General features: G+C 50.4%; 106 protein-coding genes and 1 pseudogene (2 of these 107 cut by a window edge). 35 read left to right on the forward strand and 72 right to left on the reverse strand.

Annotation, left to right across the window (positions count from 1 at the left end):
• Positions 1–294: the end of a hypothetical protein gene (locus tag H6624_11005; protein MCB9084866.1), read on the forward strand. The gene continues 393 nt to the left of window position 1, outside the view; 294 of the gene's 687 nt are visible here — the last part of the coding sequence; its start codon lies beyond the left edge, outside the window; it ends in the stop codon at positions 292–294.
• 2 nt (positions 295–296) lie between these two features.
• On the opposite strand, the gene rfaE2 is transcribed toward H6624_11005, so the two are convergent.
• Genes rfaE2 through prmA form a run of 4 tightly spaced genes read right to left on the reverse strand, consistent with a single transcriptional unit; the run spans position 297 to position 3,405 of the window.
• Positions 297–761, reverse strand: a complete 465-nt coding sequence (rfaE2, locus tag H6624_11010; GenBank protein MCB9084867.1) for a D-glycero-beta-D-manno-heptose 1-phosphate adenylyltransferase — start codon at positions 759–761, stop codon at positions 297–299.
• A 24-nt stretch (positions 762–785) separates the two neighbouring features.
• Complete coding sequence (locus H6624_11015; protein MCB9084868.1) at positions 786–1,745, reverse strand: hypothetical protein; 960 nt, start codon at positions 1,743–1,745, stop codon at positions 786–788.
• Between the two features lie 20 nt (positions 1,746–1,765).
• A complete protein-coding gene (locus H6624_11020; GenBank protein ID MCB9084869.1) occupies positions 1,766–2,518 on the reverse strand; it encodes a 16S rRNA (uracil(1498)-N(3))-methyltransferase in 753 nt (250 codons plus the stop codon).
• Entirely contained in the window at positions 2,515–3,405 is an 891-nt protein-coding gene (prmA, locus tag H6624_11025) for a 50S ribosomal protein L11 methyltransferase (GenBank protein ID MCB9084870.1), read from the reverse strand. Before prmA ends, H6624_11020 begins: the two co-directional genes overlap by 4 nt.
• Before the next feature lie 309 nt (positions 3,406–3,714).
• Here prmA and H6624_11030 point away from each other — a divergent pair, with 309 nt between their 5' ends.
• The gene (locus H6624_11030) at positions 3,715–4,956 is read left to right on the forward strand and encodes a hypothetical protein (protein ID MCB9084871.1); all 1,242 of its coding nucleotides are present in this window, start codon (positions 3,715–3,717) and stop codon (positions 4,954–4,956) included.
• 351 nt (positions 4,957–5,307) lie between these two features.
• On the opposite strand, the pseudogene H6624_11035 reads toward H6624_11030, so the two are convergent.
• Positions 5,308–6,421, reverse strand: a pseudogene (locus tag H6624_11035) (IS3 family transposase).
• A gap of 703 nt (positions 6,422–7,124) precedes the next feature.
• Here H6624_11035 and H6624_11040 point away from each other — a divergent pair.
• Positions 7,125–7,940: an HNH endonuclease gene (locus tag H6624_11040; protein ID MCB9084872.1), complete on the forward strand. Its 816-nt coding sequence runs from the start codon at positions 7,125–7,127 to the stop codon at positions 7,938–7,940.
• A gap of 266 nt (positions 7,941–8,206) precedes the next feature.
• Here the strand turns inward: H6624_11040 and H6624_11045 are convergent, their stop codons facing one another.
• The 14 genes from H6624_11045 to flgF form a co-directional block, all read right to left on the reverse strand.
• On the reverse strand, positions 8,207–8,788 hold the full coding sequence (locus tag H6624_11045) for a hypothetical protein (protein MCB9084873.1): 582 nt from the start codon (positions 8,786–8,788) through the stop codon (positions 8,207–8,209).
• Positions 8,789–8,921: 133 nt separating this feature from the next.
• Positions 8,922–9,458 (reverse strand): flagellar assembly protein FliW, encoded by a 537-nt coding sequence (locus H6624_11050; GenBank protein MCB9084874.1) that lies wholly within the window; start codon positions 9,456–9,458, stop codon positions 8,922–8,924.
• Positions 9,459–9,616: 158 nt separating this feature from the next.
• Complete coding sequence (gene csrA, locus H6624_11055; protein ID MCB9084875.1) at positions 9,617–9,844, reverse strand: carbon storage regulator CsrA; 228 nt, start codon at positions 9,842–9,844, stop codon at positions 9,617–9,619.
• Positions 9,845–10,153: 309 nt separating this feature from the next.
• Positions 10,154–11,308, reverse strand: a complete 1,155-nt coding sequence (gene flgL, locus H6624_11060) for a flagellar hook-associated protein FlgL (protein ID MCB9084876.1) — start codon at positions 11,306–11,308, stop codon at positions 10,154–10,156.
• 14 nt (positions 11,309–11,322) lie between these two features.
• On the reverse strand, positions 11,323–12,747 hold the full coding sequence (gene flgK, locus H6624_11065) for a flagellar hook-associated protein FlgK (GenBank protein MCB9084877.1): 1,425 nt from the start codon (positions 12,745–12,747) through the stop codon (positions 11,323–11,325).
• Positions 12,748–12,802: 55 nt separating this feature from the next.
• Positions 12,803–13,318 (reverse strand): flagellar protein FlgN, encoded by a 516-nt coding sequence (locus H6624_11070; GenBank protein ID MCB9084878.1) that lies wholly within the window; start codon positions 13,316–13,318, stop codon positions 12,803–12,805.
• A gap of 23 nt (positions 13,319–13,341) precedes the next feature.
• A complete protein-coding gene (flgM, locus tag H6624_11075; GenBank protein MCB9084879.1) occupies positions 13,342–13,650 on the reverse strand; it encodes a flagellar biosynthesis anti-sigma factor FlgM in 309 nt (102 codons plus the stop codon).
• A gap of 125 nt (positions 13,651–13,775) precedes the next feature.
• Positions 13,776–14,456 (reverse strand): rod-binding protein, encoded by a 681-nt coding sequence (locus tag H6624_11080; GenBank protein MCB9084880.1) that lies wholly within the window; start codon positions 14,454–14,456, stop codon positions 13,776–13,778.
• Positions 14,453–14,731: a hypothetical protein gene (locus tag H6624_11085; GenBank protein MCB9084881.1), complete on the reverse strand. Its 279-nt coding sequence runs from the start codon at positions 14,729–14,731 to the stop codon at positions 14,453–14,455. The genes H6624_11080 and H6624_11085 overlap by 4 nt, the downstream gene beginning before the upstream one ends.
• Positions 14,728–15,735 (reverse strand): flagellar basal body P-ring protein FlgI, encoded by a 1,008-nt coding sequence (locus tag H6624_11090; GenBank protein MCB9084882.1) that lies wholly within the window; start codon positions 15,733–15,735, stop codon positions 14,728–14,730. Before H6624_11090 ends, H6624_11085 begins: the two co-directional genes overlap by 4 nt.
• On the reverse strand, positions 15,732–16,520 hold the full coding sequence (locus H6624_11095; protein MCB9084883.1) for a flagellar basal body L-ring protein FlgH: 789 nt from the start codon (positions 16,518–16,520) through the stop codon (positions 15,732–15,734). The genes H6624_11090 and H6624_11095 overlap by 4 nt, the downstream gene beginning before the upstream one ends.
• Entirely contained in the window at positions 16,517–17,476 is a 960-nt protein-coding gene (gene flgA / locus H6624_11100; GenBank protein ID MCB9084884.1) for a flagellar basal body P-ring formation protein FlgA, read from the reverse strand. Before flgA ends, H6624_11095 begins: the two co-directional genes overlap by 4 nt.
• 4 nt (positions 17,477–17,480) lie before the next feature.
• Positions 17,481–18,266, reverse strand: coding sequence for a flagellar basal-body rod protein FlgG (flgG, locus tag H6624_11105; protein ID MCB9084885.1), 786 nt, complete (start codon positions 18,264–18,266; stop codon positions 17,481–17,483).
• 18 nt (positions 18,267–18,284) lie between these two features.
• Positions 18,285–19,094: a flagellar basal-body rod protein FlgF gene (gene flgF / locus H6624_11110; protein MCB9084886.1), complete on the reverse strand. Its 810-nt coding sequence runs from the start codon at positions 19,092–19,094 to the stop codon at positions 18,285–18,287.
• Positions 19,095–19,379: 285 nt separating this feature from the next.
• Here flgF and H6624_11115 point away from each other — a divergent pair, with 285 nt between their 5' ends.
• Positions 19,380–20,411 (forward strand): lytic transglycosylase domain-containing protein, encoded by a 1,032-nt coding sequence (locus H6624_11115; GenBank protein MCB9084887.1) that lies wholly within the window; start codon positions 19,380–19,382, stop codon positions 20,409–20,411.
• Positions 20,412–20,462: 51 nt separating this feature from the next.
• Entirely contained in the window at positions 20,463–21,659 is a 1,197-nt protein-coding gene (locus tag H6624_11120; protein ID MCB9084888.1) for an aspartate kinase, read from the forward strand.
• Here the strand turns inward: H6624_11120 and H6624_11125 are convergent.
• The gene (locus H6624_11125) at positions 21,640–22,092 is read right to left on the reverse strand and encodes a hypothetical protein (GenBank protein ID MCB9084889.1); all 453 of its coding nucleotides are present in this window, start codon (positions 22,090–22,092) and stop codon (positions 21,640–21,642) included. The two genes, H6624_11120 and H6624_11125, sit on opposite strands and share 20 nt — an antisense overlap.
• 6 nt (positions 22,093–22,098) lie before the next feature.
• Positions 22,099–22,824 carry a murein L,D-transpeptidase catalytic domain family protein gene (locus H6624_11130; GenBank protein MCB9084890.1) on the reverse strand — a complete coding sequence of 242 codons (726 nt, stop codon included), beginning with the start codon at positions 22,822–22,824 and terminating at the stop codon, positions 22,099–22,101.
• A gap of 158 nt (positions 22,825–22,982) precedes the next feature.
• On the opposite strand from H6624_11130, the gene H6624_11135 reads away from it, so the two are divergent.
• The 3 genes from H6624_11135 (at position 22,983) to H6624_11145 (ending at position 26,600) form a co-directional block, all read left to right on the forward strand.
• A complete protein-coding gene (locus H6624_11135) occupies positions 22,983–23,936 on the forward strand; it encodes a hypothetical protein (GenBank protein ID MCB9084891.1) in 954 nt (317 codons plus the stop codon).
• A gap of 295 nt (positions 23,937–24,231) precedes the next feature.
• A complete protein-coding gene (locus H6624_11140) occupies positions 24,232–26,025 on the forward strand; it encodes a hypothetical protein (GenBank protein ID MCB9084892.1) in 1,794 nt (597 codons plus the stop codon).
• A complete protein-coding gene (locus H6624_11145) occupies positions 26,025–26,600 on the forward strand; it encodes a hypothetical protein (GenBank protein MCB9084893.1) in 576 nt (191 codons plus the stop codon). Before H6624_11140 ends, H6624_11145 begins: the two co-directional genes overlap by 1 nt.
• A 71-nt stretch (positions 26,601–26,671) precedes the next feature.
• On the opposite strand, the gene recA is transcribed toward H6624_11145, so the two are convergent.
• From recA to H6624_11160, 3 genes are all read right to left on the reverse strand, one after another.
• On the reverse strand, positions 26,672–27,781 hold the full coding sequence (gene recA / locus H6624_11150; GenBank protein ID MCB9084894.1) for a recombinase RecA: 1,110 nt from the start codon (positions 27,779–27,781) through the stop codon (positions 26,672–26,674).
• Positions 27,782–27,843: 62 nt separating this feature from the next.
• Positions 27,844–28,344 carry a CinA family protein gene (locus tag H6624_11155; protein MCB9084895.1) on the reverse strand — a complete coding sequence of 167 codons (501 nt, stop codon included), beginning with the start codon at positions 28,342–28,344 and terminating at the stop codon, positions 27,844–27,846.
• Positions 28,345–28,346: 2 nt separating this feature from the next.
• Positions 28,347–28,901, reverse strand: a complete 555-nt coding sequence (locus H6624_11160) for a phosphatidylglycerophosphatase A (GenBank protein ID MCB9084896.1) — start codon at positions 28,899–28,901, stop codon at positions 28,347–28,349.
• A gap of 114 nt (positions 28,902–29,015) precedes the next feature.
• On the opposite strand from H6624_11160, the gene H6624_11165 reads away from it, so the two are divergent.
• The 4 genes from H6624_11165 to H6624_11180 all read left to right on the forward strand — a co-directional run bounded on the left by H6624_11165 (position 29,016) and on the right by H6624_11180 (position 35,048).
• Positions 29,016–30,260, forward strand: a complete 1,245-nt coding sequence (locus H6624_11165; protein MCB9084897.1) for a type IV pilus twitching motility protein PilT — start codon at positions 29,016–29,018, stop codon at positions 30,258–30,260.
• Between the two features lie 33 nt (positions 30,261–30,293).
• Positions 30,294–30,752 carry a RecX family transcriptional regulator gene (locus tag H6624_11170; protein ID MCB9084898.1) on the forward strand — a complete coding sequence of 153 codons (459 nt, stop codon included), beginning with the start codon at positions 30,294–30,296 and terminating at the stop codon, positions 30,750–30,752.
• Positions 30,739–33,474: an alanine--tRNA ligase gene (alaS, locus tag H6624_11175; protein ID MCB9084899.1), complete on the forward strand. Its 2,736-nt coding sequence runs from the start codon at positions 30,739–30,741 to the stop codon at positions 33,472–33,474. Before H6624_11170 ends, alaS begins: the two co-directional genes overlap by 14 nt.
• A gap of 185 nt (positions 33,475–33,659) precedes the next feature.
• Entirely contained in the window at positions 33,660–35,048 is a 1,389-nt protein-coding gene (locus tag H6624_11180; GenBank protein ID MCB9084900.1) for a hypothetical protein, read from the forward strand.
• Here H6624_11180 and H6624_11185 read toward each other — a convergent pair.
• Positions 35,045–35,899, reverse strand: coding sequence for a hypothetical protein (locus H6624_11185; GenBank protein MCB9084901.1), 855 nt, complete (start codon positions 35,897–35,899; stop codon positions 35,045–35,047). The two genes, H6624_11180 and H6624_11185, sit on opposite strands and share 4 nt — an antisense overlap.
• Positions 35,900–36,127: 228 nt before the next feature.
• On the opposite strand from H6624_11185, the gene H6624_11190 reads away from it, so the two are divergent.
• Together H6624_11190 and H6624_11195 are read left to right on the forward strand one after the other, a co-directional pair.
• Positions 36,128–36,412: a hypothetical protein gene (locus tag H6624_11190; GenBank protein ID MCB9084902.1), complete on the forward strand. Its 285-nt coding sequence runs from the start codon at positions 36,128–36,130 to the stop codon at positions 36,410–36,412.
• A 35-nt stretch (positions 36,413–36,447) separates the two neighbouring features.
• Positions 36,448–37,149: a hypothetical protein gene (locus H6624_11195; GenBank protein MCB9084903.1), complete on the forward strand. Its 702-nt coding sequence runs from the start codon at positions 36,448–36,450 to the stop codon at positions 37,147–37,149.
• Between the two features lie 25 nt (positions 37,150–37,174).
• On the opposite strand, the gene speB is transcribed toward H6624_11195, so the two are convergent.
• Both speB and H6624_11205 read right to left on the reverse strand, forming a co-directional pair.
• Positions 37,175–38,107: an agmatinase gene (gene speB / locus H6624_11200; GenBank protein MCB9084904.1), complete on the reverse strand. Its 933-nt coding sequence runs from the start codon at positions 38,105–38,107 to the stop codon at positions 37,175–37,177.
• A 74-nt stretch (positions 38,108–38,181) separates the two neighbouring features.
• Positions 38,182–38,784 carry a hypothetical protein gene (locus H6624_11205; protein ID MCB9084905.1) on the reverse strand — a complete coding sequence of 201 codons (603 nt, stop codon included), beginning with the start codon at positions 38,782–38,784 and terminating at the stop codon, positions 38,182–38,184.
• Positions 38,785–38,834: 50 nt separating this feature from the next.
• On the opposite strand from H6624_11205, the gene H6624_11210 reads away from it, so the two are divergent.
• From H6624_11210 to H6624_11220, 3 genes are read left to right on the forward strand one after another with little or no spacing between them, the layout of a single operon-like run.
• Positions 38,835–39,818: an A/G-specific adenine glycosylase gene (locus H6624_11210; protein MCB9084906.1), complete on the forward strand. Its 984-nt coding sequence runs from the start codon at positions 38,835–38,837 to the stop codon at positions 39,816–39,818.
• A 24-nt stretch (positions 39,819–39,842) separates the two neighbouring features.
• The gene (locus H6624_11215; protein ID MCB9084907.1) at positions 39,843–40,937 is read left to right on the forward strand and encodes a PD40 domain-containing protein; all 1,095 of its coding nucleotides are present in this window, start codon (positions 39,843–39,845) and stop codon (positions 40,935–40,937) included.
• Between the two features lie 21 nt (positions 40,938–40,958).
• On the forward strand, positions 40,959–41,510 hold the full coding sequence (locus H6624_11220) for a hypothetical protein (protein MCB9084908.1): 552 nt from the start codon (positions 40,959–40,961) through the stop codon (positions 41,508–41,510).
• Between the two features lie 13 nt (positions 41,511–41,523).
• Here the strand turns inward: H6624_11220 and H6624_11225 are convergent, their stop codons facing one another.
• On the reverse strand, positions 41,524–43,431 hold the full coding sequence (locus tag H6624_11225; GenBank protein MCB9084909.1) for a DEAD/DEAH box helicase: 1,908 nt from the start codon (positions 43,429–43,431) through the stop codon (positions 41,524–41,526).
• Between the two features lie 104 nt (positions 43,432–43,535).
• Positions 43,536–44,357, reverse strand: coding sequence for an alpha/beta hydrolase (locus tag H6624_11230; GenBank protein ID MCB9084910.1), 822 nt, complete (start codon positions 44,355–44,357; stop codon positions 43,536–43,538).
• 54 nt (positions 44,358–44,411) lie between these two features.
• On the opposite strand from H6624_11230, the gene H6624_11235 reads away from it, so the two are divergent.
• Together H6624_11235 and tatA are read left to right on the forward strand one after the other, a co-directional pair.
• A complete protein-coding gene (locus H6624_11235) occupies positions 44,412–45,689 on the forward strand; it encodes a CCA tRNA nucleotidyltransferase (protein ID MCB9084911.1) in 1,278 nt (425 codons plus the stop codon).
• A gap of 171 nt (positions 45,690–45,860) precedes the next feature.
• The gene (gene tatA, locus H6624_11240; GenBank protein ID MCB9084912.1) at positions 45,861–46,100 is read left to right on the forward strand and encodes a twin-arginine translocase TatA/TatE family subunit; all 240 of its coding nucleotides are present in this window, start codon (positions 45,861–45,863) and stop codon (positions 46,098–46,100) included.
• 88 nt (positions 46,101–46,188) lie between these two features.
• On the opposite strand, the gene H6624_11245 is transcribed toward tatA, so the two are convergent.
• Positions 46,189–48,225: a transketolase gene (locus H6624_11245; protein MCB9084913.1), complete on the reverse strand. Its 2,037-nt coding sequence runs from the start codon at positions 48,223–48,225 to the stop codon at positions 46,189–46,191.
• A 177-nt stretch (positions 48,226–48,402) separates the two neighbouring features.
• Between H6624_11245 and add the strand changes: the two genes are divergently transcribed.
• Positions 48,403–49,410 carry an adenosine deaminase gene (gene add, locus H6624_11250; GenBank protein MCB9084914.1) on the forward strand — a complete coding sequence of 336 codons (1,008 nt, stop codon included), beginning with the start codon at positions 48,403–48,405 and terminating at the stop codon, positions 49,408–49,410.
• A 270-nt stretch (positions 49,411–49,680) separates the two neighbouring features.
• Positions 49,681–50,571, forward strand: a complete 891-nt coding sequence (locus tag H6624_11255; GenBank protein ID MCB9084915.1) for a hypothetical protein — start codon at positions 49,681–49,683, stop codon at positions 50,569–50,571.
• A gap of 50 nt (positions 50,572–50,621) precedes the next feature.
• On the opposite strand, the gene H6624_11260 is transcribed toward H6624_11255, so the two are convergent.
• The 6 genes from H6624_11260 to nth all read right to left on the reverse strand — a co-directional run bounded on the left by H6624_11260 (position 50,622) and on the right by nth (position 56,618).
• Positions 50,622–51,962: a hypothetical protein gene (locus H6624_11260; GenBank protein ID MCB9084916.1), complete on the reverse strand. Its 1,341-nt coding sequence runs from the start codon at positions 51,960–51,962 to the stop codon at positions 50,622–50,624.
• A gap of 241 nt (positions 51,963–52,203) precedes the next feature.
• Positions 52,204–52,857 (reverse strand): ATP-binding cassette domain-containing protein, encoded by a 654-nt coding sequence (locus tag H6624_11265; protein MCB9084917.1) that lies wholly within the window; start codon positions 52,855–52,857, stop codon positions 52,204–52,206.
• Entirely contained in the window at positions 52,838–53,926 is a 1,089-nt protein-coding gene (locus H6624_11270; GenBank protein ID MCB9084918.1) for a hypothetical protein, read from the reverse strand. The genes H6624_11265 and H6624_11270 overlap by 20 nt, the downstream gene beginning before the upstream one ends.
• A 392-nt stretch (positions 53,927–54,318) precedes the next feature.
• Complete coding sequence (locus H6624_11275; GenBank protein ID MCB9084919.1) at positions 54,319–55,401, reverse strand: thiamine ABC transporter substrate-binding protein; 1,083 nt, start codon at positions 55,399–55,401, stop codon at positions 54,319–54,321.
• Complete coding sequence (locus H6624_11280; GenBank protein MCB9084920.1) at positions 55,398–55,880, reverse strand: DoxX family membrane protein; 483 nt, start codon at positions 55,878–55,880, stop codon at positions 55,398–55,400. The genes H6624_11275 and H6624_11280 overlap by 4 nt, the downstream gene beginning before the upstream one ends.
• A gap of 45 nt (positions 55,881–55,925) precedes the next feature.
• Complete coding sequence (nth, locus tag H6624_11285; GenBank protein ID MCB9084921.1) at positions 55,926–56,618, reverse strand: endonuclease III; 693 nt, start codon at positions 56,616–56,618, stop codon at positions 55,926–55,928.
• 135 nt (positions 56,619–56,753) lie between these two features.
• On the opposite strand from nth, the gene H6624_11290 reads away from it, so the two are divergent.
• The 3 genes from H6624_11290 to elbB all read left to right on the forward strand — a co-directional run bounded on the left by H6624_11290 (position 56,754) and on the right by elbB (position 59,440).
• Complete coding sequence (locus H6624_11290; protein ID MCB9084922.1) at positions 56,754–57,845, forward strand: GNAT family N-acetyltransferase; 1,092 nt, start codon at positions 56,754–56,756, stop codon at positions 57,843–57,845.
• Between the two features lie 17 nt (positions 57,846–57,862).
• Positions 57,863–58,657: a hypothetical protein gene (locus tag H6624_11295; GenBank protein ID MCB9084923.1), complete on the forward strand. Its 795-nt coding sequence runs from the start codon at positions 57,863–57,865 to the stop codon at positions 58,655–58,657.
• Between the two features lie 135 nt (positions 58,658–58,792).
• A complete protein-coding gene (elbB, locus tag H6624_11300) occupies positions 58,793–59,440 on the forward strand; it encodes an isoprenoid biosynthesis glyoxalase ElbB (GenBank protein ID MCB9084924.1) in 648 nt (215 codons plus the stop codon).
• Between the two features lie 8 nt (positions 59,441–59,448).
• Here the strand turns inward: elbB and H6624_11305 are convergent, their stop codons facing one another.
• From H6624_11305 to H6624_11320, 4 genes are all read right to left on the reverse strand, one after another.
• Positions 59,449–60,171: an enoyl-CoA hydratase/isomerase family protein gene (locus H6624_11305; GenBank protein ID MCB9084925.1), complete on the reverse strand. Its 723-nt coding sequence runs from the start codon at positions 60,169–60,171 to the stop codon at positions 59,449–59,451.
• A 2-nt stretch (positions 60,172–60,173) separates the two neighbouring features.
• Positions 60,174–60,857 carry a PilZ domain-containing protein gene (locus H6624_11310; protein ID MCB9084926.1) on the reverse strand — a complete coding sequence of 228 codons (684 nt, stop codon included), beginning with the start codon at positions 60,855–60,857 and terminating at the stop codon, positions 60,174–60,176.
• A 409-nt stretch (positions 60,858–61,266) separates the two neighbouring features.
• Positions 61,267–62,400 (reverse strand): citrate synthase, encoded by a 1,134-nt coding sequence (locus H6624_11315; protein MCB9084927.1) that lies wholly within the window; start codon positions 62,398–62,400, stop codon positions 61,267–61,269.
• Between the two features lie 184 nt (positions 62,401–62,584).
• Positions 62,585–63,484 (reverse strand): SpoIIE family protein phosphatase, encoded by a 900-nt coding sequence (locus tag H6624_11320; GenBank protein MCB9084928.1) that lies wholly within the window; start codon positions 63,482–63,484, stop codon positions 62,585–62,587.
• 149 nt (positions 63,485–63,633) lie between these two features.
• Between H6624_11320 and H6624_11325 the strand changes: the two genes are divergently transcribed.
• A complete protein-coding gene (locus tag H6624_11325) occupies positions 63,634–64,512 on the forward strand; it encodes a hypothetical protein (GenBank protein MCB9084929.1) in 879 nt (292 codons plus the stop codon).
• Between the two features lie 15 nt (positions 64,513–64,527).
• On the opposite strand, the gene H6624_11330 is transcribed toward H6624_11325, so the two are convergent.
• Genes H6624_11330 through H6624_11345 form a run of 4 tightly spaced genes read right to left on the reverse strand, consistent with a single transcriptional unit; the run spans position 64,528 to position 68,997 of the window.
• Positions 64,528–66,180: a Na/Pi cotransporter family protein gene (locus H6624_11330; protein ID MCB9084930.1), complete on the reverse strand. Its 1,653-nt coding sequence runs from the start codon at positions 66,178–66,180 to the stop codon at positions 64,528–64,530.
• Positions 66,177–66,965, reverse strand: a complete 789-nt coding sequence (locus H6624_11335; GenBank protein MCB9084931.1) for a class I SAM-dependent methyltransferase — start codon at positions 66,963–66,965, stop codon at positions 66,177–66,179. The genes H6624_11330 and H6624_11335 overlap by 4 nt, the downstream gene beginning before the upstream one ends.
• Positions 66,962–68,053, reverse strand: a complete 1,092-nt coding sequence (locus tag H6624_11340) for a prenyltransferase (GenBank protein MCB9084932.1) — start codon at positions 68,051–68,053, stop codon at positions 66,962–66,964. Before H6624_11340 ends, H6624_11335 begins: the two co-directional genes overlap by 4 nt.
• Complete coding sequence (locus H6624_11345; GenBank protein MCB9084933.1) at positions 68,050–68,997, reverse strand: polyprenyl synthetase family protein; 948 nt, start codon at positions 68,995–68,997, stop codon at positions 68,050–68,052. Before H6624_11345 ends, H6624_11340 begins: the two co-directional genes overlap by 4 nt.
• Before the next feature lie 179 nt (positions 68,998–69,176).
• Here H6624_11345 and H6624_11350 point away from each other — a divergent pair, with 179 nt between their 5' ends.
• From H6624_11350 to H6624_11360, 3 genes are read left to right on the forward strand one after another with little or no spacing between them, the layout of a single operon-like run.
• Positions 69,177–69,530, forward strand: coding sequence for a DUF1232 domain-containing protein (locus tag H6624_11350; GenBank protein MCB9084934.1), 354 nt, complete (start codon positions 69,177–69,179; stop codon positions 69,528–69,530).
• 36 nt (positions 69,531–69,566) lie between these two features.
• Positions 69,567–69,815: a hypothetical protein gene (locus H6624_11355; GenBank protein MCB9084935.1), complete on the forward strand. Its 249-nt coding sequence runs from the start codon at positions 69,567–69,569 to the stop codon at positions 69,813–69,815.
• Entirely contained in the window at positions 69,812–70,219 is a 408-nt protein-coding gene (locus H6624_11360; protein ID MCB9084936.1) for an acyl-CoA thioesterase, read from the forward strand. Before H6624_11355 ends, H6624_11360 begins: the two co-directional genes overlap by 4 nt.
• Positions 70,220–70,497: 278 nt before the next feature.
• Here the strand turns inward: H6624_11360 and H6624_11365 are convergent, their stop codons facing one another.
• From H6624_11365 to H6624_11405, 9 genes are all read right to left on the reverse strand, one after another.
• Entirely contained in the window at positions 70,498–71,652 is a 1,155-nt protein-coding gene (locus H6624_11365; GenBank protein MCB9084937.1) for an AMP-binding protein, read from the reverse strand.
• Entirely contained in the window at positions 71,643–72,635 is a 993-nt protein-coding gene (locus H6624_11370; GenBank protein MCB9084938.1) for a hypothetical protein, read from the reverse strand. Before H6624_11370 ends, H6624_11365 begins: the two co-directional genes overlap by 10 nt.
• Positions 72,632–73,519 carry a 1,4-dihydroxy-2-naphthoate polyprenyltransferase gene (locus H6624_11375; protein ID MCB9084939.1) on the reverse strand — a complete coding sequence of 296 codons (888 nt, stop codon included), beginning with the start codon at positions 73,517–73,519 and terminating at the stop codon, positions 72,632–72,634. The genes H6624_11370 and H6624_11375 overlap by 4 nt, the downstream gene beginning before the upstream one ends.
• Before the next feature lie 32 nt (positions 73,520–73,551).
• The gene (menB, locus tag H6624_11380) at positions 73,552–74,376 is read right to left on the reverse strand and encodes a 1,4-dihydroxy-2-naphthoyl-CoA synthase (GenBank protein MCB9084940.1); all 825 of its coding nucleotides are present in this window, start codon (positions 74,374–74,376) and stop codon (positions 73,552–73,554) included.
• A gap of 151 nt (positions 74,377–74,527) precedes the next feature.
• Positions 74,528–75,196 carry a TetR/AcrR family transcriptional regulator gene (locus H6624_11385; protein ID MCB9084941.1) on the reverse strand — a complete coding sequence of 223 codons (669 nt, stop codon included), beginning with the start codon at positions 75,194–75,196 and terminating at the stop codon, positions 74,528–74,530.
• The gene (locus tag H6624_11390; protein MCB9084942.1) at positions 75,193–78,366 is read right to left on the reverse strand and encodes an efflux RND transporter permease subunit; all 3,174 of its coding nucleotides are present in this window, start codon (positions 78,364–78,366) and stop codon (positions 75,193–75,195) included. Before H6624_11390 ends, H6624_11385 begins: the two co-directional genes overlap by 4 nt.
• Before the next feature lie 12 nt (positions 78,367–78,378).
• Positions 78,379–79,845 carry a TolC family protein gene (locus H6624_11395; GenBank protein ID MCB9084943.1) on the reverse strand — a complete coding sequence of 489 codons (1,467 nt, stop codon included), beginning with the start codon at positions 79,843–79,845 and terminating at the stop codon, positions 78,379–78,381.
• 200 nt (positions 79,846–80,045) lie between these two features.
• Complete coding sequence (locus H6624_11400) at positions 80,046–80,600, reverse strand: hypothetical protein (protein ID MCB9084944.1); 555 nt, start codon at positions 80,598–80,600, stop codon at positions 80,046–80,048.
• 79 nt (positions 80,601–80,679) lie between these two features.
• Entirely contained in the window at positions 80,680–82,368 is a 1,689-nt protein-coding gene (locus tag H6624_11405) for a hypothetical protein (protein MCB9084945.1), read from the reverse strand.
• 78 nt (positions 82,369–82,446) lie between these two features.
• Here H6624_11405 and H6624_11410 point away from each other — a divergent pair, with 78 nt between their 5' ends.
• Positions 82,447–83,097 carry a hypothetical protein gene (locus H6624_11410; protein MCB9084946.1) on the forward strand — a complete coding sequence of 217 codons (651 nt, stop codon included), beginning with the start codon at positions 82,447–82,449 and terminating at the stop codon, positions 83,095–83,097.
• A 138-nt stretch (positions 83,098–83,235) separates the two neighbouring features.
• Here H6624_11410 and H6624_11415 read toward each other — a convergent pair whose 3' ends face one another.
• From H6624_11415 to H6624_11440, 6 genes are all read right to left on the reverse strand, one after another.
• Positions 83,236–83,904, reverse strand: coding sequence for a hypothetical protein (locus H6624_11415; protein ID MCB9084947.1), 669 nt, complete (start codon positions 83,902–83,904; stop codon positions 83,236–83,238).
• 24 nt (positions 83,905–83,928) lie between these two features.
• Positions 83,929–84,804 (reverse strand): hypothetical protein, encoded by an 876-nt coding sequence (locus H6624_11420; protein ID MCB9084948.1) that lies wholly within the window; start codon positions 84,802–84,804, stop codon positions 83,929–83,931.
• A 254-nt stretch (positions 84,805–85,058) separates the two neighbouring features.
• Positions 85,059–86,399, reverse strand: coding sequence for a hypothetical protein (locus tag H6624_11425; protein MCB9084949.1), 1,341 nt, complete (start codon positions 86,397–86,399; stop codon positions 85,059–85,061).
• 49 nt (positions 86,400–86,448) lie between these two features.
• Positions 86,449–87,231: a hypothetical protein gene (locus H6624_11430; GenBank protein MCB9084950.1), complete on the reverse strand. Its 783-nt coding sequence runs from the start codon at positions 87,229–87,231 to the stop codon at positions 86,449–86,451.
• On the reverse strand, positions 87,215–93,220 hold the full coding sequence (locus H6624_11435) for a PKD domain-containing protein (protein ID MCB9084951.1): 6,006 nt from the start codon (positions 93,218–93,220) through the stop codon (positions 87,215–87,217). Before H6624_11435 ends, H6624_11430 begins: the two co-directional genes overlap by 17 nt.
• Positions 93,221–93,965: 745 nt before the next feature.
• Entirely contained in the window at positions 93,966–94,283 is a 318-nt protein-coding gene (locus H6624_11440) for a four helix bundle protein (GenBank protein ID MCB9084952.1), read from the reverse strand.
• A 543-nt stretch (positions 94,284–94,826) separates the two neighbouring features.
• Here H6624_11440 and H6624_11445 point away from each other — a divergent pair.
• On the forward strand, positions 94,827–96,218 hold the full coding sequence (locus H6624_11445; GenBank protein ID MCB9084953.1) for an HNH endonuclease: 1,392 nt from the start codon (positions 94,827–94,829) through the stop codon (positions 96,216–96,218).
• Positions 96,219–96,494: 276 nt separating this feature from the next.
• On the opposite strand, the gene H6624_11450 is transcribed toward H6624_11445, so the two are convergent.
• The 4 genes from H6624_11450 to H6624_11465 are packed head-to-tail and all read right to left on the reverse strand — an operon-like array spanning position 96,495 to position 100,094.
• A complete protein-coding gene (locus H6624_11450; GenBank protein MCB9084954.1) occupies positions 96,495–96,686 on the reverse strand; it encodes a hypothetical protein in 192 nt (63 codons plus the stop codon).
• Positions 96,687–96,718: 32 nt separating this feature from the next.
• Positions 96,719–97,447 carry an alpha/beta fold hydrolase gene (locus H6624_11455; GenBank protein MCB9084955.1) on the reverse strand — a complete coding sequence of 243 codons (729 nt, stop codon included), beginning with the start codon at positions 97,445–97,447 and terminating at the stop codon, positions 96,719–96,721.
• Positions 97,447–99,021, reverse strand: a complete 1,575-nt coding sequence (menD, locus tag H6624_11460; protein ID MCB9084956.1) for a 2-succinyl-5-enolpyruvyl-6-hydroxy-3-cyclohexene-1-carboxylic-acid synthase — start codon at positions 99,019–99,021, stop codon at positions 97,447–97,449. The genes H6624_11455 and menD overlap by 1 nt, the downstream gene beginning before the upstream one ends.
• Positions 99,018–100,094: a chorismate-binding protein gene (locus H6624_11465; protein ID MCB9084957.1), complete on the reverse strand. Its 1,077-nt coding sequence runs from the start codon at positions 100,092–100,094 to the stop codon at positions 99,018–99,020. The genes menD and H6624_11465 overlap by 4 nt, the downstream gene beginning before the upstream one ends.
• Before the next feature lie 139 nt (positions 100,095–100,233).
• On the opposite strand from H6624_11465, the gene aroF reads away from it, so the two are divergent.
• Together aroF and ubiE are read left to right on the forward strand one after the other, a co-directional pair.
• Positions 100,234–101,037: a 3-deoxy-7-phosphoheptulonate synthase gene (gene aroF, locus H6624_11470; GenBank protein ID MCB9084958.1), complete on the forward strand. Its 804-nt coding sequence runs from the start codon at positions 100,234–100,236 to the stop codon at positions 101,035–101,037.
• 3 nt (positions 101,038–101,040) lie between these two features.
• Positions 101,041–101,760 (forward strand): bifunctional demethylmenaquinone methyltransferase/2-methoxy-6-polyprenyl-1,4-benzoquinol methylase UbiE, encoded by a 720-nt coding sequence (gene ubiE / locus H6624_11475; protein MCB9084959.1) that lies wholly within the window; start codon positions 101,041–101,043, stop codon positions 101,758–101,760.
• Here ubiE and H6624_11480 read toward each other — a convergent pair.
• The 8 genes from H6624_11480 to ung all read right to left on the reverse strand — a co-directional run bounded on the left by H6624_11480 (position 101,757) and on the right by ung (position 111,959).
• A complete protein-coding gene (locus H6624_11480) occupies positions 101,757–103,286 on the reverse strand; it encodes a response regulator (GenBank protein ID MCB9084960.1) in 1,530 nt (509 codons plus the stop codon). The genes ubiE and H6624_11480 overlap by 4 nt on opposite strands.
• Positions 103,287–103,515: 229 nt before the next feature.
• A complete protein-coding gene (locus H6624_11485; protein ID MCB9084961.1) occupies positions 103,516–105,315 on the reverse strand; it encodes a hypothetical protein in 1,800 nt (599 codons plus the stop codon).
• Positions 105,312–106,493 carry a 3-phosphoshikimate 1-carboxyvinyltransferase gene (locus H6624_11490; GenBank protein MCB9084962.1) on the reverse strand — a complete coding sequence of 394 codons (1,182 nt, stop codon included), beginning with the start codon at positions 106,491–106,493 and terminating at the stop codon, positions 105,312–105,314. The genes H6624_11485 and H6624_11490 overlap by 4 nt, the downstream gene beginning before the upstream one ends.
• Before the next feature lie 2 nt (positions 106,494–106,495).
• Entirely contained in the window at positions 106,496–107,551 is a 1,056-nt protein-coding gene (locus tag H6624_11495; GenBank protein ID MCB9084963.1) for a 3-dehydroquinate synthase, read from the reverse strand.
• A gap of 9 nt (positions 107,552–107,560) precedes the next feature.
• Complete coding sequence (locus tag H6624_11500) at positions 107,561–108,412, reverse strand: ABC transporter permease subunit (protein ID MCB9084964.1); 852 nt, start codon at positions 108,410–108,412, stop codon at positions 107,561–107,563.
• Positions 108,412–109,425: an ABC transporter permease subunit gene (locus H6624_11505; GenBank protein ID MCB9084965.1), complete on the reverse strand. Its 1,014-nt coding sequence runs from the start codon at positions 109,423–109,425 to the stop codon at positions 108,412–108,414. The genes H6624_11500 and H6624_11505 overlap by 1 nt, the downstream gene beginning before the upstream one ends.
• Positions 109,426–109,495: 70 nt before the next feature.
• A complete protein-coding gene (locus H6624_11510) occupies positions 109,496–111,094 on the reverse strand; it encodes an ABC transporter substrate-binding protein (protein MCB9084966.1) in 1,599 nt (532 codons plus the stop codon).
• 160 nt (positions 111,095–111,254) lie between these two features.
• Positions 111,255–111,959 (reverse strand): uracil-DNA glycosylase, encoded by a 705-nt coding sequence (gene ung / locus H6624_11515; GenBank protein MCB9084967.1) that lies wholly within the window; start codon positions 111,957–111,959, stop codon positions 111,255–111,257.
• A 143-nt stretch (positions 111,960–112,102) separates the two neighbouring features.
• Here ung and H6624_11520 point away from each other — a divergent pair, with 143 nt between their 5' ends.
• The 3 genes from H6624_11520 to H6624_11530 all read left to right on the forward strand — a co-directional run bounded on the left by H6624_11520 (position 112,103) and on the right by H6624_11530 (position 114,463).
• Positions 112,103–113,233: a HAMP domain-containing histidine kinase gene (locus tag H6624_11520; protein ID MCB9084968.1), complete on the forward strand. Its 1,131-nt coding sequence runs from the start codon at positions 112,103–112,105 to the stop codon at positions 113,231–113,233.
• A gap of 141 nt (positions 113,234–113,374) precedes the next feature.
• Entirely contained in the window at positions 113,375–114,013 is a 639-nt protein-coding gene (locus tag H6624_11525; GenBank protein ID MCB9084969.1) for a DNA-3-methyladenine glycosylase, read from the forward strand.
• 81 nt (positions 114,014–114,094) lie between these two features.
• Positions 114,095–114,463, forward strand: coding sequence for a hypothetical protein (locus H6624_11530; GenBank protein MCB9084970.1), 369 nt, complete (start codon positions 114,095–114,097; stop codon positions 114,461–114,463).
• A gap of 490 nt (positions 114,464–114,953) precedes the next feature.
• Here H6624_11530 and H6624_11535 read toward each other — a convergent pair whose 3' ends face one another.
• Positions 114,954–115,343 carry the final stretch of a hypothetical protein gene (locus tag H6624_11535; GenBank protein ID MCB9084971.1) on the reverse strand. 921 nt of this gene lie beyond the right edge of the window, so the window shows 390 of its 1,311 coding nt (coding positions 922–1,311); its start codon lies beyond the right edge, outside the window; the stop codon is at positions 114,954–114,956.

A 115,343-nucleotide genomic window follows, 5' to 3' on the forward strand; every position in this document is an offset into this window, starting at 1 on the left:
CTCAGCACGCAGACCCTTGGTTCTGAATTGGTCGCAGGGATCAGTGTGAATAGTTTTTCACTTTATTTTGGTGGGGGCTTTCTGACCAGTACGGCCGAGTTCGTTGCTCAGGGAAGCGAAGGCATTGTTATTGCCTCTGATCCTCCCAACCGCCGTGGTGTGGTGGACGAGCTGGTGCGCGAAACCCACAGTGTGGTGGGGATCACCCTGCACGTCTCTGATTACTTTTTGGCCGCCCAGATCGATCGCTACCGCGAACCGGTCTATAGCCTCAAACTCGGCCTGCGTCTTTAGTATTATTTCATCTTTTCAATGATAGATGTGGTCGAACGACCTTCGACAAACTGGAGGGTCTTCACTTCGCCGCCATTTTTAAGCACAAACTCAGCGCCGACAATTTTCTCCACTGGCCAATCCCCGCCCTTCACCAAGACATCAGGCCTAACGGCTTCAATCAGTCTTTGTGGCGTGTCCTCAGAAAACGGAATAACAAAGTCCACACAGGCAAGGGCGGCAAGAATCCCCCCTCTGTCCTCTTCACACTGCACAGGGCGATCAGGACCCTTGATGGATTTCACACTTTTGTCGGAATTAAGTCCCACGACCAAAAGATCACCTAAGGAGCGGGCCTCTTGAAGGTAACGAACATGACCGATGTGAAGAATATCAAAGCAGCCGTTGGTAAAGACCACCTTCTTCCCGGAACGGGAGGAGGCAAGGGCCGTCAGGAATTCCTGCTCATTTGCAAAGAAGCGGCCCACAAGATGTCTCCCTCTTAAAACTCTCTATCGACGCTGATACAGTTGAAGACCCGAAATCTTGGCCGTCAAATCCTTGCGGAAAATCAAAGACAAGATGGGCAGAGTCACCACACCAGTCAATACAATGACCAGACTGCGCCAGGCCACCAACAAGGGGTAAAGCCCCGACTTGTGCTGTTGATCATCTCCCATTTGGTGATCAAAGGTCCACTCGCCGAGTGTGCGGCCAAAAAAGCTGCGCGAAACCACCACATACATCTGCATGATGGCGACAAACAAAATAAACAGACTCAGCTGAGTGGCCACATCCGACTGGGCGTTAAAGGCCACAGACAAGATTTCAACTTTGGTGACGGACAACAAGCTCACCAAGAACACCAAACTCAAAGCCACAACAACAACAAAATCTAACACAATTGACGGCAGTGAAATGGATGAAGGCACCAAGGGGCCTCGCTTAGAGTCATGCGCACTTCTTTGTGTTCCCACCTTTTGCTTTACCTTAGCACTTGGTGGAATGGGCAAGGTGCCGGTCACAACCGGACGGCTCGGTGCCTTTTTAACTGGCTCCACCTCGGGCTCTTCAATCATGGTCGGTCGTGGAGTGGAGACTGGAGTTCTGTCGCGATCGATGCCGATAGAAAAAATATCAGACTCAGGCGCACGGGGAAGAGGAGTGGTAATGGCCACCTCATCCTCAAGACCCATGTCCAAAGTGAGAGCGGCTTTTTGCACGTCATTGGGTTTGGATTTCAAACCCGACACCAAACGATCCAAAGCCTCTTTGGCCCGACCGGAGTGTTGCTTCTCCTCAGTGGGATCATCAAAGAAAGCGGCGGGTGGCGCTTCAGGAATTGGCCTATGGCTACTTTCCTGCGAAAGCCCGCTACGAGAGACCTGTTCACTCAGATTGATCGCTTTTTTGTGAAAACCCAGACCTTCGGTCAAAGGCTTGATCTGAAAATCATCGTAAGCATCGGACATTCCGTGCTACCCCCTATAACTCACTTCATCAAATTCCACTCATACTTTAAAATGCTGACTAAAGCCAAGCAAGCCGTTTCCACGCGGAGCACCTGGCTTCCGAGGGTCACCGGCTGAAGGCCAAAGGACTGAAATAACTGGACTTCGCGATCGGAGTAGCCCCCTTCGCTGCCCACAAAGACCCAGATTTCATGGGCCTCTTGGCCTTTGAGGGGTTCTAGGGCCTGACGGAGGTGCTGCGGAGCTTCCCCCTCATAAGGGAATAGACCCACGGCCTTGGTCCGGCGGTTAAATTCGGCCAATAAATCTTCCAGCTTCTGGGGCTCGCCCAGGCCCATCAGATCGCCCCGGCCGGACTGCTGAGTGGCGCCCTGGATGATCTTTTTCCAGCGAGGCCATTTGCCGGTGAGGCGGCTATCCACAGAACGGACAAAACTAAAATCCGAAACAAAGGGGTGAAGCTCGAAAACCCCCAACTCCACCGACTTTTCCACAATGGTGTCCATCCGCTGAAAGCGAGGAACGGATACGGCCAAATGAATATGGGGCTTTTCCAAGGGCGGGATCTGGCGCTCTTCCACAATCTCAGCCCAGGCCTCCTTTTTCGCCACTTGCACCAGCTCCACGAAGTAGGCTTTGCCCCCTTCGCTGAGTAGTTCAAAGCGTGAGCCCTCACCCTGGCGACACACATCGATCACATGGTGATAAAGATCGCCCGCAAGACGAATCCTCTCCCCTTGCTTCTCGGTCGGGTCAAACCAGTAGCGCCTCATAATCCCGTCCTCTTAAGTAACAGCCCAACCCACTCTTCATCCACCCGGCGCTCAAGGAGTTCAAAGCCTGACGTCTCCCACTTAAACTCCCTGCGAAAGTCCGCTTCCCTTTCTTGCAAAATTCCTGTGAGTAACAGATGGCCACCTTTTTTGGTCTTAGTCATTAGAGCGTCCTGGATTTCCACCAGCACACCATCGATGATGTTGGCAATGACCACATCAAACTCACCGTCGACACTCTCCACTTGAAATTCAGGAATAGAAATCTGAGCCGACATTTGATTGCGCTCGATATTTTCCCGCGCCACTTCTCTGGCTTGAGGATCAATTTCGGTTCCCACTAAAGAACCCGCTCCCCACTGACAAGCGGCCATGGCGAGAATTCCCGTGCCGGTTCCCACATCTAAGACCCGCGCTCTATTAAGAGGAAGATCACTCAACAAACCCGCAGCCAATCTGGTGGTGGCATGAGTTCCGGTGCCAAAAGCCATACCCGGATCAATGCGCAATTCGGCCTGAGCCTCCTTCGGCTTCTCGCGCCAGCTGGGCACCACCCAAAGGCCTTTGGCCAAACAAAAAGGCTCATAGCCTTTTTTCCATTCTTCGAGCCAGTCTTTTTCTTCCTCCTGGCGGATTTCCGCTTCAATCTCCGGAAAGCGCAATCGAAGCTCAGAGAAAAAGGACTCCTCAGGCTTTTCCGTAAAGTAAACCTCAAGATCATGATGTGGAGTCGCCACCGTTTCTGGCTCGTACTTTTGCGATTCCTGACGAAACTGAAGGACTTCGCTAATGCCCTGAGCACCAAAGGAAAAACAAAACTCCGTGAGCAGGTCTTCCACCTTGGTGGGCACAGATTTTAATGTGAGAACAAAATAGCTACTTTGCACGCGGCCCGGCCTTCTCATTCCGATATCGGATATCAAATATCTGATATCTGATTAAACCAGTGCTGCCAAGCATTCCCTTACGGGAGACACCTAGGTGCCTGATACCATTTTTGCCAATTACTGAAGTTGAAATCACAACTCCATGATGAGCCCCTCCCATCAGACCTCGACTCAGCGCGCCTCATCCATTTGATCCATCATACTCCATGGCTATGCCTATCAAGCTTGTTAGGCTTGTTCGATTAAACCAGTTGTGTATAGTTACTTCATAGACATCAGTTAGCCCTTACACAAACGATTGGATTCATTATGTGGAGTATTCTTCTATTTGCCCTTGTAACCGCCCATGCCACTCCATCTGAACCCCTGAAGGTCGTGAAATCCTACAAGGAACTTCTCAAGTGCCCGAAAGAGAGTGAATTGGTTGATCAGAAGATGTGTTGCAGGATTCAGTTAATCTCAGGCGAGTCCTCGGAACAGGCCCCCAAAAAGTGCCTCAAACATGGCCCAGCGGTTCAAGGATCCATTAGTTCGGACAGGTACTCAGTTGTTTGGTTTGAGAATGGGACCGAGGTGGGGCCCAGGTATGAGTTTGCCACGAATCGGTTGTACGGTGCTTGGGATGGCGTGCACTACCTCCCCGAAACGCAAGGACGATCACTCTTGATGTATGATAACGGGGAAGTTTTTTCCCAGGGATCTTCAGACAAGGATTCAAAAACGTGGGTGCTTTTTTCACCCATAGAGAAGTTGAAATACATCGTGAAAACCTCAGATGGAAAAATCGATATCTCTCGATGCACCCTCGCAGACAGCACTTGTTCTGGAGTAAATGGGCAGTTTCTCTCTGAAAGGGAGTTTTCGACAGCAAGGCCACCTCTACCGACAAATGCTGTCGGAGAGTATTTGCGATTTGGGCGACTAAAGTCTAAAGAGATTGAAAAAGAGTTCTCCATTCTAATGGGTATGACTAAATTGAATTTTGACGGAAAGCTCCTCGGCCTATTTTACTTTCGCAGGCTTCTGACCGCTTGGGATAGCCATCTCCTTGTTAACTACGGAGATTCAATCCCACTATTGGTTTCGGACCATAAAGAGAACTGGTGCCGAGTGAATGCCCTTCGCGATCCTCCGACATGGATCTGGACATCTTGCCGCACCGAGGATATCCGTCAGTTTAGCAAGAGCGATTTGAGCAAACCCTATTTTCTGGAGAGCATGGTGCCAATTGATCTAAGCTCAATAGCCGATCATCCGGGCGGCCCCCCTTCTCAATGGAGTAAGAAACATGCCAAACTTGCCTTTGTTAGCCTCAGGCTGGCAATTGAAGATGTGCGAATCGTCCCATTTGAGAGCCGTTACTGGGTGACTGGCTCCGTTCACGACCCCTACAATAAACAGTATAACTCATACTTCTATGATGACCCTGATATGCTTACCCTATTCAAGAATACTAATTTGAGACCCATTCTGAACAAACCCATTGCTTTTCCCCTCATCAGCAAAGGACAAGTGAATATCAAAAAGCTCTACTCAACAGAACTGGAATGAACTTATGCGACCTATTCATACTATTGCTCACTAGGAATCGTTAAATGCCAGTGAGATAGGTGAACCCGATCTGGTCTCCACTTAACCTGGTCCAGAAAACAGGCCTGGTTCCCCGTAGTTTCTGGAAAATCTTGATATGGTCGGTAATTACACCGGCCAATAGGGACCCCGTCCTTAGTAATCGGCTCACCATCAGGCCACTTTCCAAACAACAGGGCCTGCATTTGAAAGTACTGACCTGACCAAATATCCCAAGGATGAGTCGTCAACAGGATATCTCCCATTGAAATCAACACCCTGTCATTACCTCTGACCGGACCCCAGTCTTTGCACCACATACAGTCGAGCGGTTCACATAGCAAGTGTTAATGCCTCAGGAGCTGGTGGTCTGTAACCAAGGCTGCTATGAGGCCGAACAGTGTTGTAATTCCTTCGCCATCTTTCAATCAAAACTTGAGCTTCCCTCAGGGTATAAAATAGCTCTCCGTTCAAAAGCTCGTCGCGTAATCTCCCATTGAATGATTCTATGTAGCCGTTTTCCCAAGGACTTCCTGGAGTGATGAACAGAGGGCTGACCTCAAGTTTTTCGAACCAGTCCTGAAGCCTCTTGGCAATAAATTCTGGTCCGTTATCTGATCGAATGTACTTTGGCACTCCTCGCTGAACAAAAAGATCTGCAAGTGTTTCTAACACATCGAGTGAGTTAAGTTTCCGGTTTACAACAATGGCGAGGCTTTCACGGGAAAACTCGTCGAGGATTGTGAGCATCTTTATGGGCCTTCCGTCATAGGTGTAGTCGTGAACAAAGTCGTAGGACCAGACATGGTTCTTGTACTCGGGCCGTTTCCTAATGCAGGAGCCATCGTTGAACCACAGACGACTTCGTTTTGGCTGTTTTTCCGGGACCTTAAGGCCTTCCTGTCGCCAAATGCGATAAACTCTTTTGTGATTGATCTTGAAGCCTTCGGCGCGAACTAGGGCAGTCACTCGCTTGTATCCATAGCGGCCATACTCACCGGCATAGTGGATGATCCTGGGGTGACCTCACGGTTCACCCTATCTTCTTTTGGCTGGTAGCGCTTTGTATTGCGATGAAGTCCCAAAACCTTACAGGCCCGACGTTCAGAAGTGGAGAAGCGCTCAACAAGCATTGCCGCTGCCCGCCTCTTCCGCGCCGGGCTCAGAAGTTTCCCTTGTTGACCTCTTCGAGCATTGCCTTGTCGAGAGCGAGATCTGCAACCAGCTTCTTAAGACGCTGATTCTCTTTTTCCAGGTCTTTCAGGCGTTTAGCTTGATCGACTCGCATCCCGCCATACTCTTTTCGCCAACGGATGTATGTGTCCACAGCAACGCCTAGCTGCTTGCAGATCTGTGCCTGAGAGGCACCCTGACTTTGCAGGACTTCAGCCTCCCGAAGCTTGGTGATGATCTGTTCTGATGTGTATCTTTTGCCTCGTTTTCCCATATACCCTCCTCTAATCGCTCGACTCTAGGTGGTCAAGTTTGAGGGGGTCGGGTCAGTTAACGAGACAAATTTTAGATCACTTCAAAAATATTTTAAACATTACTATTGACGCATTTTTCGCCTTCGCAAAACGCCCAACATTCACTTCAATTCCTAGTTTTGATTTTTCCTCTCATTCTCATCTAAGAATCATCAATGCCTTTCCTGGTGCGGCTCCGGGCGATTTGATCTACATTCGACAGGCTGGCAAATTGGGCCTAGAAAAACCTATGGTATAAACCCTTTACTCGCTACAAGGGGGGATTTGAATTGCAGGACCACGCTCATTTCGAAAACCATCTGCCCGCTAAAATCCGCAACATCCATCGCCAAGCTCTTCAGGCCTCGGCCAAATATAAGACTGCGGAAATTGACTTGATCAATATCCTAGATCAAGTGGAACAGAACGGGTCCACCTCCGCTATGGCTACAACTCCCTGTTTCAATATGGGGTGAAGGGTCTTGGTCTATCCGAAAGCGTCGCCTATTCCCTTATCACCGTGACCCGCAAGTCCCGCGAAGTTCCGGAACTCAAAGAAGAAATTAAAATGGCAATCTAACTGTATCAAAGGCAAAACGGATCACCTCGGTCATTAATCAGGAAAACAAAGATCAATGGCTTGAACTTGCCAAGACCTCCACTCAGGCCAAAGTGGAACGGGAAGTGTCAAAGGTGAACCCTCAAGAGGCTCGCAAGGGGAAGATGACCTATGTCCACCCGCAAAATGAGATTCAGGAGAAGGTGGCCATCCATCAACAGCCGAGGGCTGTTCGGGTGCAACTCCAAGTAGGGATCTCGGAAAAACTGATGATCAAAATTCGCCGGGCTCAGGACCTCATGAGTCAGAAGACCAAAAAACCAGCCAATTTGGAAATAACCATGGAATCCATGGTCGACTTGTATTTGGAAAAGCACGATCCGCTGAAGAGGGCTGAACGGCAAATGATTCGCGGAAAGCTCAGACAAGAAAGACTGGATGGTGAAACCCAAATCGCGACTGAGATTCAAGCTGCCTTTGTGGAAGTCCGCGAGGACAAAAGATCCACCGAACCCTCAAGGACCCAAACAAGTCCGGAACTCTCCTTAAGGAGAGTTCCCGAAATGGCTGCGTCAAATGAAGAATCGATGAACAGCTCGAAAAATGGCAAGACAAGAACCTCTGCACTTTCAGAGGAGTTGCGTGAGTTGAACCGCAATAGGCAAATTCAGACCAAGGCCATGACAAAGAAGGCCAATTCTAAACGAAGACCCGTTCCGGCTGCCACTAAACACCGGGTTATTCTGAAATTTGCGGGCCAATGTAGCCATGTAGACCACCAGGGTGAGCGATGTCGGGAAACGAAGTTTTTGGAGATTCATCATCTGAAACCCATTGCTCTTGGTGGAGGTGACCACCTAGAAAATCTGACCCTGCTTTGTTCAGGACATCACCAAGCCCAGCATCTTTCTGGCACATCAGCCCTACCCTTACCCGTCTAGGTGGCAAGAATCAGTTTGTAAATTGAGGCTCCCAAATGATCGGCAAGGAGGAATTCCCGTCTGCGTAACCAGTGTGCAACCCGAAACATAGTTTACATTTTGTACCGGGGACATAGTTTGCAGATTGTTAGTTAAGAATGGGTTAGGACCCCGATCACGGAAACAGTCACTGATACGAAAACCGTCACGGAAACGTTTACGGAAAACGGGTTACAGGTTACGGATCACGAACCACCGGTTACGGGTTACGGGTTACGGGTTACGGGTTACGGAAGATAAGTCCCCGTCCCCACTTCGGGCGTGGGCTTGGGATTTTGCTGTTCGGGATTGGGAGCCACCGAGGCCGAGGTGGCGCTTTCAATTTTGGCCGGCTCGGGGCTTGGTGGTCCCATATTGTGGGAAGATGATTTCTGTTTTGAGGAGCCCTTATCCATGCGGGCTGATCCCACGTCCACTTCATCACCCACCATAATAAAATCTTCTTCGAGAATGGGCAGATCAGATCGATCGTAGACTCGATAAAGTCTGGCGACACTCACTCCCTTTTGAGCAAATATCACTTTGAGTTCACCGACAGGTACAACCAGATCCCCTGGAGACTTGTTTTGATAAGAATCATAGAGCGTCACCTGGCGGGTCACGCGAACAATCATTCCTGATTTCAGTCCGGATTCCACTCCGCCATTGAGATAAAAATCACGGTGAGTCTGTTCATCATTGGTCATCGGCAGGCGCTTTCGCACTTCAAAGATGGATACGGCATATGCGGCTGATGAGGTCATGAGGAGACTGGTCACTGCCAGTGCGCGAACGAGGCGGCCTTTGCCTTCCTTTGCCTTAACGGACATATAGGACTCCCTCCCTGGGATCACCCACCATCCTGGCAGAATATAAATAAGGCCTTCCTGGCTATAAATTATCTCGGGAATTGAGAGGGAAAACTTGAATCAAGATAGGACAAACCCGACCAGGGTCCATCCCTTAGTTTTCGACAACAGGACCTTCGTTGATCTCCGGCAATCGCACAGCCACTCCCCAATCCAGGGCCTGACTCTTGATCGACACCGCAGGGTTTTGCACCACACGCTGCTGAAGCTTGCTAAAAATCGGCTCACGAATCGCCAAGCGATTGTCCTGAAGCACACACTGGCGCCCCACTCTTTCAGCCACATTGATCACCACGGGGGCTTTCAAATTAGCTGTCATCTGAGTTGGGTCTTCAGGAATAGTGATAATGGAGAAGCTGCGAGTCCCCTCAAGAGTGGTCTTGCGAATGCATTCCAGATCAAACTTGGAAAGGGAAATAACATAGCTAGTGGTGAACAGCTCAGGCTCCAAAACCGGAAAAGCCAACCCGGGCTCTTCGCAACTCTGCAACCAAGCAAAAATTTCATCATTGGGATCATCGAGCAGAACGAACTTCCGGCAATCGTTAAAGCCAAGCAGCCCTTCCGGGAAGTCGATCACGTCTTGTTCGGTAATCTCCACCACACCAAAGCGTGACGTCTGAATCCTCATCTTTCCCCCCCACTGATACTTTGAGGATGCCCACAAAAATAAGACACGGCAAGACAAAATAAGGTCAATGGTCCACAAAATTTAGGACTTTAATCTAGGAATTTGGATATTTTAGGGGGATGTGCGTTAAGTCCGGAGAACCCTTCGGTTTCGGGATTTCAGGGCTTCAGGAGTTTTGCCACAGCGCGAGTCTTATCAGAGGTGGCGGTCGCCGATTCCTGGTTTTGGTCCTGGATCGCCTGATAAACCTCTTCGCGGTGGATTTTGGTATCTTTGGGAGCCTCAATACCGAGACGGACTTGCTTGCCCTTAATCTGAACCACGCGGATTTTGATGTGGTCATCGATTGCAATGCATTCGCCCAATTTTCGAGTTAGAACCAACATAGGTCGGTCTCCTTCAACATCCTGGTCAAAGTTTCGAGGGCTTTCAGTAATCCTTCACCCATCAATGACCTCTACGGCTAAATTCGAACGGAACCTTAGCTATTATTTATCAGGAAGAAAGTCAAGGAAGGCCCACCGAGTGCGGCTTTCACTGAAGGTGCTACATTGGCACCTGTAAAAAAACGGCGCCCGCAAAGGCCCGTCTATACCATCATCGGGGGACAAACGTGTGGTAAAGGCCACACTTTTCTCTGTGTTGTTAATGAATTCTTATCAATTGCAGGGAGCATTTCTCGACTGAAAACTGGTCTAGCCGACAAAATCCAGGAGAGATTTTTCGATGAGCTTTCCACTGGTGGCGAGAGTTGCCTGCAGAGTGGACTCGGTTTTATTCATGTCGCTGACGACTTCAAAGGCGTCCACGTCTTCTAGCTGAGAGATGGACGACTGAGAATCAACCTTCGACTTTTGCAGGGTCTCCATGGCGGAGTTAAGAGTCATCACCCTTGACCCCACCTGAGAGCGAGCCATCACCACCTGGGAGATGGCGGCGTCCAGTCGGTCCAGAGTGTCCTGAACCACCCCTTTGTCATTGGCCCGCAGCCCGGTCGATAGGCGCGTGATCACACCAAACAGATTCACTCCATCGTGAGGGGCATCCACTCCCCGATCCTGGGGTTGAACGGCTTCAGCCTCCTGATTGGGGTTCTCTCTCACTCCACGGGTGTGGGTTCCAGTATTCGCGTTTTCGCTGGCCGGCCCACGCATCTGAGGACCATTGCCATTAGGCGCGCCTTTGCCCGGCCCATAGGTGCCCGGCGGCTGATCGGTGCGGTTGGCCCGGCGCTGATCCTGAAACTCCTCAATGGTGCGCGCTTGTTGTTCTGAGGCATGGCTGACACCGTCTTTGGACAATCCCTGACCCAAAAACACTTTGGCACCAGGAAGATTCATAGCCAGGAAGGACCCCTTGTCCACATGGACCATCATCTCACCCATGTCACCGGCGTAGGATCCGGAGTGGGCAAATGGCGTGGTCGTGGTCTTGAAGCCGCCAAAAACATATCGATCACCGTGCTGACGATTACCGATTTGCACAATCTGATTGTAGATCTGCTCAATTTCAGTGGCCACCACATCCCGGGACAGTTCATTGGCACTGGCATCATTGGCCTGACTCAAGGCCAGCTCTTTGGCGCGCACCAGTTGTTCGGTCAATTCCGACAGAGATTGATCGGTATACTCCAAAAAGCTGCGCGCGAAATCCAGGTTCTTCAGATACTGACGGGTACCGGCCAGCTCCACACGGGAGGCTAAGACTCGGGCGGCCGCCACGGGGTCATCACTGGGCTTGGTCACCCGCTTTTGAGTCGCAGCCTGGTTTTGCAGATGAGCCATCTCTGTCCGATTCTTGGCCAGATTCTGCTTCACCTGTTCATAGTTCATCTTATCTGCAATACGCATTTATCAACCCAGGCCTATAGGCGCTTTAAATTAAGAACGGTATCCATCATTTCATCGGCCGTGCGAATCAGCCGGGCCGAGGCATCAAAGTTCTTTTGAAACTCAATCATCTTGGCAGTTTCTTCGTCCAGACTCACCCCGCTGATGCTTTCGCGAATGTTCTCTAACTGCTTCACAATGTTCTTTTGCGACTCATGTTCGGAATTGGCTCTGGAGGCTTCCACGCCAATTTCCCCAACAATGGAGTTGTAGTAGTTATCGAAGCTGTTGGTGCCATCGAACACCGGCTTGTACTGAAGCGATGATAAAATGTTTGCAATGCGATTATCACCAGGTGCATTCAGGGACGCCCCAGCGACGATACGACCCACATCGTTGAGAATACTGTGGTTGACCTGCAAAGTCTGTGAGGCATCCTTCACACTCTCGGGCATAACAAAAAAACCTTCTCCCTTTTTGTTATACCGGTCGAATCCTTGGGTATGGATCTTGTTGACCTCACTGGCCAGGGTATAAGCCATGTTGTCCATGTGATCCAACAAGCCATTGGCGACCTTGTCACGAACGTCAAGAAGGCCACCCAATTTACCGCTGCGGAATTGCCTGGTCACATTGACCGGGGTGCCCGATTCCGTTGGCCGATAAAAGACCTCGATGTTGCCCTCTCGTTTTCCCGGTTTTCCCTCGGTCGACGAGGTGAACATCTCCCTGTAACTTTGTCCAGAGACCAAAACCGCGTTGTCTCCGGCCGTGATCGCCACTGTGCCATCGTCGCCTTCGGCGTAGCGAATGTTGACCATTTCGCTCAATTTCTTGATCAAAAGATCCCGTCGGTCTCGTTCGTCGTTGGCATGGGCCCCATTGAGCTCGACGATCTGCACTTTCTCATTGAGGTCAGCGATTTCTTTGGTCAGTCCATTGATCTCCACCACATGATTCACGATCTGAAAATCAATATCCTTTTGGATGTCGGTCAGTTGGTCGTGAACCCGCTTGAAATCTTTGGCCAGAAAGTCCGCTGACTCTTTGACCAGAGTTCGTGCCGCCAGACCTTCCGGGTTGTTGGAGAGCTCACGAAAGCCATTAAAAAACTCGGCCATAAACTTATTGAGGCCCTTGTTCACCTGCTCGTTATAGACTTGCTCCACGCGAGCCAAGGACTCACTGCGGGCTTGGGCAAACCCCAGTTCGTTGCCTTCTTTTTCCACCTGCTTTTCCAGGTAGGGGTTGTTCACCCGGGTGACGGCACTGGCCCGCGCACCCATGCCAATGCGCAGCTTGCCGTTTCCGACCGGCACGTTGCTTTGCACTTCAACTCTTTGACGGGAATAACCTTCTGTGGATTTGTTGGCGACGTTGTGCGAGACAGTCTGCAAGGCCGTCTGACTATTCATCAGCGAACGCTTTCCGACGTCCATCATGCCCCAGATTCTTGACATCCTGTCCTGCCTCTCTGGTACTGCCCATCCTGGGCAGTCACACACGCGCCTCTAATTAGGCTTCGCGACTGACGAGCTGACCGGATTGAGCTCCCTGGTCAGCCATTTGTCCCTTCTTCTCGTAAGTGGGCTTTTCAGTCAGAGTGTCACGGATGGCATTCATTGCTCCCGTGATCTTCTCCAGTGCTGAATTCACCAGCCCTTCGTTTTGTTGGTTGTACTCCTGTACACGCTTCAATAACAGTTCCAGAACCGAATGGAGATTGCGCAGCCGATCTTCAACTTCGCCACCGAAGTGAATGGCCAGATCAACCAATCGAGGAGATTCGGTCGGCATACCTTCCGACACCGCAAGCTCTGCCACATAACGAATGCGAGAGCTCTCCAGTCCCCTTAGCTTCAGAAGCATGGCTTCTTTGGCTTTATTGTTTTCAGTGAGATCGTCCAGGTTGGCCGAGATCAAAATGTCCTTTTCCTTGCGTACTACTTCCAACAAGGAACGGTAGATCTTAACCTGGTCTTCCAGATTGAGAATCAATTTGTCGTAAGCATCTTTTGTTGTTGGCTTCACTTATATCCCCACCCTGTGTTTTATCACTCCGGCATGCCCAAGTGATCGTCGACCAAACGGTCAGCAATGGCTGAAGCATCAACCGAGTACTTGCCCTCGTCAATCAACTTCTGCAAACGGGCCACCTTGGCCTCATCCACGTCCACCTTGCTGGCAATCTCCTTGGCTTTCTGAAATGCTTGAGCGCGATCAGAAAGATTCAGCTTCACTGATCCTGGTTCTGCTTTGTCTACACCAGAACCACCTTTGGCATCGGTACCATCAACAGCCTTTTGCTTGGCTGAATTAATGTTCTGCACATTTGTGCCCGCACTATTATTGGTGACCTTCATACTGCCTCCAAGCAACATACATCACATAAAATTGTATCATATTGAGACACAACGCCGCAATGAAAAGGCCCCTGGACTCGCCTCCAGTTCTGGATTTCCTCTCTGAGCTTATCCATTTACGCTCCTCATGCGCCGTTTTTGGTCACCGTCCAGGTCAACTTGCCTGCGTCAGGATCAATCCAACCGAGGCTCTGTCCTGCAACCACATCCTCGCCCGCCTTTAGGCCAAGGATACTTCCTTGATAATTCAAAATCGATTCCACTCCGTCAACATGGCGAATTTTCATCTTCGCTCTGCCGTCGTTTGACTGGAATGCTTCTGCCACGCGCCCAGACCAAGGGCTAGTGACGGGAAGCCTACTGGCTCCCTGCTGTTGAGTCCCATCAAGCAGCAAATGCATGGAGCCGTTTTCTTCCGTGGCCTTTTCCAAACGAACAGGTCCGTGTGTTGATTTGTTTGGATTTAGGGGCAAGGGACCCTGGGGATGACCAATGGGCCTCATACCGCCCAAGACTTTTTCCTGAAGCTGCTGGTAGATCATCTCGCCCAATCCAACGCCGCCCTTTTTTCCCCAGGCTTCCACGTACTGTTGATCCAATTGATCGCGATAGAGTTTCTCGGCAAAACTCCCTGGCAACACTCCCTGCCCTTCAGGGACGGTTTTCCTCATCGCCTTGACCATCTCATTGAGAAAGTGACGCTCATAGAGTTCCGCTGCCTCGCGAAGTCGCTTTTCCTGCGCTTCACGTGTTGGCTGTTGTTGAACAAGGCTAAAGGTGTTTTTGACCGGGAGTGGTCCACTCATGGTGGCGAACCTGTAAAGTTTAAAAAGAAAAAGAGGGGAGATGAGTCAGACAAGGTCGTGCATCCTGCACTTAATGTGGCAAACTCGGTACTAGGCCAATCCTTGGCTGGTACTGAATTCTTGATCCTGTCTCCTGCGCGAAACTGGAATCTCTTGAACCATCCTTGGTTAACGCTCTCTAACTCACCAACCCCCCAGTGCAAACACATCCATGTGTTGTGCACCTTAAGTTTAATTTTAGCTTTAATGTTTAAATCCTTAAAATCCTTTTTCATAAAATTTCCAAGTCACCCTGTAGGGCACCCGCCGACTTGATACTCTGTAAGATGGTGATCAGGTCTTTAGGAGAGACGGCCATGCGATTTAAAATTTTGACCAAGTCTCCAACACTTGCTGTTTCATCGATGATCATGACCTTCTCTTCTTCCTTCCCTTTAGCCGAGCCACTCCCGACCTTAATCGACAGGTCTCCATGACTAATGGCCACCTTGGAAATCCGGACCCCATGGCCTATGACGACAGTCCCGGTTTTCTCATTAACCACGACTTTAGCTCGGATATCTGGAGACACATCCAGAGACTCAATCATCGCCAACAACTCCACTCCCTTTCCCTCGTATTGCGTGGGAGAGATGATATCGATGGTTCCTGCATCAAGAGCAGTGGCGTACTTCCCGGCCAAATCCATATTCACTTTCTGTGCAACCCGCGCCGCCGTGGTGAAATCCGGATTATGCAAGGTCAGGCGAAACATTTTGCGATTGGAGAACTGATCTCCCACATCCCTTTCGATGATGGCACCGTTTGGAATGCGCCCCACTGTCTCGTGCACACCCCCCTGGGCGTGGCCGACAAGAATGGGCCCTTGGGCGACAGCATAGATCTGCTGATCGGCTGCTCGCAGAGGAGATTGCACCAGGGTCCCACCTTTAAGGCTTGTGGAGTCGCCAATAGCATTGACCGTAATGTCCAACTGATTTCCGGCGCGGGAGAAGGCCGGCAAAGTGGCCGTGATAATGACTGCGGCAACGTTTTTACTTCCGCCTTCCTTACCCTGAAGCTTCATTCCCATGTGATCCAGCAATCTCTGCAAGCTTTTATCTGTATATTCAGACTTGCTGTCGCCACTACCATTAAGGCCCACCACCAAACCATAACCGACCAGCTGGTTGCTACGCACGCCTCGAATGTTTGCGATATCTTTGAGACGGGCGGCATTAGCATTTAGAGCACAAGCGAGAAGAATAACTAGTACTTGGAGAGTGATAAAAGTCTTCATTCGCTCTTCCTCTTTACACTGACGATGTCAAACTTAGGATCCAACAACGAGCTTGAGCTGATTCCCTCATCCGAGAAGTCCTCTGACCGCACAATTCCCGTAACAATGACTTTGTACTCGCGAGATCCAATCATAAATGGCTGACTGCCCCGCACTCGGTAGTTGCCGTCAATCATGCGCTCAGTGATGCGTGTAGGAACTGTCTTCACGGGAAAGTCGGAACCAGCATTGAGCACGTCGGATTTACTGTCTTCTTCCTTGCCAGCTTCCTTCGGAGCAGGTGCTCCTGGAGGCTTAGCTGCTCCCGGGGCAGCCGGTGCCGCTGCGGGATCTCGCACCGGCGGTGGCTCGGCCCTTCGCTCCAGCTTTGCCAACAATTTGCGAATGACTGTCACCTTTGACTGCAACTGATCGCGAGGCTCGCCATCAATACGCACACTCATGGGATCGCCAATCATGCGAATGATATTTTGTGAAAACAGATAAGAGCCCTGCCCCTCCATGATCCACAGCGATCCAGCGTGGCCCTCCAGCTGGGCCTCTTCCTGGAGGGATTGCTTGGTCGCCCGTTTGTATTGGCGACGTACGTTATTATAGAGGTTGGAGTTGTCTGAAAACTTGGTGTACTGAGGCTTGGGCGGAGCTGCGGCTTCCGCCGCCCCTCCACCACCACCGAGAAAGGCTTTCATTTTTTTACCAAAGCCGGCGCAGCCGACAAGGGATAGGGTCAGCAAAGCGATGCTGGTCAATTTCAACAGACTGAGAACAGGGGATCGCCGCTTCATTTCAACTCCACCGAACCTTTAGCGACGGCCACACCGGTGATGATCTGTTTGGATGATGCATTTCGCAATCTCACCACATCGCCGATAAAGCCATCGCTTTCCGCCTGGGCCATCATCGAGATCTCAAGGGGCCCCTCGGCTGACACCACTTTAATCCACTCGCCACGACTGACCGCCTTTTCCTTTGCCAAATCGCTTTGCCAGAGAATCTGTCCCACGGCCTTGGTCATTTTGGTTTTTCTTCCCACAAGTGATTCTTTAGTTGGTATGGCGTCTCGGGCATAGGTGACGTCGCGAAATTCAAACTGCACATCAGTTTCGCCCAATCTCTCGTTGAAGGACATGTTGCGCGTGACCACTGGCACCTGTCTTTTGATCTTTGCCACGCCGTTGATCCAAAAGCGTTTGCCATTGCCATCCTGTGAGTTCCCATCCAATACCCGAATACCAATACTGAAGGAGCCACGGGGAAGTGGTGGCGCTCCAATAAATGACCACTCATTCACTCGGCTTCCCTCGGGTAGGCGTGGAAGCGATAACTCCTGAATTTCGAATCTACAGTCAGGGCACTGCGCCTGCCACTGACTAACAAGTCCCTGTTTAATTTCTTGTCCCGGAAGCTGCACACCCGGGTTTTCCACGGTGACTTCACTGGGAATTCTAAAGTTATATTGATCAATCACTTCTGGTTTTGCGGCCTTGGCTCGGCGAAGAAGAGAGGAGATCAGCTGGCTGGTGAGAACCCGTTTTTCACCGACCCGGGGGGCGTCGGCTAGGGAATAGGATGCAAAGACATCTTTTAACTCAACGGATTTAACCTGACCTGGTAGGATGTCGCCCAGGGTGAGTGAACTCTGCCCATTGGTCCTAACCAAGGCCGGGATAGTGATTTCTTCCCGCGCTGAAACACAGGTCACAAACAGAAAGAATAAAAGAACACCAAGGCTTATTCTCAAACCATTACCTCAGATTATTCATATATTGGAGCATTTGATCAGTTGCCTGCACGACTTTGGAATTGGTTTCGTAAGCACGCTGGGCCGTAATCATATTCACCATTTCGTCCACAACATTCACATTACTGGTTTCCAACTGACCCTGGGCCACCACTCCGAGACCGTTTTGACCAGGAGTTCCCTGCTGAGGAAGACCACTGGCATTGGAGGGAACAAAAAGGTTTTGGCCTACACTCTTAAGTCCTGCCGGATTCACAAAATTCACCAATTGAATCTGTCCAATATTCTGAGGAACCGTGTTCACGCCGGTAATGATCTGTACAGACCCATCAGGATTAATCTCCACTCCCGTCGCATCTGGCGGAATCGTAATCTCAGGCTGGAGAATATGACCATTCTGATCAGCCAGACGTCCATCAGGAGCCTTTTTAAATGCTCCGTTTCGAGTGTAGCCGATCTGGCCACTGGGCATTTGCACGGGGAAAAACCCCGAACCTTGGATTTCAATGTCAAATGGGGCTCGGGTTATTTTAGTCGAGCCCTGGACAAAGTCCTTTTGCACAGCCGCAGTCTTGACCCCTAACCCTACCTGAACGCCGGTGGGGGAAATGGAGTTGGCCCCACTTTGTGCCCCGGGCTCTTTGACCGTCTGATACATGAGATCCTCAAATTCAGCCCGAGCCTTTTTAAACCCAGTGGTGGATACGTTGGCCAAATTGTTGGCAATTGTATCCATATTAGTTTGCTGAGCTTGCATGCCGGTTGCGGCTGTATTTAACGCCTTAAGCATAGTCCCTCATATTCTCCATTAGCTCGTTCGCGGTACCTCAGTCATCAGCTTCTGATCCATTTGATCAAAGGCTTTGATTGCCTGCTGAGTGCTTTCAAAAGCGCGTGTTGTGGCAATCATGTCCGTCATTTCTTCAACAATGTTGACGTTACTTCCTTCAAGAAATCCCTGATGAACTTTCATCCCATCCGAGGGGCGCAATTCCGTGTTGAATGTGGGCTTAAATCCATAAAGAGAACTGCCTGTTTTGATAAGCCCATCTGCCTGCCTGGGCTCTACCAAAGACAGGTCGGCCACACTTTCTCCACCGACAAAGACCTCACCCTCATAAGACACCGTGATGTTTCTATTATTGCCAATTTGAATGGTCCGCTGTGCTGGGTCCTGAGCCCCTTGGGCGAGAACAGGATAACCTTCCTTCGTCACCATCCGTCCATTGGTATCAACCGTGAACGAACCGTTACGAGTGAGTCGCACCCCTTGGGGAGTTAACACCTCGAAAAAGCCCTTTCCCTCCAGACCAAAATCAAGAACGTTGCCACTGGGCTTTAAAGCGCCTTGAGCAAAATCCGTGTAGGATCCGGCAGCGTTGACATATCCGCGATCCCCACCCTGCATATCATAGAAGCTTTCGATCGATGCCGGGATTTTCGGCACCTGGATCACCTCAGGAAGTTTTTCGTAAGCACTTAGATACTCGTTAAAGACCTGACGGTCTTTCTTGAACGATGTGGTGTTACTGTTGGCGATGTTATTGGCCAAAGTCTCCAGTTTGGATGACTGGGCCATTGCCCCGCTGAGTGCCGTGTATATGCCTTTGCTACTCATAAACCTCCCCCACAATCATAAACTGAGCAAAGCCTATGCCACGGCGTAGCCCCATCGACTTTGGTGAAGATTTTTTTTCTCGACTTCAATACAATTGCCATTGAGCCGAAACGAATGGCGGAGACCTCTCACTCTCCGGTCCCAGGTCCAAGTCAGGAATTTGACTGACTCACCGTTTTGTGACGCTCGACATAGGTCCAGGTCCGACGTTGTGATCCTCGCCAGGCCTGGATAGAATAAGAACTCGGAGTTTGTGGTTTTTTCTTTTTCAACAGGAAGTTGGATTTGTTTCGTCTGCTAACAGTTCTCATTGTTGTTGTAGCCTCGGGAGCTCAAGCCGCTATTCCCGGAAAGGCCAATGAGCAGAAGGTCACCAGCAAAAAGTCGACTTCCGTGATTCATCTCACCACTCCCGTCGAAAACAACCGCAAGGTCACCAGACTGCGGGTCAAAACCAAATCCAAGGCCATTCAGAAGAATACCCGCATTGCCAGCTCCATTTACTCTCCTGTGGACCGCCGGCCCAATTACGATCTGCCCATCACCTACAACAGTAAGGTGCGTTTTTGGATCAACTACTACCAAAAAGGCGGGCAGTCCTGGTTTAAGCGGTGGATGGAACGCTCTTATCGATACCTCCCTCAAATGCAAGCTCATATGAAGGAGAGAGGGATACCTCAAGACCTGGCCTTTGTGGCCATGATTGAAAGTGGGTTTTCTCCACATGCCAAGAGTGACGCCGAGGCCGTCGGTTATTGGCAGTTTATCAAATCCACGGCCAGTAGATACGGACTGCGAATCAATTGGTGGTTAGACGAGCGTCGCGACTTTACCAAGAGTACCCGGGCTGCCGCCTCTTATCTAAATGATCTCTACAAAATGTTTGACTCTTGGTATCTTACGGCCGCGGCCTACAACATGGGCGAAGGCAGATTAAGAAAACTCATTCAGAAGTACAAGACCGACAATTTTTGGGTGCTCTCCAAAAAGAGGGACTTCCCCGAGGAGACACGAGAGTACATTCCAAAACTCTTGGCAGCCATGCTTATCTCCAAGTCTCCTGCCCTCTATGGCTTCCACAAGATGGAACCCAAAGAGCCCTATTCCTATGAATACTTTTCTGTTCCAGGAGGAACCGACCTCTACAGTCTCTCCAAACACCTCAAAGTCCCTCTTGGGTCCCTGAAAAAGCTCAACCCTGAGCTCCTCCACAGTTTTATTCCCAGTTTCGTCAATAGCCATCGCATTCGTATTCCGCGCGGCACCACCACCAAAGTGTCCCAATACGTGCGGCAGCAAATGAAAAAACGCCTCTAGCGCCAATTCAATTCCGGTGATAAAAGACCACTATCAAAGTGAGAGCATCGCATGGATTTAGTTGTCCAAAAATACGGTGGCAGCAGCCTAAAAACTCCTGAGGACATTCGTCGGGTGGCCAAACAGGTGGCGGAGATTCACCATGGCGGAACTCGGGTCATCGTCGTGGTCAGTGCCATGGGTACGGCCACGGATGAACTGGTTCAACTGGCCTACCAGATTAGTCCCAGGCCTAACCGCCGGGAATTGGATATGCTGCTAACTGCTGGCGAGCGGGTAAGTATGGCGCTTATGAGCATGGCTCTCCATGATCTCTACTGTCCGTCGATTAGCTTCACCGGAAGTCAGGCGGGGGTGCTCACCGACACTTCTCACAGCAATGCCCGGATTCAGGAGATCAAACCCATTCGCGTGGAAGAGTCGCTTGAGCAAGGCAAGGTGGTGGTGCTCGCCGGCTTTCAAGGTGTTGATCCGGTTGCTAAAGAGGTAACCACTTTAGGACGAGGTGGGTCGGATACGACGGCTGTGGCCATGGCCGCTCATTTTAAAGCAAAGCGCTGTGAAATCCTAAAAGACGTGGACGGTATTTTCTCGGCAGATCCAAAACTCATACCCCACGCAAAACATTACGGGGTTTTTCCCTTTGCGGCAATTGAGGACGCCTGCTTTTGGGGGGCCAAGGTTCTCCACTTCCGCAGTGTTGAATTGGCCCGCACCCTTAAGGTTCCACTCTACGTGGGCAGCTCCCTGCACCCGGAAAAGGGCACCATCATCCAAGAAGAGGTACCAGAAATGTATGAAAAAGTTATCCCTCTTACAGTGAACTCGCTTAACGAAGTTCATCACTTGTCAGTTCAGTGTGAAAATCCAGCTGAGGGGATGCAGTTGCTGGAAAAAGAACTAAAGCAACATCAGCTCGCCTGGCCACAAATCTTAGCTACTGTCTATGAAGAGGGCCGCCTGAGAATGATGGTCTCCACGAGCGCTGAGCAAATGAAGGCTTTGTTGCAGACGCTGACCAGTTCTGTCTTTAAGTCCATTCGCGAGCCTTTGACGGGCGTAACTCTCACTTGCAGTGGCCTTTATTCCTCAAACCTGCCTGAGCAAATTCTTGGACTATTACAACAGGACGGCTTAGCCCCAGTGAAAACACTCAGCACGGGAACAAGTTTTTCGGTTTTCGTAAAACCTGATGAGAAAGAGCGGACGGTCCGAGCTCTCCACCACTTTATTGAGCAGAACTCTTAGGAGACTTGCTTAGAGTCCCACACTCTTTGGATCGACTCAGAGTGAGGGTGTCATTGCGAATTTTTTTGCTGTCCACTTCAAGACCTGCAATATTGCCGTTCTCGCGAGCAACTACAAGGGGCCCTTTTAAATTTATCACCACACCCTCTTTGCCCTTTTTGGTCAAAAAGAAGGATCCTCCATCGTCCTCAAAAACACATAATCCCTGAGAGGTGGTCAATGGACAGGCAAGATTGACCGAGACCACATCTCCCCAAACTAGGCTCACGCTTAAGACTGAGCTACGAGAGAAGGAATCCTCCAGTTTTAGCTCAAGATTGACAATCTCTTTTGTGTGAGTATCCCGATAAACACCCACGAAGCAGGATTCTGCACTGGCGGCTAATGACCACCCCAACAAACCTGCTATGCCCACTAAGAAGACCTGTTTCATCCCCACCTATTGTCCCGGATAAAAATAGATCACCGAACCATCTTTAATTTGACCGATCACCTTTTCCGCACGACGGGAATCTAAAACCACTGAACCACGACTGCGCCACACAGTACCGACTTTGTCCCCACCTTTCACGACTATGGATCTACGACAGGCCTGGTCGTTCTTGGCGGTTTCCATGCCATGAATGATCAGACCTGTGCCACTATGTCCATAATAGGATCCGCCCGTGACCGCAAAGCCAACGATCGACATATGGGTACCCACTTCGTTCCCAAAATGATGGAGACTGTTAACGAAGCCATCCTGATCCGGGTCCGATTCCCGACCGTGTTGAACAGGAAAGGACCAAGTCTCACCATCACGCAAGCGGAGAATATGAAAGCGTTTATCCAAAGCGCTTTGCGCATAATCAACAATGGTCAGGTATTCTTTGTTTGGTATTCGATCCTGATTTTGCTGCAAAAACTGAAGGGCTCTACGCACCGCCAACTCGGGAAGACCTCGCCTCAGAGCTTTCGAAAGTAATTTCCCTTCATCAAACTTAAGGGCCTTGACAGGTAGCTGAGAGATCCTCGTCTTATCCGCCACACATCTTTCGACCAAGGAATCCATGCTACTGGCGGACCAGGAAACCCGCGGCACGCTGGGTGTGGGAACCTGACCAAAACATGGCTGGACCTGGTTAAGAAGCAGAATTCCAAAAAGGAGGTATTTGCCTTTGTCCATTTCTTTTAATTATCTCAAAATTTGCCAACAATTCCCAGAGAAAGCTGGTTCCGAGCGATTGATCACTCGGCAAAGGTTTAGACACTCAAATCGTCTCTAGAGGCCTGTTTGCTGGCAACCTCCTTGCAAAACTTGGGGGCCGAAAGGTAGGATTGAGTATGACTCTAGGTTACGGTTGTTTGGTTGTTTTCCTGTCACTGTCTTTGGCCCAGATCGCCCGCGCCAATCCCCAGGCTATGGCCAAGGCCAAGCGCATGGGATGCCCTCAAGATATGATTACTAGTGATGGTCGGATCAAGTTTGGTAAATACCTCGATAATGGCGCCAACGGCCGCTGCCTTTACCAGATTCAGCCCAACCAACAAAGTCTCACGACGGCGGTTTTCCAACGACTGGGCATGAGCCCAACCGGTAACAGCAATGTTGGTGAATACCATGCGGCAGCTGAAGTCTTCCATGCCATGGACACCCTAGGCGATGGTCGCTTTGACTTTCACAAGGAGGCCTCTCTCAGATATGAGTCCTACACGACTCGAAAAGACAAAGACGGCAACGAGGTTAAGAAGTATTTTTCGACGTGCAACTATAAGACACTTATCATGCGCAATTCGGGATGCCAGGCGCGGGTGGCGATGGATGATTCTCGCGATTTGTTTAACGGACGCAATAATACGCAACATATTGCCCATGAATGGGGCCACTGTTTGGGTCATTTGAAAAAAAATGGTAGTCGCGTCTATGATCTCTATAAGAAGGCCGTTCCTGATGGTTCCTGCAAACCCACCTGGTACTGCGACAAGAACTACTCAAAAGGCCAATACCGGAATGAGGAGTTTGCCGAAGTCTTTAGCCTTTACCTCACTGACCCTGAACACCTTCATCAGTTCCCTGGTTGCGAAAAGGCCTTTCGCTTTTTTGCTGATTTGTTTGGTGAGAAGATCCCTGCGGCCGGTCCAAAAGCCATCACCTGCGAAAGCCGTGCGGCCTATTTTAACGACGACACCTATCCCGGACGCCCTGATCGGATCATTCGCGGAGGCGACACCTCCACCGGTCGCCTCAACGAGGACAGAACTCTTCCGCCTCGGGACCGGCAAAGAGGGACCAATTAGCGGCCGCGATTGGGACGACAAGTGACAAGGTCTTAGACATTAACTTGTCGTCAGTTTAAGTTGAGATCCAAATTATCGCGCCTACGTGGCTTCCATGTCGACACTCCAATCTCACCTTGTTTCCCCGCTCCGATCGAAAAAATAATCTCGTAATTTCAAGAGGTTATGCGCGGCCCGCAGATTGCTCTTAAATCTCTTTGTCTACTATTTGGTTGGAAAGAAAGAGGGTTGAACTATCGAACACTCAAATCGTCAATTCCCAGGACAGTTAGTTTTCCTGTGGATAAATACTATATTGATAGGGCTCTACAGCTTGGCCGTTCACTCGGCCAACAGTGAACAAGTGAAGCTGCTAGACAAAGAAGACCAATACGCCATCCACCTGCGCGCTAAAGGCGTCAACGGGCGACTTGATCCCACCTTCCGTGGCTACTCCAATGTCCGCTGTACAGGCTTAACGCCTCCCCTTAAAGGGACTGTTATTGCCAAAAAGCGCAGCGGACTGCTGATTGTGTTTAATCAAGATGAGTTCAAAAAACTTTGTGGCGACAAGATGGGAGTCAACGGTCAGCCCATGTTGTGGATCTACGAGCCTCTCAATTTTGTCCGCAAAGACAAGGAGGACAAAGTCGAGGGCAACAGCCACGGCGATGTGGCGGCAGCACTTGAGTCCATCGAAAACCAAAAGAAGTTCACCGGCCTGGCGGCGGACGAAAAAGACCAAGCCATGGTGCCCGTTGGCTATTCGGGCGGCGAGGCCGCCAAGGGGCCCGACCCGGATGCTTCGGGCGAACCGGTGGATGACAAGTATATGTTGGCTGAATCCGAGAGATTTAACATCAAAATGCGCTCTTCTGGGGTGCGGGCTCGCTTGACCACTGACTTTCGAGGGCGTGACAATCTGGCCTGTAAACGACTCAAAAGGAACATGCGCGGAACTGTGGTTGCGCGCAAAGATGGCGGCATCCTCATTGCCTTTAATCCGGAAGACTGGAAAAAGGCCTGCGGCGACGCCGATGGAGTTCTGGGTCAACCCATGGCTTGGGTTTATGAACCAGGGAATTTTGTTCGTCGGGACAACAGCGAAACCGCCACCAGCTATGGCGTCACTGGTGAAGCCGTGGCGGCCATGCAAGACGCGCAGGTCGAAGCCACCAGTGATGCGGGCCAGTTTGCCGATGACGGACTCTCGGAAGCCGAATGTAACACTTGTGGTGCCCCACCCGATTTTAGTGGCGCCAAGGACATTTCGGCCGCACTCACACACGGAGATTTGGATCGCCGCTGTTTTCGCTCCGATGGAACTGCGGATGTTGCGACTGGAGGATTTAAGGCCATTCTCGCCCGCGCCCGTTCTCGGGGCTGGAACAAAGCCTGTGTGAATGAGCTCAAGCGCATCGCCTGTGAAGAATCACCGTGGAAAGATCTAGGCCTCAAGGATCGCTTCAATCGAATTATGGCCTTGGGTAAAAAACACGCACAGAAGTATGGCGTCGACGCGAGAGCCATGCCCTGTATCGCGGGAGCCGAAACCCTGTCGTTGGAACCTTTGATTAAGGTCTTTCATTCATGTTACAAAGGCATTCACAATAACTACACCGCTCAGGGAATGGGACAGATGACCCGCACCACATTCCGCGCTTATTTCAAACGTGGCGGCGCGGGACTGGGGCCATTTAGAAGCTCGATCCCCCCGTTCAATCAACCGCCCTACAATCAGGACGCAGATAAACTCTTCGATGCGATGGGCACCAGTGTAGAACTACAGCTTGAAATCATGGCCTATACCCTCAGGGAGAAGAAGAGGGGCTCAAAGGACTGGACCATGTTTTTTCGCTACCATGGTGTTTCTAAAGGCTACGCCAACGCGGCCAATCGATGCATGAGCTGTTTGAAAAACCGCATTGATCAAAATGGACGATCCATTGCCTCGGAAGATCCGGTTCAATGCCTTAGCTACACGGCCCGATCTGGCAATGGCTTCTATCGTCATGCCAACAACCAGATTTACAAGTCTTTTGATGGAACAAGGAAGGAATGTCAGCGCATTAAGCGCAGTGACTTTACTCCTGTATGTGGAGGTCGATAATGGATTGGATGACCAAGACCGTGAAATGTTCGTATCAGCTTTTAACATTGAGCGTTTGTCTGCTGATGGGCACTGCCTCTGCAGTTGCCGATCAGGATCCTAATTTCAGGCCGGCCCAGAAGAGAGCTCAACGAACTCCCCAGTCCACAATTAAGGAAGTGATCGGCACACTCAAGCATGGACCAGACGAGTGGAAGGCCTATAGCGAAATGGTGGGGCAGGCGGAGACCCATTTGGTTGTTGAAATCAATGGCGAAGCGGCCCTGAAGTTTCGCGAATTGGACGGTTTTTTTGATCGCGGACGCCTCACCCGCATTAAACATGCGGTTTACAAGAACCCCGTGTTGATCACCGTCTGGGAAAGAGGTGTGGGTAGCAAGATCTTGCGGATCTTTTATCCGACGGAAACCACTGAACCGGTATTTGTGGTGGAAACTCCAGATGAAGGCCTTAATTTTCGCGTTCAGAAAGATCGCATCCAGATTCGCTACACTGACCCCAATTCGCTGACTCCGGGGTTTTCCGACAAACCACCCAAGCAACTCCTGGTCGAATGGCCGCCAAGGGCCAAGTAAAGAGCGATAATTGAAAAAAAAAGCCAGGTCGAGACCTGGCTTTTTTTATAGGCTACTTGTCTAACACTTGGTTAGTGTTTGGCTTTGGCCTTCTTAGGCTTAGCGGCTTTTTCCTCAGCCATGGCGGCCTTGGCAACCACTTCCTCGGCGGGCTTATCTTTGGCCGCTTCGGGCTTTTTCTTGGTCACACCGTAGACTTCCAACAAAGCTTCGCGCAGTTCCTTTTTAATCTCAGGATTTTCCTTGAGGAAAGTCCGTGCGGCTTCACGGCCCTGACCCACACGTTCGCCTTTGTAGCTGTACCAGGCGCCAGACTTTTCAAAGAGGTCTTTCTTAACTGCCAGGTCAAGAATGTCACCTTCTTCAGAAATACCCTCACCGTACATCAGATCAAATTCCACCTTGGCAAAAGGAGGGGCCATTTTATTTTTGACCACCTTCACCGCTGTGCGGTTGCCAGTCACTTCTTCGCCGTTTTTGATGGCGCCAATACGACGGACATCCAAACGCACAGAAGAGTAAAACTTCAGGGCATTTCCACCAGTGGTGGTTTCAGGGTTACCAAACATCACGCCGATCTTCATGCGGATTTGGTTGATGAAAATCACCAGGGTGTTACTGCGGTTAATGACGGCCGTCAACTTACGCAGAGCCTGAGACATCAAGCGCGCCTGAAGACCCATGTGGCTATCGCCCATGTCACCCTCGATCTCCGCACGAGGTGTGAGAGCGGCAACTGAGTCCACCACCAAAACATCCACGGCACCGGAACGCACCAGAGTTTCGGTGATCTCCAAAGCCTGTTCACCAGTGTCAGGCTGAGAGATGAGCATTTCATCCACCTTCACACCCAGCTTACGGGCATAAGACACATCCAAGGCATGTTCGGCGTCCACGAAAGCCACGGTGCCACCCGCCTTTTGAGCTTGGGCAATAGTGGAAAGAGCCAGAGTGGTTTTACCGGAAGATTCAGGTCCATAAATCTCCACAATACGGCCGCGGGGAAGACCACCAATACCCAAAGCAATATCCAAGCTCAAAGCCCCTGTGCTGAAGACAGGAACATTGTCATAAAGACTGGTGTCTCCGCCGAGCTTCATGATCGAGCCTTTACCGAACTGCTTTTCAATCGCGCCGATGGCCAGTTCTAGGGCTTTGGATTTGTCTCCACCTGTCTGCATATTTGCCATATAGAGGCTCCTCTCATGCTGATGTTGTGTTTGATCTTTCTAATACAAAAAGGTCACTCATTCAGGGTTTCGAGTAATAGCTCCAGGGCGTAGAATGCCGACTGGAACTGGACTTCTGTCCTTGCTCCCCCATCAAAGTACTTTTGCACCCGTTTTTCAACTCCTGGGCCACACAACGCAAAGCAAACTGTTCCAACTGGCTTCTCTTCTGTTCCGCCATCCGGACCGGCGACACCCGTGATGCTGAGAGTCCAATCGGCTCCCAACATCTCGCGCGCCCCGCGGGCCATAAAAGTGGCTACAGGTAGACTGACTTCCCCATAAGATTCAATGGCATAACGCGGAACCTCCAGAAGAGCCTCTTTTACCCCACCCGCATAGCTCACCACCGAGCCCCTGAAAAAGGACGACACTCCGGGTTGAGAGGCAATCCAAGAAGAGAGGAGTCCACCAGTGCAGCTCTCGGCCAGACCCAAGGTTTTTCCCCGATCCCAAAACCACTGAGAGAGAAGGTTGATTCTTTCTGCCACTAAAGTCTGTTGTTGATTGGTCATTGTCATAGCACCAGTTGCTGGCCCAGCCAGTCCGTTTTTGTGTAAGCGATCTGCAAAAGCACGTTGGTTAAAATCCCGGCCACTAAATCATCGGCCACCACACCTAAGCCACCTTGAACCTTACGGTCGACGACCGAAATGGGAAAGGGCTTTACCGCATCGAGGAGGCGAAAAATCGCAAAAGCTGCAACAAAGCTCTGCCAGGTCAAAGGCAGCCACAGCATGGCGACGACAAAACCCGCGACTTCATCAATCACCACCTCTTTGGGGTCATGATCCCCGTGCTGAGTCTCGTACATCTGTGCCACGACAATGGCGACCACCACCAGAATTGCAGTGGCCAGCATGTAAAAGTACTCGCCTCCCCAGGCAAACAGCGGCACGAGAGGCAAAGCCGCCAGGGTTCCCACCGTACCCGGAGCCTTTGGGGCTTTCCCCAATCCTCCTGCTGTTGCCAACAAACTGACCCAACGACTCTGGTCCAAAGCCTTATCTCCTCTCAGCACAAGGGGGCCATCATTGGTTTGATTCGGTCCAGTGTCAAACAGGAAGCCCATCCCGACTAAGGATGTGGTGCGAGGCATAAGTGTGCTTTTCCCTCTGAATTTCCCTATAATAAAGCCATCAACAACAGATTTTTCTCCTGTGAGTGAAAGCCTTTAATGTCCAGCATCGAACTCGATGACATTCTCAAACTTGCCATGAAAAAAGGGGCCAGCGACGTTCACCTGAAGGCCGGCATTATGCCAGTGATCCGCCGTCATGGAATCCTCCGCCCCTTGTCCACCAATCTTCCCAGCCTGAGTGGGGACGAAATCAACTCCATGGCCATGAAGATCATGGACAAGAGAACCCAGGAGAAATTCCTCAACGAGCACGAAGTGGACCTCGGCTACGGCATTTCCGGTCTCGGCCGGTTCAGGGTGAACGTGTTCCGCCAAAGGGGCACCACCCGCATGGTGATCCGCAATATTCCCCACATTGTTCCGAGCTTCAAAGACCTGAACCTTCCCGATGTCATCGAAAAAATCGCCGCCAACGAGAGAGGACTGATCCTGGTCACCGGAGTTACCGGGTCCGGAAAGTCGTCCACTCTGGCGGCCATTATCGACTACATCAATCGGCACAAGAACAAGCACATTCTGACCATTGAAGACCCCATTGAATTCCTTATTCGCGACCGCAAAAGCATTATCACCCAAAGGGAGTTGGGCGTGGATGCCACGGGTTTTGCCGCATCTCTCAAGGCCGCCCTCCGCCAAGACCCGGACGTGATTCTCATCGGTGAAATGCGCGACCGAGAGACCATCGAGACCGCCCTGACGGCGGCGGAAACCGGACATCTGGTCCTCTCCACTCTCCATACTCTGGATGCCCAAGAGACCATCAACCGGATTGTGGCGGTGTTCGACCCCCATCATCAGCATCAAATTCGTATGCAGATTGCCGCAGTGTTAAAGGCCGTCATCAGTCAGCGTCTGGCCCGACGACAGGACAAAAATGGTTTCGTTCCAGCTGTGGAGATCCTCATAAATAACACCCGTGTGCGAGAGATGATTGAAGACCGGGACAAAACCAAGTACATTTCTCAAGCAATTGAAGAAGGTCAGGTCTCTTGGGGAATGCAGTCCTTCGATCAAAGCTTGATGGATTTGATTGATCGCCGGCTGATCTCCTTCGAGGAAGCTCTTCAGCTGTCCACCAACCCGGAAGATTTTCGGGTGCGCTATAGCGGTGTCGACGCCATGGATGGAAAAAAGTGGTCCGAGGGCGGCGGCGCGGTGGACAAGCGGGTTTCACAGAACTGGAAAGAGATTTCGGAAGTGGAAATTGAAGTCCTCACCGAAATCAAAAAGCGCCAGGCCCTGGAATCCAAGAAGAAAAAGGACAACGGCGATCCCGAAGACGAAGCCTGATCTTTCTGCAACCTGAAAAATCACAGGAGTGACATGGACCCTCGTGCAGAAAATCAGCTCTCCGACAACCTAGCCATGGCCATGGATAAACTGGTGCGCTTTCTCGCCCGTAGGGACCACAGCGAACTGGAGCTCCAGGAAAAGCTGGGGAAGAGCTTCACCCAGGAGGTGGTCGACCGGGCCATCGAGACCGCCCGTGAGCGAAAATGGTTACCGGACCCCCAAGAATTGGCCGAGCGGGTGGCCTCAGCCCTGGGGGCTAAACGCAAGGGACAGCTCTATATTCAAAATTACCTAAGAAAAAAGGGCCTCCCGCCGGTTCCCCGGCAGGAGGAGCAAGAGCTGGAAAAGGCACGGGATTTGCTGAAAAGTCGGTTTGATTGCTTTGATAATTGGCTCGACCATGAGATGAAACAAAAGGCCTATCGGTACCTAGCCAACCGGGGCTTTGAAGACCAAATCATTAAGAAAGTGCTCTATGAAAAGTCATGAAGTTCGCCAGGCGTTTATTGATTACTTCAAAAAACAGGATCATGCCCCCGTGGCCAGCTCCCGCCTGATTCCTGAAAATGATCCCACTCTGCTGTTCACCAACGCGGGAATGAACCAGTTCAAAAATGTGTTCCTGGGCCTGGAGTCCCGCGACTACAAACGAGCGGTCTCGTCCCAAAAATGTGTGCGCGCCGGTGGTAAACACAACGATCTGGAAAACGTGGGGCACACGGCTCGTCACCACACCTTCTTTGAAATGTTGGGCAACTTCTCTTTTGGTGATTACTTTAAAAAGGAAGCCATCCACTACGCTTGGGAATTTGTTACCAAGGATTTGGGCCTGGACAAGAAGCGACTCTACGTCTCGGTTTTTAAAGACGACGATGAGGCCGCAAACATTTGGCACAAGCAGGAAGGCGTCGCCAAAGATCGCATTTATCGCTTTGGCGAAAAGGATAACTTCTGGCGCATGGGCAACAGTGGCCCCTGTGGCCCCTGCTCGGAGATCTTTTACGATCTCGGCCCCGAAGTGGGCGGTGACCCTAAAGAGAATGTGGTCGGCGGCGAAGGGGACCGCTACGTGGAATTTTGGAACCTGGTCTTTATGCAATTTAACGAATCTGAAGACGGTACCAAAACCCCACTCCCCAACCCCAGTATTGATACCGGCTCCGGACTTGAGCGCGTGTCGGCCATTATGCAGGGGGAGATCAACAACTATCACACTGATTTGTTTCAAGAGCTGATTGGCGTGGCGATGAAAATATCAGGCCACGAGTACCTGAAGTCCCTGGCAAAAATCAAAGACAAGGAAAAAGCGGAGCGCGAAGCCCTGAACATGGCCTTTCGTGTGGTGGCTGATCACAGCCGCGCGGCGGCCTTTTTGATTGCTGATGGAGTGCTACCCTCGAACGATGGACGGGGTTATGTCCTCAGACGCATCATGCGCCGGGGTATTCGCTATGCCCGCAAGTTGAGCCAGAGCAATTCCCTGATGGTGCCAGTGGTGGAAAACGTCATTGCCTCCATGGGCGATGCCTACCCGGAACTGGTGGAACAAAAACAGCTGATCTCCACCACCATGAGAGATGAAGAAGCTCGCTTTTTGTCCACCCTGGATCAGGGAACTCACATTCTGGAGAACGAGCTGAAGAAATTGTCCGAGTCAGGACAGAAAACTCTCGATGGTAAAATTGTGTTTAAACTATATGACACCTTTGGCTTTCCCGCGGACCTCACTCGGGTGATGGCTAATGAACATGGCTGTCATGTGGATGAGGCTGAGTTTGAACGTCGCATGGAGCAGGCCCGTGAAAAGGCCAAGGCATCATGGAAGGGCAAGGCCCTTGGTGGCGACCAGGCCCACTACATCAAAGTCAGCCAGGAACTCCTCAAGCAATCAGGCCCCACAGAATTTAAGGGCTACGATGGGGTGATACAAAGTTCAGGCAAAGCTCTTCTCTTGTCCGATGGCAAGAACCTTAGGGATTCACTGAAGTCTGGCGACGAAGGTGTGATCGCCTGTGATCAAACCTGCTTTTATGCCGAAAGCGGTGGTCAGGTTGGAGACCAGGGACTCTTGGTAGGTGCGGAAGGCCAGGCTGAAGTCCTTGATACCACAAAAGTGAACGACATCTTTCTTCACCACATTAAGATGGTGGATGGCGTGATCAAAAAGGGCGAAGATGTTTTGCAGAAGGTGACAACAGCCGAGCGTCGCAACACCGCTTGCAACCACTCAGCCACTCACCTCATGCACGCAGCCCTAAAAACGGTACTCGGTTCCCATGTGAACCAGGCCGGTTCACTGGTGGACAGTCAGCGGCTGCGCTTTGACTTCACCCATAACAAGCCTGTCAGCGAAGACGAAATTCGCAAAATAGAAGACCTGGTGAATCGAGAAATCTCGGCAGCGCGAACGGTTGCAACCAGCGTGATGAGTCCAGATGAAGCTAAAGAACAAGGAGCATTGGCACTGTTTGGGGAAAAGTATGGGAACAAAGTGCGTGTCGTGAAGATGGGCGATTTTTCTATGGAACTCTGTGGAGGAACCCATGTGGATAACACCGCCATGATTCGCCTTTTCAAAGTCGTCTCCGAAGGCAGCGTCAGCTCCGGGGTGCGCCGGATTGAAGCCATCACGGGCGATATGGCCTGTCGCTTTTTGCTGCAAAACACCCGTGAGAACCTTAAGTCCCGCCATTCAGCCGGAATGGCCGAGCCCTGGATGCAGTATTTGGAACAGGAAGACAGCGCCGAGGGATCGGCCAATCTGACGGACTGGATGGAAAAACAGCGTCAGGAAATCAAGGGGCTGCAAAAACAACTGGCGGACCTAAAAGGGAATCAAATCAGCGTTGAGGACCTGATTAATGGTGCCATTCCTTTTGAAGTGGGTGGCAAATCAGGGAAGTTAGTACTCGCAGACGTCCCCGTCGATGATCGCAAAGTCCTCAGTGAGATCGGCGACAAAGTGAGAGACAAGATCCAATCAGGCGTGGTGATCATCGTCGGCACCGGCGAAAAATCCCACCCCATCATTGTCTCAGTCACCAAGGATCTCGTCGGCCCCATGAATGCGGGGCAGATCCTTAAAGAGATCTCCCAGGAAATGGGCGGTAAAGGCGGTGGACGACCGGACTTTGCCCAGGGAGCCGGCCCCAACCGCCAAGGCTTGAACAAGGCCTTTGACAAGGCAAAAAATATGGTGGGACTGCACTAGCCTTAAAACAACACAGATTTGCCTGTATAGATGTCGTGAACGGGGCTGAAGCCCCGCTTCACGCATTAATCTCTATACTCCCCGCCCGTATACCTATTATCCTAGCTTCCTGATCCTACGAACATGTGGACCCAGCAAAGGGTCCGGGGTACTCAATCGATATTTTAGTCAAAGTGACTTTACTGGTGATTCTAGCCTTTTCTACCATCAACCTGGTAGCTAACGTGGTCCTTTACTCTTCGACGAGAAAACCCATCTATTTGCGCTTGGGTCTCTTCTGGGCATTCCTGGTTTTAAACTTCGGTGTTCAGTATTTGGTCCGCGAAGCCAGTGAATTCTGGATTATCAGTAGTTTCGTATTTGTCATAATCCCCGCTCTCTTTTTGGCCCATGCCTCTGTGGAATTCACTGGCCAACGGTTTCCCCTGAAAACCTTTTTGGCCGTGGGCGCCGCCGCGATTCTCATGACCGTCGTTCTCGACTTTTTTCCACTGCCCTTTTATGCCCGCGCCATACCTATCGCCTGGGTGAGCGCGAGTATCATGTGGTACGGGTTTTATGTTTTGATGATCAAGGAATGGAATCACTCCTCTCGCCTAATCAAACTTCACAGCCTGGTTCTGTTGTTTGGCGGACTCCACATGTCCAACTTCCCGTTTTTAAGAATGGACCCCTCGGCCGAAGTGTATGCCTGGCCCATTGCCTACGTCCTCGGTCAGGCGTTGGCCACGCTTCTTCCTGCAGTTACTTTGGACTATTATCGCCGCCAGGAAGAGTCGCGGCTTAAATCCATCATCGATGAGAAAACTCGGGATCTGGTACAAACCAATAAACAGTTGCGCCAGTCGGTGGCCGAAAAGCAGTTTTTGTTTCGCACTCTCAGTCATGATATTTCCAGTCCCTTGACCATCCTCCAGGGCCACATCGAACTCTACCGGCGCACCAATGACGCGACCAAACTGGTAGCTTCGGTAGCCACCATCACTGATCGTATCGCCAAACTTATCCAACAGGTGAAAACTTACGAAGCCAACCAAAAGGGCTCTGCCAATATTGAAGTTACGGGTGTCGCTCTAGAGGGCTGTGTGCGTGAGGTGGCTGGCCTCTATGAAAATAGTCTTAAGGCAAAGGCACTTCGCCTTAGCTTGGATTTTGATCCTAATGCCGAAACCATGGCTCTGGTTGAACGCAATTCCTTTATTGGCTCAGTGCTCTCCAACCTTTTGAACAACGCCATTAAGTTCTCTTACCCTACGGGCCACATTACTATTCGCATCGAAACACCGAGTGATCATCTTTGTCGGCTGACGGTACGGGATGATGGCATGGGAATTCCCGCGGCCATGCTACCCACTATCTTTGACTTTGACCAACCCAAGACCCGCATTGGCACAGGCGGTGAATCTGGTACAGGCTATGGGCTTCCCATTGTCAAAAAGATCGTGGAGTCCTACAGCGGGCAAGTTTCCATTCGCTCTGAAGAGCAAATTGACAGCTCCACCGGATTTACTGAAATCATCCTGGATCTGGAGCGCCACTATCCAGCGAGCAAAACCGCTTCGGCGATCGTCTAATTAGTTTTTGAATTGTATTGTGATATCCACTTCCAGGCTTCATCAAAAGCCCCCTGGTGGAGACTGTGTCCGACTTCAGGCCACACCTTATAGGTGATGCGCTCTGCGTATCCTGGTATTTGGCTTAAGATCTGAGCCTCATTGACGACTCCGGGATAGTATCCCGTGGAGGTATCACGATCGCCTACCGCATAGTAAATAGGCACCGCTCGTTTACCCTGCTGAGAGGCCTGGTTGAGATAACTGCGGGCGTAGCTGCCGCCAGAGCCGGGAAATACCATAATCCCTGCCAACTCACTGGCATTAACGGGATTGGTGCCATTGAGCAGGGCGATATTGCCGCCAGCTGACCATCCCGCAAAATAGATGCGCGCCCGATCCACATTGTATCCGGCCTCAAGAATTCCCACAGCTTCATTAAGACGATCAAAGATCAAACGCTGATCATTATAGGAGTTGGTGTCCACCACAAAAAAGCCATCGCGATCGGCGATACTCTTCCACTGACTGATGTCCATGTTAAATAACACCACAACCGGGCTGGCAAAATCCGCACTGTAGCTTTGGGGGCTGTAGATCGTACCCCCTCCAGCCGTCTTTTCCGCCTGGCCAGGCTGGAGTTTGCCGCCGCTGCCATTGGAGGGATCAATCCCTGTCACCTGAGTGGGAGGGTTGATCATGGGGCCTCCGCCCCCGTCCACCGGATGCACCGGCACGACGATGGGAATACCCTGATTCTTGTCCTTGGTTACCCGACTTTGAAAGTAGGGGTCAGAACAGGAAGCGAGGACGCCACCAAATAACAAGACAGCCAAGATTTTTGGAAATCGGACCCAAACAAAAAATATCATCCATTCACCCAACGCCCAAAGATGGAGCAAGCTCGATGCCGATGTTAAGACTCTCAATGACCTCTAGATTTCAGAAAACCCGGCCTGGTTTGTCGTAGCCTATGCAGCTGTTTTCAAGCTGTACAATTTTGAGAATATTGGCCCTGTCTCATTTTGAGACAAAGAAGAAAGAGGCCCCCGGTCACATTACCCCTCTAGACCCGTCCAGACGAGGCCGATAAGAGTTTCATGAGAACAAAACAAGTGATGAAAATAACTGGGGTCTTTTGTGTTTTCCTGTTGGCCTTTGGCGCCCTCGGTGAGGGCCTTTCCACGGGAGCCGATGGACTCAAAACTGAAGACTTGGGGAACCAGCCAGTCGGGGCTTCTGGGGATTTGAGCCAAATGGGACTTGGACCGGGTGGAGCCCAGCTTGATCCAAAGCAATTGCAGAAGATGCTGGAGGAGCTTCAACAAGTTAAGGCCCAAATGGAAGAGCGCAATAAACTACTCGAAGAAATGATGAACGAATAGGCTCATCCCCACCAACTTGGAAAGGCCTCTTCTCCATGGAACGACAAAACTGGCTCATCGGCCTACTCATCACTCTTGCGTCCCTGTTCTTTTTCGCCAAGTCTTGGGCTTTTGATCTGCCCAAATTTACCAAGGGATCCGGAGCGCGATTTGAGTTAAAACTCTCATCCGGCTCCGCGGAGGTGGCCATCACCGTTGCCGACAGCACCAGCAATCAAGTCGCACTTGAGTACTACTTCAAAGACTTGTCCTTCATTGGTATTGAAATGTGGCAGCGCTATCATGTTCAGCCTCAAGGTAAAAAAATAAAACTCAGTGACGGTTATGTTCTCATGCCTCAGTTTGGCCAAACCGCCATGAAGCTCACTCCCGACTATCTTGAGGGCTTTGACGGCGTCCAGGTGTCCAGTTTTATGATGGGCTCAGAAGAGGAGCTCAATGCCCATAAAGTCGGAGTGGAAAAAGTCACCGTCCCTGCTGGCACGGTGGAGGCCACTCACTATCGAGTGAAGGAACGGGGGCAAACCATTGATTTTTGGATCCACGAGAGCGCCAAGCCCATTGGCATTGTGAAAATTGTTTCCTCAGGTAAGGAACTCAAACACAACTACACCATGCAGTTGAAGTCGCTGATCCAAAACAGCAGTCCGAAAATTGATCCTAAGACAGCTGGCCCACTGACCAAAGAGGCCAAAACCTTCTTACCAAAAGTCGGCACTAGCTTGATGGTACATTAGTTGGTGCCTTGATGCCGCTTTCAATCTAGCTCGGAGCCATCAAACAGAGAATCTCGAACATCGTATCCACGGCTGCAAGCGATGTGATGTCGGCATGATCGAAAGGTGGAGAGACCTCCACGATGTCAGCGGATACTAGTTTATTGATTTTAAGCGCCCGCAGAATCTGTTGAGTTTCATAGGTGGTCAAACCACCCACGACAGGAGTCCCCGTTCCCGGTGCATAGGCCGGGTCCAAGCAATCAATGTCAAAGCTCAGGTAAACGGGTTTGTCACTGAAATCTGGAAGTGTCTTAAGAACCTCAGACAGATGCTGACTGCGAATGTCATCAACTGTCAGCGCCTTAAGCCCATGTCTTTTGACAAAGTCCAAATCATCGCCGCCAGCTAAGGGCCCGCGAATGCCAATTTGCAGAGACGAGCTCGGGTCAAGCAACCCCTCGTCAATGGCGTGACGAACAAAAGATCCATGATGATATTCACAATCCCATGCGGCCGGATAAGTATCCAAATGAGCGTCAAAGTGAACGAGGGAAAGCTTTTCACCCGCATGGCGCCTCACCGTGCGAAGAAGGGGCAGGGTGACGGAGTGATCTCCACCGACAGCCAAAAAGCGCTTGCCGTGTTTCAGCACATTGGCGAAGTAATCCTCAATTCCTGTGTAGGCTTGCTTTTGATCAATGGGAACCACAGGGCAGTCCCCCACATCAGCAATCTTCAAGCGTTCAAAGACATTCGTGGCCCGAGACCAGTGAAAGCCCCTGCCAAGAGACGATGCCTCGCGAATGCGCGAAGGTGCAAATCGAGCTCCCGGGCGGTAGGATACACCCCCGTCATAAGGAACTCCAGCAATGGCCACGTCAAAGGCCTCGGTAATCGGTACGTGAGGCAAGCGGAAAAAAGTTTTGATGCCGGCAAAGCGTGGCTGTTCGCGACCGCTGAGTGGTTTAAATTCCATGCATCCAATCTATCGGGGGGAGTTTCCACTGGCAAACAGAGATTGGCTTGCCGCAGCGCCTAGCCTGCCTACATTTAAAAGGAACCCTTGGTGCGACCTGCAGCCCACTCCAGTTGCCCTGACTTACCCAGCCTGAGACTGTAGGGTTCCTTGCGATCCACCTGAAAAAGATTCTTTTTCGAACTGCCAGCCTCCTCATTCAGACGGCGTCGGCGCTTCTGCACCACCTCCTCGACCTTTTTATCCCACTTGGTCCCCGTCAACTCGTAGAGATACCATTTGAGGTCTTGAATACCCGCATCTCCAACTGGCGAAGTCCACATCTCCAACTCCACAATCCAACGGGCTCCCAGTTGTCTCAGACCCACCCTCTCCCAAATAACACTCTCTTCAGCCAAGGGTAGTTCATGAACTGCTTTCCAAGTCCCGTCATCGATGGTGATCTTGTCTTTGGAAAATCGAACTTGGTAGGAATGGAGTTTGAGGTGACAACTCTTAAGATCCATTTCCTTTTTTGTACACCGTTGACTCAATTGACCTTTGGCAGTGGCCTTTTTCGCCGGGACCTCGGCACCAGCGATTACCTGAGGACCCGTCCAAAGGAGGAGAAACAAAACAAATACATAGACGACCGATCGCATAGAAACCATGATTTCATAGTTCAATGGGAATGCCAATTGGCTCCCCGCTTGAAATCCGATCCAACTCCAGTTATGACTTTTGTCCAATGAAGAAACCAGCGCGCCAAAGTCTTTTAAATTGGTATCAGGATAACCGGCGGCCACTCCCCTGGAGAGAAAACCCCAATCCCTACTCCATTTGGCTCAGTGAGACCATGCTCCAGCAGACCACTATCCAAGTGGTCATCCCCTACTACGAAAAATTTCTCGCCTTGTTTCCACGGATTGAGACCCTTGCCTGCGCACAGGAATCGAAAGTCTTAAAGGCCTGGGCCGGACTTGGCTACTACAGTCGTGCGCGCAACCTTCATCGAGCGGCCAAGGCCCTGCACCAGTTGGGATATTTTCCACAAACCTACGGTGAGCTTCTCAAGCTTCCCGGCTTTGGACCCTACACCTCAAGGGCTGTGAGTAGCATCGCCTTTGGTGAAAGGGTGGGGGTTTTAGATGGCAATGTCATCCGACTCTTGAGCCGCTATCACGGAAAAGATGTGGAATGGTGGAAGCCCGCTGGACGACAGGTTCTTCAAGATCTGGCAGACAAAGTGGTCCTGGACTTTCCGCCGGGTGATATGAATCAAGCGATGATGGATTTGGGTTCTACCATCTGCTCCAAGACAAGACCCCTCTGCGCCCTGTGTCCCTTGCACCGCAGTTGCCTGGGATTAAAACAGGACCTTGTAGCTCAGCTTCCACGCAAAAAGCCACGAAAGGCGAAGGAGGTCTGGGTCTGGGAACCTGAGGTGTGGCTGCGCAACAATAAAGTGGCACTCCACTGGAATGAAAGCCAAGTTCCCTTTCTCAAAAAGCGTTGGCTTTTGCCCGGAATAGCTCGGCAACTCAAACAGAAACCCACGGCATTTGTGTTTCGGCACAGCATCACCCATCACGACATTTACGTGACTCCAGTACGGAAGAAGGGACGGCGTCCAGACAAAGACTGGCAATGGGTCCCGGTGCGAGACATCGCCGAGTGGATTCCTGCTTCTTTGGTTAAAAAGACTCTCCATCATTCCGATATTCATGTGTAAGGACAATTGACTTTGGAGACCGCTTTGCGACTTTACCGCCACCCCGGAACTTGGATCTTGCTGTTGGGATTTGGTTTTCTTTTTTCCTGTCAGTCGGAACAGAAATCCAAGGATGCGGGCGAGACGGCTGGCGTAACCAAACCTCAACCCAAACCGCCCAAGGGCTACGAGCCGGCAGAAGCAAAGCTGGTCACTGGAGAGGGTGAAAACTGGGACGGCCATTTTTCTCCGGACGGCCGTAAGGTTCTTTACTTGAGCAAAAATCGCCCCAAGCATAAGCACAGTCAAGTCTATGAGTTTGACCGGGTGACTCTTCGCCATCGACGGATCACCTTTCACGACGGTGAGAACTCTGGTCCGCGATATGACTCCAGTGGGAAGTGGATCCTCTATGCCAGCACCACAGACGAAATTAAGGAAAACCCGGCCTATATTCAGAAAGCTCTAAAAGAACTGAGTAGTGCCAAAACTGAAGAAAAGACGGTCACCTCAACCTCATCGGCAGCACCGTGGTTGGAGCTTCCTTACGAAATCTACCGCAGCAGCACAAATGGCAACGATATAGAGCGCCTGACTCACACTCCAAGCTACGATGCCGAGGCCTCTTATCATCCATCCTTGCCGACAATCTTGTTTACTTCCGTTCGCCATGGTCGTCCCATGCTTTACATGATGAATGTGGACGGTTCCTCACAAAAACTGTTAAGTGATTCGCGTTTTATCGAAGCCGAGGGACAGTTCCACCCCGGTGGCAAGGAGCTTGTTTTTGTCCGCTATTCCTCGGACATGAAACAAGCTCAAATCGTATTTAAAGACACTAAAACCAAAGAAGAAAAAAACCTGACCTTACCTACCGCCGTGAGTTGGTCGCCCGTTTGGCTACCTGACGGGGAGCACATCCTGTTTGCCTCCAATCTGGACGATCCGGAGAACTTTGAGATTTATGCGATCAAAAAGGACGGGAGCTGCCTCCAAAGACTCACCTACTCCCTGGGTAATGACGTTCAACCCGCCATTAGTCCTGATGGCAAGAGCGTTCTTTTTACCAGCGATCGCGGTGGAAGCCGTCAATTGTATTTAATGGACTTTAAGCCTCCCACCACTTGCCCCAAATCTTAATCCTGTTTTATTCTAATAAAGATGAAGGCCTTAACTTTACTTTCGATTTTCGTAACTCTTGGACTGTCACTTGATACTGAGGCGGCACCCATTCCGGCCACATCCAGCTCTTTTGTGATTTCCAGCCACATCGGCAAGTTTATTTCCAATCATGGATTTTCCATCCACGCCGATCAAACTGACTGGATTCACAGTCCGCCCCCTGAGGACAACCCTTACATCGCAACCCTTTACCGCTCGCCTTCAACAGAACTAGGCGTGCAACCGGCTCTCACCGTACGAGTGGATGAACTGGACACCAAACAAACTCTTAAACGGTATGTGAAAAAGTGGCTCAAGGATTACCCTCGCTTTGGCTTTGAAATCCTCAAGGCCAAGCCAATCAAGATAAATGACCAGAGAGCGTTTCTGCTCGATATGGTTAACCGCCAGACGTCCAAACAACTGCGCCAGGTGGTCTTTCTCAAACAAAAAAAGGCCGTCATCCTCACCTGCCGCGGACACCATAAGTCCTTCAACGATACAGTCGGCAACTGTAACAATATCATTGCCAACTTCCGCTGGAGCCAATAGGTACCTTACTTACCTAATTCCCAAAGATCTTCTTAAAGAACCCGGACACTTTCTTGCCGATGGATTTTTGTGCAGGAGCACTGGACGCCACTGGCTTGGAGGACTTTCCTGAGTGTCGACGGGATTGTTGCTGACCACCTTTGGTCTGCTGACCCTGTCCCTGCTGCTGACGGTCTCTTTGCTCACCCTGCGGGCGACCTCCACGCCGGCGACGACGTTTGTTGTTGCGACGCTGATTTCCGTCGCGCCCTTGGCCACCCTGCTGCTGTCCTTGGCCTCCACCACCGCCGGAAGAACCGTGGCGACCAGTAGTTCGATCACGATGACCACTTGGCGAGCCTTGCTGCTGAGAAGGTTGATTCTCCCCACCTTCCTCACGGCGACCTTTAAAATCCCTATCCCGATTGCGGTTACGGTTGCGATTGCGCGAACTCTTTTTCTGAGAGCGCTCGCCACCACTTGCCTGTTGCTGATTGGAATCGTCTCTTTGTCCATCCCGAGGAGGGCGACGACGGCGACCATCCTGACGACGATCCCCACGGCGACCGGCCCCGCGGTCTCCGCCAGTTTTTTTGTCCGCCATACGGGGACGCCTCGGGTAGGGACCTAACTCTCTGTCCCTGGGAAACTCCTCATATTGCTGGAGAAGATGTTCATCCTCAATCCAACCGATTTCCAGCTTATGCCCTAGGTAGTCTTCAATTCGGCGAAGGGCATCGATATCCCGGTCACCGACAAAACTATAGGCGTGCCCATTGGCGCCAGCCCGCCCAGTGCGACCGATGCGGTGAACATAGTTTTCCGGATCATCCGGCAACTCAAAGTTGAAAACCATGTCCACGCCTTGAATATCCAAACCACGGGCGGCCAAATCCGTGGCGACAAGAATGTTTCTTTCGTTGTCGCTTTTGAACTGCCCCATCACCCGATTGCGCTGGGCCTGGGTCATGAGGCTCGAAATCCCCACTGCGGGAACTCCGTTCTTATTCAAAAACTGAGTGATGCGCTCTACATTACGCTTGAAATTGCTAAAGACAATGGCCTGACGAGGTCCCTCCTTTTTGAGTAGAGATAGGAGGTACATGGGCTTGTCATCGTGGCCGACGTGAAAAATGGCATCATCAACATTTTCAGCCTTGGGTTGATCCTTACTGACGTTGATCTCAACTGGTTCAGAACCAAATTCGTAACAAACATTGAGAACATCAAAGTTCAAAGTAGCACTAAAAACCAACATTTGCCGGTCGCCCGGGATGCGCTTCAGAATGTACTTCATGTCATCCTTAAAGCCCATATCAAACATACGGTCGGCCTCATCAAAAACCACCGCCCGGACCTGACGAAGATCCACCACGTGTTCTTTGTATAGATCAATCAATCGACCCGGAGTGGCCACGACAAATTCCAAGCCATGACCGATGGCCTTTTTCTGCTTATCGTAAGCCGTGCCACCATAGATGGCCGTGCAGCGAATGCCCGCATCTCCACCAAGGGAAGCCACATTCTGATAAACCTGCTCCGCCAATTCCCGCGTGGGAACTAAAACCAAAATATAATTGGATTTTTCCCACTCCACAAAGGCACGTTTCGAGGGTGGCACAACGGGAGAATCCTCACTGCCATCGGCCTTGGCATTTTCATTAACAATGCCTTCGATCTCTTTGGTTTTAGCTTCGACAATTTCATCGCCATGTAAAGCTTTGCCGGCTGTCTCCGCTTCTTGAGCACGCAATATGCGCTCTATGAGAGGCAACACAAATGCCGCCGTTTTTCCGGTTCCGGTTTGCGCCAGACCGGCCACGTCTTTTCCCTCTAAAATAGGTGGAATGGCCAATTCTTGAATTGGTGTGCAATCAGTAAAGTTGCTTTTCTTGATTCCCGCAAACAGCGAGGGATGTAGATCCAGTTCAGTAAATTTCACCCGAGAAGATCCCTAGGAGCTGACTCACATTGTCATTAGTTACAATGGCTTAGTATACGAACAGAAGGGGGTTTGTCAAAGAGCAAGAATTCTCAGACATTTATTCATCTGTTGGCAAAAAACTGAGTCAGGGCCTCAATAAAGGCCTGAGGTTGGTCAAAGTGAACCCAGTGGCCCGATTCCGGGATTTGCACCCCTGTAATCAGGGGGTTGGCCGCCACCATTCTGTGAAAAACCTCTTCGCTTAACTCCTCACTCCGACTCCCCCGGATGACCAGGGTCGGACCCTTAAGAGCCCGGATTTGGTCCCACCGTTCATAGGCCCTCCCCTCCCTGACGCTACTGAGGATCGCCTTGGGAGAGAACCGCCAATCGGCCCTTCCATCCTCGCGAGTGGCAATATTAGTGTAAAAATACTGAGCCAGAACCTGGGACTTGGGTCCACTGCCAATGCGACGGGGAAACTCCTCATCAAAAAACTGCTTGGCCGCTCTTTTGTCCGCAAAAGGGGTGGGGACCTGATCGAGATAAAACTCGATCTGCTTGACGGCGTCCGGATGGGAGTCCGGGCCGATGTCTTCAATCACCAGTTTTGCCACGCGTTGCGGATACAGATGAGCAAAGGCTAGGGCATTTCGCCCACCCATCGAGTGACCCACCAGGAGGATAGCCTCCTCCCCCCAACCCAGTTCTTCCAAGATTTTGTGCAGATCCCGAGCGTAGTCCTCAGGCGAAAAGCCAAACTCGGGATGAAAAGACCGACCATGCCCCCTCTGATCCAAGAGCAGAATGTGATAGTCCTTTTCGAAGGCTGGCGTGATCTTTCGCCAATTGGCTCCCGACCCCATCAGGCCATGTAGGAAAATAAGCTTCGGTCCACCTGGATTTCCCAGTACTTGAGTGTGGAAGTTCTCCAAATAAGCCACCTAAACCCCTTCCCGTTTGACCCTTAATGCAAGACGCGTCATTATGATCTCGGGATGGAAGTTACAAAAAAGCCCTGTTTACATCAAGAGTGGATTGACCGTGAGGCCCTGGATATTGTCCGTACCCTCCAATCCCAAGGATTCATTACCTATTTGGTCGGCGGTTGCGTGCGTGACCTCCTTTTGAGCAAACACCCCAAGGACTATGATATCGCCACCGATGCCCGCCCCGGGGACGTTAAAAGACACGTACGCAATGCCTATGTGATTGGTAAGCGCTTTCGCCTGGTGCTGGTCAAACGCGGTGACCAGCAGTTTGAGGTGGCCACCTTCCGCCGTGATTTGGTCGAGGACGAAGAGCTTCCCGAGCATATTTCTTCTGGAGACAATCTTTTTGGCACTCCAGAGCAGGACGCCAACCGTCGGGACTTTACCATCAACGGCCTGCTCTATGATCCGATGGAGAACAAGCTCATCGATTACTGCGAGGGTCTTCCTGACTTGGACGAAAAAATGGTGAGGATGATCGGCGATCCAGACCGCCGGCTGCGCGAAGATCCCATCCGAATTTTGCGCGGTATTCGCCTGGCTCATCTGGTGAGATTTACCTTAGAGCCCAATCTACGCTCAGCCATGGAAGCCAATGCCTCCACACTTTTGGAAACGGCACTTCCCCGTCGACGCGAGGAGTTTCTTAAGTTTTTGCGGCTCGATGATCCCTCACAGGCCTTCATTGAGTCCTTTGATCTGGGACTCCTTAAGTATATTGCCCCACATCTACATGAGGTTTTGGCCGACAAGAACAAGGCCGAAATGTTCACTCATCTGGTCTCTCGCTTTCACGAAAAGCCTCTTGATCATAAGGACCCTCTGCAACTGTTTGGCGCACTGATCCTTGCCTACTACCGGACGATGTTTAATGCCGACCCGGAACAGGCGGTTTCGACCAACCAAATTCTGGACAACCCCGACATGCTGGCTCTGATGCGTGATGAGTTGGGCATGTTTAAGATGGAACAGGCCATGGTCGCCAAGGCTCTTCATATGCAAAGTACTTTGCGCAAGCGCTCGGAGTTTGAAAATCGAGGGGAAAAACGACAGCTGGCTGTCTTGCAGACAGAAGCTTTCCCCTTAGCCCTGCAATTTGCCAGTCGTGATTATAGTTTGTCGGGCGAGGACTGGCTGTTCTGGGCTCAACACTATGAGCAATCTCAAGAAAAAATCGCTGCCGCCCAGGCGAAGAGCCGTCGCACCAGGCGACGCACGCGACGAAAGCGCCCCGCTAAAAAGGGCGGCAAAAGCGAACAGTCCTCAGCCAACAACCAATCCTAGACCGAACCTGTGACCCATATCAGACAATGGTAGAACGCGGCAAAAGACCAAAGCGTTCATGACCATCTGGCCTTTAGACGTTGATCCCCTGGCTTAGTCATGGCAAAAAAGGTAGATTAGTGATGTGAATGGTGAGAAGAGCACATTTTGGCCTTCTTCTGAGGAGCAACTATGAGTCCGTCAATTTGGCAAATTCTGATTATCCTGGTTATTGTCCTTCTGTTGTTTGGCCCCTCTAAAATCCCCGGACTGGGTAAATCCTTAGGCGAAGCCATTCGCGGATTCAAAAAGGGCATCTCGGAAGATCCGGAGATTGACGTCACAGATTCTGCCAAGCGCGAACAAATTGCCGACAACGAAAAGGCCGGCGCCGGCCAAAAAGCCAAGACTAAAGAAACCAACAAATCCTGAGTTCCTTTGTCCCGTCCCAATCGGCGTGAACGATAAAAAAGACCACCATGAAGTGGCTTTTTTATTCTCGAAATCTTGTTTGATTCTCCTATAAACTGCGTGCCGCTTCAGCCATGGCCCGGCTGTCAATGCCATGCTTGGCATAAAGCTCATCAGCCAGATAGGCACTTTGCCCGAACTCACCGTTCACACCGAGAGATTTTACTCTTAGTGCCGCGCCTTCTTGAGCCAAGGCATGGACGGCAATGGCCCCCATGCCACCAACAAGCTGATGGTCTTCGGCAGTCACCAAGCGCCCTTCTGTCTTGGCTAAACACTGTTTCAGTGTCGCCACATCTGGAGAACCGAGGCAAGATGCATTGACGACAAGAGCTCCAATGCCCTCTGTTGCCAAGGTCTCGGCCGCGGCTAATGCATGGGGAGCTAATGATCCGCCGACAAGTAGAGTGACCGACTTGTTTTTCCCAGCCGAGGTGTCGGCAAGAATCTGAGCTTTACCCAATTCATACTTGGCACCTTCAGAGCTGTAACTGCGGGGGAAGTTCTCGCGACCCAAAAAGAAAATGGTCGTTGGGGGAACTTTGCCCTCTTTGCGCATCTTATGAAAACGATCTACCGCCTGGCCCACGAGGGCGTCGGCCTCATCACTGCAAGTCAGAGCGTAGGTTTCACAATGGGGGATCGACGCCGTCATGCCCAACCAACTCAATGCCTGGTGGGAGGCTCCATCAGCCGCATCCTGAAAACCGGTGTGAGAGAAAAAGGCCAACATGGGGGCCTGAGACAAGGAAGCCATCATCAGTGGCAAAGCCCCTTTGGTCACACCAAACTGAGCAAAGGTATCCACCACGGGAATAAAACCTTCTTTGGAAAGACCCGCGGCCACACTGACCATATTGGCCTCCGCCACACCCACGTCCTGAGTGCACTCGGGAAAGGCTTTTTGAAAATCAGCCGTACCCGTTGAACCCGGCAAATCCGAAGAGATGGAAAGAATGGGCAAACCCTCTTTGCGCTTGCGAATGAGAGCCGCACTGACGCCTTTTTGGATTTTTTCACTGGGAATAGAGGAAGAGCCACCGGGACTGGATTTCTTTCCATTGTGCTGAGTGACCATTTCTTCAACCCAGGCCTGAAAATCAGCCGGCACGGTTTCACCACCGTAGATCTCAGACAGAAAAGTCGGAAGTTGCCCTGGCTCCTTCAATGGAAATCCATGTCCCCCGCTGGCGGATTCTTCAGTGGCTTTCACTCCGTAGCCCTTGATAGTCTTGGCGTGGATGGCAACTGGCTGCTTCGGATTGGCTTCGGCTTGGGCCATCGCCTCTTCCAAAACCGTGACACAAGCTTGAAGGTCATGGGGATGAGCCATGTGAAGAACCTTCCACCCCTGCGTCGCTAAAGACTCAAAGCTGGGCTGCATGGAAAAGGAATCCTTATCAATTCGTCCAGTCAACTTGGTATTGTTGTCACTCACAATCAAAACAAATGGCGCCATTTTTCCTTTTTGCGCCAACCCGGGAATGGCTGCCAAGGCCTCACGGGCTTCACCTTCCATACAGGCACCGTCGGAAATGGCCGTGATGGTCAAGCGATTGCGACCCGCAAGGTGATCAGCAAAGGCCAGGCCCTGAGCCTGGGGCAAACTTGAGCCCAAGGGTCCATTACTCAGATAAACGCCATCAGCAAACAGGTGGGATTCACCATGACCCGTCAGTTTACTTTGGATGGAGCGAAAGCCCTTAAGGCTTTCCAAGGTCAGGTCTGCAAATCCATAGTTGGCTTTCAAGGCATAGATGCCATTCTCACAGTGACCTGCATCGTTAATCAGGTGGGCCACTTCATACCATGGTTTATTTTCTTTATTCGCCCGGTGAAAAACTAACCCATAGGCGGCAGCCATCAGTTCAGCAAAAGCGGATGGACCCCCAAAGTGACTGGCGGCTCCACCGAGTACTGCCTGCATGTCCATCAAGGACACCATGGCCCGGGTCGCCCGGGGATCTGCCATTTTAACCTTGTCGCCACCTTTGAGTGTGACCTCCTGGGCCCACTTGGGATCTTGATCGGGAGTGGGGGCGAGGGGGTTTTTAAGAGCAAGAGGAGTCACAACAGGCTCAGCCATTTTTTGCCTCAATCTGGTTGGATTGTTGGTTGAAAAGGTCGGTTCCTAGATAGTCAAAATTAACCAAAAGTTCCAGGGAAAACGGAGGTTTCACCAGAGGAATCGGCCACCTCTTTTGTGATTTGCGTCAATATTTCTTTCTTGTCCCCCCTGGCAGGTAAACCTATTCTGAGATTTATGAATTTACGTGAAATGCCCAAAGTCGAACTACACCGCCATCTGGAGTTGAGCCTGCGTCATGAGACCATGAAGGAGCTGGCTCCTGCCTGCGGGATCGATGTCCCTGACCAAGCCGCCTTCGCCGACCGTTTTTTGATCACCGAGCCCATGACCAACCTGGGAGCGGTTCTCAACAAGTTTTTGGACACCCAGGTCCTGCTCAATTCCACCGAGGTGCTGGAGCGCATTTCCTATGAAGCCTGTTTAGACGCCTACCTCCAAGAGGGCATTCGCATTCTAGAGCTTCGTTATGCTCCCACCTACGTGCGCCAGGGTCACGAACACATATCCTTTCAACAAATCCATGAAGCGATCGTGAAAGGTTGCAAACAGGCGCAACAGGAAGTCCCTTTGGCCGTTGGTCTGATTTGCATCATTCAGCGGATTTTGCCGGTCCCGGAAGCCGAAGCCATTACCCAGTTTGCTATAGATAATCGCGAGACCTTTATCGGCCTCGACCTGGCCGATAACGAAGAGGGTTTTGACTCCAAACCTTTTTCGCCTTTTTTCCATCGGGCTGCGGAGGCGGGATTGGGCATAACCATTCACAGTGGCGAAGCCAATGTGCCCAAAGCACCTCGTTATGTGAAAGACGCCATTGAATATTTAGGCGCCACTCGCATCGGTCATGGAGTGCAGATTTATCGCGATCATGAAATGATGGACTACGTGAAAGAGCGCAACGTCACCCTAGAACTTTGTCCCACTTCCAATTGGCTGACTCAGGCTATTCCCAGAGTGGAAGAACACCCCTTTCGACTATTGATGGAAGCCGGCGTGCGCACCACCATCAACTCCGATGACCCAGGGATTTTTAACATCGACTTGGTCAACGAGTACGACATCCTTAGCCGTCATCACGGTTTCACTGAGGATGAGTTCACCCACTGTAATGACATTGCCGCAGAGGCGAGCTTTATTCCTCTCGGCGACAAACAAAAAGCCTGGCCCAGACCCATCGGCTAACCAAAAGTTCAAGCTTGGACGAAGGGCTTATTCCATTCTTAAGACTGAGACTCTGAGCGTAAAAGAGTGTGGACACGATTACACTGTAGGCACTGCGCCGTGTGGTTTTTTGCCAACACTTTCTGGTACTATTCTGGGACCTTCTGTGATGCGTCCTTTCCAAATCAGAAAAGCATTTAAAAACTGTTGATGCCTCCCATAAATCCGCATAACCCTATATGAGTCAGAAAAATGGACAACACACGAGATTTTTAAAAAGGAGACTCCGTTATGAAATCTCTCATTAGCACTCTTGCTGCTTTGGGCTTTGCCGTTGCTGCTAACGCTGCAACACCTATTCAATCCGAATTCTTTTATCAGGCAGAAACAGACAACAACGTTCTGACTCCTGAGCTGACTTACGACACCATGTCAATCAAGGCAAAAGGTGGCGGAAAGATGGAAGTTTCCGGTCAGGTTCTGAACCTTACCTATGAGCGTGGCATCAACGACATGTTCTCTGCTGGCGCGACTATTGGCTACACAACCACATCCAATGAAACCACTGGTTCAGCTGACGAAGACACTAAAGGACTCAACGATATCACCTTCTTTGGTAAGGGCCGTTACGCTTTTACCGAGGATGGAAGCATGCACTACGGCGCTAACCTCCACTTCAGCCCCAGCGACAAAGAGACTGACTCTACTGGCACAACAACTGAAGTTGATGCCGTTTCTGGTGGAAACACCCTCCAGCCTTGGGTGGGCTACCAGTGGCTGTTCGGCTCCAACGTTTTCGGTCTGAAGCTGCAAATGGATATGGCTTTGGGCGACAGGACACTTAAGACTAAAGGTTCTACCGCCAAAACAACTGAAACTGGCGGCGAGACCACTGAGTTCTCTCTGTTCTACGAAATGCCTCATGAAATGGGTGCTGTTGGCTTTGTCGGTTTCTATCAGACCGTTACTGAGACTGAGACAAAGACATCAGGAACTACAACTAAAGGCGATGACGACTACACTCTGATGGGTCTTGGCGTTTACAGCCCCTATAAGTTCTCTGAAACTGCTGAAGTTATTGGTGAGTTGACTTACTCCACTATCACTTCTGATTTTGGAACAACTAAGCTCGATTCTTCTTCCGACCTGCAGATTTCTGTAGCTGGCCGCTTCATGTTCTAATAGCAGAACAAGATTCTGGTACAAAAAGGCGGCCTTCGAGCCGCCTTTTTTTATTGTGAATTGCTTTTGGAGGAGAACTTCACATCGGGCATTGGGTGGCCGGTCAGCCGTTGCATAAAGTTCTTTTGGAAATGGGCGGGTTCGACGACCTTGCCTTCCTTCATTTCGTAAAAACTGTCCCTCTCGTAGTGCTTAGAGGCCACGTAGTCGGCCACCATGAAATCAAAAAAAGTGCCGCGACGTAATTGATCTTCCAGCTCCGTTTGAATCTCCGCCCAAGTTGCGACCCGCGGTCCATACATCAAGCTCACCGTGTGGGTTTGACATACCAAATCCGGATAGGCCTCTGCCAGCTCCCGGGCAAGAAGTGCCGTTTGCTTGTAGGCCCTCAGCTCGCTAATGGCCCTAAGCTGATCGTACTCGCGACGGGCGAGCAAGTACTCCTTGGCCATCTCTTCCATCTTGGCCTGAGTGGCGGCCATTCCGTCTTTGAAACCCTTCTCTTCAACCGAAGAGGGCGAGCGAGCGCCTTCCTCCTGGCCCCGGGCAAATTTTCCGGCAAGGGCGGAGCCCATGGACTTTTTCTTTTCTTCGATATGTTCCATCATCTTCTGCGCCATCACGTATTCGGCCATTTGTTGGCGAAACTCCTGTCCCACCCGACGCACTTGGTGAGCCGCCACCGTAAGCTCGGGCATCTTTTGACTGAAGTCACAGCCATGACTCAACTCATGAGCCAAGCCAAGCAGTGCCCCAACAGGGTCCTCATTGAAATCAAAGCGCAAATACGTCGCGTAGAGTTTTTGCGTTTCACCAGCGGCGGTTGCGGGAACCATGTCGAGGGACATCTTTTCACTTGAAGAAAGTTCCGAGCCCACAATCAAGCGACCCATCGGCCCCTTTACCAACATCGGATGACGGGCATCCGAGTTGTAACACTTCAGCACCTTCAATCCTGTTTCAGTTAATGCCAAGGCCTGTTCCAACTCTTTGTAATACTCATCGCCTTTGTCCAGCCGACTCTGGGCCGTCGGAAACCTTTGCACCAGTTGGTACATTTTCTTGGCCAACTTGTTTTGCGGCGCTTTTGGCAGGGACTCATGAAAGGTATTGTTCAAACGCTGACTAATGGTCTCCAGGTACGATCGCACCTGCTTGTTTTCCCGCCAGCTCTCTTCTTGGATCGTCTCCAGGCTCTTGGCGAAGGAATCCAGTCCCTTGTACATGGCCCTCACCTCGGGATGCCGATGATCCTTTAAATGACGATGGGATTTGCCCAGGTCACTGGGCTTAGTGAGCTTGGGAAAGTCGCCCGCCACCCGAGGTTTAGCGCTGCTGCAGGTGTCGCCAATGTCTTTTCCTACAGCTACGCTGACCCAAATAAGGCTCAAAAGGACCAACTGGGTCCGCCCTACTTGTCTCACTATGGAATGCCAAACAGTACTTCTCATGTGTCTCTTATCGGTCCTTTGGTCTGGGCTCAAGAGAGGAAATCCGCTCCAGATGTGGATTTCCTCTAATATTTAGAGCAAACCCTGGGGGGAAAAGGTCAATGGAAGAGTATCTTCCAAACGGGATTGCCCGAATGGCCAAGGAACTCGAACCGGTCCTTATATGTCGTATTGATGAAGATTATGGCAAGGGTGCGGTGAAACCGGAGTCCGCAAGGAGTCTTCCGTTTTGCATACGCACAACATGAGCTCCAAGAGCATCCACATCTTCGCGGTCGTGGGTGATCAAAAGAGTGGGCACATTGAATTCCTCAATGACCGACTTCACTAATTGACGAGCCTCTCCCCTGAGATCTGCATCTAGGGCTGAAAAGGGCTCATCCAGAAATAGAAATCTCGGCTTGCCCGCCAGGGCCCTGGCGATGGCCACCCGCTGTTGCTCACCACCAGAAAGAAGTCTGCATTTGCGATTCAAGAATGGGGAGAGCTGGAGAGCTGAAACCAGTCGACTCATCAAAGCCTGCTGATCCTCCAAGGGAATTTTTCGCGCCCTAAAGGCGAACTCGATATTTTCCCTGGCCGTCATGTGGGGAAATAATTCCAAGGACTGAAAAACCACACCCAAGCGTCGCTCGGGCACGCTTAGCTGAGCCAGGTCTTCCTCTTTGAATTTCCATGACAGACCGGGACAATCTTCCAGTCCTATCAACAGCCGAAACACCGATGTCTTGCCCGAACCCGAGGGCCCCCACAAGGCAGTAATACCTGAGTCGGAAATCTCCCACTCGGGAATATCAATTTTGAAGTCGCCGTAGTCACGACAGAGATTTTTTATGAACGACAAATCCCAAGCTCCCAAAAAAGAGAAAACATAGAGAACTAACACAGATTAAAATCAGATTTAACACTGTGGCCAGCTCCAGGCGATAGGAAGTCATGTAACCTTTGACCATAAGGCCTAAGGTTGAACTGGACTCAGCCACAATTGAACTCAAGGCAAAGTCGCCGCAAGCCCAAAACGCCGCTAACCCTGCCAACCACAGAAATCCAGAACTCACCTGGGGGAACTCGATTTGCCAAAAGATCAGTGTCCAACTGGCCCCCGCCACTCGTGCCACCTGAACCTGTCGGGAAACTGAATGAAGTAGGGAACGCCCCATCAGACGATAAAGCCCGGGTAGAAACAATAAGCCAAGCCCCAAAATCATAGCCAGATGAGAGCCCCAAAGGCCATAAAATCCAAACAGTAAAAATGCAAAACCTGTAACCACAGCACTCGGTGACGCGTATCCGGTCAAGAATTGATCCAGCCCCCAATGAGGACTTAGTCCTGCCACCAACAGCAATAAAATGAACACAAAAATGCCAGTTCCCACTCCAACCAATAGAGTGTGAAAAACCAATTCAGGCAAAAGAGAGACTAATAAATCTGTTTGAAGAAGTTGTTCGATACCCAGTTGGAGCCCAGAAAATTGTGCAGTGAGGACGAAAACACTAAAGAGAATTGGAGGAACTAATCCGGGAATCCAGGTCAGGTATCGAACCTGATATCGTCCCTGCTGGCGAACATCTGAACTCCGACTGAGAATAAGGGAAAAACCAAACAAAAAAAGCATTTGCACAAGGGAAAGCACAAAGGCCTGAGACCAACCTCCGCCTTGACGGATTTTTTCGTAAATCAGCACCTCAATCGTCTGGCCATTGAGACCACCCATTATTAAGGGGACGGCGAAGGATGCAAAGCAAAGAGCAAAAACATAGAACGCCAACAGTGCCAGATCGGCCCGAAGATAGCCGAGCAGACCTGTCCGAACCAAACTCCATCGAGAAGCCCCTTCCACCCAGGCCAACTCAACCATTCCACCCAACTTGCCACTAATTAATCGGCTGATCGTTACCGCCACTAGGCCTGCACACATCAATGTATGAACCAAGACTATGCCGCGGAGACCAAATGGATAGTGACCTATTAATCCGGATAGGTTCAAAACCGGAAGTATGACGAACAGGGCGGGTAAGAACCCTGGTAGTAGGCAAAAAACCTCCAGCCATCCTCTAAACCTGGAATTCTGCCAATGAAGAAGCCCAAGGGCACCACCTAACCCCAAAATCATAGAAGCAATGGAGCTCAAAAAGCTCTGCGCCGTAGTTTTCCACAAAACATCGATGAGGTGGCCCAAGGCTGGCCATTGCCAATTTGAGGAAAATAGGAGTATTGCAAACAGGGGACCAACCAAGATCGCGCCAAGTCCTATGCGGCACAATGATCTGAGTCTACTCTCCATGGGGAATATCCCTATTGAACATAGTCTTTGAGCTGATCGACAAAAGCCTGTGGCAAGTTATCCTTGTGGCGAATGAAAACTCGCATCTGCTCAAAATCCATCAAGGGGAGTTTTGGCAATTGAGAAAACAAACTGTCACCAACAACCCCTGCTACAACTGGAAACATATAATTCCTCTCCATCAAAATTTTCTGAGAGGATGGGCGCAGTAAATAGTGCACAAATTCCTCTGCCTTTAGGCATGCGTCACAATCCTTAGGTATGGCCGCCCATTCCACTTCAACCGGATGCCCCTCTTTAAATACCGCCGGCTGATAGGAAAAATCCTTTTCCTCCTGCCAGTGATACACAGGAGAAGTGCCATAAGAAAAAGTGAGTTTCGCTGACTTCTTGCGAAACATCCCATAGGAGGCGCTCCAGCTTGGAGCAATTGACATCAATGAATGGGAAAGTGCCTTCATGCGCTCTTGGGACAACTCTTCCCGCTGAGATCCCGAAAAAACCCATGTCACCAAATGAATTCCAGATACCGCGTAACGTGGATCCGGAACTGAGAGGCTGTCGGCATACACCGACTTGGACAAATCAGACCAGGATTTCGGAGGCTCAATTTCTCCCTTGCGGTAGATAAAGGTCATTGGCGCCCATGAGAATGGTAACATCTTGGCCATTCCATTCACCTTGAATCTCTCAGGAGGGGGAATTCCTTTATTCCATTCAACACCTTCGGGCCACTGCATGTTTCGCCAGGAAAATTCCGTACGCGCCTTGAAAGTGTGAGCAACACTCAAACCTAAGACCAAATCCACTTTCCGCTCGGGGAATTGAATGAGCTTTTCAAGAAAAAGAGCCGAATCCCCACCGTCCACATATTCGATGATACAATCACACAAGGTCTCAAACTCTTTCTTCAGCAGAGGGCCAGGTCCGGACGGCAACATGAAGGAGCCGTAGGTCATCACGCGCACGACTTGCCGCTTGTCGGGCTTCGGTCCGTATTCTCTTACATTACGGATCACCCATCCCACCATGATCAACACGACAATGGCAGCAATTACGACCTGAATAATCAGGAAGCGGGATTTATTCATCACCACCAAATTCCCCGTTGGCGCTTGTAGAAGAAGTAATCAAAACCCATACAACGACCGGCGCCCACCCACCACATAATGATAAATACAGCGAGAAACATGCGATGGAGGTCGGCGACTGAAGGACCGGTGTTGTAGAAAAAATTGATGGTCAAAAACACGCCCATCAAGGCTACCGGCCGCACCAAAAATCCAATCAAAAAACTCACGCCAATGATGAACTCAGTACAAGTAATGAGGTAGGCAAATATCTTCCAGTTGGGGACCACCACTGTTTCCAAAACGTCTTTGTACCACTCAGGGGCAGTGCTAATCGGCAACCATTCGTCGATGGACCGACTCAAAATCGGCTGAACGAGGAAGTCACCATCAAATCTCTCCAGGGCACGTTCCAAAAAGAAGTACCCCATGTAAAGCCTGAGAAAAGCGATGGGCAACATATGTCCCACATATTTTACACTTTCAAAGAAGGAAACGATCATAGACCCATCTTCTCCCACCATGAGTAAGGGTGTCAACGAAGGCCTTTAGAGACGTCGGGGGCATAGCTCAAAAAGAAAACATTTTTCACAGTCTGCTTTTCGTGCTCGACAAACAGTGCGGCCGTGATGGATCAACCAGTGGGAAAAGTTGATCCAATGCTCCTTGGGAACCATCTCCACCAGCTCCCTCTCAATCTTGACGGCATCCTTGCCACGGACAAAACCCAGGCGGTTACTCAAGCGGGTGACGTGAGTATCCACCACGACGCCAGAAGGGATCTGGAAGGCATTACCTAAAACCACATTGGCTGTTTTGCGGCCGACTCCCGCCAGTTGCGTCAATTGATCCAAGTCCTGAGGAACCTCGCCATTATGGTCTTGTAAAAGCTGACGGCAACAACTCTGAATATTTTTTGCCTTATTTCTAAAAAAACCAGTGGAGCGGATATCCTCTTCCAGGTCGCTCAATTTGGCCTGGGCATAGCCTTCAAGGTCGGGATACTTTTTAAACAGTCTCTCGGTCACTTTGTTGACCCGCTCGTCTGTACACTGGGCACTCAAAATCGTGGCAATTAACAGCTCAACCGGCGTCGAGTAGTTGAGAGCACAATGGGCATTGGGGTAGTAGCGCTCCAGTAGGCTCACCACTTCGCCCATTCTCTCTCGACGTTTAGCCAGGGACTCTCGTCCAGCAAGAGCTTTACCCACCTTTTTTTTCCTCGTCTGAGATCGACTCATATGACTCCTCTGGCCCAGGGGTACAGATGCCCACGGCCGAAGTCAAGGCTGCAACTCCGCCGCTGGTCCGGATTTCCCAGGTCCCGTCGCAGACACGGCAACGATTGGCTACAATATTATTGAGAGGAGTCGCCCATGGATGGACCAAGAGCCCCACAGGACGTGGAGTTAAGCCAAGTTTTCGAATTTCTCGACACTCAGCTTCGACCAAAAGCAGATTGGTCGATTAAGCAGGAATACCCAACTGCTCTGACTAAAGAAAACTCGGGAAACATTCGAATTATCAAGTCCAATGACAAAATCATTGCCCACGCAGTTGTTCACTACAGTTTGACGAAAACAGCAGCTGGGATTTTTAAAGTTGCGGCCATTGGCAGCGTCGTAACTGATCCCGAGTTTCGCAATCAGGGACTGAGCCGACAGGTGATCGAATCCTGCCTTAAAACGGCGGAACTACACGGCTGTGACTTCGCCGTGTTGTGGACCAACCTGTATGACTTTTATCGCAAATTTGAATTCGAGCTGGCTGGCTCCGAAGTCGCCTTGGTGATCGAAAAGGAATTCAGCCCTCCGAATGAAAACCTACGTATTATGGAGACCACCAAAGTGGCAGCCGAGGCTCTGTTGCGAGTTTACTCACAGCACACCGTTGGAGCCATTCGTATTGCCGAGGACTTTCGTAAGTACCTCGCCATTCCCAACACCAAGCTCTACACCGCCTGGGATGCACACAACAATCTGAAGGCCTATGCCGTGGAAGGCAAGGGTGTGGATCTGGTTGGATATATTCATGAGTGGGGCGGTTCAGTCTCGAGCCTCTTGCCTTTATTGGCTCATGTTCGGCGGCAAGCCAAAACGCCTATTACGATCATCGCCTCGGGAAGGGCCACTAATCTTTCACGACAACTGGTGGAGTACGGCGCTCTGAAAAACGAAGGCTTTTTGGGGATGATCAAGATTCTAAATCCCAAAAACCTGTGTTTCAAACTCATGCGCTACGCCCGCGCCCTGGGAAAAGAAGACTGGGTTTTCGACTACAGCGAAGGGCTTTACTATATAGGCACCTCAAAAGGACTTTTTAAAACCGACAGCCCGAAAGATGTGGTCAAGTTGGTGTTTGGCCCCCTTAAAGCCCACGAGATCAAGGGCTTTGACGAAGAGACAACTAAGGTAATGGAAGAGGTTCTTCCCATTCCCTTTTGGATCTGGGGCTGGGACTCCATATGAGTGACAGAGGGGTGGAAGTGGCACAGTCGAACATTCGCACTCTCATGGCCATTCACTTTGCCCTGACCTTGTTTATGCCCGTTCTGATTTTTCTTCTCGTCGGATGTACCGAAGACCCCGAAGTGAAAAAGGCTGAACTCGGCCCTCAGTCAACAGTAGAGCAAGTGAACAAGGCTCTCGACGACGCCATGGAAAACCGCAGCCCAATGGAAACTAAAGTGGGTGACCAGGTTCTTTATGAGATCAATCAAAGAGTGGAAACCAGCACCGTCATTAAACTTAAAGACGTGATCATGGACGTCAAGACCCGCCAGGAAGATGACAAGTTTGTCATTTACCTCATTGACGAAACCACCACGGACTATCAAGGTGAAGAGCCTGACGTGGTCAAAAAAGAAGTGGAGTGGCGAATTGCCAAACCGGAACTTCCTGAACTGCCGCCCTTATCTCTCTCTCCATTTCGAGTTTTGACTGCCCAACAAGAGGTATTAGCCAAGGCCCCTCCTGTCACTTTTCACAATTTGAGCATCACCAAAGGTATTCGCCCTGCTCCGCCTGCCGTCGTCGACACCTCCGATTGTCGCGGACTCTCACCCTGTCACCTCAATGTCACCGAGGTGAATTTCGACCTGGTCGAGTGGCCCAAACCCGATGACTGGAAGGTCACCAAGTACCGCTACATCTATTCATCTGACACACCCTACCCCGCCCACCTGGTCCTTCTCTGTGTAAAGACTCTGGTGGACACAGAGGCTCGGGATTATTTTGTTTCCCAGTGTCAAATCCTCAAGGACTTCATCAAAGGTCCATAAGGTGCCAGGTTCCGAAAATGCAACTCGATGCACAAACTGATGTGAAGCTTTGCCCTCATATCAGTTTTTGCTTCGAGTTGCATTTTCGGAACCTGGCACCTTATGGTAGCCTTGCGTCTTTAGAGGAGGTTTCCCATGAAAAATGTTGCTGTCGTTTTGTCTGGCTGTGGCTTTAAAGATGGAGCCGAGATCACTGAAGCCGTGAGCACTTTGATTGCGCTGAGCGAATTTGGCGCCCACTACCAGGTCTTTGCACCAAACATGGACGTGACCAGCACCAATCATTTGCAGGACTCCAGCGGCGAGACCCGCAATTTGATGGTCGAGAGCGCACGCATTGCCCGCGGTGACGTCAAGGACATCAAGACTCTCAATTCCGACCAATTTGATGCCGTGGTTTTTCCCGGTGGCTTTGGTGCTGCTCTCCATCTTTGTAACTGGGCGCAAAATGGTTCCGCTTGTACGGTGAACCCGGAAGTGGAAAAGACGATTAAGGCGTTTTACTCCCAATCCAAACCCATTGGGGCCATCTGTATCGCTCCGGCTCTCATTGCCCGCGTTCTTGGTGAGCACGGAGTGACTGTTACCATCGGCAACGACAAAGAAACCGCCCAAGAGATTGGCAAAACCGGAGCCCAGCATGTGGAATGCGCTGTCGATGACTATGTGACAGATCGGGAACGCAAAGTCATCACCACTCCGGCTTACATGTACGATGCCAAACCCAACCAGGTATTCACTGGTGTGCGCAAGGCGATCAAAGAATTGGTGGAAATGGCCTAATCAGCCTCTTATCCTAAGGCCTTTTTGAATCGTTCAAGGACACGCTTGTGGCTGGGATTCAGCCACAGGCTTTCAAATATCTTCACTTCTCGTCCAGAATTCCAAGATCGAATACTCTTAAGCGGCTCTTTGGGCCAGCGAATGGCCCTTTCCAGCCACTGCCGAGCAGCTGTCTCTGCCCGTTCTGGCAAGACAATTTCATGTACCAGTTTCATGGCTCTGGCTTCATAACTGGAGTAGGTGCGGGCTTCAATAAGAGCTCTCAACATAGACCCCGTGCCTAATTTCTTTTCCCACCGGGCCCCTCCGCCCCAACCGAATGTCAATGAAAGTCGACGCTGCCAAAACCCAAGGTGAGCTTCAGGCGTAGCGACAACATGATCAAAAACACTGAGCACTTCCATACCGCCACCGAAGCAGTCCCCCGACACAACTGCTACTTTTGGCGCCGGCAGGGCATTGAGTTTTTGCAGAACCTGGCGAATGCGCAGATTAGCTCGTAAGCCCTGCATGCGGAATTTCATTGAGGCATAATGGCTTAAGTTTCCGCCGGTGCAAAAAAATCGAGGACTGGCCGACCGAAACAGCAGGCCATCAAATTGGCCCTTGTATTGTTTCAAGGCTTGAGCCAAAGAATCAGCTTCGGCCTGGCCAAAGGAATTGCCGTGCTTAATATTTCCTAAGGTGATGACGAGAATTCGATTTTCCAGAACTGCAGTCAGAGTTTTCAAAATCAGACTTTTTCCATGAGTTGGCGGTAGATGTCGTCGTACTTTACGAACTTCATACCCGCACCCTGACCTCCGGTGCAAGAACCACTTCGGGTGATCCACACAATTTTTGCATTCATGACGTGCTCCCGCCCCAGATCATGAAGGTGAACCTTAAGCTTCACCAGATCTCCAACCGACACGTTTGACTTGCCAAAGAACTCGCAGTAGGCACCGCCCATGCTCAGATTATAAATGTGAGAAGGGAGAACCTCACCGGACATGAAAGTCTCCATAGTTGCAATCTGATGGGTAGGAAAACGCTTAAACCTCTGCTGAGTGATTGACCTAGAGACCATAAGTTTTCTAGCCACCCCAACGAAGGCTCTCTCATCAAATGGCTTGGGCAAAAAGAACAAACGATGATCCTCTCGGCCCAAGAAGCGATCAAAGCGCAGATCATCGGCCAAAATCAGTGTCGGCGCATTGAATCCCTCCTTACGCAGATCCATTGTAAAATCATAATCGTCTTTGCGAAATTGCTTGGTCTCGTAGGCAAGAAGGTGAATGGCCTTATTCTCCACAATGGCCCGAGCAGTGCGCTCATCGAAGGAAAGGTGCACAGGATAGGGAAGCTTGGTCTCCAAGGCCAGTCGCATGGCCTCCGCCTCCGTCACCGAATTGCAGTGAAGTAGTATCTTCTGCACTGTTTTGCGCCCCTTGTACTTTTGTCCAGTAAATTACCAGGAGCAGATATGGTTCGCTTCTTAGCTTGTTCTTTTTCCCAATTTCTAGACTCTGTCTCCTTGAATTAGCTTCTGGCTAGTCCTTCGTCGACACAGTCTAGAACTAGAAAAAAATCCCTGCGCTAATAAGCAAACTATATCTGCTCCTGGTAATTATATCTTTTCGGTATTGGTTTTGCCGAGGCTTAGAGGAGATTGAAACGAGGGCTCGTTTTATTGCCGATAAAACGAAGAAGTTTTGGTCACGTCAGGCCAGGTCAAAACTCATAAATGAATGTTCGATTTACTGTCTAAGATCTCGTCGCGCCCCAAAACAAAACGCCTCTGAAAGAGGCGTTCAGGTTAAGATCAGATCTCTAAAGCCCGCAGATTAGCGGTCCGAAGCCGGAACCCACTTGAGGCCTTCATTGCCCGTCCACTGTCCGCGAGGACGGTAAATTCGGTTGTTGGCGTATTGCTCGAAAATGTGCGCCAACCACCCAGACACCCGGGAAACGGCAAAAATGGGAGTGTAAAGATCCAAGGGAATACCCAAGCTGTAATAAACCGTGGCTGAATAAAAATCCACGTTAGGAAGCAATCCCTTTTCGCGCTCAACTGTATCGTGGATGACTTTGGACATTTCAAACCAGTGAGCCTGGTTGGTTTTCTTGGTCATCATTTGGCTCATGCCACTGAGGATTTTCGCCCGTGGGTCGCCGTTCTTGTAAACCCGGTGACCAAAGCCCATGACCTTTTTCTTTTGATCAAGAGCTTCGCGCACCCACTTGGTAGCCCCATCGACCGTGCCTATTTCTTTAAGCATGCGCATGACCTGCTCATTGGCTCCACCGTGAAGAGGACCCTTTAGAGCCCCAATGGCCGACGTCACCGCCGAATAGATGTCACTCAAAGAAGATGAAGTCACTCGGGCAGAAAAGGCCGAACAGTTGAGCTCGTGATCAGCATGGAGGATCAAACAAACGTCAAAAACCCGCACCGTATCAGCATCGGGCTCTTCTCCCGTCATCATGTACAAAAAGTTCCAGGCCAGGCTTTTATCGGCCTTTGGAGCCACATAGGCTTTGCCCTGGCGGGTGCGCTCAAATAAGGCAACCAGTGTTCCCATTCTGGCTGTCAATCGCATGGCCACATTCTTTTGAGCTTGCTCTGTTTCACCCTGTGCTTCTTTATCCCACAGAGCCAACATGGAGCAGCCCGTACGCAACCAGGCCATGGGATGAACATCCTTGGTGGGTAAAGCCTGAAGCTGCTTCACCAACTCGGCATCTAGCCCCATGTCCTTGCTTAGCTCGGCACAAAAACTGGCCAACTCATCGGCCTTGGGAAGACGGTTGTTCCACAAAAGAAAAACCACTTCTTCAAAGTTGGAGTTTTCTGCCAGGTCTTCAATCGTATAGCCACGAAAACAGAGTGTGGTGTCGACAATTGATGAAATCGCTGTGGTACAGGCAATAACACCTTCAAGACCGCGATCAACAGCACCGGCATAAACTTCGGACATAGAATGGAATCCTTTCGAATAAAGTGGGTTTCACAGAGTCGGGACAACCTGAGAAACTCTTATTGTATCCGATTTTCCTTACCATTCAATCAAGCCTAGCCTCAAGGACTGGACCTTAATTTTCCTTAGGAAATCCCCACTCGTCATTGTGCGTCGGAATGGGTGAACTTGTGTCGCTTTCAGGCTAGTTTTTGGCCAACTTGATCACTCGGTCTTTCACTTCCGCCACAATGACTGTTTGGTCCCTTTTGGGCTCCTGATACTGACCAAACTTCTGGGTCTGATAGAGTATTTGATTTCTCAACTCATGCACGCCCCGCTTAGGCCCTTCGAGGACGGCCTTGACCACCCTCTCCTGACCAAAAACCTCTCCATCGGCATTGGTCACACCCGAAATGCCCCGTGTGCACACCACCAAACGATCCCTCGGGTTCAGAGCCACTTTATGGCTCTCCGTGATGTCAGAAAATTCGTTGGTTATCATTCCCCCGGACGATTTCAAGGGCTTCAGTTCACCCGAAGCATAATCCTGGGTTAATGCCACCACGTCCCCCAGGCGGCAGTAGTGAAGTTCGAAGGTGCGTCGATCAATCAAGGCGTAAAAGATGTCGATCTTGTCCCCTTCTCTCAGGCCGGCGCGCAAATCACCCGCCAGCAGATTAAGGATTTCATGTGGAGCCGACCCTCTGCGCGCCTCCATGCGTGCCGACATCTTTAGGAGAACCGACATAAAAAGCGCCGAGGTGGAATAGCCCGAGGAACTTGCCGCCACAATGCCGAAGTGCATGGGATCATCATGTTCAAAGATATCGAAGTAGTCGCCTCCGGAGACCGCACTGGGAATAAACTTGGTGCTAAACTCTAAGCCTGAAATATTGGGGAATTCCGTCGGAACCAGCAGGCGCTGAATATTCTCTGCGGATTTCAAATCGGCAGCCACCTGGGCAATCAGGTTTTCCAGTCGAGAGTTGGCTTCCGACAGCTCTCGACGAAAGCGAGCCAAATCCTCCTCACGCTGACGGACCTCACCCTCAAGTTCCTGAATGCGCTTTTTAAGGTGAGTTTCATTTTCTTGGCCGCTCATTGACTCTAGATTGTCAGAGTCTCGACGATGGATGTCAACAGATGCCTCCCCCACCTTCTTCTCCCCATAAATGCCCAGGATAAGGGCAATAATGCGGGGCACTATTTTAAGTTCTTGAAAGTTTTACAGAGCTATTCTACCGCTAAGATATGGATCCAAAACGTCGAATTACCTGGGAAAAACTCTCCCTTGATTTGGAGCTGTTGACGGTCGAAGACCCTGGCTCATTGGCACCGGTGCTGATCGGTGTGAACACCCTATTGGAGAATCTGGATTCGGGCGAAGCTATCTTGCGCGTTCTCAACTTCATGGCCTACGAACTTTCTGCTCTGTCGTCCGATTTGAACGAACAAGATCGATTTCTGTTACTGAATGACTACTTTTTTAATCGCAAAGGCTTTCAAAGCCGCCCGCCCGTCAGCGGTGCCATTCACCGTGAAGATCTTTTGATTCAACCCGTGTTACAGAACAAAGTGGGACACCCAATGGTTTTGGCCCTCATCTACAGTCATTTGGCCACCCAGGTGGATATTCCCGCCTTTTTGATCAACCTCCCCTGCCACGCAATCTTGAAGTGGGTGCGCGGAGGACGTTCCAGCTATGTGGATCTCACAGAGAATGGCAGTCTTCTGGAAGAAGATCGATTGATCCAGTTGGTAAATCGCACCTTCAATAGTGACGAAGATTCCAAATCAGAATCTCTCGACATTTTGCCGAGCCGCCAGGTTATTCTTCGCTATTTGACTCTGCTATTGGAACACCACGAAATGGTCGACGAAAAGGACCAACTTCTGCTGCTCTATAATGTTTTGCTCAAGATGGAACCTTCAAATCTCAAGGTTCTGGCCAGGCGGTCACTGCTTTTGCGTGAGATGGGCCAAGCCAAAGAGGCCATTGCCGATTTGAAGCGCTACTTTTCTTTTGTCGATCGCAGCCAGGCCTCTCCCGAGCTGCAAATGGCCTTTTTGGAGCTGCAACAAATCACAGAGCCCAATCTGTTCGCTCAACAGGGCGAGTACCTGCACTAGGTGTCAGTCACCCAACTAAATCGCCACCATTAAATTGTACGAATGTTTGTTGATCTGACGAAGCAGATGAACAATCTCGCCCATTTGCACCAGGTCCTCGCTTTGGCCGGACATGGTTCCCAATAGGCCAAGCAAGCGATGGGAGTTCTTTTCTGCACGAGCCGTCTTGTCACGAAATTGTGGCCACAACTCCTCTTCTTCCTTTTCATGGGAAAGCCGCGGACCAATGAGCAGGTGAAACACATACTCAAAAGTCTCCATCACCGATTCCATGTACTGGCGAAGGGCTAAGCGCAGTTCCACATCCAAAGGTTCGTCCAAAACCAGACGCTGGTGACTGGATACTAACCTTTGGCAACAGTCGGCGATACTTTCTAACTCGTCCGCCACTTTGAGCAGACGTCGCGCCTCTTCACCCTGCTTTTGGGTCAGGCTTACGCGAATGACTTGACCTAGAAACTCAAACACTTCGCGCTGAATGTTGTCGGTAATTGCTTCATACTTGAGAACTTTATCGCGACTGTCTGAATCCTTGCCTTCCCCTTCAATCTCGACCTTGGTGAGCTGAAGAATGGTCTCTGTCATGGCCGCAAGCTTCTGCACTTCCTGCCGGGCCTGAGTCAGAGCCAGAGCCGGTGGCAGGTGATGGGGCAAACCGTTAAATACCAATCGCTGGGATTCCTTGCGGTAGCGATCGGGAATCACCCGCTTCACCAATCGCAATATGATCCCGCTGACCAACACCCCGTAGAGAGACAAAAACACTCGATAAAGACCAAAGCCCACGACAACTTTTAGGGCTTCAGATGGAAGACCCGAGCCTAAAAGACTGGCTACGGACTCAGTGCAAGCCCAAAACAACTCAAAAAATCCATACAGGAGCAAAAGTCCGGTTAGATAATTGATCGCCAAGCCTGCAGACCCACGGCGGGAAATGGTGTTGGCATCCCGGGCCGCCCAAAGGGCGGGAAACACCGACGTCCAACTGGCTCCAGCCAAAAACACCACCGCCAGTTCAGGGCTTATCAAAGACAAATTGGCCATGACCGCAACAATGGCCGCCAAGGCTACCGAGGAACGAATAAAGACACTGCATAGGCCAGCTAGGCCAGCGGTGACCAAAAATATCTTTGGCGAAAGGTGACTTTCAACTAGCCAATTCCCCGCCATGTCCCTGACCCACTCGGGATTTACCACCCCAAAATGCACTAAGCGAGTGCTCAGCAACAACAAGCCAAAGGCAAAGACGAGCTTTCCCACGTTGGCCAAAGTTCCCCAACGGGCATAGAGCATGGGGAACACGCCAATCCCCAAAAAGTAAATGTCCAACAGGCCGGTGTTGAATCCAAACAGAAGCGGAGTTGCAGCTGTGCCGAGTTGTACCCCGGTTAAGAAAAAGTACAGCTTCGGTAAATTGAGCAAGCCCGAATTGGCAAAGCCAATGGACATGACTGAAGTGGACAAACCAGACTGCACAAAGAAAGCTGTCAACAATCCTGAACCATAGGCGACAAAAGAGTTGTGATGAATGCCATTCACCAATCGCCGCAGCAGCGGTTCTGCCAGGACCTGAAGTGAGTCGGACAAAAACCGCAGCCCCATCAGTGTAAGGCCCAGCGCCGCGGCCAAGGAAAACACCAGGATAAAGAGAATCTCGGGACTACTCAAAGACCCTCCACCTGAAACTCAACTTTGTCGCCCGGAAAGTAAACATCGTAGCGAACACTCTTGCCCACATACTGATGACGGGCTCCCGTCGCCACTGGTGGAGCCTGCACGGGTCGTTTGACCACCACCCGATCCTTCACCACCTTTAACGCCTGCGCCAACAACTCCCCGTCCGATTCGGGAGTATGAGAGAACAGAATCTGAAGCAGTTGAGCCTCTTTGCCACTCAGGGCTGATTTCTTTTTGCTCGGAAACATTGGGTCCAAAAATACCACATCCGGAGACTCATCCCGATCATAAAGTTCTCGTAAATACTGCCGAGCATCAGCATGGATGATTTTGAGGGATTTTAGATCAGACCGATCCCCCTCCGCGGCACAGGCCCTGCCGAGAGCCGCTTGCAGTAAGAAACTCAAAACAGCAGATCTCTCCACCGCCGTCACCTCAAAGCCCAAACCTACGAGATGAAGACTGTCTCGCCCAAGGCCAGCGGTTACATCCACCGCCCGGTGGCCTTTGATTTTTCCCAGTGCTTTGGAGAGCACATCACCCGGCCCCTTGAGCTCAAAGCGTCTGCGCTTCCATTCACCTAGGGAGAAATCAATCACCAGTGGCTTCATATCGGGTAACTCCCGACTGACCAAACCCCAGGCATTGTCCACCACCACCAGACAAACGGGACTCTGTTTAATATCATCGACAAGCGGAATGCCAAGTTCAAGGGCGAGACTGGATAGGTCCTGATTTTGCCCCGCAGAAGTGTTCAGAAGAGACACTCTGCTCATGACAGCTGGGCTCGCCAAATCAAAAACAGTAAGAGGTTCAACCCCATGCCCATGAGCAGGTGAAAGGCCAAGCCTTCCTGCCAAATTCCAATCAGCTGCGACGACAGGGGAGAACGCACGGCCTTCAAACGACTATAGATTCGCAACAAGCTTGCCACCAGAGGCACAAACACCAGGGCCTGCCAGTAAGCCTCGACTCGCGTGACCAAATAAACCGCCAATAGAGAAAACAACAATAGAAACTGTCCACCGATCAAAAGCTTAGATTTTTCAAAGCCAAGCCGACTCACCAAGGTTCCCGTTTTGGCCTGACTGTCGGCCATCAGGTTTTCCATATTACGGAGCTGTATGCACAAGGAGGCGCCAATACCATAAAGACTGCCAATGATGAAAATCGCCGGCTGAACCCGACCAGAAACCGCCAAAGAAAACCCAGCCGTTAGCAAAGGACCCATGCCCAAAAACACCAACAGATTCCCTAGGCCCAGGGATTTGAAACCCTTTCCCGCGTAGGAAAAGCTCAATACTAAAACCATGGCCAGAGCACCAATGAGGAGCATCGACCAGGTGTGATGGGTCAGAGCCGGCAACCCCAACAACAGTCCCAATCCAAAAAACCACAGGGCCCAGGTCTTGGCGCGGGCGGCGGTAATCCAGCCACATTGAATGATCTGACTGCCACCAAATCGCGTAAGGCGATCCACGCCGGCCCAGTGGTCGTTGTAGTCATTCAACAAAAAAGCAGCTCCATGCCATGACAACACGGCCAGAACTGAAGACAAGGCCATCCACCAGTTGATCGACCAACCCGAGGCCAATGAAAAAATCAGCACGGTGGCCACCGGACCTAAAGTCAACGGCAGCAACAGCGGACGAAATCCCTGCCAAAGCACGCGCCACAGTGGTGGAGCGTTGACTTCCGTCATCGCAACAATCCGAAAGGTGACCTTTTCATCGGCACTTCCCACATGAAGGGAGTCCACAGGCAAGGCTCGTTCGATTTCTGAAAAGGTGCCGTCCAAATAGGCGGAGATCCGATCGTCACTTTTTGCCAAAGTAATAAATCGGTTGCCTATGCTGGGCTTCAAGCTTTCCTCCAGTACAAGGGCATGGGCAGTGTATCCAGTCTTGAGATCAACCCGTGTTGACCTTCTGGCAGCATTTCCCGGAGAGTCTCCAAATGGTGGCGGTAAAGATCGATCACCTGTTGGTTCATTCGATCAAAGCTCTCTAACTTTCTTTGGAATTCTTCCACGCCCACCACGTTGAGGACAGCTTCCATGGACTCGGCCCTTTTAAGCTCAGCTCTTTGTGTGGAGGACAAATCATGGGCCAGATAGGCGCCAAAAGAATTTAGGTAACCAGATTTTAGGTCACCCAACACTTCTTTTTTTTCAAAATTGCGCACATTAAAATCCAACAGGTCATCACTTCGTTGAAAAAGAAGGCCCAGCAATTCACCTAACTTCTCCAATACCTCGTGTAATTTGGGATCATAGTGTTCGTTGGCAATAAAGGGGGCGCGAATACACCACTTGAACAAAGAGGCCGTCTTAAGGCTGTGAACCTGATCCAGTTGTCCGATTTGAACATTCCAATCGTGAACCAAAGTATCCTGGATCCACTCCCCCTCCAAAAGGTCCGAGATTATCTCCGCCGTGTACTGAATCAGGCGCAGATTACCAAAGCGGGAAAGGTTCACCATTACTCGGGCTAAAAGATAGTCCCCTGCCAACACGGCATATTCAGGTGTGTATTTCAGCCATGCTGCGGTCTTATTCCGTCGCAGAGGAGAGCGGTCAATCAAGTCATCGTGAAGTAAGGATGCGTTGTGGACAAACTCAATGGTTTGCCCGAGCAGACGAACGGTTTCATCAGGCAAGGAAAGCGGCTCCGAGACCATGCCAATCAACTTGGAGCGAAATCCCTTGCCGGCAGAAAATAAATCATCATACAAGGCACTCAGCTTTGGCAGATAACTGGGAAAGTCGCTTTCGGAGTAGATCTTATAGTCTTTCATTCTCGCCCTGATTGGTTGCAAAACCTGGAGGCCTTTTTTAACAGAATGACTCTTGCTGTCAAGGAGAAGTTCCCCCGAAAATCATGCGGAAATTATTGAAACAACTGGGATTTTGCCATCTGCCTTGGCAGTCTCATGAAACTGAGGATAGACTGGGGCGTGAGCGGCGCATTACCTAGGAACCAAGAGCTATGACCTTTATCAAAAAACTTCTCACCTTTCTCCGCAATGTGGTCCAAGACGAACGCATTCCCGCAAGGGACAAAAAGGTGCTATTGGCTCTGATCGCCCTGATCGTCAGCCCGGTGGACATTATTCCGGACTGGATTCCCATACTTGGCTTGGTCGACGACTTTGTTCTCGTGGCCATCGTCTTGGACTATTTTTTTGAAGTTCTGGATTCCGAAGTCCTTCTCAGCCACTACCCGTGGGGCATGAAGAGCTTTACGGCTCTCAGGCAATCCTCCCGACTGATCACCCGCCTGACGCCCCGATCTCTCAAGAATCTGATTTGGAAGTACGAGAGCTCTCCCTACAAAAAATAAATTCCAATTGCTTAGGTCATCTACTAGAGTTGACCTATGGCTGAGATTTCGAAACAGGAAATAATTGAAAAGCAGAGGAAATTCCTCCACGATATTTCGTCCCAGCTAATGATCGCCATGGGCATGGTGGAGACCACCCATGCCCTGTTATCCAGGGATGGCCGCGAGGCTGATGCGGAAAAATTGGAGAAGGCCCGCAAGGCCCTCACCAGAATGTCTGAAATGCTCAAAGCTCACCGATCTGAAATCAAAAACCTCATGGCAGAAACGAAGAACATCCAATGAAGTTTTCCCGGCAACTGACATGTCATTTTGATCAATGTGATCCCGCCGGGATCATGTTCTATGGCCATGTCTTTACTATTAGCCACCAAACGATCGAGTGTTTTCTTCAACACATTGGCATCGGTTGGGAGGAGTGGTTTCGCCACCCCACCTATGCCGTTCCCGTCCGCCACAGCGAAGCCGATTTTACAGTCCCCATTCGCGCGGGTGAAAAGTTCAAAGCGGTTCTCGAAATCACCAAAATGGGAAAAACCAGCCTCAGCTTTACCGTGACTCTGCAAAACGAGCAGGGACAAGCCTGTGCCGTTATCAAATCAGCCCATGTTTTTGTTAACAAATCCGATGGGCAAAAAGCCTCCCTGCCCAGCGAGTTTTCCGAACGTTTGCAGCGCTACCTCACCTAAAATTGATTGCCCCAATTAAATGTTGATCTACAAAATCCTTTATCCGTGTGGTCGGTCCTCTGCCGACCATTCTCCGTAAATCCTCACGCGCCTTATCGGCCGCAGGCGCGTCTTCGGACTGCGTCAGCGTTGCCGCCGCAGTTCGTTCGGCCGAGCCTATTCCCTTTGGTCACTCAGCCTCCCGCCCTGCGCGACGGCGAGGATTCGGATTCACGGGAATGGCTCGGCACTCGGACCTTACACAGACAAAGGCAGCCAAAGGTTTTGCAGTCCAACATTTAATTGGGGCGAAGGAGGATTAATTTTAAGAGTTCAGAGCGGCGGATTTTGCCGAGGGGGGTTTTGGGAATTTCTGCAACTGTTTTGATTTCTGAAATGCGCTCATAGGGTAAAAGACTGGCGTTGATTCTTTCCAACAGAGAGGCTGATTCATTAGTGGCTAAACGGCTGTTTTCCGTGACCAGAATGATTTTGTTTTCTTGGCGAGAATCGGGGATGGCCAGGACTGCAATCTGACCGGGATTCAGATCTGAACTCAATTGGGACTCAACAAGACTCTGCAACCGATTGAGGTCCACCAATTCGCCCATCACCTTGACCAGATCATCGGTGCGCCCAAGAGGCCTCAGGGTTCCGGGTACACTCAGGTCCACTCGATCCTGGCTGTGAAACCAACCATCGCAAAGGGGATTTTGAAACCGAAATCCGCCTGGAGAGAAAAATAAATAGCCCTGCAACAAAGAGGGAGACGATATCTCTAAACACCCCGCCTCATCTATTCGAGTCTCAACGTGGGGTAAAATCCTGAGAGCCGGATAATCCAGATGCTCTAATGAAGACATGGATGCCGTGGCCACTTGCGAGCAACATTCCGTCATGCCGTAAGTGGGAAGGAGCGGCCATCCCAGTTCTCGTCCACGAAGATACAAATCCTTAGACAATGAGCCCCCGCCTACGAGAACACCACGCAACGACTCCGGCGCTCGCAGCTGCGATTGCACCAAATCAAAAACCTGGGTGGGCACCAATGAGGTCCAAGTGGCTTTGCCCTCCCGCACCTGGTTGGTGAATACCTGTGGATTCCACCCCCCTTGGTGGCGGACAACAGAGCTGCCCGACAAAAAGGCCCGAGCCCAAATGGAGAGTCCACCAACATGAAAATCGGGAAGACAATGGTACCAAACGTCCGATGCCTTTACTTGCAGATGCTGATTCACCGCCTCGGCCGAGGCTAAAAAGGCAGACCGACTCAGAAGGATGATCTTTTTTTCCTGGGACTCCGTCGTTCCCGAACTCATCACGCCAATGGCCTGATGAGCTTGATCACAGGCAAAAAAGCTCTGCTCCAGTAGATCTGTTTCGTTCTTCGATAGCCGCGGATTTAAGAACAATTGGGCACCGTTGCCCTGCCAGTCAATGGGCCCTAAAGACATTCCGTCCACTCACAGTCGTCCAACTGCTGACTAAAACCAATGCCCACATCGTCGGTTCCCAACTGCAAGTAACCATCCGTAAAGATTCCGTCGTCAAAGGCAGTCGGATGATAAATGGGTCGACTTTCAAATCCACCGGCCTCCACCTTCTGCGGGTTAATGCCATAAAAGTTCATGGCGTAAGCCAAAGCCATCATTCGCCCAACCGGGTGATCCATGGCATGGGTGAACACCCAGCGTTTTTGGCCAAACAGATCGGCACACTTTTCAATATCTTCACCTGAGTTGCGCACAGGCTTGATCACCAGGACATCGGCACCGCTCAGGTCCTGATCCCAGCGCAACTCCTGATCCAAGGCCATGGGAATGCCCCATTTATCTCGAAAGGCCTTCCACTGATCAGGATCATAGGGAAAGGGGTCCTCAAAAAAATCGATGCAGGGGAGAAAATCTTGGCCCAATCCAGAAATCCACTGACTTAAACTCTCGGGGTCTCCCGTCAGATTAAAATCAAGCCGGAGCTTCATGTCTTCGGGTAAGACTGATATCAATCGCCTTAAAAAATGACCGGCCTCCTCCAGATTAGGTCCCACTTTGAGCTTAATAACGGCGTACCCTTGGTTGGAAATATCATTGAGAAGAGGCAGAGAAAAATTCTCCCAATCGGGTAAAGTGTAATGACTGGACAACACGGGTTCAGTGGGGAAGAGACTTTCACCTTTACTCCGTGCCCCTGCATCCCAGCGCGCCAACTCAAGGGAACGGGCCAACAGTGGGCTGGGCCGATCCTTCTGCAGTCCCTCTAGCTGAATGTAAGCCGGGTCATCTCCAAACTCAGGCCACGGATGACAGTCGGCATAGCCGAGGCCAGCATCAGAAAACTCAACCTTTAATAAAAACCCCTGGCGCGGAGATGGGTCTTTGGACTTGGCATTTAAGGCAAAAAGGGGATTCAGAGTGTAGGGCGAGTACCAAACCTTCATGTAAGAATGAGTCCTAAACTGAGCTGTAGCCCAAACAATAGGTGAATCAATCCCGCCCGAGCTAGGAACGAATTAAAAACCGGCCCGGGTTCATTCTGTTGTACCCCTTTTACCACTCCCCATGCAAGTGGTGCCACCACAAGGGGCAAAAGGGCCGCGGCCCAATGACCTTTGATGAGCCAGTAGCCTGAAAGAATAAAGCTGGCCAACATCAGCAAAGTGATTTCTGCACGAGCAAACCTCACTCCAAATCGCACAGCGAGAGTCTTTTTGTTCACTTTCTTGTCTTGGTTCACGTCGCGGAGGTTGTTGATGGCAATCAACACGGTGGCCAGTAAACCCACCTGACTTCCCGCCACCCAAACCTCCTGATCAAAGCGTCCGGTATGGAGAAAGTAAACTCCGCCGACCGCCACCCAGCCAAAAAACAGGATCACAAACAAATCTCCCAGGCCCTTATAGGCCAAGGGGAAGGGCCCACCCGTATAGGCGTAGCCAAAAAACAAAGACACCAGGCCAATGCCGACGATGACCCAACCGCCTTCCATGACCAGCGGTATTCCACACAAGACCGCCAAGACAAAACTCAAAGCTCCAGCCAACATCACCCCTTTTTCGGAAATCAATCCGGACTGGGTCACCCGTTGGGGACCCAAGCGTTCCTCGGTGTCAGCACCCTTTTTGAAATCCAGCGCATCGTTAAACAGGTTGGTCCCCACTTGAATAAACAGGGCACCCAAAACCGCCCACAGACTCATCCACAGGTTAGTGTCCCCTGCCACACGAAAAGCCAGAGCCGTCCCAACAAGGACGGGCACCACAGCCGCCGTCAAAGTTTTGGGGCGAAAAGCCAATAACCATGGTTTTAGGACGAGTGTGCTCATGATTGATCTCTTAGCCTGGCACTAAAGTCCACTTATGGCAGGCGGGGGAACTTAGAAAAATCTGGTGGTCGCTTTTCGACGAAGGCATTTTTGCCTTCTTTTGCCTCTTCACTCATGTAGTAAAGAAGAGTGGCGTTGCCAGCCATATCCAATAGCCCCATTTGTCCATCACAGTCGGCATTCATGGCCGACTTCAGACAACGAATCGCCAATGGCGAGTGGACCATAATCTCGCGACACCATTTAAGAGTTTCCTCTTCCAACTGATCTACAGGAACAACGGTATTGACCAAGCCCATTTCCAAAGCCTGCTGGGCATCGTACTGGCGACACAAATACCAAATTTCGCGGGCCTTCTTTTGACCGACGATGCGGGCCAAATAGGAGCTACCAAGACCGCCATCAAAGGAGCCGACCTTGGGACCGGTTTGTCCAAAGCGAGCGTTGTCACCAGCGATGGTCAAATCACAAACCACATGAAGAACATGACCACCACCTACAGCGTATCCTGCGACCATGGCGATCACGGGCTTGGGGATGGAACGGATTTGCTTTTGTAGGTCCAAAACATTCAGGCGAGGAACACCGTCACCACCCACATAACCCGCATGACCGCGAACTTTTTGATCGCCCCCGGCACAGAAGGCCTCTTTGCCTTCACCGGTGAGAATCACGACGCCAATGCGCGAGTCTTCGCGGCAAACTTCAAAGGCGTCTTTGAGTTCCATCACCGTCTGTGGCCGAAAAGCATTGCGCACTTCTGGGCGATTGATGGTGACTTTGGCAATGCCGTCCTCGGTCGCTTCCAGTTTGATGTCGGTGTATTCCTTAATGGGCGTCCAAGACTCCTTTGCCATGCCTGCAAATCCTCGGTTTTAGATGTGAATAGACGACCTGTGCTATAGCGCAAAATAATCGAGGGGACCAGTAGTTTTGCCCACCAAAAACCCCTACTGGAAAGGACTTGCCGTCAAGAGAGCACTCCTCCGAGGGATTTTATGCGATGCGCTATTTGCCCTGAGTAGCCCCCATAAAGCGGGCCTGGTCTTTGCCGTGAGTTTGCAGATAGGCCAAGGTGGCCTCTACATGCAAACGGATCAAATGACGGATGCGATCCGGGGCGATGTCGGGATTGGATTGGCAGGCCTTCTTCATGTAGGACGTGCTGTGCATAAGCGCCCAATGGGCAATGCTTGAAAACAACACCCGAACGGCCCAAAACTTTCCGGCCTCACACACTTCTTCCCCCAGTTCTTTTTCAATCACGGCCAGCATAATCTCACCACCTGGTGGTCCGACTCGTCTGGGGTTGGCGCAAAAGGCCTCCATCTCACCTTCAGGTTCAGGAATGGAGTCAGACAGAATGAGCTTAAAGGTATTTTTGACCATATCGCCATTTTTGAGCATCAGATCAAAAACTTTCAGGCAAAACTGCACCAGGCTGTCCTCCTGTGCGGCAATGGCCTTCATGTCTTCAGACAAACGGTTGTGAGCCATCTCGTAGATTTGCCAATAAAGACTCTGTTTGTTCTTAAAATGATAGTTAATGGCCGCGATATTCACTTCAGCCTTGCCCGCAATGTCGCGGATCGAAGTCCCTTCGTAGCCGTAACGGGCAAATAAATGGCTGGCGACTTCGAGAATTTTCAGTCTTGTTTCGCAAGCATCCTTGGTCATGGCGACACCTCTTTGATGGTTTCGGTGACCACGGGCGAATGAGATCTCACTCGATCACCCCCTTGCTCTTCCACAGAATCTTTCCTCCCAATCAGGCGGCCGCCCAGTCGACCAATATCTTCGATAATCGCATAAGCGGCTGGTACCCAAATGAGGGTTAGAATCGTACCGCTCGTCAATCCCCAGGCCATCGCCAATGTCATGGGGATCAAAATAGCGTCGGAGCCGCCAATTCCGTAGGCCGTCGGCAATAGTCCACTGATGGTCGTCAGTGAACTCACAACAACGGCGCGAAGTCTTAGTCCTGAAGCCTCGACCAGCACATCCTCCAATGACAGGGATTTGTCCTGGCGCAATTCATCGATAAAGGTAATGAGCACAATGCCTGAGTTGACGATGATGCCACCCAATCCAATCATACCTATCATGGCCAGAAAGCTAATGGGCCTGCCATGGAGAGCAAAGGCAATGGAAAAGCCCACCAGCCCCAAAGGAATAGTGGTCATGATCACGCCTGGGCGCAAATACGAATTAAACAGGAAAACCAGAAGGGCAAAAATTCCAATGAGCGATAGCCCTAAAGCATTCCACAAGCTGTCCATGGATTCCCTGGTATTCTCAGCTTCGCCGCCAAATACCAGAGAGACATCCTTGTGTTGGTTGCGAAGCCCCGCAAAGATCTCCTCCATTTTCTTATTGGCCTCGATGGCTGTAATCACAGCGTCATCGATGTCCCCTGTAACGGTCTTGCTGCGCTTGTAATCAAAGCGCTTAATCTGTGGAGAACCGGTCTGCTTACGAAAAGTGGCGATGCTGCCTAAGGGAATCAAATTCCCTTGGCGGTCCATCACCTTCAGCTTCTCCAAATCCTCTAGGTCTCGGCGAAACTCCGGTCTGAACTGAACGCGAAGATCCACCTTTTTATTGTTCAAGTTGACGTTGGAAACTGCCTTGCCTTGGACAGCAGCCCTGACCGTATCACCGATCATCTTCACCTCAAGGCCAAGTCGATCGGCCTTGGGGTAGTCAATCTCTACGTAAACCTCATCATCACCAATCACATCGTCCGCACGCATATCGCGAACACCCTCAATCTTACTCATTTCCTCGATGACCTTGGTGACCACTTGGTTGAGGCTTTCCGCATTGTTCGAGCGGAAAGTACCATTGATGGGCTCTCCCACCGGAGGTCCATTGACCATAGCCTCAAAGGTCACATCGGCCCGGCTGTCAAACTTCAGGGCACGAAGCTTGGCCAACATCTCGGTGTGTTTGATGTTATTTTTGGCGTACTCGTCCACATACATGGTGATAAAGCCCACCGTGTTGCCGGATTTGCCTTTGGGGTCAGAAGGCCCCACCTGCACCGTGCCTGTGCGGGCCACGGCGTGGAGCATATGCTCGCCAATGGCCTCTTTGGACTTAACTGAAACCTCTGCTAATACCTTGTCGGTAATTTCTAGCTGGGTGCCTTTTGGGGCTTCAATTCGAGCAATATAAATTTCGGTCTGATCGGCCGGGAACAACACCATCTTATTAAAGACGGTCATCAATACAATCGACCCCACAAGACCAACCGTAAAAATACCCAAAGCAATGTATCGGTGCTGGACCGTCCAGCGCACGATTTTCTTGAATGGCTTGACGGCTTTGGTTTCAAACCAGTCTTTGGATTCCTCTTTAAACTTGTCCCGCTCCGAGCTTGAGCTGACCAGACGCATAGGAAGAAGGAAAAAACTCTCACCCAAGCTCACAATCAGGGCGACACTCACCACAATGGGAATGTACTTGATAAACTGCCCCATAATGCCGGTTGTTACCAACATGGGCAAAAAGGCTGCAATTGTCGTAAAAACGGTGGCTGAAATAGGTAGAGCCAATTGGCGAATCGATTTGAGGGCCGCCTCTTTGGCATCCAAACCTTCAGAGCGCCTAAGACGAGTGAAGTTCTCACTGATAACCACACTGTTATCGACCAGCATTCCAAGGGCAATGACCTGAGCAAGTATGGTCACGGCGTTAAGGTTCATATCAAAGATGGGCATGAAACCCAAGGAAGCCATCACCGCGATCGGCAAAGACAAAGAAGCCACAAAGCCAATTTTGCCGGGCAAAAAGATCATCAAAAAAACAATCACCAACACCAGTCCACTCACTGCATTCGAAGTGAGCACCTCTAAGCGGTTTTTCACCCGTTGGGATTCATTGTTAAAGATGGTGAATTCAAACTGATCTCCGTACTTCTCTCGAAAGTCGCCAACTTTCTCGTCAATCAGTTTCACCATGGCAATGGTGTCGGCCCCACCCTTTTTGAGGACGGTCAGAAGAGTCGCTTCCCGGCCGTTATAACGGGTCAAAATGCGGGCGTCTTCTTCCCCGTCTTCGACCGTGGCCACATCTTTCAAAAAGATCTGTTGGCCGGAGAAATTCGATCGGATCAAGACATTAGCCAACTCTTCGCGGTCACGAATACGACCCTCAATGCGCAGCAAATCCTGAGTCTCACCTTTTTTAAGTGAGCCTCCAGGGACATTGATATTGCGAGCCTGGAGCTTACCCAGGACTTCATCCACCCCAATGTGCAGGGCGCGCATGCGGGCTGGATCAAGAATCACGTTAAACTGACGCTTCTTGTAGCCGTCCTGCCTCACACTTAGAATCGTCTTCACGTCTTCCAGGTCTTCTTTCAAAAGATCCGCAACCAAATCCCTCTGGCGATTTACATTGCTGCCAATAATCGCCAATTCCACAACCGGGAACTCTTCCGATTTGATTTCTAAAAAAGTGGGCCGCTCGCGGAGATCGGGGGGGAGATCATTCACGCGGTCCACTGCCCGCTGAAGATCTGCCATCACCTCCGGCACATTCACGTTGTCGATATCAGCGCGAATCAGAATTTTACTAAGGCCCGCCTGGCTGACCGAGCGCACATCCTTAATTCCAGACACCGAACGGATTTCATCTTCCAGTGGTTTGGTGATTTTGGTTTCCACGTCCTCAGGAGAAGCCCCGTCATAAGAAGTTGTTACCTGGGCCATGGCAAAGTCCACCGCGGGAAAACTTTCCGCATTCAGCCGCAAAAGACCGCCAATCCCGAACACTACCACAAACAAAGACAGCACGACGGTGAACTTGCTATTATCAATAAAAAACCGAGCCCATCTTTCCATTTGCCGCTTCCTTTACAACTGATTCACTTCACAGGGGTAATCAGTAAAGACTTGAAAATAATCGAGCAGAGTATGCACAACTGAGAGTTTAATATTCACTTCAGCCAAAAGACTTTGAAACATGGCATCTTCATCATTGATCAAGGCCGTCACCGGCACCCGGGCCTGGAGGTATTTACGATTCATCACCTTGAGTGACTTCTGCAGATTGGTGCTATTCACCTGAGCACTGGCAATGGACTGTTGCAAGAGCCGAATCAGAGGACCGATCTCCTCATGCTGACTGTTGATGCGGCCAAGGAGTTTTTGTTTTTCGGCGAGAAACCTTTGCCGATCCAAATCCGCCAAGATCTTTTCCGTCTTTTTGCTCTGTCCCCCTAAAGGAACAGAGACCAACAGCCCTACCGCATAGCCTGCTTGGCCGTTGTCCTGAAGATCTTCCGTGGAAAGGGATGTTCCCTGGTCCACTCCGCTTACCTGAACCTCAGCACTTAATTTGACATCCACATCACTGTGGGTGGCGGTGATTCTTTTTTGACCCAAATGCTCCTGTTCAAGGAGCTTGACCATTTCATCAAGTGAAGTCGCCTCCCAGGGGGTTTCCTTTTTGCCGGCAATGGATTGGGTGCAGGCCAAGACCCCGTTAACGGCCTTGTCCAAATCATAGGGGGCGAGACCCAGGACCTGCTGATGAAGACCGGGCAGCTGTTCCTTCAACTGGCGGTACAAAATTTCCTTTTGGTATTCGAGCGAAGTCAAATTCCCCTGCCGGGCAGCCACCAGAGCTTCCCACCGGGCCACTTCACCCGCATCGCCCACTGAGTTGCGCAGGCGTTGTTTGGCATCTTTCAACTGTCGATGTGAGGTTTCCAAAAGCCCTTGGGAGATGCGCCAGGCCTCCTGGTTGGCCACTAAGGACCAATAGAGTTTACGCACATTCAGTTCAAAGCTCTTTTGTTGAACGACACTGTCCAGTTTTTGAATCTCATTGCGCAGACTCAGGTTTTCCAACTGGGTGTGACCTGTCTTTCCCAACCAGTCCCGCCACAAATCCATGGTGGCTTTCACTTGAAGTCCGGTGCGAGTGGCGCGGTCAATACTGCCATCGGCGGTTGATCTTTGATCGGTAAAGGCATGAACCCCAACAGTGGTTCCATAGGACGATGCCTTTTCCACTCCCAGTGACAACAAATGTGTGGGACCAAAAGTGGGAATAAACACGGCAATGGATTTCTCTTTTGAGTTTTGATAATTGCCCTGGCCGACAAATCGGGTTTGGTATCTCTCTTCCAGTTGTCCCAATTGTCCTTCTACCTGCAGCCTTCCGGCTTCAATTTGTAGGGCAATGGGAGCTTCCTGTTTGGCCAATTCCACCAGCTTTTTTTCATCCAAATTGAGTGTCGGCGCCTGCGCCCAGGCCGAGCGCACCGCCAGTAGGGTGAGTCCCACAACCGCGATCATCCACTTCAACTGCTTCATCTCTTCGCCCTCTTTCCGGTTTGGAATTCAAACGTTTGTTTTAATTTACCGGAAAGCCCCCTCCCCCACAAGGACATTTTCAAACAAACGTTTGAAATTTCTCAAATGTATGTAATTACTGTATTTAATTGAATCTCAACCTGGATCGATCAGCTGCATCCAAAAAAGAACATCGGCACCCAGACTGCCAAATACATGGCTTAATCCGCTCCGCGCATACAGCCCCGATCTGGCTCTTCCCAAACCTCATAGTTTGGCGTTATCTCTATACCAGATTTTACTCGTCGCCCTTTGAGCGTCGTCTCTTTTGCCGGTCGCAAACAGCGAATGTCAGAAAACTTGATTCCCTTTTTGGGAAGCTCCTTTGGGAAATCAATCACGGACCCAGCTGGAATTACCCCTTCAGGCAACTTCAGATCCTCACAAAGCTTGATCTCAAAAACTTCCAGCGTCTGCGCGTGCTGACCCAAGTATTCACAGATCTTGATGCCATTGATCGTGATGGGGCCTTTAAAGTAAACATGCCAAAGGTCAGATCGACCTTCCACCACAACACCGGCAGGGTAATTGCGCCCACCCATTTCAACTTGAGCAGTCGTCGTTAGCCCAACATTCAGACCATCGATTGGATCCATGAGATTCAAGCGGACATCAACTTTTTGAAAATCAGTCTTGGCAAAGAAGGGGATTACCTTGAGGTTCTGATTTTGATTCTCAGACAATGATGATGTTGGATTTTTAGCAGAATCGGCCAAGCACCTCAACCCACTCAATCCAATCAGACCAAAACAGCAACTCCCCATGAATCGAATTATTAATTTCCAAAATGCATTACTATTGAGCATTAGGCACTAATCCTATATGAATATGATGATAGTGACCTTTAATCATCTTTGTCTTGAATTTGATCGGCTGATTTCCAACACCACTATCAGGAAATGGTGTGAGATCGCACTCAACATCCGGAGTCGAAAAGTCATCAACACACTTTCCTATCGGCACCAAAGCACCACCTAAGCTCTCAGCCAACATTTCTTTTTGTTCAATAGTCCCCGAAAGCATGATCCTCTGCTGCCATCGCTCTCTTGCGGGAGCCACAGGAGGAGGTAAATTGGGCTGTGGTGGCGGTTTTTTGGGGCCAGGAGAAAAATATATGAAGGCTCGCGGAAACCGCTGCGTTAGATCGGTCCATTTGTGTCGATTGTACACGGTCCAGCGACTTAGGCGTATTATTGCACGTAAATTCCTGGCGGCAATTCTGCGGTTTTTCTCTAGCTCCAAATTGTAGTCAGGCACACTTACCGACGTCACACTTTGGGCAATCAACTCAGGACATACTGAAGATGTGGCCAGACAGGCTTGACGGGCGGTCTCGCTAAGTCCCTCAAGGGCTAACAAGAATTCTTTGGAATGGTCCCAATCCTTGATTCTCCTAGTAGCGTTAGGATGATCATAATAATTCTCAAAACTGCCCTTAACCTCACATGCTGATTGCTCGTCAGGAATCGAGGGTTGACTCACGACCACAGCCTGAAATTCAAACGGGATCTGATCTCCTGAACCTACCGCGAAGGCAGAGCAATCTTGATCCGAAAAATACCTAAGATCCATGTGCTCGCCATCCTTGTGAGACATATGGGTGGTGTTCAGTGCTTCCTCCTGATAATTTACAGAAAATCTTCCCCCAAAAGGCAGAGACCCATCGTTGCACAGTGTCCTCACTCCCATGACATTGGTGAGGTAATGAACCACTTCTGCCATTTCAGATGAAACATAGCTACTCATGGAAGTACTGTAATCTCTCGTACAGCCGCCTGCAACGTAATTATGGGGCTGATTATCCTTACGTCTCAAATTGAACGAGGTCTTAAAGGTTCTTTCTAGTGGCTCGCCCGATGTAACCTTGAGTCCAGTTTCCGTTTCTGTACCCACGAAGGTGTAAGCAAACTTTAGGTCGCTGATCTTTCTGGAGTTGTGATTGGCCCAATTATACTTTTGCGAAATGGTCGTCATCATGCCTTCAATGTGATCCTCAATGCCTCCTGACGCCAAAAGCTCAGAATAAAGAACGTCCTTCTTTTTGGCATTCCCGGTATTTGTCGCGTGGTCTTCCCTGAGTGGCAGATCAAATTCCAATAAATCGTGGCTTTCGTTGCCAACAAAAACCCGAACGCTGTCCCAGGTCACCTTGTCTTCATTGTATTCCGCAGTAAACGAGTACCGGGGTACAAAGCGACCACCCCTGTTTTTGTAGGTATTGGAAGTTTCAGTGCTCTGAAATAACCCTGTTAAATCCAAATCAACAGGAAACAGCCCCTCTGTTTTGCTCAAGGACCGCTGAGCATCTCCGGTTGAAGAGTAGATCTGACTGGCTTGTTGGCTGCTGGGGACCGATGGCTGATCGGCGTCTCCGTTGGTTCCTTTGTTGATTGCCGTTAACTTGATGTAGTCAACCCTGGGAAAAGAGACGTAACAATGAGCCCGATACTCAGTTTCCCATTGTTGAGGAGCAGTTGGTATCATCTGAAGCTGTATCTTTCCGAAGGATTGATTTAAGTGGAGTGACCGTCACTTTTTGGTATTGCAGTACAATACTAAAAGTTGACGGTCACCTTACTACAAAACATCTCGCGAAGCTTTAGTGAGGATGAAGAGGGCGGTCAAAGCAGCAACCTCGGTCAGTCCGTGGACAACGAAGACTTGGGAGCTGCCCTCCGCTACCAACCCGAAACTGAGAAGGACTGGAGCCTGGGAACGGATGCCGGTATCAAACTGGTTTCACCCCCTGATCCCTTTTTGCGCTTTCGTATGCGCCGTACCTGGTGGCCAGGAAATTGGGAAATCCGCGCCACAGAAACCGTCTTTTGGTTTAAGTCCGAAGGCTATGGTCATACGGAATCCCTAGAGTTTGACTATCCTCTCAGCCTTTCTTTTCTGTTTCGTTTTGCCAACCAGGCCTCCTGGCGCAAAAATGATCTGGAGTACCGCTTCGACAACACCCTTAATTTGTTTCAGAGAGTGAGCGACCGCTTGGCCATTGCCTACACCGCCGGGATGCACGGCCGCGATGTTCCGGCCGTCGCCGTTGATTCCTATTCCTTTGGCGTCAACTTCCGTCGCCGCATTCACAAAGACTGGTTGTTTTTCAACATCAAACCTGGCGGCTTCTGGCCCCGTGAAGAGAACTTCACTTATGTCGCCTCCATCAGCTTCAAACTCGAAGTCATGATCGGTCAGGGCGAAACATGGTAGGCTGCCAACTCCGCCCTCAATTCAGCACAAGTGTTTGAGTCATTCAAACACTGTTATTTTGCCGCAGCCGACAAGCCCATTAAGCCAGTCAGAAATTCTTTAGTATAATCCCAATCCAGAATTCGCCGATACACGTGATTACTCACTTTCGGAGGTTTCCCACACTTGAACCTCACACGAAGTGATCTTGTCAGGGTCCGATGGCATTCCCGTTTCAGATCGAGGTGCAAGGATAGAGCCCGTCAAAAAGGTGCGGCCCTTGAACTTCATACTTGCCCCAGGTGAAATACACCCTACTTCGGGCCACCTCTGACCCGCCTTAACCTTGCCGTTAATAAAAGAGACAAAGGAACCTCCCGGTATCCTCAAACCATTGATCTCCGAATCCTCACATAGCTTGAGCTCAAAAATCTCCAGCGTCTGTGCGTGCTGGCCCAGGTTGCCACATACTTTTATAGAGTTCACTTCTACAACCATCTTCTCTCCACCCAGGCGGAAAAGAGTACCTATTCCCGATACAAATGTTCCTCGCGGATAGGTAATACCCCCTATCTTCACAGGCTTTTTTACCCATAATTTAACAACAAAGTCTGTAGGGGATGGCCCCTCATTAAACACCTGGCTTATGTACACATTGTCCCAAACCATATCTTTAAAGATCGGCCACTTCGATAGCTTTTCCAAATCATCCTTTAGGACAACTGGAGGACTACTCTTCATTACCTTAGGGATATCATCGTTCGAATCTGCAATAACGGAGACCGAGACAACAATCAAACAACTTAGAAAAGCACTTCTCCAAATCATGACAGATCTCCCCCTCAACCAATATCACTGATAAATTCCCAAATGTAGATGATCGATATGCCCTGACGCACCATCGTTTCTCAAATTCTTATTATCTCCAGGCTCTTGGTGTAAATCACACTGGGCATCCTCATCGCACGATCCAATTCTCACTAAACCCGAACCATCTGCAGACAGACTCAACATGTCATGGTCATCCACTGTTCCATCTAAAAATAGCTTTTTCTGCCATTCGGGGCGGCTATCAGTTTCCTTAATAAATGAAATCATCACCTGAACTTTATCAAATCTCAGACTCAACGCTGTCCACGTTCGTCTGTTATACACGACCCATCGACTCAGTCTTTTCATCGCTGCTAGATTCCTAACGGAAATCCTTCGGTTCTTCTCTAGCTCCAGATAGTAATTGGAAACACTAGCTGGCGTGATTTTTTGGGCAATTAGCTCGGGACAAGTCGAGGAAGTTGTCAAGCAGGTTTGACGAGCAGTCTCGCTGAGTCCCATCATGTCTGCCAGGAACTCCTTTGTATGGTCCCAGTCCTTAATCCGCCTCGATGCTTTTGGGTGATCATAGTAGTCTTCAAAACTACCTTTAGTATCACACGCGGAATGCTCATCAGGGATCACAGGCTGATTAACATTAATCGCTCCTTGAAACTTGAACGGAATCCGATCTCCCGGATCTACCAAAAAGGCAGAGCAATCTTGATCCGAAAAGTATCTAAGATCTATATGTTTTCCTCCATCGTGGGTACCATGTCCCAACTGAGGGATATCCAGATTAACTCGAAACTGACCACCAAAAGGCAGAGACCCATCGTTGCACAGCGTCCTCACTCCCATCACATTGGTGAGGCAATGAACGACTTCCGCCATTTCAGATGACACGTAACTACTCATCGTACCACTGTAATCATCTATGCAGCCGTTCACAACGTAATTATGGGGCTGATTATCCTTACGTCTCAAATTGAACGAAGTCTTAAAAGTTCTTTCTAGTGGCTCGCCTGAAACAACCTTGAGTCCTGTGCCGGTTTCTGTACCCACGAGGTAGAGTGACCGTCACTTTTTGGTATTGCAGTACAATACTAAATAGTGACGGTCACCTTACTAAAAGTATGTCTGTATCTGGATAATTGGGATACCCCGCTGAACTACTTCGTACAGTTCCCGGGTGAAAAATCCTTGTGAATGATTTTACCATTCGAAATTAACCCAAGACTTCCCTTGGGAAGGACTGTCCCTAGGATTTTAGTATCCTGATCCACATGGATACAGCGGATAGGTGGGAATCCTTGACTGATCCGTTTTTCATGACGGCCAAAATACAAGGTCGCCCCCTTAGGTAATTTCAATCCGTTGATTTTGGCATCCTTCATCAGTTGCAAAGAGCGAGGGTTGCCGTTGTCCACATCAAAAACCGCTGTGCCGCCAAACTCCGCACCTCCATATTTGATCGACTCGGCCCCAAACAGCACCTGTTCTTTCCCATCCGGACCCGCAACAAAAATGAGAGAGCCTTTCGGCCGTTGGAGATCATAGAACCGAAAGTCCTTTTTGACCGAAACCACATATCGGATGTCTGGAAATGAGGATCCAAGCCTTATCTTCTTAAGGGAGGAAATTTGGCTGTAGGCCAGTACATAATCCTCTGGACTTAATTCCCTCAATCCCGGGGCTTTCCGCACGGAATCGAAGTTCTTTGTTTCTCCCGCCCGCCAAAGTAGCTTTCCATTTTCATCCAAACCCTCTTTATCCGAGCTTTTACCGGTGTGGTCGCAGTTAACACATGGCGCCTCCGTCGCCGGCGGCTCCACAATGTCGGGAGGGGTGTAAAGGCAGGTGTTCTCATTAAACTCCAGCTGAAGCTTTCCCGCATCATCTATATGAACCAGTCTTCTCTTCCACACATGAGTCCCCTGGATCGTCATATCCTCCTTCCCCTGAAGGCAAACAATTGGCGGAAACTCCGAGGTTAATGGGCCCCTATGGCGCCTAAAGTTGATTGATGTCAACTTAGGCAGCCTAACTCCATTAATGACTACATCTTTCAAGGTTCTGGCTTCTCGAGGATTTCCGGTATCGATATCCATTGAGCTTACTGCTATCTCTTTTCCTTTCCACAGGGCAGCGGATTCACCAGAAATACGCATTTCTGGTCCTCCCCACACTCCACCTAGTCCAGTTATCTTTGTGCCCTTCCTGCCATGTACCTCATAGATTCGGAAGTCCTTGTTAATGATGAGTTCAAACTGAATTTGAGGAACTGCGAAGCCACTTTCCGGATCAGCTTCAAGATAATCACTAATACTCAACTCATAGTCACCAGGCTTCAACTTGTCCAATCCCGGAATACCCATCAAATATTTGATACTCCGAAGCTGCCCTTCTGTCCATGGTGTCCCCTCTGAACCACCAGGCAAGGTAACCAATCCTTCCTGACCCCAACCTGCTGCGCTCCAGGCAATACAGAGAAGAAATATCAACGTCTTCACATCAACTCCCCATCGGTCTCTTGTTGCGGGTGAAAGGTGACCTGCCTATCTAGTTAGATGATCCCTTTGCTGCTCCTTCACCGGCCCCGTCGCAATTAAGGCAGGGAGCCTCAGTTGCCGGCGGATCAACAATGTCCGGGGGAGTATGAGCACATGCAGTCGAGGTAAACTCGAGAAGGGGGGCACCTTTTTCATCAAAATTCACCACCTTGCCTGCTGGTATCGTCAATCCAGCAATTGTCAGCTCTTTCTCGGCCTGGATACATACAATCGGCGGGAATCCCGCTATTAGCCTTTCACGATGACGACGAAAGTAGACTTTCGTGGACTTTGGGAGAGTTAAGTCATTAACTCTAAGTTCTGAAACCAAGCTTATCGACCTTGGTAGACCCGTATCAATATCGAAGGTTCCCACCCAAATATCAATTCCTCGCCATTTTGCTGGCCCACCTGAAAAATGAACCTGTGGACCTCCCCACCCTCCTCCTAGGCCGGTAACTACCGTCCCCCTTTTCCCATGCAAATCGTAAAATCGGAAGTCTTTATTAATCTTAAGCTCAAATTCAAACCGAGGTACGGCGAAACCGCTCTCAGGATCAGGATCCAAATACTCACTGATAACCAATTTATAATCACCTTGTTTTAACTTATCAAATCCAGGCACTCCCATCAGATAATCGATACTTTTTCTTTGACCAGAAGTCCATGAGGTCTCCTTAGATCCTGAAGGAAGCGTCGCAAGTTGGCCCAAAGCTTCTAAGCCACTGAATGCAAGCACAACAAACAGTGCTCCAATTGTAACCACGTAGAGCCTCCTATCTTTCCATGGCATGCAGGTGGAAATGCGTTAGATGAGTCGCTGTGGGATCAAACCACACGTTTGTTTCCGACAAATCACAAGATGTCGGATTAATCTGACAGGAGGTATATGACTGTGGACCGACAGTAAACTTGCCTATTTTACAATTCAGATCCTCCGAACAAGTTCCAATCGCTTCCATCCTCCCATCAGTGGTCTTTTCGAGAAGAGGGAAATTGTCCACTTTGCCATCAAATAACAACTTCTCCTGCCATCTTTTGAAATACGAAGGATTGCCATTTGCATACACTCCCTGGGAGACTAGGACGGCGAGGGTCTTGTCCTGGAGTACGTAACTCGACAATATACTTCTTTGATTCATCGTCCAGTGTGCAAGCCTAAAATTTGCAGCTTTGCCATTGGCAAACGCCTCCTTATCTTCCGGACTAAAATTCTGAGGAGCAACACATGCAGAATAGCTGTCCTTGCATGTTAAAAGCAAAGTCGAATTACCCGATGCATTCACCCATTGGAGGAATCTCCTCGCCAGAGGAAGATCTACTAATCTTTCCTGCGCATCATTGGCATCATAATAATCAGGAAAGCCATTTGGATATGCTGATGTTTGCTGACAACTGCTCTTCCTTGCAAGGTGAAGATCGGCATTATCACACGTTAAATCAACATGATAACGAAAGTCCAAATGTAGCCCATTTTTGTGGGAATCATGAGCCGGAATTTTCCCGCCAAAAGGTAATGAAGCATCATTACAATAGGCCGTATGAGGATCATAGAATTTCACAGCCCTGACTATATCAATTATCGGCCTCCGGGCAAATATGGACACATTGTTTCCATACTTCCGATCACAGACACCAGGAACAAAATTAAAGGCCTTGGCAGGAGATCTCTGATGACTGGCCTTTAGAATAAAAGGATTGAGGTTAAAACTGGCTTTAAACTGAGCTCGTTGAGCTGTTGGAGTGATCAGGATCTGGTCCGTCAGAGGATCATAGACCTCCACGAAAAAATTGATTGCGAACTTGTCAGGTTGGTTCAAGGGCGCCCAGTTCAAATGCTCGGTGAGGTTTTTGACATCGACCTCAATCCGGACTTTCGTCTCGCTCCTCTTTGTTTGGCTGGGAATTTCCTCCAAGATCCTGAAATAGTACCGACGTTGAGTCGAGGTCGAAAAACCAACGAGGCCACCCACTCCGGAGACCCTAAAGCGTTGGTTGTCTCCGACAGACAGCGTGACAGTGTATTCGGGCCTCCAAGTTCCGCCGTGGTTCTCATAAAGGTTGTAGTGGGTCGATTCATCCACATCCACTGGAAACATTCCGGTTGCATAGGCGAGACTTCGCTTTGAATCCTCCACTGGTGTGTACACTGGAGTGGGAGGTGTCGTGGTGGCGGCCATTATCGTGTTTTGCGCCGATGCAGTGACGACAACCGGAGTTGTTTCCCCAATTCCATCTTCGACAGATTTGATTTCTGGATAGGGTCCGGTAGGCCAAGAGATATGGCAGCTCATTCGGTGTGGCAATGCCTCCCAATAATGGAACCAGTCCGTCGAAAGGCTTACATATGGCCTAGGATCAAAGTTATCATTTGGATCCAAATCTACAAGATGAAGATCTTTCGGAATTTTCACTCGCCAAGTCCAGTTGAGACCCCAATCAATCACATTTTGACCTGCCTCCCCAGCTGGAGGGAACTTCACATAATCTGCCATTTCTTCGTCACTTGAAATCCCTAGGCGGGCCCTGACATTGGCGGCACTATCATAAATGGTCTTAGTAATGGTTTCCCGCTTCACCGGATCCCAGAAATTGACCCTGATAGGGAATACTCTGGCATCGTTACCTCTGATGGTATTGATATCCACATTTCTCCAGTACCATTGTTTGGCGTGGGTTGCGGGATCATAGTTGGGAGGGCGACACCAAAGAGCCTTACTACGCTCATACCACTGCAAGTAGGGAATATAGCCAGATAAGGATTGAAAATTACAGTTGACGATGACTTCTTCAGCAAAAGGCGGAATCTTTTTGGCATCCGTGTAACTTGGCTTAGTTGGGTCTGTCGAGACGTAGTGGTCATGATTCAAGTATGGATTACTGTGGGGCCCCACTTGGTGAATGATACCATCGCCAGGATAAACTCGGCTTTGACAAATGTCCGTCATATTGGTGTTCATGTATTCTGGCCCAGTGATAGACTGTATGGGGAAATCAACCGTCGGCGGAATATCGAAACCTTGGACAAGCCCCACGTTAGCCGATTTGACGGCAGTTGACCCTCGGACAACCTCTAGGACCTGATCAAAGGAGCTTGGTCGATATTCCGGCAGGGAGAACGAAAAGCTCGGCTGCCTTGAATCCAGTGCCGCAAACGAAGTTTCCTGAGCCCCGACCTTCTGCGCCAGTTGACTCACCTCGTTACCTGGTTGATTGAAATCAATAAAGGCATAGGTACCAGGCTCTAAGTCCGCCAACTTCTCCATAGGGCCGGTCGATGGCGACGTGGTTTCAACCAGGTACTTTCCTGCTGGTAGATCCTCAAAAGAAACATTTCCAGAGACCTCGTGGCGACTCCGAACAATGGAAGTACCAAGGGCGCGAACCAGAACCTCCCGGGCATCGGGGGGTAAACCAACCGTGATTCCAGAACTTCCAACATAGTGTGGTTCTGTGGCGCCAACTACGGGAGTTCCATCAACGGCATTAGACCCATGGATTTCAAACCAATAGGTATCGGTCAAATTATCAAGTTTTGAAAGAAATTGTTGGGTATCGACAACAATCTCAGTGCCATCAATTTCAATAATATCGGTCAAATCAAGCGGAATCGGTTTTCCCATTGGCGACCAGTGAACAAATAAAATTGGCTCTTGGCTTGATGAGGGCTCAGGAAAACTCAGAGCCACTCCGTGATTGTTTCGCAGCCTGAAAGTTGGCTTTGAAGTGGGAATCACATTACCTATCGAATCCCCAACGCGGAAACAGGTTGAATGATGTGCCATAAATGAACAGTCGACATCGTTGACGGCAACCACGACGGCCAAAGAAGCCGTGTCTGACTTTCCAGATGGACTGGTCATAGTAAGATCTACTTGGAACACTCCCTCGGTCTCAAAGACATGTTGACCATTTCTCAGCATACTGCTGGTTCCATCCCCAAAATCCCAGTGGGCCTGAGTGCCGTCGTCATACATCACTGAGTCATCTGATGAAAACTCGATGATTGCCGGAATTGAATCGATATTAAGAACCTGCCCTTTGGCGAATTCTGGTCGCGGGTACTTTTTGGAGTCAATGATCGTGGGGTTTGATACTGGAAAGGGTTCTGGTAAGACATCAACGACTTTTTCAGCCAGATACACTGCCCCTGATGAATCAGTCACCTCTAGTCTTACCGTCTTGGACCCTGGCACAGAAAAAATATGAGACGAAATTTCTCCTAAACCAGATCCACCGTCCCCGAAACTCCATTGATATGCCAGTGGCAGGCCTGTCGGGTTGTAAGTCGGAACTGCTGAAAAGGTTGTGGTCAGTCCTGTGTACACAGCTTGAGGTGATGAAATGAAGTTAGGGACGATATCACCACCAGGCGGGTTGGGGTCCAAGACTGTGACTACTAAAAATGAGCTTGCGGTTTTCCCGTGATTGTCCGTGACCGTAAGCACAATCGAATGTGCCCCGGGTTGGTCAAATGTATCGACGTAATAGGGACCAGTCCATACATGGCCATTTGAGTTGTCCCATCTATACTCAATTATTTCTCCATCGGGATCGTAGGAATTATAGGCGTCGACTTCGACTCGCAAAGGGGCTGTCCCCGTCGTAGGAGTTAGAGCCACAATTTCTGCAACGGGAGGCTGATTATCTAGTGGTGGTGGCGCACTGAGAACGCGGATCTCGGCTGTGTGGGTCGCGTAATTTCCTGCTTGGTCAATAACTGTGAGGCTAGGAAAATACTGGCCAGGCTCTTGGTAGGTGTGGCTTTCATAGGGGCCACTGATTGATTTCTGTCCGTCTCCCCAGCTCCAAATCCAAGTTGTCACCTGATCGTCGCTGTCCCAGGTGTAACTGCCATTAAAACTGACTTCTACCGGAGCTTGGCCTACAAGCGGTGTGGCAATAAAAAGTGGCAGAGGTGGTGTCCCCGAATAGACATTGATTTCAGTTTCAAGCCGAGTGGTGAGATTTTCTGGATTTGTGAGTGAAAGAGTGATTTTGTAAAGGCCACTTTTCGCGTAAGTATGGCTTATGCTGTGAAGGTCTGATCCAATGCCTGTTAAAACTGTACCGTCTCCCAGATCCCATTTTAGATTAAAATCGGCAATTTGATTAAGATCAAAGGTATCAAGCCAGATTTGAATCTCTTCATTGACCGATGGCGAGTAATTGTCGAGGGCAATCGCTACGGGTAGATCGGCTGATGTGTGCTGGACATTGACGGTCTTTTTCGTCAAATACCTTTGACCCAAGACATCAAAGGCTGAGAGCTGAACTTCGTAGGGACCGGGGCCTGGGTAGGTGTGGCTTTGGTTTCGGCCTCTGGCGTAACTGTTGTCTCCGTAAAACCAGTGGAAATTGTGATACTCAATCGGAGCTGTTGTAAGGCCAACTGAGTTATCAAACCACAACTCTAGAGGATCTGAAGGGTTGGCTTGAGCCAAAAAATCTACTTTTGCAGGGTCACCTGAAAGAACGTGGACCGTAAAGTGCTCAACTGAGGACTTTCCTTGAGCGTCCCTGACGGTGAGTCTTCCGTAATAAGATCCTGGGTAGTTAAAGGTGTGGCTTGTCATTGCCCCTTGAGTGAAATCAATCGGATCATGGTCATCCCCAAAGGTCCATTCGACTTGGGAGATCGAATCACCTGAGTCGATGTCAAATGACTGAGAGGCGTCGAGTTGAACTGTAAATGGACTTTGCCCCAACAACCCCGATGAAATCAAAACAGGTGTGGGAGGTACATTGGCATCAGTCTCGCCCACGACGATCTGAGTTGTCACTTCCCGCCGGGCCAAGAACTGATCTCGAAGCCTGAGCCTGACAGTGTAGGTTCCAGGCTGTGAATAGGTATGGCTCACAACTGCTTGATCAGTACCAATCACTTCAGGTGAATTATCCCCAAACCGCCAACGATAACGGATTTCATCGTTTTCTGGGTCAAAGCTCTCTGAGGCATCAAATGTCACGGTCAAGGGGGCTGGGCCACTGGCTTGATTAACCGAAATATGAGGCACTGGGGGCTGATTGGGCACAATTTCAATTTGTCTTGAAGTCGAAGTTGAAAGCCCTGAGTCGTCAGTAATGGTGAGAGTGACCTGATAAACTCCGGTGTTTTGATAATAGTGCTCCACACTGGCATATAGGTCCGTTTCATGAGGGTAGAGAGTCAGGATTTTACCTATGCCAAAATCCCAGGTGTAGCTCACTATCTGACCCCCATCCTGGTCTTCAGCTGGCATCAAAGTGAAAAACAACGCCTTGGTCGGCACGTGATCCGTTGTCGTAACAAAAAAGATTCCGCCTCCATCAGTAGGAGGCTTTGGTTTTGGCAGCACAGTATACTCAATGGGAACCGAGGTCTGAGCGCCATCGTCGTCAGTTGCGGTTACTGTCACCACATAAACCCCTGCCACTTGCCACGAGTGCTCGGCTACAAAGCCAGTACTTGAGGTATTGTCCCCCCAGTCAAAATGCACCTCGGTTACCAAACCATCTGGATCGGTTGAGGCCATGGCATCAAAGAGCACCACTTCATCTTCAAGGGGCTGATCGGTACTCCAGGTCAAATTCAAAATAGGTGGCTGATTGGAGTCTTCACCGTAAATGCTCACTTTAACGAAGGAACCGGGAAAGCCTTTAAGCTTTAAAGACAGTGTTGATGTGTCTTCAGTGAGGTCAATCGGTATTCGAACTTCCTGGGTGCCGATGTTGAGGCTACCCGGAGTTAGGATCAAATTTTGATTGAGCCACACATGACCGGCATGAACGCGAGTAAACAAAGTCTTAAAGGCTGCAAGGCCATGTTTGATCCGGCAAACAAACGAAACAAAGCTTCGCTCTTTTGGACAAACTCCTAAATCAACAGGAAGACCGTTTTCAATAACAAGGAGATACCCCCCCCCTAGCTAGATCAAGACTTTGCGTTTGAACGTGAGGCTTAAAGATGCGGCCATGGAAAGTCTCGGGGCCCCAGACGAGATCGAGTTCTTCAGATGAATTTTGATTGTTCGAATCACTTGGTGGTTGAACGACCGACGGACCATGCTTAAACCAGTGGCCCATCTTGGCGTAGGAAACTTCCGGGGCAAGGAACCCAAAAGCCAAGAGCACAAAAAAGGCTCTGAAGGTAATTGAAGTAACAACAAACCACCAACTACTGCTACGACCGCAAGCTCTCTCAACTCCAAACGCCATGACTTCTCCCTTTTTATCCCGTCAACGTGCCACTTTTAAACACGGGAAGTCGTTCTTATTTTGTGAAGACTTGATTCTAACCTAACAATCCTTGTTGACCTATCACCCGGCAAAACGAGGGTCGTGCAAATCAAGGACTTAGAGGCCAAAACCAGAGAGGGGGAAACCGAGCAAATCCGCATTGGCTCAGGCTTTGAGGGGAAAATAAGGATTATTCACAAGAGTGTTTCAGATTTAGAAGGTACGCCCGGGCCTTCGCTCGGGGCCTCGACTCAACTTTGATTAAGATCAATCCCTTCTCGAAACGCTTTCTCAAGCAATTTACCCTCGCTAGGTCGCGAGGGTAAGCTTATAGATCGAGGCCCCTAGATGATCGGCAAGATCTAAGAGCTTGAGGTCTTCGATTCCTTCAATTCTCAATATCGCCTGACATTCGCGCAGAGAACCAAGGGCAATAGAGTAAAACCGCCTTTTGTCCTTTGGACTTGGCTTGCCACTCCCCTCGGCAAGATTCAGCGCCACGGATGAAGACGCCCGGAGCATCTGATCCCGCAAATGAATCGGCAGCTTCAACAGCTTCACTTGCTGACAAAATTCCACTGCCAAATCTAAGGTCCTAAATCTGTATTCGTGTTTTTTCTGTGTCATTTTAACTTCCTTTGTAAAGTGTGTTGGCCATCACCCCAAGGTGGGCCAACCACTGCCACAAAGGAAAACGGATCACGGTACGGATACGGGAACTGTCGCCGAAACGCTAACAGGTTACGGTTTACTGGTTACGGAAAAAGGGGACCAACGAACGCAACAAAGGAGGAATTTCCGTTTGCGTAACCCGTTACCCGGAACCAGTAAACGTGACAGTGACAGTGACAGTTACGGATACCGAAACCGTCACGACAACGTTTACGGGTTACCGATCACGGATTACGGTTCTTGGTTAACGAGAAAAAATTCCGTTCGTTTCAAAAATATTTTAAACACTACTATTGACGCCTTTTTCGTCGTCGTTAAACGCCCAATATTCGCTTTAACTCGCAAATTTGGTTTTCCTCTCTCGCTCTCACTAAAAACCTACCAACGCCTTTCCTGGTGCGCCTCCCAGGCGACTTGATCTACGTTAGGCAGCTCGCCAAACTAGGCGCTATAAAACCCATGCTATACATCCATTACTCGTTTCGAGGGGGATTTAACATGAATGATCACATGAATTTCGAAGACCATCTGCCAGTCAAGATCCGCAACATTCACCAGCAAGCCCTGCAGGCCTCGGCCAGATATAAAACGGCTGAAATTGACCTCATCAACATATTAGACCAAGTAGAGCAAAACCGGGTTTACCTTCGCTATGGTTACAACTCTCTTTTTCAATATGGGGTCCAATGCCTGGGGCTCTCGGACGGCGTGGTCTATGCTCTGATTGCTGTGACCCGCAAATCTCGCGAGGTTCCGGAACTGAAGGAAGAAATCAAAGAGGGTAGACTTACGGTTTCAAAGGCCAAACGAATTACTTCGGTGATCAACAATGAAAACAAAACCCAATGGCTTGAGTTAGCCAAAACCTCAACTCAATCCAAAGTGGAGCGGGAAGTGGCAAAGGCAAACCCTCAAGAGGCTCGCAAGGGGAAGATGACCTATGTCCACCCGCAAAATGAGATTCAGGAGAAGGTGGCCATCCAGCAACAACCGACAGCTGTTCGGGTGCAACTTCAAGTGGGGATCTCGGAAAGACTGATGATTAAGATTCGCCGGGCTCAGGACCTCATGAGTCAGAAGGCCCAAAAGCCAGCCAACTTGGAAGCAACATTGGAATCCATAGTCGACTTGTTTTTGGCAAAGCATGATCCGCTGAAGAAAGCGGAACGGCAAATGATTCGCGGAAAGCTCTCCCGTGAGAATCAGTCTACATCTGCTCCAATCCCCGATAACCAAGGATCGCCTGAAATATCAGTGACAGAAGCAAAACCTGAACTCTCCTTGAGGAGAGCTGGCGAAGTGGCTGCGTCAAAGGAAACTCCTGACAGGGAAATCTATCGAGATGGTAAACCTACCACTAAAAAACCGGCTCACCTAACTGTCGATCAGCTGAACAATGACTCCCCTTTGTCCGATAGTCGGTCCGATTGCCGAGCCATTTCCGGAAATCCGAATCCTCGCCGTCGCGCTGGGCGTATCCGAACTGCGGCGGCAAAGCTGACGCAGTCCGAAGACGCGCCTGCGGCCGATAAGGCGTGTGAGGATTTGCGGAGAATGGTCGGCAATGGACTGAATCACCTGATAAAGGTTTCTGCGAATCAACAATTAGGTGGGCCAGTTAATACAAATAGAACTAAAACGACGGGGAGAAAGCGAAAACCACTTCCAGCCGCCACTAAACACCGGGTGATGCTGAAATTTGCCGGCCAATGTAGTCATGAAAACCACCAGGGAGAAAGATGTCGGGAGACTAAGTTTCTGGAGATCCATCATCTGAAACCCATTGCTCTTGGCGGAGGTGACCACCTTGAAAATCTGACCCTGCTTTGCTCGGGACATCATCGCGCCCAACATCTTTCTGGCACATCGACCCTATCCTTACCCGGCTAGGTGGCAAGGGTGAGTTTGCTTTTTCCGTAACCGGTGCTCCGTAACCTGTAAACGTTTCCGGGACGGTTTCCGAATCCGGGCGGTGATCCGTTTTCCGGTAAGAAAATGTAAACTATGTCTCCGGTATATTCTGTAAACTATGTACCCGGTATGTACCCCGGTATGTACCGAAAACCACTAACGGTACCGGAAACTGGCACGGCAACGCTTACGGGTTACAGATCACGGGTTACGGAGAATTAACTCCCTGCTTCCACGAATAGGACCTGGAACCTTTTAGGATTCGAGTTGGGCGAGGATCTCTTTGACCGATCCTTTGATGGCGAATTTGAAGCCGGCGACGAAGAGTTTTACATGACCTTCAACTCGGCTGCTGGCGGGGGACTCTTCCAGAACATCAACGGATTCTTTGCGAACCACGATGGTGGTGTTATCCGTTGTTTTGAGCTCGATGTACTTTTTGCTCATAACCGCCCCTCCTTGCTGCTGATTCTTCTATGTTACGCGTGAAAAAAGCTAGAGACAACTTTTGCCAGTTGGTTGGGCTGGTCCAGGTGGACCCGGTGTCCTGCACCTGGAACGAAGGCCAGGTGTTGGATCACCTTTTGTGCCTTCAAGACCTCATAGAGCTGGACGTACTTCCTGTCCTTTTGGCCCGCCACCCATAAAACAGGGACTGGCAAACTCCTGAGCTGGGATTCAGTAAACCCATGTCGCGTGGGCGACCATTCAACTAAGGCCTGAGCTAACAATTGGCGGGTTTGTTCGTTCTCAGCCAATTGGGAATTGGTCGTCGAGTTTTGTAGGACTTGGTTTTGATTCCACTCTTGCCAGAGCTGATCCCAGGGCAAAGATTGAAACTTCTCAGCCCAGGTCGATTCCCAGAACTGACGACTCCGAATCTCTTCCTCTTCATTGATCCCCGGATGTGAAGAAATCAGAACGGCAGAAGAAAACAACTCTGGATGGCGGCAAAGAGCATGAAGGAGCAAGCGACCACCAAGCGAGTAACCAATGGCCCTGACCGGCTTTCCTTGTCCACGATCTTTGATCTCTTTGACAAAGTGATGGGTCCAAGTCGCGATATTGTTTACAGGAGAAAGGGGCCCGGGGAAAAACAAGTCCGGAAGCCAAACCGAGTCGGGGGATGTTTCTGTCACAACCGATTCGAACAAGGGGCGCAAATCCCCGCCTTGTCCCCCAAAGCCGTGAAGACCCACCCAAAACATCAGTGGTCCTTCCACATTTGTTCGTACTGTTGCCAGAATCTTTGTGTGGCTTCATCATTGGGGCGAATCTCAATGATCACTTGCTTGGCCAGCTCAGGAAGTTTTTCCGGCACCCGCCGCCACAAGTGGTAATCGAGACCCCACATTTCAGCAAAAGACTCAAAACTCAAGCTATGTTGATTTTCGAACAGTGGATCAGCAAACAGCCGGCGAAAAATCTGCCCACCCCGATTGTTAATCACCACGATGCGAATCTTGTGTTGCTGACAAAACCTCAAGGCCCAAGGAGCATTGAGGTCATACAAGGCTGACAAATCACCCAGGATCAACCAATTCTCCTGGTCTGCTGTCGCACTACCAAGAAATGTGGCAATCAACCCGTCAATGCCATTGGCCCCACGATTGGCCATGGGGACATGATCACTCCCCGATACCCCTGCCACCAAATCCCACTCACGAATCGGCAGACTATTACCCAAGAAGACATGACTGCCTGAGGGAATCATTCTCGCTAATTCGTAAAATACCGCGGGCTCTGAGTGAGGGTCGGTCTCTAGCAGCTTCTTCAGACGATCCCTCTGAGCCTGCTGGCAATCGAGCCACTTACTCTGATCTTGCGAGAAGCCCTGAATCAACTCTAAAGCTGCAAGAGGAAGCGGTTCGACCTTAATCCGCGCCAAGCCCGAAAAGGAACGCTGACTAAAAGAGAGCACTGGCCAATGACCGAGTTTTGATTCCAAATCCCGCCACAAGCGGGTGGTGGGGATTCCTCCAATACGAATCACTCCATCAAACTCATTCATAAACGAGGAGCTTTTAAATACCCCTTCGCCCAAATTCAGTCGCCAGGGCTTTAATTCGCTTCGTCCATAAAGCCCTGAGCTCGCCTCAAGATAAACGGGTCGTTTCCACTCTAAGACTTTTTTTATCACCAGTTCTCTTTTGTTGGTGGGAAGTTCACTCACCACGATGAGAGGTTTTTGGCAGTTCTGCAAAAACTCTTGGACCCTATCCTGGCTAAGAGCCACGCGATCTTGAACAAAGTCGCTTTCAGCTCCCGGCCGAGGAACAATAGTCCACATCCCCAACTCCCCGTCTATCAGTGGTTCATCAAAGCTGACATTGATATGGGTGGGAGCATGATCGGCCAAAGTGATTTCTCCGGGTTCCTCCCCCAAGAAATCAAACTCATTTTGAACGTAGGTCGAAAAAATCCCCACCTGCTCAATGGCCTGAGGGGCTCCCGTCCCGCGGTAATTTGGCGGTCGATCGGCTGTGACCAACACCAGAGGAAGTCCCGAGTACCAAGCTTCAATAGTGGCCGGTAGAAGTTCGGCCGCCGCTGTTCCAGAAGTGGTGACCACCGCCACCGGACAATTCGTCCGGCGAATGCGACCGAGAGCAAAAAAGGCGGCGGCTCTCTCATCAAAAAAGGGCAACACCTGAAGGCCTGAACAAACAGACAGTGCTTTGACCAGCGGGGCATTGCGAGCACCTGCACACAAAAGAACCTCGGCCACTCCTTGATGAGCGAGCTGAGTTAATAGCTTTTGGGCACCCAACATCTGCTTCATAGACCAAGTGACTCCAGCACAAATTGCTTTTTTAATTCTAACTCACGCCACTCAGCCTCGGCCTGACTTTGCGCCACCACCCCACAGCCAACGGGAAGTAAACTTCCCTGTTTTGACCACTGAAGATTGCGAATGGCGACCAAACACCAAGAATTGCCCTCGGGGTCACTCACTCCAAAGGGTGCACCAAAACGTGGGGCCTGACGAGTGCGGTTTTTCCTCAACCACTGCAATCCCGCTTGGCGGGGATAGGCTCCAAGGGCCGGCGTCGGATGCAGAAGTCGAACACAGTCTTCGAAGTTGGGAACATGGGAAGACTTTAACTCTACAAATAAATCAGTTTTTAAGTGAGTCAGAGTTCCTAAATTGAGTTCATCCGTGTTGCCCATATTCACTGTTCCCAGCTCACTCAGTCGTTGATGCAAGTCTTCAACGACAATCTGATGCTCAGCTCTCTCTTTTTTGTCGGCAAGAAGCTCCCCTGCAGGGAAGCCACTCCGGCGCGTGCCCGCCAAAGCCATGGTCTGCAATTGACTCCCTGATAACTGAAACAACAGCTCGGGGGTCAGACCAATCATGCCTTCTGATGGGGTCCAAAACCCAAAGGTGTGCAGAGCCGGGTGAGCCCGCTCCACCGATTGAGCGCGAAGGATCAATTGGGCCACATCCTGAGAACTTGGCACCCACTCCGATTGGGCCACCACCACCGGCACGGCCTTTCTTAGTTCCCCTTGGGCAAAGAGCTGCTGAAGATCTTCAAATTGAGAGAAAAAGCTCCCCTGATTTCCCAGGTTCCAGCTCGCATTGATGCGATTTGTTAGTCCGTCAACCCCCTGCTCCTCATGACTCGCGAGGAAAAACACCTCTTCGGGGGTCCACCAAGGCTGTGGATCTTCAAGAAAGAAATCGGGCAAATAGAAGTTCCAGGCCCCAGGTTCCGGAGTGGCACCACGGGCCCTGAGCCCGCAACCAAGTAGAATTTGCCCGGACGGCAGAGAAAGGCAAAACCCTTCACTTGGGAGAATCGTCCCATCTGGCCATGTTTCCGGTAATTCGGGGCTTTTCTTTGACATCTTCTCCTCAGCCCTTTAACTCAATCTTCAAAAAGACTAGAGATGCCTGCCGCTTTGCTGTATGTTACGAGGGTTCCACGCCAGGCCCTTTAGGCTGGGTTATGCGACAAACATCTCGAATCGGCAAGCTGAGGTGACAATGACTGAGAAGGCTTCACCCGTCAAGGTGGGTCAAATTTCAATAGGCGGAAATAATGGCGGATTTGCTGTTATCGCCGGCCCCTGCTCCATTGAGTCTCAGGAGCAGATGAGCACCATTGCTGAGAGTGTGAAGTCCAATGGCGCCGTGGCTTTGCGCGGAGGCATGTTTAAGTTGCGGACTGATCCCAACTCTTTCCAGGGACTCGGCCGTGAAGCCTTTGAAATTGTTCGTAAAGTAAAGGCCTCAACGAATCTGCCCTTTTTCTGTGAAGTCACCGATCCCCGACAAATCAGCGACATGATGGAATTTGTAGACGCCTTTCAGGTCGGCTCCCGTAATATGCACAACTACGCTCTGTTGAAGGAGCTGGGACAAACGGACAAGCCTGTTCTTTTGAAGCGCGGGTTTTCTGGTTTGGTGAAAGAGTGGATCTTGGCCGCTGACTACGTCGTCAGTGGCGGCAACGACCAAGTGATTCTTTGCGAGCGGGGCATTCGCACATTTGAAACCTGCACACGAAATACTTTTGATCTCAATGCCATCGCTCATGTGAAAGAGTATTCCAGCTACCCGGTGGTGGCTGACCCTTCTCATGCGACAGGTGACAGCCGACTGGTGATTCCCATGTCTTTGGCGGCAGCTGCAGCTGGTGCCGATGGTTTAATTGTTGAAGTTCATCATCAGCCGGATCAGGCCAAGTCCGACGGCTTTCAAGCCTTAGATTTGGATCAGTTTAAAACTCTGATGATTCGTCTGGAGAAAGTTCTGACTGCTCTCGACCGTCCCCTGGCCAAGGTCTAAGTGATGACCACCCAACACCACGGCCCAGATCCCGAATTTATCAAAGGACTCTTTGGCTCTATCTCTGGCGGCTATGACCGCGCCAATGATCTGATGACTTTTGGTGTGGCCCGCTTTTGGCGCAAGCAATTGGTCAAATGGAGTGAGGCTCAGCAGGGCGACAGGGTTTTGGATTGTGCAACCGGTACGGGTGATTTGGCTTTGGCCTTTGCGGAAAAAGTCGGCCCAACCGGTCAGGTCGTCGGTTCTGACTTTTGCCCCGAGATGCTCGCCGTTGCCCCTGAAAAGGCCAGAAAACTTGGCGTGACCTGGGCCTCGTTTGAAGTGGCTGACGCTCTTGATCTTCCCTATGAAGACAATTCCTTTAATGTCACCAGCATTGCCTTTGGCATTCGTAATGTGCAAGACCCGGTTAAAGCCCTACGGGAAATGGCGCGTGTCACTCAACCCGGCGGGCGAGTGATGATTTTGGAAACCGGTGACAACCGCATGCCGGTTGTGGGCCCAATGATTCAGTTTTACTTTAAAGTGGGCGTTCCCTTTTTAGGTGGTCTGGTGACCGGCAAGAAATCGGCCTACGAGTATCTGAACAACTCGTCCAACAAGTTCCCTGGTCAGAAGAAGTTCTTGGATTTGATGAGAGCTTCTCAAGCCTTCAGCCAGGTGGAGTGCCGCTCTCTTCTCGGCGGCGCCAGTTATCTCTATAAAGGTGTTGTCGCCTAGGCGGCCAAGATTTTCCGTCTGCCGTCCATTTTCTTCTGCACAGAACTGAGCACTTCGCGAAATTGCCGACTGGTAAATGGCTTGTCGAGTTTTTCATCGACGGAAACACTTGCCTCACTGGTATCCAATGAGTCCAGAAAGCCGGAAATGACCACCACAAGGAGCTCTGGAAAGGCTCCACGGACCTGACGGATAAACTCCATTCCGTCCATGACCGGCATTTTCAAATCAGTAAAGACGATGGCCACATCAGGATGGCTGATCACTTTCTCCAGCCCCTCCTGGCCATTCTTTGCAGTAATCACCTGAAAGCCTTCTTCCTCCAGTCGTTCTTTGATCACCCGACGGACCAACTGCTCGTCATCCACGACCAGGGCCTTCACCTTGTCTTTAGAACCATCATCTTTTATCGCCGGGAACTTCATTTCAAAACAAGTTCCCTTGTCGTTTGAGTACTTAAGCTTCAAACTTCCTTTGTGAGCACGCAAAATTCCCGAGCAGACAGACAACCCCAGTCCCGTCCCTTTGCCGACAGCCTTGGTGGTAAAGAAAGGATTTAGGATACTGTCTTGAACCTCTTTAGGAATAGCCGGTCCAGTGTTCCAGATCTCGACAAGAGTGTAATCGGAGGATGGAGTCACCGTAATAGTGATCTTTCGCACTTCATAGGAGGCTTCTTCCATCGCATCCATGGCATTGTTGATCATGTTGACCACGACCTGCTCAATCTGGGTGCGGTTACCCTTGACCATCACTCCCGCAGGACATTCCACCTTAATTTCAACTCCAAGAAAGTTGGATCGATGCTGAACCAGCAATAGACCCTCGTTCATCACCCTTGCTAGATCCATTTTATCCATCTTGCCGTCAGGAGCTCGGGCGATGTTCTTCATTTGGGTGACGATTTGGGACATCCTCTCGACTGAACGATAGATGGGGTCCACCAATCGCCTGACTTCTTCCTCTGAGAGAGCATTTTTAGAAGCTTTCAGTTCGAGTAGCTCCGCCTGCCCTTGAATCACCATTAGAGGGTTATTCATTTCGTGGGCCACCGAGGCCGCAATTTTACCCAGATCAGCCAGTTTGGCCATGTGGTAAACCGACTTCAAATCCTCAGCCAGCTTTTGCTTTTCTTTGACCCCTTTCGTGTGGTCAAAAAAGGTGACCATTAACAACTCATGGCCAGCGACGACAATGCCTGAAAAGGAACAGATCACCGGAACACTTCGTCCACTCTTTCGCACAATCGATAGATCATGTTCAACCGGGGTAAAGACCTCAAACTCCAGATTGTAAAGATCGGAAATGGAATTCAGAGTCTCTTTGGCCTTACCATCAAATAGAACAGACCAAGACTGTTGAACAAGATTCTCTTCTGCCACCCCCATGAGCTCCTCAAACTGGTAGTTGGCATAGATAATCTCAAGAGTCTTGAGTTCAACCAAAACAACAGGAAGCCCCAAGCGATGGAGCCAAGGTCTGACTTCTTTGGTGATTTCCTCGTGCTTAACGTCCTGGGTGGACAATCGTGACTCCTTGAATGAACTGATGGCGCCGACTTGTTTCTGGAGATCTTATCGACATTTACCTACGGAGGTCTTAACAAAAGAGCCGTCCTCACTCAGCATGAGACAATGACAAGGCTCTAGGTTTTGATCGAAGTCATTGTTGAAGGGAATTCCACATTTAGCACCGAGGATGGGGAGGACGTGGTGTTTTAAGATGAGACATTGAGAAGCTCACAGAGTCAGCTCTTTAGAGGCCTTGGGACTGCCAAAACTTTCGCTGAAAATCGGCCTGAGTGCGAAACATGGCGACCCCCGATTCGTACTCAGCACCCACTCGTTCAGCATACTCCAATCCGGGAGAGTCCGCCGTGTAGTTGAGGTCAATCACCAGCTTGGGTTGCCATTCCCCGGGAGGCCAAACACTTGTCGCCTGGCGATTTCTGCCAACCGCCCAGATCACCACATCGGGTAAAAAACCCTCGGGTCCGGGGCCAGCTCTTTCCTCACCACTTCGCGCTGAAAAAAACCGGGCATGGGGGATCACATCCCGCAAGGCCCCCTTTGTGCCTCCTCCTCCCCAGACTGCAACGGACACACCTTCTGGAAGCCCTTGAAGTTGAACCTTAATGCCCTCCAAATCGGTGTTGTCAACCATCCACTTGTTGTCAGCTCGCAAGGCCAAGGTGTTAGCCGAGCCCAAACTCTCGGCTGAAGGGCTGCGATCATAAACCAGAGAGTGAATTTGGTTCTTCAATGGACTGGTGATGGCCGCGGCCCTGAGCCCCAACTCGCGAAGAAAATCCAAGGACTCCTGGGTCAGCTCGTCCTCATCCATTTCAATGGCCACAATCGGCATATTCCGTTCCGCAAAAAAAGCAGCCTGCTCCACGGGCGTCCAACTGTGGCGAATGGGTTTACCTATGACGGCTGCAAAGCTCTTCCAACTGTCTGGCACCGAAAGCCAATCGGAAAGTGAGGGCTGATCTGGCGCCGAGCCTCTGCCTTCCCGCCAAAACCCATAGACCATCTTTTTTCCCATCAACTGGCGGTACCACTTCCAACGGCCGTCTTTTGAACGAGGCAGAAACACCCGTCGATGGGGATCCAAAGACCACCACTGATGGCCTTCCTCCAACTCCTCAAAAGAATTCACCTCTACGGCCATCTTCAAAACACTCAGCCGCCACTTTTTTCCGACTTCAGTGAACTGCTCTAAAACGGCATCGAGGCTTTGATCACCCCGTTCGTGTTGAGAAATGATTGGGGGATCTTCTCCCTCTGGCGGCATTCCCAATTCCAGAGCCCAATCCCAAATGCCAGCTGTCGATCGAGCCAAGCTAACTTGGTTACTCAATCGCAAACTGGCAATGCGTCTTTCGTAAGGAATCACCTCACAGGCCCATTGCAATTGCTCGCCATTGATAAGATCCTCGCGCAGCTCGAACATCACATCAGGCCATTTGAGTCTCTTTTGCAGATACCAATGAGCCGCATCTTCGCTGCGGAGAAATTCCGGCATGACCGTCAAGACCCCACCGACATGGGGTGTTTCGACCTCCCAGAACAACTGGTCTCCCTGGTGCAAGAGTTCATCAAGCCCTTCCTGACGGTCAAAGATTTCATCGGCCCACTCGGCATAGCGCTGATCCCGGTCACCGTAATGATAGTGGTACTCATCATAAGAGGACCGCATTTGCGTCAACCGCGGACGATTGCGAAAGATACGTCCAGACTCGTCACTCGGTCGGCGCAACCAAATGGTGTGAACACCTTCTGGCGGATAAGAACCATAACCAGCACCTACGGCAATAAAAGTGTCCGGCGGGTTGTCTTGGTACTTCCTCACCAAGGCCTCAAGGTGGCTCACTTCCAACTGGCGGAAAGTCTGTTCACCATCTGCGGCAAAAATCTCGGCAACAGTTTTACCCGTTGCCTGCTCAATCACCGTATCCAAATCAAAATATCTACGATCAGGTAAGGCTTCTTTCAAAGCTCTGAGCCAAGATGTCTTCCCCGTTCCCCGATGTCCGACGATCAAGACAATCATGGATGTACCCCAAGGCTTGTCCAAAAACCCAGGTAGCTTTTGGCGATGACGTCAGGGTTGAGAATACGAATAGGAAATCCCGCACGCAAAAAGATCGCGCCCGCCATGGCCAGGCGGTGATCCAAGTCCGTATCAAAATCAAAGGGAGTGCCTGGCTTTGCAGGTTCATCACCGACGATCATCAATCCCCCCTCGACTGTCTCCACTCTTCTTCCCGCCTTGCGAATCAACTCCACGAGTTTTTCTATGCGATTGGACTCTTTAAATACTAGCTGATCTGCCCCCCAAAGACGACTAGGCCCCTTAGCGAGAGCACAGAGAGCGGCGAGAACCGGAAATAGGTCCGGGCTGTCGTTAAGATTAATATCGATACCTCGTAGCTCAGGCGCTTCCTTAACTTTGAGAGTGCCATCAACTCGCTCCACCACGGCCCCCATTTGTTCCAGAATATGGGGAAAAATGGCGTCCGGCTGGGGGCTCTTGAGCGGGAAATCCTCAAGAGTGGCTTCACCGCTTACGGCCGCGACTGCGGCAATGGCGAAGCCTGAACTCATGTCCATCTCTACAGTATAGTGATCGATCTTCACCTGCTGTTGAGACCAGATGCGAAAATCACCTTCCCATTTTTCCAGCTCCATGCCGAAATGGCGCATCAAACCCACTGTCATCAACCAATAGGGTCTGGAGACCATGCGTGAACTCACAGAAAGATAAAGGGACTCTGGCAAGTTCCAACAATTCAACAATACTGCTGAAGCAAATTGGCTGGAACGATCGCTGGGAATATGAAGGGAATCCCCCATGGGTTTCCACCCATAGCTCCTGATTACGAGTCGGTCTTTATAAAGTTTCGCTTCCACTCCAAGTTGGCTCAAGATCCGCACGATTTCGTCCTGGGGGCGACTAAAAAGCCGTTCACTGCCCCTGAGTTCATGCTCGCCGGGTTGACGTGAGGCTCTGAGTGCCAAAAAGCGCAGCACTGCCCCGGCGTGGCCACACTCAATGGGCCGATAGCAACTTAGGCTCAGAAGACCTTCCTTCATCAGCTCCACATCCTGGCTATCCGAGTAACCGACGATGTCGAGTTCGTGCTTGGCATAACTAGCCGCCACCAAAGCTCGGTTGTAGAGAGATTTCGACGCCGGAATCTTGCCTATAAAGCTAAATGGCTGAGTCACATCTACCAACCCTGCCGACGCATTTCACGAATCACGTCTGAGACTTTCACCTTTTCCCTCTTAGGTTTGCCTATTCGTGAGAGAAAAACAAAAGTCACATGATCCGAAGACGCTAGTTTCTTATCCCGATGCAGGAGCCGCTTAAGGGTCATAGATGGGATGCGCTTGCGGCGATGCAATTGTCTCTGCAGCTCTACAAGACCCAGCCTTGTCTCCAACTCCTCAAGGACCTCTTTCTCTGTTTGCTTGCTAGTCGTTCCAAGAAGAGCCCCCCACTGGACAGCAAATTTTAAACCCAGAGCTACAGTCCAGCCATGAGGGATGTCGTAAAAAGCCTCAATGGCATGACCGACCGTGTGGCCGAGGTTTAGAATCTGGCGGTGGCCCTTCTTTTCCTGGGGATCCAGTTCAACGATTTTATTTTTAGCAACAACCGCCTTAGGCAAAACCTCCCAAAGAGAGTTGGTGGATAGATTTGGCAACCCGATTGTCTTGCGATACAGAGGGCCACCGGTCAAAAGTGCCACTTTATAGAGTTCCGCAAATGCCGCCTGATGCAGGTAGGGATTCTGGGTTGCCAAAAGATTGCGACACATGACGACTATTGAGGCCGGATAAAAAGTCCCGATTTGATTTTTAGTGCCTCCTAAATTTAGGCCTGTTTTCCCACCGTGGGCCGAATCAACGGCCGCCAACCAGGTGGAAGGCAGATGGGCTAAACCAACTCCCCTTTTGTAGACACTGGCAAAAAAACCGGCAAAGTCACCAATCGAACCACCGCCCACAGCTAAAACCACAAGGTTTCGACCAGGAACAGCACCAGCAATTTTATTCAGACGATGGGCATGGTGGGAAAACTGTTCCACGGCCTTTAATTTTTCACCTGCCGCCACGCCGTAGCGCAAAGGAAACTGCCTCACCCACTGGGCAAACCGACCCTTATTTTTGAGCTTGCGGTCAAAGATGACCAGAAAATGGGTGTCCTTGGTCAGACGCAAATGCCGCTTCAACCAGGCGGCAGAAGGAAGATTGGTTGAATATCGTACCAAGGTTGCCATTAAATGAACCTACTTCAACTTGGGATCAAGGGCATCCCGCAGCCCATCGCCCAAAAGATTAAAACAAAGAACCACAACCAGAATACAAACTCCAGGAAGAGTCACCAGCCACCAGGCGCTCTCGATGTAGCTGCGGGCATCGGACAGCATCACTCCCCATTCAGGAGTGGGAGGCTGAGCGCCCAAGCCGAGAAAGCCCAAGGCTGCGGCATTTAAGATGCCATCACTAAAGCCCAAGGTGGCCTGAACAATAATTGGAGCCATGCAGTTAGGGAGAATATTGCGAACAGCGATCCGGGTATGACTGGCCCCAAAACTCACCGTCGCATCCACATAGGGCTTGGCCTTTTCAGCCAGAACCGACGCACGAACGATGCGAATGAAACTGGGGAGAGCAACGATACTGACGGCGATCACCGCATTGGTCAAACTCGGACCCAAGACCGCCACCACCACAATAGCTAACAGAATCGACGGTAGTGACATCAGGATGTCCACTGCTCGCAAAATCACACTGTCGACCCAGCCACCAAAATAACCAGCCAACAAACCAAAAAAACTACCTGTCGCCAAAGTCAGAGTGACCACCATCAACCCGACACCCAGGGACACTCGGGCCCCGTAGATCAGGCGGCTTAAGACATCTCGGCCGATGTCGTCGGTGCCGAGAAGAAACTCCACACTTCCTCCCGTCATCCAAAAGGGAGGAATATTGAGTGCCCCTTCATTCACCCAAGTGGGATCATGAGGCGCCACCCAGGGCGCTAACAAAGCAACTAATGAAAGAACCGTGAGTAGGACCAAGCTCGCCAGAGCCCCTTTGTTGCGACAAAATGACCGCCACAGCCGCCGGCACTCCATCAGGCCTTCCCTCTCATCATGGGGTTAACGACCTGGTAAAGAACATCAACCACCATGTTGACGGAAATCACCACAATAGAAATCAACAGCACTCCACCCTGAATCACCGGATAATCGCGAGCCGTCACACTGTTGACCAGCCACTTGCCAATTCCCGGCCAGGAAAAAATGGTCTCGGTCAAAATCGCACCGGTGAGGACGGCGCCTACCATCAAACCAACAACCGTAATAATCGGAATCAAAGCGTTGCGAAGAGCGTGAACCACAACCACACCATAGGCACCAAGACCTTTTGCTTTTGCCGTGCGAATATAGTCTTCACGTAAAACCTCTAACAAACTGGAGCGGGTCATGCGCGCCACGGCCGCCAAAGGGATTGTTCCCAGTGCGATCCCGGGAAGAATCAAGTGGGAAAAGGCACTCTTAAATCCGGCCCAGCCTTCTCCACTGAGCCAGGTGTCAAAAATCATGAACCCGGTTTTAGGATCAATGTCGTACATCACGCTAATGCGCCCAGAGACGGGAGTCCAACCAAGGGTGACAGAAAAGATTAGGATTAAAATCAATCCCCACCAAAAAATCGGCATGGAGTAACCCACCAGGGCTCCACCCATAACCGTGTAATCCAAAGGAGTGTTGCGTTTAACGGCGGCGATCAAACCTATGGGAATCCCCAAAAGCACCGCCCAAAACATACCAAAAAGTCCAAGTTCAACCGTGGCCGGAAACCGATCGGCGAACTCTTCCAAAACCGGTCGCTTTGAATGAATGGAAACTCCCAGGTCACCCGTCAGGGCATTCCCCATAAAACTAAGATACTGTTCGAGCAGGGGGCGATCCAACCCCAGGTTCTTTTGCATCTCCGCATAGACTTCGGGCGAAGCACCGCGCTCACCCAACAACAACATGACCGGGTCCCCGGGCACCATGCGGATAAGAGAAAAGGCGACGATAGAAACGCCGATAAGAGTTGGAATGGAAACCACCAGGCGGCGGAGGATCAGGCGCAGAATCACGAAGGACAACTCTCCGGTGGGGTCGCTCCCGAATCACCCAAGGAACGACCCGAAATCAATTCAATACTTACTTGAGATCAACTTCATAAAAGGACTCAGTGCCAAAGGGGCTCAACTTGTAACCCTTGACCGAGCTACTCATGGCTCTAAAGACAGTTGAGTGAGCCACAGTCACCCAGGGAGCTTCTTGTTTGAAGATCATCTGAGCTTTTTTGTAAAATGTCGTGCGTTTTTTGATATTGGTGATGGTCTTGGCACGGTTGATCAGTTGAGCGAAGTCCTTGTCACACCAGCGAGCCACGTTGCTTCCAGCCTCAATGGCGGCACAACCTAGTAGCACGTTCAAGAAATTGTCAGGGTCACCGTTGTCACCCGTCCAACCGAGTTGGATCATGCTATGCTCACCTTTGCGGGCCTTAGCCAAATAAGTCGGCCAGTCATAACTCACTAGCTTCACCTTGACCCCAATTTTGGCCAAATCTGCTTGGATCATCTCACCCAATTTTTTGCCGTTAGGCATATAGGGGCGAGAGACGGGCAAGGTCCACAATTCGGTTTCAAATCCGTTGGGAAAGCCCGCCTTCTTCAGCAGGTCCTTAGCCTCTTTGGGATCGTATTTGTAATCCTTGGTTTTACTGTTCCAGGACCACATAGACGGTGGAATGGGGTTCACAGCAACCTTGGCATTCCCCAAATAGATGGCGTCAATATAAGAACCACGATTCAAAGCATGATGAACAGCACGGCGAACAAGCACGTTATCAAAAGGCTTTTTCTCCGTGTTCATCGCCACATAGCCAACGTTGAGGCCATCTTGTTGTAAGACCGTGATCTTGGGATTGTCCATCATTGCCTTGAGATCAGTGGGCGAAGGCTCAGCAATCAGGTGGCACTCTCCGGTCTTTAGCTTTTGGAAGCGCACACTTGGATCCTTGGTAATAGCAAACACCACTTTGTCCAACTTAGGGGCGCCAAGGAAATACTCTCGGTTGGCTTCATAACGAATCATGGTGTCTTTAACATAGCGTTTGAAAACAAAGGGGCCGGTGCCGACGGGCTCGGTATCCAGTTTTTCTGGAGTTCCCTCGGTGAGAAGCTGAGTTCCATATTCAGCCGATGTGATCGAGGCAAAGTCCATTCCCAGGTTCGCCAAAAAGGGCGCCTCAGGACGACTCAGCACAAACTTAATGGTGTAGGCATCGATCTTCACAATGTCCTTAATGATCTTATCCATTTCCATGGAGGAAAAGTACTCATAGCTTCCGCCGTTCACTTTATGGAAGGGGTGGCTCGGATCTTTCATCCTCTGGAAGGACCAAATGACATCATCAGCATTGAACTTGCGCTTGGGAGTGAAGTTCTCAGTCTTTTGAAAGCTCACATCTTTGCGCAACTTAAATGTAAACTCCAAGCCATCTTTGGAAACCGTCCAGGACTCAGCCAGGGAGGGAATGATTTCCGTTCCGCCCTGCTTGAAGTCCACCAATCGGTTATAAATCATTCTCGAACTGGCATTAAATGTCGGACCATCAGTTGCCAATTGAGGATTGAAAGTACTGGGGCTTCCCTCAGAACAGTATACAAAGGTTTTATCAGCGGCCTGTGCCACACCTACTGACAAACACAACACCGCAGCCAGAGCAGAAAACAGATTCCGAGCTCTCATTCGATACTCCCATTATCCTGGTCATTGGACGCCTGAGGCGTCTTAGAACATTCACCCCTATTAAGAGGCCCCTATAATATAGAGAAGAGTTATAGCATGGAGAGGGGTTTATCAACGCCCAAAGACCTGGGAGTAGATGCGCAATGTCAACCAACTCCCGTTAGGAGAGAAGATCTTGCTTGGCAGGAAGCGACCAGTCAATGGGCTCAAGACCCCACTTCTCCAGGTACTGGTTCGCCTGAGAAAAGGGCCTGCTGCCAAAAAAACCCCGGTGGGCCGAAAGAGGCGAGGGATGAGGGGCTTCCAGCACCAAATGCTTTTGCCGGTCGATCACCCGACCCTTTTTTTGGGCGTAGCTTCCCCACAAAACAAAGACCAGATGTTCCCGCTCTCGGTTAAGAGCTGCCACAGCCTGATCGGTGAACTCTTCCCAGCCCTTTCCCTGATGGGATCCGGCCTTTCCTGCCTGCACCGATAATGTCGCGTTTAGCAATAGGACACCTTGATCCGCCCATTTTTGCAGGAATCCGTGGCCAGGAGGCTCAATCCCCAGGTCGTTTTTCAACTCCTGGTAGATGTTTTTGAGCGAGGGGGGAATATCCACCTCAGGTCGCACACTAAAACAAAGACCGTGGGCCTGACGAGGACCATGATAAGGGTCCTGCCCAAGGATTACCACTTTGGTTTCAGCAAATGGCGTGGAATCAAATGCGGCAAAAAACTCTTTGCCTCTCGGGTAGATTTTCTTCCCTGACGAAAGCTGGTCCTTTAGAAACTGTCGCAGATTCACCATGTATTCCTTGGTGAACTCGCTTCCCAGCATCTTCTTCCAGCCTGGCTCCAGCTGCACTCGACTCTCTGCCACCTAAGTCTCCTTAAAGCTTTCTTAATCTAAAATCTGGCCTCATGCCAAGGTCCAATTCCCCGCACCATCGCTTGGAGGCGATGTACATTGTGTCGATTGATAGTAAACTTAAATTGGCTTCATTTAGAGAGGGTTAATAACTAATGAAGATCCTATTGGTGAGCCTGAGTATTCCTATTCTCTTGGCTTCAGTTTTTATGGGATGGAGATTGCGGACGACTGGAATGAGTCGTCGGCTTTTGCGCGGGTGGACTGCTCTGCAGGGGTTCTCCATCTTGTTTGTTTTGGCCTACTCCTTTACGCTTTACTTTCTTTTAAATGACGCCCGTAAAATCACTTTGCCTGCCAATGGCTTAATTCTATTTGGTGGCTCCATCTATGTTTTGTTTTCCACCCTCGTCACGGTGTCTCTGGTGAGATTGCTCAACAGGGAAAAAACCAGCCTCGACCGTCGGGTGGAAGAACAAACCCAACAATTGGCCGACACCTTGGGTGAGCTGGAGGACAAGCACGGTCATCTTAAGGCCACCCAGGAGCACCTGATTGAAAGTCACAAAATGATGGCCATTGGCGAGTTGACCTCTGGGGCCGCCAACGAGATCAACACCCCTTTGAGTACCATCATGCTCAACTCCGAGGCCCTACTTCGACTGGTTGAAAAGGGTGAGGCCGATGGCAAAGTCAAAAAGGCAGCAAACAAGATCAAGCTGTCGGCCGGCCAAATCAACACCATCATCTCAGCCCTTTTGACCTTCTCTCATAGAGACTACGAGGGCGGGGACGAGACCTTTTCGATGCGCGATCTTTGGCAATCCGTTTTGGTATTGACTCAGGATTTTGCCAACCAAAATCGCGTACGCCTGGAGTTCACCATGTTGGACGCAACCGATATGCATCTCAAGGCCCCCAAATCCAAACTCCTTGAGGCCATCTCTCATTTGGTGAAAAACGCCATCGAAGCCGCCAGTCGTTACCCCGTTCGCTGGGTGCGGGTGGAGGTCAGCCGGGATCACAACTGGATCAACATCCGCGTCTCCGACAGTGGCACCGGGATCAGCAAAGAGGATGGCGAAAAAATCTTTCGCCCCTTCTTCACTACCAAGGACACGGGGCTTGGCGCGGGGCTTGGCCTTTCCGTTGCCAAGGGGGTGGCCGAATCACAAGACGGAATCATTGAGGTGGACTTTTCCCACCCCCACACCTCCTTAATTATGCGCCTGCCACGAACCCGAGTTGAACCCACCATTCAAGACCAGGCCTCGTCACCTAATTAGGCAAAACCCCCAAAGTGAACTAAGTTCGTTTGCTATTGACAGAGGCCTTGTGATCAGTCATTGGTGAGGCCCTTTTTCCGATGTGGCCAATAACGACGCCAACAATGAATGATTCATGATTGGTCAGGAACAACTGTGCAAATGGATTTTCACCCGCCTACAACCGAATGCCTTCCCCGCTCCTTTTATTTACAAGACACAGTGGAAGTGGCGCGCCAACTTTTGGGCAAGGAGTTGGTGTACGAACATCCCCAACTGGGCACTCTCTCGGGGATCATCGTCGAGACAGAGGCCTATTTGGGCAATCAAGATCCTGCCTGTCACAGCTTTAACAACCGCCGCACTCCGCGGACAGAAACCATGTTTGGCCTGGGTGGCTTTTCCTACGTCTACTTTATTTACGGCATGTACCACTGCTTTAATGTCGTCACCATGAATGAAGGCGAACCTGAAGCCGTTCTTATTCGGGCACTGGAACCACGCCTTGGTCTCGGACGTCTGATGAGCCGCTGTAAACCCGGAACAAAGCCTCACCAACTGCTCAATGGCCCCGGCAAACTGTGTAAGACCCTTGAGATCAACCGGGAGCACAATGCTCTCGATCTCTGTCAGTCGCCGATTGTTATTCGCCAGGCCGAGGAAACTTGCCATTCTATGGAAATTGAAATCACTCCGCGCATCGGTATCGGATCGACCGGAGATGCGGCCCATTGGCCCCTCAGATTCCTCTGCTCGGGCCACCCCTGTTTGTCTCCCGTAAAATCACCTAACTACCTGTAAACACCAGACTCTTAGCCATACTCCCAACCTTGACAAATCTCATTTTGGACACAGATTTGTTAAAAGGAGGGAAGTTCATTTATGAAGGACTCTGAACAAAAAATTCTTCAATATGAACCCAGTCCTGAAGTAAAGGCTTTTATCTTTCAACAAATCCAGGACCTGGAGCCTTTTTTGGAAAAGGTCGGTGGCCTCGGTGTGTTTGTTGAAAAAACCGAAAAACACCAGGAAGGCGGCCAAGTGGAAGAAAACTTCCTCATCCGCCTTGTGGTATCCCCTGATGGCGGAAGAATTGAGGTTCAAGGTGAAAGCCCAAATATCTTCGAAGCCTGCATCAAGGCCAAAAGCTCCCTCGTCTCCCGCCTCTCACCCTTGGTGAACGCCCTTTCGGCAACGGCTGGTCGAGACGAATTAGTGGAGTACTTCTCCCAGGGCGGACAGGTTCATTAAGCTGAAATTGAACATCTAAAAAATTTAAAGCCGGCTCGCTGAGCCGGCTTTTTTGTTTGATCGATAAAAGTGGCCCCTAGGGGGATGCCTAGGGGCCGGGGAATGGGCGATCAAACATGTAGAGATGGGATGCTCGCTCATTCGGGAATAATTGATTAACCAAAGTCACCCGAAGTTGTTGCTTTATACTTCGATCGTACGGGATAGGAAGGGATCAGCACTCAAGTGCCAGCTCAGTCTAGAGGGGGGAGGGGTCGACCTTTGCCAACGAGAAGCAGCAGTCAAAGATGTTTATGCCGATCTACCTATCCTATTTCGTACTTTAGCCGTTCTTATGCCCAGAGGCTTTCTCCTGTCCAACTTTCCCTTGTGAATTTTAAGTGTAGGAGAAAAGATTTCAGCTCAGATCAAAAGCGCACAGAACTGAACAAAACAGGTTGAAAAAATTGCCAAACACCCCCGTCGGGTGAATGCGCAAAATAGCTGAAGTTTAGCGCCAGCGGGCCTTGGCTTTAGCTGGTTTTAGAAGGCTGGATTTAAGATCGGACGAAATTCTCTCCAATAAGATCTCCAAGCCCCGATCATTGGGATGAAGACCGTCGCGCCAAATTTCCTCACCTTCTCCGTGGTAAAGCTTGGAGAGATCATGAATGGTTACCCGCTTGGACGATTGTTTCGCTGCGGTTTGAAATTCGTTGTAGGCCTGAATGACCAATTCGCGAATCGGAAAGGAGTACTTTAAAATGTGATCTTCGCGACTGGTGAGAGCCTTTGAATTGGGGACATGGGGGTTGGGCTGCAGGTAGTGAAGGTCAATGATGCCCAGGCTCTCGGCCACCGCCGAAATATCACCATGGACTAAGGCCCAACGCTGAGCCAA

This window comes from Pseudobdellovibrionaceae bacterium, from assembly GCA_020635075.1.
Lineage (GTDB): Bacteria > Bdellovibrionota > Bdellovibrionia > Bdellovibrionales > UBA1609 > JADZEO01.

Bases quoted from the DNA above. Each gene is read 5' to 3' on its own strand.
- H6624_11015 (MCB9084868.1), bottom strand. From the start codon at position 1,745: ATGTCCGATGCTTACGATGATTTTCAGATCAAGCCTTTGACCGAAGGT.
- H6624_11020 (MCB9084869.1), bottom strand. From the start codon at position 2,518: ATGAGGCGCTACTGGTTTGACCCGACCGAGAAGCAAGGGGAGAGGATT.
- H6624_11030 (MCB9084871.1), top strand. From the start codon at position 3,715: ATGTGGAGTATTCTTCTATTTGCCCTTGTAACCGCCCATGCCACTCCA.
- H6624_11045 (MCB9084873.1), bottom strand. From the start codon at position 8,788: ATGTCCGTTAAGGCAAAGGAAGGCAAAGGCCGCCTCGTTCGCGCACTG.
- H6624_11050 (MCB9084874.1), bottom strand. From the start codon at position 9,458: ATGAGGATTCAGACGTCACGCTTTGGTGTGGTGGAGATTACCGAACAA.
- csrA (MCB9084875.1), bottom strand. From the start codon at position 9,844: ATGTTGGTTCTAACTCGAAAATTGGGCGAATGCATTGCAATCGATGAC.
- flgL (MCB9084876.1), bottom strand. From the start codon at position 11,308: ATGCGTATTGCAGATAAGATGAACTATGAACAGGTGAAGCAGAATCTG.
- flgK (MCB9084877.1), bottom strand. From the start codon at position 12,747: ATGTCAAGAATCTGGGGCATGATGGACGTCGGAAAGCGTTCGCTGATG.
- flgM (MCB9084879.1), bottom strand. From the start codon at position 13,650: ATGAAGGTCACCAATAATAGTGCGGGCACAAATGTGCAGAACATTAAT.
- H6624_11080 (MCB9084880.1), bottom strand. From the start codon at position 14,456: ATGAGTGGACCACTCCCGGTCAAAAACACCTTTAGCCTTGTTCAACAA.
- H6624_11085 (MCB9084881.1), bottom strand. From the start codon at position 14,731: ATGAAAAAGGATTTTAAGGATTTAAACATTAAAGCTAAAATTAAACTT.
- H6624_11090 (MCB9084882.1), bottom strand. From the start codon at position 15,735: ATGAAGACTTTTATCACTCTCCAAGTACTAGTTATTCTTCTCGCTTGT.
- H6624_11095 (MCB9084883.1), bottom strand. From the start codon at position 16,520: ATGAAGCGGCGATCCCCTGTTCTCAGTCTGTTGAAATTGACCAGCATC.
- flgG (MCB9084885.1), bottom strand. From the start codon at position 18,266: ATGCTTAAGGCGTTAAATACAGCCGCAACCGGCATGCAAGCTCAGCAA.
- flgF (MCB9084886.1), bottom strand. From the start codon at position 19,094: ATGAGTAGCAAAGGCATATACACGGCACTCAGCGGGGCAATGGCCCAG.
- H6624_11120 (MCB9084888.1), top strand. From the start codon at position 20,463: ATGGATTTAGTTGTCCAAAAATACGGTGGCAGCAGCCTAAAAACTCCT.
- H6624_11125 (MCB9084889.1), bottom strand. From the start codon at position 22,092: ATGAAACAGGTCTTCTTAGTGGGCATAGCAGGTTTGTTGGGGTGGTCA.
- H6624_11130 (MCB9084890.1), bottom strand. From the start codon at position 22,824: ATGGACAAAGGCAAATACCTCCTTTTTGGAATTCTGCTTCTTAACCAG.
- H6624_11135 (MCB9084891.1), top strand. From the start codon at position 22,983: ATGACTCTAGGTTACGGTTGTTTGGTTGTTTTCCTGTCACTGTCTTTG.
- H6624_11145 (MCB9084893.1), top strand. From the start codon at position 26,025: ATGGATTGGATGACCAAGACCGTGAAATGTTCGTATCAGCTTTTAACA.
- recA (MCB9084894.1), bottom strand. From the start codon at position 27,781: ATGCAGACAGGTGGAGACAAATCCAAAGCCCTAGAACTGGCCATCGGC.
- H6624_11155 (MCB9084895.1), bottom strand. From the start codon at position 28,344: ATGACCAATCAACAACAGACTTTAGTGGCAGAAAGAATCAACCTTCTC.
- H6624_11160 (MCB9084896.1), bottom strand. From the start codon at position 28,901: ATGGGCTTCCTGTTTGACACTGGACCGAATCAAACCAATGATGGCCCC.
- H6624_11170 (MCB9084898.1), top strand. From the start codon at position 30,294: ATGGACCCTCGTGCAGAAAATCAGCTCTCCGACAACCTAGCCATGGCC.
- alaS (MCB9084899.1), top strand. From the start codon at position 30,739: ATGAAAAGTCATGAAGTTCGCCAGGCGTTTATTGATTACTTCAAAAAA.
- H6624_11185 (MCB9084901.1), bottom strand. From the start codon at position 35,899: ATGATATTTTTTGTTTGGGTCCGATTTCCAAAAATCTTGGCTGTCTTG.
- H6624_11190 (MCB9084902.1), top strand. From the start codon at position 36,128: ATGAGAACAAAACAAGTGATGAAAATAACTGGGGTCTTTTGTGTTTTC.
- H6624_11195 (MCB9084903.1), top strand. From the start codon at position 36,448: ATGGAACGACAAAACTGGCTCATCGGCCTACTCATCACTCTTGCGTCC.
- speB (MCB9084904.1), bottom strand. From the start codon at position 38,107: ATGGAATTTAAACCACTCAGCGGTCGCGAACAGCCACGCTTTGCCGGC.
- H6624_11210 (MCB9084906.1), top strand. From the start codon at position 38,835: ATGAAGAAACCAGCGCGCCAAAGTCTTTTAAATTGGTATCAGGATAAC.
- H6624_11220 (MCB9084908.1), top strand. From the start codon at position 40,959: ATGAAGGCCTTAACTTTACTTTCGATTTTCGTAACTCTTGGACTGTCA.
- H6624_11235 (MCB9084911.1), top strand. From the start codon at position 44,412: ATGGAAGTTACAAAAAAGCCCTGTTTACATCAAGAGTGGATTGACCGT.
- tatA (MCB9084912.1), top strand. From the start codon at position 45,861: ATGAGTCCGTCAATTTGGCAAATTCTGATTATCCTGGTTATTGTCCTT.
- H6624_11245 (MCB9084913.1), bottom strand. From the start codon at position 48,225: ATGGCTGAGCCTGTTGTGACTCCTCTTGCTCTTAAAAACCCCCTCGCC.
- add (MCB9084914.1), top strand. From the start codon at position 48,403: ATGAATTTACGTGAAATGCCCAAAGTCGAACTACACCGCCATCTGGAG.
- H6624_11255 (MCB9084915.1), top strand. From the start codon at position 49,681: ATGAAATCTCTCATTAGCACTCTTGCTGCTTTGGGCTTTGCCGTTGCT.
- H6624_11280 (MCB9084920.1), bottom strand. From the start codon at position 55,880: ATGATCGTTTCCTTCTTTGAAAGTGTAAAATATGTGGGACATATGTTG.
- nth (MCB9084921.1), bottom strand. From the start codon at position 56,618: ATGAGTCGATCTCAGACGAGGAAAAAAAAGGTGGGTAAAGCTCTTGCT.
- H6624_11290 (MCB9084922.1), top strand. From the start codon at position 56,754: ATGGATGGACCAAGAGCCCCACAGGACGTGGAGTTAAGCCAAGTTTTC.
- elbB (MCB9084924.1), top strand. From the start codon at position 58,793: ATGAAAAATGTTGCTGTCGTTTTGTCTGGCTGTGGCTTTAAAGATGGA.
- H6624_11315 (MCB9084927.1), bottom strand. From the start codon at position 62,400: ATGTCCGAAGTTTATGCCGGTGCTGTTGATCGCGGTCTTGAAGGTGTT.
- H6624_11320 (MCB9084928.1), bottom strand. From the start codon at position 63,484: ATGAGCGGCCAAGAAAATGAAACTCACCTTAAAAAGCGCATTCAGGAA.
- H6624_11325 (MCB9084929.1), top strand. From the start codon at position 63,634: ATGGATCCAAAACGTCGAATTACCTGGGAAAAACTCTCCCTTGATTTG.
- H6624_11335 (MCB9084931.1), bottom strand. From the start codon at position 66,965: ATGAGCAGAGTGTCTCTTCTGAACACTTCTGCGGGGCAAAATCAGGAC.
- H6624_11350 (MCB9084934.1), top strand. From the start codon at position 69,177: ATGACCTTTATCAAAAAACTTCTCACCTTTCTCCGCAATGTGGTCCAA.
- H6624_11355 (MCB9084935.1), top strand. From the start codon at position 69,567: ATGGCTGAGATTTCGAAACAGGAAATAATTGAAAAGCAGAGGAAATTC.
- H6624_11360 (MCB9084936.1), top strand. From the start codon at position 69,812: ATGAAGTTTTCCCGGCAACTGACATGTCATTTTGATCAATGTGATCCC.
- H6624_11365 (MCB9084937.1), bottom strand. From the start codon at position 71,652: ATGTCTTTAGGGCCCATTGACTGGCAGGGCAACGGTGCCCAATTGTTC.
- H6624_11370 (MCB9084938.1), bottom strand. From the start codon at position 72,635: ATGAAGGTTTGGTACTCGCCCTACACTCTGAATCCCCTTTTTGCCTTA.
- H6624_11375 (MCB9084939.1), bottom strand. From the start codon at position 73,519: ATGAGCACACTCGTCCTAAAACCATGGTTATTGGCTTTTCGCCCCAAA.
- menB (MCB9084940.1), bottom strand. From the start codon at position 74,376: ATGGCAAAGGAGTCTTGGACGCCCATTAAGGAATACACCGACATCAAA.
- H6624_11385 (MCB9084941.1), bottom strand. From the start codon at position 75,196: ATGACCAAGGATGCTTGCGAAACAAGACTGAAAATTCTCGAAGTCGCC.
- H6624_11390 (MCB9084942.1), bottom strand. From the start codon at position 78,366: ATGGAAAGATGGGCTCGGTTTTTTATTGATAATAGCAAGTTCACCGTC.
- H6624_11395 (MCB9084943.1), bottom strand. From the start codon at position 79,845: ATGAAGCAGTTGAAGTGGATGATCGCGGTTGTGGGACTCACCCTACTG.
- H6624_11405 (MCB9084945.1), bottom strand. From the start codon at position 82,368: ATGATACCAACTGCTCCTCAACAATGGGAAACTGAGTATCGGGCTCAT.
- H6624_11415 (MCB9084947.1), bottom strand. From the start codon at position 83,904: ATGATTTGGAGAAGTGCTTTTCTAAGTTGTTTGATTGTTGTCTCGGTC.
- H6624_11420 (MCB9084948.1), bottom strand. From the start codon at position 84,804: ATGAGTAGTTACGTGTCATCTGAAATGGCGGAAGTCGTTCATTGCCTC.
- H6624_11430 (MCB9084950.1), bottom strand. From the start codon at position 87,231: ATGCCATGGAAAGATAGGAGGCTCTACGTGGTTACAATTGGAGCACTG.
- H6624_11440 (MCB9084952.1), bottom strand. From the start codon at position 94,283: ATGACACAGAAAAAACACGAATACAGATTTAGGACCTTAGATTTGGCA.
- H6624_11445 (MCB9084953.1), top strand. From the start codon at position 94,827: ATGAATGATCACATGAATTTCGAAGACCATCTGCCAGTCAAGATCCGC.
- H6624_11450 (MCB9084954.1), bottom strand. From the start codon at position 96,686: ATGAGCAAAAAGTACATCGAGCTCAAAACAACGGATAACACCACCATC.
- H6624_11455 (MCB9084955.1), bottom strand. From the start codon at position 97,447: ATGTTTTGGGTGGGTCTTCACGGCTTTGGGGGACAAGGCGGGGATTTG.
- menD (MCB9084956.1), bottom strand. From the start codon at position 99,021: ATGAAGCAGATGTTGGGTGCCCAAAAGCTATTAACTCAGCTCGCTCAT.
- H6624_11465 (MCB9084957.1), bottom strand. From the start codon at position 100,094: ATGTCAAAGAAAAGCCCCGAATTACCGGAAACATGGCCAGATGGGACG.
- aroF (MCB9084958.1), top strand. From the start codon at position 100,234: ATGACTGAGAAGGCTTCACCCGTCAAGGTGGGTCAAATTTCAATAGGC.
- ubiE (MCB9084959.1), top strand. From the start codon at position 101,041: ATGACCACCCAACACCACGGCCCAGATCCCGAATTTATCAAAGGACTC.
- H6624_11485 (MCB9084961.1), bottom strand. From the start codon at position 105,315: ATGATTGTCTTGATCGTCGGACATCGGGGAACGGGGAAGACATCTTGG.
- H6624_11495 (MCB9084963.1), bottom strand. From the start codon at position 107,551: ATGGCAACCTTGGTACGATATTCAACCAATCTTCCTTCTGCCGCCTGG.
- H6624_11500 (MCB9084964.1), bottom strand. From the start codon at position 108,412: ATGGAGTGCCGGCGGCTGTGGCGGTCATTTTGTCGCAACAAAGGGGCT.
- H6624_11510 (MCB9084966.1), bottom strand. From the start codon at position 111,094: ATGAGAGCTCGGAATCTGTTTTCTGCTCTGGCTGCGGTGTTGTGTTTG.
- H6624_11520 (MCB9084968.1), top strand. From the start codon at position 112,103: ATGAAGATCCTATTGGTGAGCCTGAGTATTCCTATTCTCTTGGCTTCA.
- H6624_11525 (MCB9084969.1), top strand. From the start codon at position 113,375: ATGGATTTTCACCCGCCTACAACCGAATGCCTTCCCCGCTCCTTTTAT.
- H6624_11530 (MCB9084970.1), top strand. From the start codon at position 114,095: ATGAAGGACTCTGAACAAAAAATTCTTCAATATGAACCCAGTCCTGAA.